The organism is [Phormidium] sp. LEGE 05292 (assembly GCF_015207735.1).
Taxonomy (GTDB): Bacteria; Cyanobacteriota; Cyanobacteriia; order Cyanobacteriales; family Aerosakkonemataceae; genus Floridanema.
Genome location: NZ_JADEWG010000003.1, coordinates 1 through 115,343, shown reverse-complemented (window position 1 = coordinate 115,343; position 115,343 = coordinate 1). Strand labels below are relative to the sequence as shown.

Annotated in this window: 101 protein-coding genes, 2 tRNA genes and 1 pseudogene (1 of these 104 running past the window's edge); 58 read left to right on the top strand and 46 right to left on the bottom strand. The window is 40.3% G+C overall.

Features of this window, described 5'->3' with window-relative positions; translation table 11 throughout:
* The 12 genes from IQ264_RS02195 to IQ264_RS02140 form a co-directional block, all read left to right on the top strand.
* On the top strand, window positions 1-655 hold the 3' portion of the coding sequence (locus IQ264_RS02195) for a glycosyltransferase family 2 protein (RefSeq protein ID WP_193978146.1). The gene continues 245 nt to the left of window position 1, outside the view; 655 of the gene's 900 nt are visible here — the last part of the coding sequence; the start codon falls outside the window, past its left edge; it ends in the stop codon at window positions 653-655.
* 97 nt (window positions 656-752) lie between these two features.
* A complete protein-coding gene (locus IQ264_RS02190; protein WP_193978145.1) occupies window positions 753-1,670 on the top strand; it encodes a glycosyltransferase family 2 protein in 918 nt (305 codons plus the stop codon).
* A 56-nt stretch (window positions 1,671-1,726) separates the two neighbouring features.
* Window positions 1,727-2,455 (top strand): FkbM family methyltransferase, encoded by a 729-nt coding sequence (locus tag IQ264_RS02185; RefSeq protein WP_193978143.1) that lies wholly within the window; start codon window positions 1,727-1,729, stop codon window positions 2,453-2,455.
* A gap of 84 nt (window positions 2,456-2,539) precedes the next feature.
* Window positions 2,540-3,727 carry a glycosyltransferase family 4 protein gene (locus IQ264_RS02180; RefSeq protein ID WP_193978141.1) on the top strand — a complete coding sequence of 396 codons (1,188 nt, stop codon included), beginning with the start codon at window positions 2,540-2,542 and terminating at the stop codon, window positions 3,725-3,727.
* A gap of 85 nt (window positions 3,728-3,812) precedes the next feature.
* On the top strand, window positions 3,813-4,958 hold the full coding sequence (locus tag IQ264_RS02175; protein WP_228061218.1) for a glycosyltransferase family 9 protein: 1,146 nt from the start codon (window positions 3,813-3,815) through the stop codon (window positions 4,956-4,958).
* Between the two features lie 95 nt (window positions 4,959-5,053).
* Window positions 5,054-6,175, top strand: a complete 1,122-nt coding sequence (locus IQ264_RS02170) for a glycosyltransferase family 4 protein (RefSeq protein WP_193978139.1) — start codon at window positions 5,054-5,056, stop codon at window positions 6,173-6,175.
* 164 nt (window positions 6,176-6,339) lie between these two features.
* Complete coding sequence (locus IQ264_RS02165; RefSeq protein ID WP_193978137.1) at window positions 6,340-7,434, top strand: glycosyltransferase; 1,095 nt, start codon at window positions 6,340-6,342, stop codon at window positions 7,432-7,434.
* 95 nt (window positions 7,435-7,529) lie between these two features.
* A complete protein-coding gene (locus IQ264_RS02160) occupies window positions 7,530-8,228 on the top strand; it encodes a TylF/MycF/NovP-related O-methyltransferase (RefSeq protein ID WP_193978135.1) in 699 nt (232 codons plus the stop codon).
* A 26-nt stretch (window positions 8,229-8,254) separates the two neighbouring features.
* Entirely contained in the window at window positions 8,255-9,190 is a 936-nt protein-coding gene (locus IQ264_RS02155) for an FkbM family methyltransferase (RefSeq protein ID WP_193978133.1), read from the top strand.
* Complete coding sequence (locus IQ264_RS02150) at window positions 9,187-10,197, top strand: glycosyltransferase family 4 protein (protein ID WP_193978131.1); 1,011 nt, start codon at window positions 9,187-9,189, stop codon at window positions 10,195-10,197. Before IQ264_RS02155 ends, IQ264_RS02150 begins: the two co-directional genes overlap by 4 nt.
* 140 nt (window positions 10,198-10,337) lie before the next feature.
* Window positions 10,338-11,621 carry a hypothetical protein gene (locus tag IQ264_RS02145; RefSeq protein WP_228061217.1) on the top strand — a complete coding sequence of 428 codons (1,284 nt, stop codon included), beginning with the start codon at window positions 10,338-10,340 and terminating at the stop codon, window positions 11,619-11,621.
* The gene (locus IQ264_RS02140; protein WP_228061216.1) at window positions 11,599-12,816 is read left to right on the top strand and encodes a glycosyltransferase family 4 protein; all 1,218 of its coding nucleotides are present in this window, start codon (window positions 11,599-11,601) and stop codon (window positions 12,814-12,816) included. Before IQ264_RS02145 ends, IQ264_RS02140 begins: the two co-directional genes overlap by 23 nt.
* On the opposite strand, the gene IQ264_RS02135 is transcribed toward IQ264_RS02140, so the two are convergent.
* The gene (locus IQ264_RS02135) at window positions 12,813-13,616 is read right to left on the bottom strand and encodes an FkbM family methyltransferase (protein ID WP_193978125.1); all 804 of its coding nucleotides are present in this window, start codon (window positions 13,614-13,616) and stop codon (window positions 12,813-12,815) included. The genes IQ264_RS02140 and IQ264_RS02135 overlap by 4 nt on opposite strands.
* 12 nt (window positions 13,617-13,628) lie before the next feature.
* On the opposite strand from IQ264_RS02135, the gene IQ264_RS02130 reads away from it, so the two are divergent.
* The 6 genes from IQ264_RS02130 to IQ264_RS02105 all read left to right on the top strand — a co-directional run bounded on the left by IQ264_RS02130 (window position 13,629) and on the right by IQ264_RS02105 (window position 20,128).
* On the top strand, window positions 13,629-14,816 hold the full coding sequence (locus IQ264_RS02130; RefSeq protein ID WP_228061215.1) for a glycosyltransferase family 4 protein: 1,188 nt from the start codon (window positions 13,629-13,631) through the stop codon (window positions 14,814-14,816).
* Window positions 14,813-16,000, top strand: coding sequence for a glycosyltransferase (locus IQ264_RS02125; protein ID WP_193978123.1), 1,188 nt, complete (start codon window positions 14,813-14,815; stop codon window positions 15,998-16,000). Before IQ264_RS02130 ends, IQ264_RS02125 begins: the two co-directional genes overlap by 4 nt.
* 7 nt (window positions 16,001-16,007) lie before the next feature.
* Window positions 16,008-16,727, top strand: coding sequence for a class I SAM-dependent methyltransferase (locus IQ264_RS02120; protein ID WP_193978121.1), 720 nt, complete (start codon window positions 16,008-16,010; stop codon window positions 16,725-16,727).
* Between the two features lie 23 nt (window positions 16,728-16,750).
* Window positions 16,751-17,341 (top strand): YdcF family protein, encoded by a 591-nt coding sequence (locus IQ264_RS02115; RefSeq protein WP_193978119.1) that lies wholly within the window; start codon window positions 16,751-16,753, stop codon window positions 17,339-17,341.
* Window positions 17,342-17,442: 101 nt separating this feature from the next.
* Window positions 17,443-18,423, top strand: coding sequence for an SGNH/GDSL hydrolase family protein (locus IQ264_RS02110; RefSeq protein WP_193978117.1), 981 nt, complete (start codon window positions 17,443-17,445; stop codon window positions 18,421-18,423).
* 355 nt (window positions 18,424-18,778) lie between these two features.
* Entirely contained in the window at window positions 18,779-20,128 is a 1,350-nt protein-coding gene (locus IQ264_RS02105) for a glycosyltransferase family 4 protein (protein WP_193978115.1), read from the top strand.
* Window positions 20,129-20,140: 12 nt separating this feature from the next.
* Here the strand turns inward: IQ264_RS02105 and IQ264_RS02100 are convergent, their stop codons facing one another.
* The 4 genes and pseudogenes from IQ264_RS02100 to IQ264_RS02085 all read right to left on the bottom strand — a co-directional run bounded on the left by IQ264_RS02100 (window position 20,141) and on the right by IQ264_RS02085 (window position 22,452).
* Window positions 20,141-20,614: a TspO/MBR family protein gene (locus IQ264_RS02100; RefSeq protein WP_193978113.1), complete on the bottom strand. Its 474-nt coding sequence runs from the start codon at window positions 20,612-20,614 to the stop codon at window positions 20,141-20,143.
* A 220-nt stretch (window positions 20,615-20,834) separates the two neighbouring features.
* Entirely contained in the window at window positions 20,835-21,251 is a 417-nt protein-coding gene (locus IQ264_RS02095) for an Imm1 family immunity protein (RefSeq protein WP_193978111.1), read from the bottom strand.
* Window positions 21,251-21,628: pseudogene (locus IQ264_RS02090) on the bottom strand (deaminase); the annotation flags it as partial. The gene IQ264_RS02095 and the pseudogene IQ264_RS02090, both read right to left, overlap by 1 nt.
* 254 nt (window positions 21,629-21,882) lie before the next feature.
* Window positions 21,883-22,452, bottom strand: a complete 570-nt coding sequence (locus tag IQ264_RS02085) for a hypothetical protein (RefSeq protein WP_193978107.1) — start codon at window positions 22,450-22,452, stop codon at window positions 21,883-21,885.
* Between the two features lie 84 nt (window positions 22,453-22,536).
* Here IQ264_RS02085 and IQ264_RS02080 point away from each other — a divergent pair, with 84 nt between their 5' ends.
* Window positions 22,537-23,346 carry a hypothetical protein gene (locus tag IQ264_RS02080; RefSeq protein WP_193978105.1) on the top strand — a complete coding sequence of 270 codons (810 nt, stop codon included), beginning with the start codon at window positions 22,537-22,539 and terminating at the stop codon, window positions 23,344-23,346.
* Window positions 23,347-23,481: 135 nt separating this feature from the next.
* Here the strand turns inward: IQ264_RS02080 and IQ264_RS02075 are convergent, their stop codons facing one another.
* The 5 genes from IQ264_RS02075 to sufB form a co-directional block, all read right to left on the bottom strand.
* Window positions 23,482-23,745 carry a hypothetical protein gene (locus IQ264_RS02075; RefSeq protein WP_193978103.1) on the bottom strand — a complete coding sequence of 88 codons (264 nt, stop codon included), beginning with the start codon at window positions 23,743-23,745 and terminating at the stop codon, window positions 23,482-23,484.
* Window positions 23,746-23,983: 238 nt separating this feature from the next.
* Window positions 23,984-25,246, bottom strand: a complete 1,263-nt coding sequence (locus IQ264_RS02070; RefSeq protein ID WP_193978101.1) for a SufS family cysteine desulfurase — start codon at window positions 25,244-25,246, stop codon at window positions 23,984-23,986.
* Between the two features lie 172 nt (window positions 25,247-25,418).
* Window positions 25,419-26,765, bottom strand: coding sequence for a Fe-S cluster assembly protein SufD (sufD, locus tag IQ264_RS02065; RefSeq protein WP_193978099.1), 1,347 nt, complete (start codon window positions 26,763-26,765; stop codon window positions 25,419-25,421).
* Window positions 26,762-27,550 carry a Fe-S cluster assembly ATPase SufC gene (gene sufC / locus IQ264_RS02060; RefSeq protein WP_193978097.1) on the bottom strand — a complete coding sequence of 263 codons (789 nt, stop codon included), beginning with the start codon at window positions 27,548-27,550 and terminating at the stop codon, window positions 26,762-26,764. The genes sufD and sufC overlap by 4 nt, the downstream gene beginning before the upstream one ends.
* 193 nt (window positions 27,551-27,743) lie before the next feature.
* The gene (sufB, locus tag IQ264_RS02055) at window positions 27,744-29,180 is read right to left on the bottom strand and encodes a Fe-S cluster assembly protein SufB (RefSeq protein ID WP_193978223.1); all 1,437 of its coding nucleotides are present in this window, start codon (window positions 29,178-29,180) and stop codon (window positions 27,744-27,746) included.
* 274 nt (window positions 29,181-29,454) lie between these two features.
* On the opposite strand from sufB, the gene sufR reads away from it, so the two are divergent.
* Both sufR and IQ264_RS02045 read left to right on the top strand, forming a co-directional pair.
* Complete coding sequence (gene sufR / locus IQ264_RS02050) at window positions 29,455-30,120, top strand: iron-sulfur cluster biosynthesis transcriptional regulator SufR (RefSeq protein WP_193978095.1); 666 nt, start codon at window positions 29,455-29,457, stop codon at window positions 30,118-30,120.
* A gap of 10 nt (window positions 30,121-30,130) precedes the next feature.
* Window positions 30,131-30,388, top strand: a complete 258-nt coding sequence (locus IQ264_RS02045; RefSeq protein ID WP_193978093.1) for a hypothetical protein — start codon at window positions 30,131-30,133, stop codon at window positions 30,386-30,388.
* A gap of 195 nt (window positions 30,389-30,583) precedes the next feature.
* Here the strand turns inward: IQ264_RS02045 and IQ264_RS02040 are convergent, their stop codons facing one another.
* Window positions 30,584-31,666, bottom strand: coding sequence for an ATP-dependent 6-phosphofructokinase (locus IQ264_RS02040; RefSeq protein ID WP_193978091.1), 1,083 nt, complete (start codon window positions 31,664-31,666; stop codon window positions 30,584-30,586).
* 187 nt (window positions 31,667-31,853) lie between these two features.
* Here IQ264_RS02040 and IQ264_RS02035 point away from each other — a divergent pair, with 187 nt between their 5' ends.
* The gene (locus IQ264_RS02035; protein WP_193978089.1) at window positions 31,854-32,993 is read left to right on the top strand and encodes a succinylglutamate desuccinylase/aspartoacylase domain-containing protein; all 1,140 of its coding nucleotides are present in this window, start codon (window positions 31,854-31,856) and stop codon (window positions 32,991-32,993) included.
* 47 nt (window positions 32,994-33,040) lie between these two features.
* On the opposite strand, the gene IQ264_RS02030 is transcribed toward IQ264_RS02035, so the two are convergent.
* A complete protein-coding gene (locus IQ264_RS02030) occupies window positions 33,041-34,243 on the bottom strand; it encodes a class I SAM-dependent methyltransferase (RefSeq protein WP_193978087.1) in 1,203 nt (400 codons plus the stop codon).
* Window positions 34,244-34,523: 280 nt separating this feature from the next.
* Entirely contained in the window at window positions 34,524-35,708 is a 1,185-nt protein-coding gene (locus IQ264_RS02025) for an NAD(P)H-quinone oxidoreductase subunit H (RefSeq protein WP_193978085.1), read from the bottom strand.
* A 150-nt stretch (window positions 35,709-35,858) separates the two neighbouring features.
* Between IQ264_RS02025 and IQ264_RS02020 the strand changes: the two genes are divergently transcribed.
* Window positions 35,859-37,769 carry a M48 family metallopeptidase gene (locus tag IQ264_RS02020; protein ID WP_193978083.1) on the top strand — a complete coding sequence of 637 codons (1,911 nt, stop codon included), beginning with the start codon at window positions 35,859-35,861 and terminating at the stop codon, window positions 37,767-37,769.
* Between the two features lie 60 nt (window positions 37,770-37,829).
* On the opposite strand, the gene IQ264_RS33335 is transcribed toward IQ264_RS02020, so the two are convergent.
* Both IQ264_RS33335 and IQ264_RS02015 read right to left on the bottom strand, forming a co-directional pair.
* The gene (locus IQ264_RS33335; protein ID WP_265583012.1) at window positions 37,830-37,952 is read right to left on the bottom strand and encodes a hypothetical protein; all 123 of its coding nucleotides are present in this window, start codon (window positions 37,950-37,952) and stop codon (window positions 37,830-37,832) included.
* Between the two features lie 84 nt (window positions 37,953-38,036).
* Window positions 38,037-38,336, bottom strand: a complete 300-nt coding sequence (locus tag IQ264_RS02015; protein ID WP_193978082.1) for a hypothetical protein — start codon at window positions 38,334-38,336, stop codon at window positions 38,037-38,039.
* 311 nt (window positions 38,337-38,647) lie between these two features.
* On the opposite strand from IQ264_RS02015, the gene rsmH reads away from it, so the two are divergent.
* The 5 genes from rsmH (at window position 38,648) to IQ264_RS01990 (ending at window position 43,911) form a co-directional block, all read left to right on the top strand.
* On the top strand, window positions 38,648-39,556 hold the full coding sequence (rsmH, locus tag IQ264_RS02010) for a 16S rRNA (cytosine(1402)-N(4))-methyltransferase RsmH (RefSeq protein WP_193978080.1): 909 nt from the start codon (window positions 38,648-38,650) through the stop codon (window positions 39,554-39,556).
* Window positions 39,557-40,211: 655 nt separating this feature from the next.
* Window positions 40,212-40,940, top strand: a complete 729-nt coding sequence (locus IQ264_RS02005) for a response regulator (protein ID WP_193978078.1) — start codon at window positions 40,212-40,214, stop codon at window positions 40,938-40,940.
* 101 nt (window positions 40,941-41,041) lie between these two features.
* Complete coding sequence (locus IQ264_RS02000) at window positions 41,042-42,721, top strand: SpoIIE family protein phosphatase (RefSeq protein ID WP_193978076.1); 1,680 nt, start codon at window positions 41,042-41,044, stop codon at window positions 42,719-42,721.
* Window positions 42,722-42,724: 3 nt separating this feature from the next.
* Window positions 42,725-43,147 carry an ATP-binding protein gene (locus tag IQ264_RS01995; RefSeq protein ID WP_193978074.1) on the top strand — a complete coding sequence of 141 codons (423 nt, stop codon included), beginning with the start codon at window positions 42,725-42,727 and terminating at the stop codon, window positions 43,145-43,147.
* Between the two features lie 323 nt (window positions 43,148-43,470).
* Complete coding sequence (locus tag IQ264_RS01990; protein ID WP_193978072.1) at window positions 43,471-43,911, top strand: hypothetical protein; 441 nt, start codon at window positions 43,471-43,473, stop codon at window positions 43,909-43,911.
* An 8-nt stretch (window positions 43,912-43,919) separates the two neighbouring features.
* On the opposite strand, the gene IQ264_RS01985 is transcribed toward IQ264_RS01990, so the two are convergent.
* Window positions 43,920-44,354, bottom strand: a complete 435-nt coding sequence (locus tag IQ264_RS01985; protein WP_228061214.1) for a ketosteroid isomerase family protein — start codon at window positions 44,352-44,354, stop codon at window positions 43,920-43,922.
* Between the two features lie 97 nt (window positions 44,355-44,451).
* The gene (locus tag IQ264_RS01980; protein ID WP_193978070.1) at window positions 44,452-44,973 is read right to left on the bottom strand and encodes an orange carotenoid protein N-terminal domain-containing protein; all 522 of its coding nucleotides are present in this window, start codon (window positions 44,971-44,973) and stop codon (window positions 44,452-44,454) included.
* Window positions 44,974-45,221: 248 nt separating this feature from the next.
* On the opposite strand from IQ264_RS01980, the gene queG reads away from it, so the two are divergent.
* The 7 genes from queG to secA all read left to right on the top strand — a co-directional run bounded on the left by queG (window position 45,222) and on the right by secA (window position 54,684).
* On the top strand, window positions 45,222-46,193 hold the full coding sequence (gene queG, locus IQ264_RS01975) for a tRNA epoxyqueuosine(34) reductase QueG (RefSeq protein WP_193978068.1): 972 nt from the start codon (window positions 45,222-45,224) through the stop codon (window positions 46,191-46,193).
* A gap of 29 nt (window positions 46,194-46,222) precedes the next feature.
* Window positions 46,223-46,873, top strand: coding sequence for an HAD-IA family hydrolase (locus IQ264_RS01970; RefSeq protein ID WP_193978066.1), 651 nt, complete (start codon window positions 46,223-46,225; stop codon window positions 46,871-46,873).
* Window positions 46,874-47,648: 775 nt separating this feature from the next.
* Window positions 47,649-48,551 (top strand): MBL fold metallo-hydrolase, encoded by a 903-nt coding sequence (locus IQ264_RS01965; protein ID WP_193978064.1) that lies wholly within the window; start codon window positions 47,649-47,651, stop codon window positions 48,549-48,551.
* 68 nt (window positions 48,552-48,619) lie between these two features.
* Entirely contained in the window at window positions 48,620-49,711 is a 1,092-nt protein-coding gene (locus IQ264_RS01960) for a bifunctional riboflavin kinase/FAD synthetase (RefSeq protein WP_193978062.1), read from the top strand.
* A gap of 94 nt (window positions 49,712-49,805) precedes the next feature.
* A complete protein-coding gene (locus IQ264_RS01955) occupies window positions 49,806-50,714 on the top strand; it encodes an AAA family ATPase (RefSeq protein WP_193978060.1) in 909 nt (302 codons plus the stop codon).
* A 70-nt stretch (window positions 50,715-50,784) separates the two neighbouring features.
* Entirely contained in the window at window positions 50,785-51,363 is a 579-nt protein-coding gene (locus tag IQ264_RS01950) for a cytochrome C (RefSeq protein ID WP_193978058.1), read from the top strand.
* Window positions 51,364-51,870: 507 nt separating this feature from the next.
* Window positions 51,871-54,684 carry a preprotein translocase subunit SecA gene (gene secA / locus IQ264_RS01945; protein WP_193978056.1) on the top strand — a complete coding sequence of 938 codons (2,814 nt, stop codon included), beginning with the start codon at window positions 51,871-51,873 and terminating at the stop codon, window positions 54,682-54,684.
* Between the two features lie 116 nt (window positions 54,685-54,800).
* Here the strand turns inward: secA and IQ264_RS01940 are convergent, their stop codons facing one another.
* Window positions 54,801-57,746 carry a GAF domain-containing protein gene (locus IQ264_RS01940; protein WP_193978054.1) on the bottom strand — a complete coding sequence of 982 codons (2,946 nt, stop codon included), beginning with the start codon at window positions 57,744-57,746 and terminating at the stop codon, window positions 54,801-54,803.
* Window positions 57,747-58,106: 360 nt separating this feature from the next.
* Here IQ264_RS01940 and IQ264_RS01935 point away from each other — a divergent pair, with 360 nt between their 5' ends.
* On the top strand, window positions 58,107-59,318 hold the full coding sequence (locus IQ264_RS01935) for a quinone-dependent dihydroorotate dehydrogenase (RefSeq protein ID WP_193978053.1): 1,212 nt from the start codon (window positions 58,107-58,109) through the stop codon (window positions 59,316-59,318).
* A gap of 55 nt (window positions 59,319-59,373) precedes the next feature.
* Here IQ264_RS01935 and IQ264_RS01930 read toward each other — a convergent pair whose 3' ends face one another.
* The 4 genes from IQ264_RS01930 to IQ264_RS32595 form a co-directional block, all read right to left on the bottom strand.
* Window positions 59,374-60,255, bottom strand: coding sequence for a hypothetical protein (locus IQ264_RS01930; protein WP_193978051.1), 882 nt, complete (start codon window positions 60,253-60,255; stop codon window positions 59,374-59,376).
* Window positions 60,256-60,269: 14 nt separating this feature from the next.
* The gene (locus IQ264_RS01925) at window positions 60,270-61,070 is read right to left on the bottom strand and encodes a hypothetical protein (RefSeq protein WP_193978049.1); all 801 of its coding nucleotides are present in this window, start codon (window positions 61,068-61,070) and stop codon (window positions 60,270-60,272) included.
* Window positions 61,063-62,418, bottom strand: a complete 1,356-nt coding sequence (locus tag IQ264_RS01920) for an AAA family ATPase (protein ID WP_193978047.1) — start codon at window positions 62,416-62,418, stop codon at window positions 61,063-61,065. Before IQ264_RS01920 ends, IQ264_RS01925 begins: the two co-directional genes overlap by 8 nt.
* A 156-nt stretch (window positions 62,419-62,574) precedes the next feature.
* Window positions 62,575-62,697, bottom strand: a complete 123-nt coding sequence (locus IQ264_RS32595; protein ID WP_228061213.1) for a DUF29 domain-containing protein — start codon at window positions 62,695-62,697, stop codon at window positions 62,575-62,577.
* A gap of 553 nt (window positions 62,698-63,250) precedes the next feature.
* On the opposite strand from IQ264_RS32595, the gene IQ264_RS01915 reads away from it, so the two are divergent.
* Complete coding sequence (locus tag IQ264_RS01915) at window positions 63,251-68,728, top strand: trifunctional serine/threonine-protein kinase/ATP-binding protein/sensor histidine kinase (RefSeq protein WP_193978045.1); 5,478 nt, start codon at window positions 63,251-63,253, stop codon at window positions 68,726-68,728.
* A 225-nt stretch (window positions 68,729-68,953) separates the two neighbouring features.
* Here the strand turns inward: IQ264_RS01915 and IQ264_RS01910 are convergent, their stop codons facing one another.
* The gene (locus IQ264_RS01910) at window positions 68,954-69,922 is read right to left on the bottom strand and encodes a DNA polymerase III subunit delta' (protein WP_193978043.1); all 969 of its coding nucleotides are present in this window, start codon (window positions 69,920-69,922) and stop codon (window positions 68,954-68,956) included.
* Between the two features lie 273 nt (window positions 69,923-70,195).
* Entirely contained in the window at window positions 70,196-70,906 is a 711-nt protein-coding gene (tmk, locus tag IQ264_RS01905; protein WP_193978220.1) for a dTMP kinase, read from the bottom strand.
* Window positions 70,907-71,063: 157 nt separating this feature from the next.
* Here tmk and IQ264_RS01900 point away from each other — a divergent pair, with 157 nt between their 5' ends.
* Entirely contained in the window at window positions 71,064-71,414 is a 351-nt protein-coding gene (locus IQ264_RS01900) for a hypothetical protein (RefSeq protein ID WP_322744583.1), read from the top strand.
* A gap of 54 nt (window positions 71,415-71,468) precedes the next feature.
* Here IQ264_RS01900 and IQ264_RS01895 read toward each other — a convergent pair whose 3' ends face one another.
* The 3 genes from IQ264_RS01895 to IQ264_RS01885 form a co-directional block, all read right to left on the bottom strand.
* A complete protein-coding gene (locus tag IQ264_RS01895) occupies window positions 71,469-71,885 on the bottom strand; it encodes an FHA domain-containing protein (RefSeq protein WP_193978041.1) in 417 nt (138 codons plus the stop codon).
* 161 nt (window positions 71,886-72,046) lie between these two features.
* Window positions 72,047-74,455, bottom strand: a complete 2,409-nt coding sequence (locus IQ264_RS01890) for a heavy metal translocating P-type ATPase (RefSeq protein WP_193978039.1) — start codon at window positions 74,453-74,455, stop codon at window positions 72,047-72,049.
* A 132-nt stretch (window positions 74,456-74,587) separates the two neighbouring features.
* Entirely contained in the window at window positions 74,588-76,114 is a 1,527-nt protein-coding gene (locus tag IQ264_RS01885) for a CPBP family intramembrane glutamic endopeptidase (RefSeq protein ID WP_193978037.1), read from the bottom strand.
* Window positions 76,115-76,425: 311 nt separating this feature from the next.
* Between IQ264_RS01885 and IQ264_RS01880 the strand changes: the two genes are divergently transcribed.
* The gene (locus IQ264_RS01880) at window positions 76,426-77,808 is read left to right on the top strand and encodes a histidine phosphatase family protein (protein ID WP_193978218.1); all 1,383 of its coding nucleotides are present in this window, start codon (window positions 76,426-76,428) and stop codon (window positions 77,806-77,808) included.
* Between the two features lie 203 nt (window positions 77,809-78,011).
* On the top strand, window positions 78,012-79,250 hold the full coding sequence (locus IQ264_RS01875) for a dihydroorotase (protein WP_193978035.1): 1,239 nt from the start codon (window positions 78,012-78,014) through the stop codon (window positions 79,248-79,250).
* 133 nt (window positions 79,251-79,383) lie between these two features.
* Here the strand turns inward: IQ264_RS01875 and lepB are convergent, their stop codons facing one another.
* On the bottom strand, window positions 79,384-80,013 hold the full coding sequence (lepB, locus tag IQ264_RS01870; RefSeq protein ID WP_228061212.1) for a signal peptidase I: 630 nt from the start codon (window positions 80,011-80,013) through the stop codon (window positions 79,384-79,386).
* 130 nt (window positions 80,014-80,143) lie between these two features.
* Between lepB and IQ264_RS01865 the strand changes: the two genes are divergently transcribed.
* Window positions 80,144-81,475 carry a dihydroorotase gene (locus tag IQ264_RS01865; protein ID WP_193978033.1) on the top strand — a complete coding sequence of 444 codons (1,332 nt, stop codon included), beginning with the start codon at window positions 80,144-80,146 and terminating at the stop codon, window positions 81,473-81,475.
* Here IQ264_RS01865 and tsaE read toward each other — a convergent pair whose 3' ends face one another.
* Both tsaE and IQ264_RS01855 read right to left on the bottom strand, forming a co-directional pair.
* Entirely contained in the window at window positions 81,476-81,937 is a 462-nt protein-coding gene (gene tsaE / locus IQ264_RS01860) for a tRNA (adenosine(37)-N6)-threonylcarbamoyltransferase complex ATPase subunit type 1 TsaE (protein WP_193978032.1), read from the bottom strand.
* Complete coding sequence (locus tag IQ264_RS01855; RefSeq protein WP_193978030.1) at window positions 81,934-83,337, bottom strand: gluconeogenesis factor YvcK family protein; 1,404 nt, start codon at window positions 83,335-83,337, stop codon at window positions 81,934-81,936. Before IQ264_RS01855 ends, tsaE begins: the two co-directional genes overlap by 4 nt.
* Before the next feature lie 300 nt (window positions 83,338-83,637).
* Between IQ264_RS01855 and ruvC the strand changes: the two genes are divergently transcribed.
* A complete protein-coding gene (gene ruvC / locus IQ264_RS01850; protein ID WP_193978028.1) occupies window positions 83,638-84,120 on the top strand; it encodes a crossover junction endodeoxyribonuclease RuvC in 483 nt (160 codons plus the stop codon).
* Window positions 84,121-84,228: 108 nt separating this feature from the next.
* On the opposite strand, the gene IQ264_RS01845 is transcribed toward ruvC, so the two are convergent.
* Window positions 84,229-84,302, bottom strand: a tRNA-Arg gene (locus tag IQ264_RS01845).
* A gap of 406 nt (window positions 84,303-84,708) precedes the next feature.
* Here IQ264_RS01845 and IQ264_RS01840 point away from each other — a divergent pair.
* The 7 genes from IQ264_RS01840 to IQ264_RS01810 all read left to right on the top strand — a co-directional run bounded on the left by IQ264_RS01840 (window position 84,709) and on the right by IQ264_RS01810 (window position 90,907).
* Complete coding sequence (locus tag IQ264_RS01840; RefSeq protein ID WP_193978026.1) at window positions 84,709-85,371, top strand: Npun_F0813 family protein; 663 nt, start codon at window positions 84,709-84,711, stop codon at window positions 85,369-85,371.
* A 141-nt stretch (window positions 85,372-85,512) separates the two neighbouring features.
* Complete coding sequence (locus IQ264_RS01835; protein WP_193978024.1) at window positions 85,513-86,607, top strand: SPOR domain-containing protein; 1,095 nt, start codon at window positions 85,513-85,515, stop codon at window positions 86,605-86,607.
* A gap of 14 nt (window positions 86,608-86,621) precedes the next feature.
* Complete coding sequence (locus IQ264_RS01830) at window positions 86,622-87,587, top strand: transposase (RefSeq protein ID WP_193978022.1); 966 nt, start codon at window positions 86,622-86,624, stop codon at window positions 87,585-87,587.
* Between the two features lie 541 nt (window positions 87,588-88,128).
* Window positions 88,129-89,034 carry a pentapeptide repeat-containing protein gene (locus IQ264_RS01825; protein ID WP_193978020.1) on the top strand — a complete coding sequence of 302 codons (906 nt, stop codon included), beginning with the start codon at window positions 88,129-88,131 and terminating at the stop codon, window positions 89,032-89,034.
* Window positions 89,027-89,356, top strand: a complete 330-nt coding sequence (gene cutA / locus IQ264_RS01820) for a divalent-cation tolerance protein CutA (RefSeq protein WP_193978018.1) — start codon at window positions 89,027-89,029, stop codon at window positions 89,354-89,356. Before IQ264_RS01825 ends, cutA begins: the two co-directional genes overlap by 8 nt.
* 45 nt (window positions 89,357-89,401) lie before the next feature.
* Window positions 89,402-89,971, top strand: a complete 570-nt coding sequence (locus tag IQ264_RS01815; RefSeq protein ID WP_193978016.1) for a Uma2 family endonuclease — start codon at window positions 89,402-89,404, stop codon at window positions 89,969-89,971.
* 63 nt (window positions 89,972-90,034) lie between these two features.
* Complete coding sequence (locus IQ264_RS01810; protein WP_193978014.1) at window positions 90,035-90,907, top strand: oxygenase MpaB family protein; 873 nt, start codon at window positions 90,035-90,037, stop codon at window positions 90,905-90,907.
* 40 nt (window positions 90,908-90,947) lie between these two features.
* Here IQ264_RS01810 and IQ264_RS01805 read toward each other — a convergent pair whose 3' ends face one another.
* The 10 genes from IQ264_RS01805 to IQ264_RS01760 form a co-directional block, all read right to left on the bottom strand.
* On the bottom strand, window positions 90,948-95,093 hold the full coding sequence (locus IQ264_RS01805) for a zinc-ribbon domain-containing protein (protein ID WP_193978012.1): 4,146 nt from the start codon (window positions 95,091-95,093) through the stop codon (window positions 90,948-90,950).
* A gap of 14 nt (window positions 95,094-95,107) precedes the next feature.
* Window positions 95,108-95,506 (bottom strand): hypothetical protein, encoded by a 399-nt coding sequence (locus tag IQ264_RS01800; RefSeq protein WP_193978010.1) that lies wholly within the window; start codon window positions 95,504-95,506, stop codon window positions 95,108-95,110.
* Window positions 95,507-95,630: 124 nt separating this feature from the next.
* Window positions 95,631-95,819 carry a hypothetical protein gene (locus tag IQ264_RS01795; RefSeq protein ID WP_193978008.1) on the bottom strand — a complete coding sequence of 63 codons (189 nt, stop codon included), beginning with the start codon at window positions 95,817-95,819 and terminating at the stop codon, window positions 95,631-95,633.
* Window positions 95,820-95,990: 171 nt separating this feature from the next.
* Window positions 95,991-96,308, bottom strand: coding sequence for a type II toxin-antitoxin system VapC family toxin (locus tag IQ264_RS01790; RefSeq protein ID WP_228061224.1), 318 nt, complete (start codon window positions 96,306-96,308; stop codon window positions 95,991-95,993).
* Between the two features lie 173 nt (window positions 96,309-96,481).
* Window positions 96,482-96,742, bottom strand: a complete 261-nt coding sequence (locus IQ264_RS01785) for a FitA-like ribbon-helix-helix domain-containing protein (RefSeq protein WP_193978006.1) — start codon at window positions 96,740-96,742, stop codon at window positions 96,482-96,484.
* A 110-nt stretch (window positions 96,743-96,852) separates the two neighbouring features.
* Window positions 96,853-96,924 (bottom strand) — tRNA-Thr (locus tag IQ264_RS01780).
* Window positions 96,925-96,958: 34 nt separating this feature from the next.
* On the bottom strand, window positions 96,959-99,988 hold the full coding sequence (gene sbcC, locus IQ264_RS01775; protein ID WP_193978004.1) for an exonuclease subunit SbcC: 3,030 nt from the start codon (window positions 99,986-99,988) through the stop codon (window positions 96,959-96,961).
* Window positions 99,989-100,222: 234 nt separating this feature from the next.
* Window positions 100,223-100,564 (bottom strand): type II toxin-antitoxin system PemK/MazF family toxin, encoded by a 342-nt coding sequence (locus tag IQ264_RS01770; RefSeq protein WP_193978002.1) that lies wholly within the window; start codon window positions 100,562-100,564, stop codon window positions 100,223-100,225.
* Window positions 100,551-100,823, bottom strand: coding sequence for a hypothetical protein (locus IQ264_RS01765; protein ID WP_193978000.1), 273 nt, complete (start codon window positions 100,821-100,823; stop codon window positions 100,551-100,553). The genes IQ264_RS01770 and IQ264_RS01765 overlap by 14 nt, the downstream gene beginning before the upstream one ends.
* Window positions 100,824-101,246: 423 nt before the next feature.
* On the bottom strand, window positions 101,247-101,396 hold the full coding sequence (locus IQ264_RS01760; protein WP_228061211.1) for a hypothetical protein: 150 nt from the start codon (window positions 101,394-101,396) through the stop codon (window positions 101,247-101,249).
* 193 nt (window positions 101,397-101,589) lie between these two features.
* On the opposite strand from IQ264_RS01760, the gene IQ264_RS01755 reads away from it, so the two are divergent.
* Window positions 101,590-103,812 (top strand): NACHT domain-containing protein, encoded by a 2,223-nt coding sequence (locus IQ264_RS01755; RefSeq protein WP_228061210.1) that lies wholly within the window; start codon window positions 101,590-101,592, stop codon window positions 103,810-103,812.
* A gap of 264 nt (window positions 103,813-104,076) precedes the next feature.
* On the opposite strand, the gene IQ264_RS01750 is transcribed toward IQ264_RS01755, so the two are convergent.
* Window positions 104,077-104,478 (bottom strand): response regulator, encoded by a 402-nt coding sequence (locus IQ264_RS01750; RefSeq protein ID WP_193977996.1) that lies wholly within the window; start codon window positions 104,476-104,478, stop codon window positions 104,077-104,079.
* A 123-nt stretch (window positions 104,479-104,601) separates the two neighbouring features.
* Here IQ264_RS01750 and IQ264_RS01745 point away from each other — a divergent pair, with 123 nt between their 5' ends.
* The 4 genes from IQ264_RS01745 (at window position 104,602) to IQ264_RS01730 (ending at window position 109,568) form a co-directional block, all read left to right on the top strand.
* Window positions 104,602-106,968, top strand: coding sequence for an NACHT domain-containing NTPase (locus IQ264_RS01745; protein ID WP_322744581.1), 2,367 nt, complete (start codon window positions 104,602-104,604; stop codon window positions 106,966-106,968).
* A gap of 282 nt (window positions 106,969-107,250) precedes the next feature.
* Window positions 107,251-108,000: a hypothetical protein gene (locus tag IQ264_RS01740; RefSeq protein ID WP_193977995.1), complete on the top strand. Its 750-nt coding sequence runs from the start codon at window positions 107,251-107,253 to the stop codon at window positions 107,998-108,000.
* A gap of 286 nt (window positions 108,001-108,286) precedes the next feature.
* A complete protein-coding gene (locus IQ264_RS01735; protein ID WP_193977993.1) occupies window positions 108,287-108,841 on the top strand; it encodes a cyclic nucleotide-binding domain-containing protein in 555 nt (184 codons plus the stop codon).
* Between the two features lie 34 nt (window positions 108,842-108,875).
* Window positions 108,876-109,568, top strand: coding sequence for a hypothetical protein (locus tag IQ264_RS01730; RefSeq protein WP_193977992.1), 693 nt, complete (start codon window positions 108,876-108,878; stop codon window positions 109,566-109,568).
* 131 nt (window positions 109,569-109,699) lie between these two features.
* Here the strand turns inward: IQ264_RS01730 and IQ264_RS01725 are convergent, their stop codons facing one another.
* Window positions 109,700-111,052: a GAF domain-containing sensor histidine kinase gene (locus IQ264_RS01725; protein WP_193977990.1), complete on the bottom strand. Its 1,353-nt coding sequence runs from the start codon at window positions 111,050-111,052 to the stop codon at window positions 109,700-109,702.
* 431 nt (window positions 111,053-111,483) lie between these two features.
* Here IQ264_RS01725 and IQ264_RS01720 point away from each other — a divergent pair, with 431 nt between their 5' ends.
* On the top strand, window positions 111,484-111,801 hold the full coding sequence (locus IQ264_RS01720) for a DUF3155 domain-containing protein (RefSeq protein ID WP_193977987.1): 318 nt from the start codon (window positions 111,484-111,486) through the stop codon (window positions 111,799-111,801).
* Window positions 111,802-112,317: 516 nt separating this feature from the next.
* Here the strand turns inward: IQ264_RS01720 and IQ264_RS01715 are convergent.
* The 3 genes from IQ264_RS01715 to IQ264_RS33330 form a co-directional block, all read right to left on the bottom strand.
* Window positions 112,318-112,854, bottom strand: a complete 537-nt coding sequence (locus tag IQ264_RS01715; RefSeq protein WP_193977985.1) for a cofactor assembly of complex C subunit B — start codon at window positions 112,852-112,854, stop codon at window positions 112,318-112,320.
* Between the two features lie 43 nt (window positions 112,855-112,897).
* A complete protein-coding gene (locus IQ264_RS01710) occupies window positions 112,898-113,302 on the bottom strand; it encodes a PadR family transcriptional regulator (protein ID WP_193977983.1) in 405 nt (134 codons plus the stop codon).
* Window positions 113,303-113,839: 537 nt separating this feature from the next.
* A complete protein-coding gene (locus tag IQ264_RS33330) occupies window positions 113,840-113,971 on the bottom strand; it encodes a hypothetical protein (protein ID WP_265583011.1) in 132 nt (43 codons plus the stop codon).
* A gap of 158 nt (window positions 113,972-114,129) precedes the next feature.
* Between IQ264_RS33330 and IQ264_RS01705 the strand changes: the two genes are divergently transcribed.
* From IQ264_RS01705 to IQ264_RS32590, 3 genes are all read left to right on the top strand, one after another.
* Window positions 114,130-114,711 (top strand): DUF3611 family protein, encoded by a 582-nt coding sequence (locus IQ264_RS01705; RefSeq protein WP_193977981.1) that lies wholly within the window; start codon window positions 114,130-114,132, stop codon window positions 114,709-114,711.
* Between the two features lie 216 nt (window positions 114,712-114,927).
* The gene (locus tag IQ264_RS01700) at window positions 114,928-115,185 is read left to right on the top strand and encodes a hypothetical protein (protein WP_193977979.1); all 258 of its coding nucleotides are present in this window, start codon (window positions 114,928-114,930) and stop codon (window positions 115,183-115,185) included.
* Window positions 115,157-115,343 (top strand): hypothetical protein (locus IQ264_RS32590; protein ID WP_228061209.1); only part of this gene is annotated, 187 nt, incomplete at its 3' end. The genes IQ264_RS01700 and IQ264_RS32590, both read left to right, overlap by 29 nt.

Below are 115,343 nucleotides of genomic sequence, written 5' to 3'. Positions count from 1 at the left end.
AACTTGTCGAGGTACTCATATTCTCTCAGGAGACGACGATCACACCCATCCGCAGGATTATATAGAAAAGATTTTAGAAGTTGTAGAAAGTGACCCTCAAAGAGTGTGGATTTTCCCAGAACGCAACTATGATGAACCTAATGCTCCTTTACTTTGTCCTCCAGAGTTGCATCGAAGTGGCTGTGGTTGCACTCCCAAAGATCCTTCAAACTGTGCGGCGATTGCTGATGGTTCTTCTGTTTATCCCAGGCAGATATTTGACCAAGGTTTGCGTTATGACGAAACTTACACTTTTGGCCCTTTGTGGTATCTTTGGGGTAAAGTTCTTCGTAAATATGGCTGGAGGATTTCCTTTTCAGATGCTACGTTTGTTTGGCATTATGCACTATCAGAAAATAGATACTATGACGTACAACAACTCAAAGATTTATTAGAATGTACAATGTATGTTTTGTTTGTTCATGCTTTGTGGCTGGAGCTTTCAATTAATAATTTAATCTGGTCAATCTTGTATTTATTACGGCGAACTATTTTTCAGGATACAATGCTAGGATATAAAATCAAAGCACGCTTAGAAATCATTTCTATACTCAGGTTGCTAGGACGGTCTTTGCGTGCAGCTAAACAATACTACTTATATCAAAAATTTAAGTAGGTTTCAAAGTTTTAATCATAAAGAGAAAGTTAAAAATTAAGTAAGATTGTTATAAATTTTTAATAAAATATAAATTTTTATTAGAGGAGTTAAGCAAGTGGAAACCCAGAGCAATATAAGTGTAATTATGCCAGTATATAACGGAGAAAAATTCCTTAAAGACTCACTAAATTCACTGGCAAAGCAAACTTTACAGCCTCAAGAAATAATTATTGGAGACAACGCTTCAATAGATAATACATTACAAATAGCAAAACAATTTGCCAAAGATAGACCAAATATAAAAATAATTCATCATGAATCAAATATTGGCTTTACCAAGAATTTAGTAGCTCTAACTAACATCGCCAGGGGTGATTTTATATGTATTCTTTGTCACGATGATTTAATAGATGAACGTTATTTTGAATTAATGTATCAAGTAGTGGTTGAAGAACAGGTAGATTTGGTATTTCCTGACTATTATGAAATAGACGAAAATGGAGAAATTTCCAATGTGGGTAATTGGTGGAGAGACTTTGCAATTAAAGATGAAAGAACCTTGCTTGAATCAGAAAAAATAGTTTCTGAAATAATCCAAAAGTACGCTTTTCCTTGTACAATAACTAGCTTAATTAGGAGAGATTTATTATTAAAAATAGGTGGATTTAATCCTCAATATGCCTTTGCGTGTGATGGAGATTTTTATTTGCGTTATCTTTTGGCTGGTTGTAAGGTATGTTATCTAAGGAAGAAGCTATTTATTTACAGGAGACACAGCACCATGCTAACAAATGAAGGCACGAGGACAGAAAGAATGCAAGATGAAGTAGTGTATATTTTTAGTGAACACTTGAATGAACTTTGTAGGTTTACAAATGAAAATAAATTAAGGTTTGCTATTAGGTTTTACAAAGCAGCTATTAAAAGGATATTAAAAGCTAGTATAACAGGTCAATATCCAACATTGGACTATTTCAAGTCTTTGGTGAAATCAATGAAAAGATTTATATTCAAAGCTATAGCTTTTACATAAATACAAATTATTATAGTTTTCAGAGTCTCAAGTATAGTGGAACCTTAAATCAAAATATGGACAAACAAAGTTATTCACAATTTGGCGAAGATCTAGAGATTTTAAAATTTTTTAACTTTAAAAAATTGGCGTATTATGTAGAAATTGGTGCAAACGACGGCATAACAAATAGCAATACGTTTTTACTGGAACAACAAGGCTGGAAAGGTTTATTGGTAGAAGCTAACCCAGATTTAATCCCTTGCTGTCTGCAATCTAGACCTAATAGCATTGTTATGAATTATGCTGTTGTAGCTTCAGAAAAAATAGGAACAATAGACTTTTATAGGGTAGTAGGTGGCCCTCGGGGTCTAGATGGTTTATCAACTACAGTAACCGATGGAAATTTTATTTCGATGATTAATCAGTATGGAGGAAAGGTTGAAAAGATATCTGTACCAGCTACTATATTAGATGATATTCTCAATCAAAATAATTCTCCTGTTGGATTTGAGCTTCTTTCTATTGATGTAGAGGGTGCAGAGTTAGAAGTGTTAAAAGGATTTTCTATTGAACATTTTAAACCGAGAATCATACTTGTAGAAGATAATTCTCAAGGAAAAGATGTTTGTGTTAGAAATTATCTTAAACTGCACGGTTATGTAAGAGTACACCGTACTGGTGTCAACGATTGGTATGTAAATTACCAAGACGCTGTTTTTTTCAGTTTCAAACGAATTATACTAGTATTAAGGCTTGTGAAGTGGTGGTTTATGCGAGAAATTTTACACAGGATAAAATATTGAAAATCAACCACATAATTAATCATGTATAATTGCTGAAATTAATGAAATTAAATGGCATAATCTCAAAAATAATTAGAATTAAATATGACTAAAGAAACTAAAATTAATGTAACTATTGACGGATACCGTCTGAGTTATCCAGCAACTGGGTTAGGGCTTGTAACTGCTGAACTTTTACGAGGATTTCAAGAGCTTGGATATGCTCAGTCAATAGCTGTTTTTGTGGAAAAGTCATTTCATCCAGGGATATTTGAACTTGAGAATTTGGATGTTCAGTGGATTTTCATTGAGTTTAAAAATCGATCGCCTGACTACTTGGGACGTTTAGCTTGGGGAAATGCAGTAGCGGCAAAGCTAAAGACTTTTGGCTCTAACTATAGACACTTTATTCCCTATCTTTACAACTATGGAAATCTTCGTCAGAATGTAGTACTTGTTCCAGACTTAGTTTATAAAATTATTCCTGAAAGTAGTGCTAGAGATCCTAACCAACCTTGGTGGAATTTACGGGGAAAACTACCGATTCGCCCAATGTTTCGTAATTGGGAAGAGTGGTTAGTATCTAGAGCTGATCGGTTAGTAGTTTACTCGGAATTTGTGAAAAATCATGTACATGAAGAATTAGGTGTGCCATTGGAAAAAATGTCATTAATACCATTAGCAACACCTAGTTGGGTTGAGGAACAGTACGACGAAAGCCATAACCAAAAAGTTCAGGCTGACTTTAATTTGCCTAGTGGTTTTATTTTATATGTGGGTGGATTTGCGTTGAGAAAAAATATTCCTATGCTTTTGCGAGTTTGCGGTAAAGTATACGAAGCCGATCCATCTTTTCGTTGTGCATTTGTTGGCTTGACAGAAAGCTTGATTCAAAACGATTATGCTATTAAAGCAGCTATGAATAATGCCGCAGTCAGAGCAGCAATTATTGCTTTGCCTAGCCTGAGCTATCAAGATTTAGCATCTCTGCATCGATTGGCTGAATTTTCTGTGTATCCAAGCAGGAGTGAAGGCTTTGGGCTACCGATATTAGAGGCGGCTGCGGCAAAAAGATTGTGTCTGTGTGGTGACAACTCAAGTATGCGCGAAATTCAAACATATTCTGATTTTCGGATTGACTCTGAAGATGAAGAAGCATGGGTTGAGCAGATTTTATATTTTTGGCAGAAGCCGGAAGAAGCAAAGAATTGCGGGGCGAAATGCCAAAATATTTGCCAAAGATATTCTTGGAAGAAGAGTGCAGAACATCTATGGAGTTTACTAAATTCCTAATAGTTGACCACTTAGCAGTTATCAAAGTTGTTAAAACTATCTTTGTTGGTTGCTCGTCTAGCAAACTCACGCTCAATTTTACCAAATGCCTTTCGCTTATGTTGATGCTTTTGTCTCACTCTTAGGGGTTTCTATGTCTTGGAAAAGAAGCGTGATCGACAGAGTATTTTTGTTAACAGCCAAGTCTATAAGTCGATCAAAAAAAATTCCTGAAATACCAAAATCGATTTTTGTATTAAGAAATAACGATATCGGTGATCTTTTAATTATCACGCCACTTTTCGAGTCACTGAGGCAGCGATTTCCTGATGCTCATATTGTTGTAGGGATGGGTAATTGGAATGTCGAAATTCTTAAACTAAATCCATATATTTCAGAGATACTGCCAGTTAACGCACCTTGGCACAATAATTTTATTGCCAATCAAAGTCTGTGGAATGCGCTCAATTACATTGCTTTTTCTCCCGAAAGTCAGGAATTAGCAAAAAGGCACTTTGATATAGGGATTGATGTTTTAGGAAGTTATTTTGGTTCGTTGTTGATGATACGGGCGGGTATTCCACATCGCTTGGGTGTGAAGGGATATGCAGGAGGACATACAGCAGTAGAAAAATATGTTGAGTATAACGCATACGAACAGGTAGGCCGATCGGCTCTTCGTTTTGCCGAACTTTTAGGGGCGACTGAACTGCCAGAATGCAGACCACAGATATTTCTGAGTGCGAGTGAACTAGAAGCAGGTCAGCGTCGGTGGTCGATAAAAATTCGGCTTACTGAGAAACGTATAGTTATTGGCCCTGGAGGGGGGTTTGCCGAAAAGTGCTGGCCGTTGGAAAATTACGCAGATTTGGTGAAAATGTTGAGGGAAATCAGCAACCTAGAAGTTATTATTATTGGAGGCAAACAAGATCGTGAGGCTGGCAAACAATTAGCGGCTCTTTCTCCATCAGTTAAAAGTCTGGCTGGAGATCTGACGCTAAGAGAAAGCTTTGCTTTAGTTGCTGCTGCCGATTTGGTAATCTCTAACTCTAGTATGTTGATGCACGCTGCTGCTGCTTTCTCGATTCCTACGGTTGTTTTGCTGGGAGACTGTTTTACCTCAACGAAACAGCACGCAGCACAGTGGGGTTATCCAGGAATATGCCAGATATTGGGGAAAGAAAGCGATCGCCAAGAAGTTTATACTCCACAAGAGGTGAGAAAATTTATTGGTAGGCTATTAGAAATTTAATATTGTCGAAATACCGGAGAAAGTCTCAATATTAAAATACTTTTTATCCCGAACTCACGTTAATTGATGAAGATATATAAACTAAGCATAAAATAATGCAAATTTTCTCTCTTACAAACTGCCCATTAGATCCCAAATCTGGTTCGGGAAAAACTGTGTTAATGTACTCCCAAGGATTACAAAACCTGGGACATTCAGTTGATGTAGCTGAACCCAAGGATTACGAAACTTGGCATGGTATAGGTAGAGCTAAAAAATTTCGTCAAGCTTGGGGTGCTTGGAATTTAGTTAGAGAAAAACTGCGAATGACTCAATATGATGTGATTGAGTTTTATGGAGATGAATTTTGGTTGGCGACTTGGCAATTATCGAAGTTGCCAAAACGACCTTTGCTGGTTGCTCACACTAATGGATTAGAGTTAATCGATCGCGATCGCTCCCAAGCTTACAACCCAATTCGCAATCCATTATACAATTGGTTCGCCCAACAAACTCATGCCCGATTTTCCCAAATGGCCTTCGCTTATGCTGATGCTTTTGTCTCACTTTGCGAATTAGATCGAAAGTGGGTTTTGAATTTAGGGCTTTACCCCGTCGAACGAACAGCTGTAGTTGAACCTGGATTAGATGAAGAATATTTGTCCATGCCTTTCATCACCCAAAAGCAAAATCGAGTGGCTTTTATGGGTAACTGGACTGCGCGTAAAGGTTTAAACCAGCTAAGTGCAGTTATGAACAAAGTCTTGACAAAAAACTCAAGTGTGTATTTTGATGTCTATGGCACAGGAGGAGCTAGGGATGCTGTATTAAGTTATTTTCCGACCTATTTACATCCCCAAATAGTGGTTCATCCTCGTCTTTCTAATCGGGAAATAGCCAACGGTTTAGCCAAAGCAAAGGTTTTTTTCTTTCCTTCACAATATGAGGGTTTTGGCATTGCGCTTGCTGAGGCGATGGCTTGTAGTTGTGCATCTGTGACTACGCCGACGGGTTTTGGTGCAGAATTGGACAATGAACAGCAAGCTATATTGTGCGATTTTGATGATATTGATGCTATGGAAAATGCCGTTTTACGTTTGTTGGAAGATGAAGAAATGCGAATAAAAATTGCGAAAAACGGCTGGGAGCGTGTGCGATCGCTAACATGGGATAAGAATATCAATAAATTGTCAAACCTCTATTACCAGTGGACTATTTCGGATTTAAAACGGAGTTAAGAAGATATTATGATAATTATTATTGTACCAATTATTTACCTTGAATTGAGCAAGAATTTTGTTGGCAAATAAACGGAAATAATCAGTATAACCAGGCTATTGACGAGATAACTATAGTAAAATTTTAATCCTAAAACCTGCTGAGTCGAGAAGTAGTGAGTACAATGCAAATAGTTTCTATTGTCTCTGGTCTTCCTCCTACTATTGATGGTGTAGGAGATTATGCACTTAATTTGGCTCAACAACTTCGTAAAGACTTCGCTATAGATACACATTTTATTGTTGGTAATCCAAAATGGGTTGGAGAAGATGAAATTGAAGGATTTTCTGTTAGCAAAGTGAGCGATCGCTCTGTCTCTACCTTACTATCCCTACTAAACAATAATTCTCGCCCATCAACTGTAATTTTGCTACACTATGTCAGCTACGCTTATGCCAAGCGGGGTTGTCCTTTTTGGTTAATTGACGGCTTGCAGCAGTGGCGGAATACTAGGAGCGATCGTACTCTCGTTACCATGTTCCATGAACTTTACGCCACCGGGCCAATATGGGCAAGTTCGTTTTGGTTATCCCCTGTGCAAAAAAACTTGGCATCCCGCCTTTCTCGACTGAGCGATCGCTGTCTGACAAGCAAACAAATATATGCCAACTTGCTATACAAATTAAGTTTAGGGCAAAAAAGCCAAGTTCCCATACTGCCAGTTTTTTCTAATATAGGCGAACCAGAGCAAGCGCCATCACTGGCAGAGCGTTGCCAAAGGTTAGTAGTGTTTGGTGGTAGCAGCACTAGACGTAGGGTTTATCAGAGGTCTCTAACTGCTTTAGGAAATATTTGCCAAGAATTAGCAATTGAGGAAATCATAGATATCGGGCCACCAATCGGACTGAAAATATCTGACATCAATGGAGTACCAATGGTAGCAATGGGAAAAACAGCAGCAGAAGAGGTAAGTAAGATCCTATCTAGTTCCATAGTAGGTTTTTTTGACTATCCCCTAGATTACCTCGCTAAATCAACCATCTTTGCTGCTTATTGCGCCCATAAGATGATTCCAATTGGGACTTTTTACGCTGAGGAATCAAGGGATGGATTGGAAGTAGGGAAACATTACTGGCTAGCAGATCGTCCACTAGGCAAACTAAGTTTGGAATTAGGTCAGACGATCGCAGACAACGCCTACACTTGGTATCAAACCCATAATTTGTCACAACAAGCAAAAACCTTTGCCTCATACCTGACGGAAAACAAAGAAAATTAGTTAAGACAACAATCATAAATTAAGTGTAAAATTACTGTCAAAAGACCAACCTACTAGCTAAATGCAAGTTCTTTCAATTATTAAAAGTACAGCTTATGATGTTTAAGAATTTATCTATAATTCGCCGTATCCTACCCCTGTCATTAGTCGAATTTTTAGAAGACATTCGGTATTTGGGCTTACCAGTACCAATCAAAACGGTGCGTCCCCATACACTACTTTCTAATCTCAACCTCTTTTTCTTAAAAGAATTAGCACAGCGCGTCGAAAGAATGGGAATTCCTGGCGACTTTGTTGAGTGCGGCGTTTATCGTGGTGGTAGTGCAGGAGTTTTAGCGTATGAAATGATAAATAGCAAATTAGCACGTCGCCTTTGGCTTTACGATGCCTTTGCTGGAATGCCAGCTGCTTCAGAACTTGACGATAAGTATTCAGTTGCAATTCAAGGCCAATTCATTGGAAGTGAAGCTCAAACTCGTAGAATTATGCAACGCTTAAATATACCTGAAGAAGACTTTGAAATTGTGGTTGGATGGTTTGAAGATACTTTGCCAAAAGCTGAAAAAGGCCCGATTGCTTTACTACATATTGACTGCGACTTTTACGATCCAGTAAAGCTTTCTCTTGAAACTTTTTATCAGTATGTTCAACCAGGTGGATATGTAGTCATAAATGACTATGGAGCTTTTCAGGGTTGTCGAATCGCTACTGACGAATTTCTGAATCATCTGGATGAAAAAGTACAATTGGTACAAATTGATCGGGAAGCTTATTTCTTTCAAAAGCCACAGTAGAATACAGCTCTGTCTAGATTATAGCCATGCAACTAATCAATCATCTAAATAGACCGGAATATATTTTCAACCCAATCAAAATATATCATCGGCTTTATCATCCACTCAATAAACCCAGTCATGAATTTGAAACAGTCAAGCTGCCTTGGGGTGTAGAAATTAAAATTCGTCCCAATGAAGTTATTGGTCGATCGATCTGGATAATGGGTATTTATGACTTAAGTATCAGCGAATTAATTTGGCGATTAGTTGAACCTGGGGAGACAACTATTGATGTGGGTGCCAATATTGGTTATATAACCAGTATTCTGGCTAATAAAGTAGGCAAAAAAGGCCAAGTTATAAGTTTTGAACCATTACCGGAAATATATGCAGAACTATTAGAAAATATCCAGACATGGCAAAAGGAGTTAGGATGGCATCAAATTATAACTAAACAAATCGCTCTTTCTAATAAATCTGGTCAAGGAATGCTGAAATTACCTAACAATTTTACAGAAAATAGAGGGACAGCTTCCCTTGCTTCAGAGACGGGTAGTTTGGACGAACAACTAGAAAAAAAAGACTTACAAAGTTATTTAGTTCCTTTGACAACATTGGATGAATTTATTGATAATAAAGCCCAGATAGGTTTAATTAAAATTGATGTTGAAGGGCATGAATTTGAAGTTTTACAAGGAGCCGATCGCTTAATTACTCAACAACAAATCCGCGATATTGTATTTGAAGAACATCACTCTTATCCCACTCCTGTTACCCAGTTCTTAGAAGATCGGGGATATACGATATTCAGAATCAAAAAAGGGTTTTGGAAGCCACTGCTGGAACCCTCAACCAAGCAAAGTACACCTCATCCTTGGGAACCACCTAATTACCTAGCAACAAAAGAGCCATCGCGGGCAATACAACGTATGAAAAATAAAGGTTGGAGTATCCTTTTTAATCGCAAATCTTCTCAATGAAAATTCTGATTTATTCACCTTTATTCTATCCCAGTGTTGGCGGAACAGAGACAGTTGTTTCTATCTTGGCTGACGAGTTTGTTGCTCAAGGAAATGAAGTAAAAATAGTCACTCAAACTGTGGCAACTGACTCAAAAAATTTTCCTTTTGAAGTGTTCCGCAAGCCAAATCCTCAAAAATTACTAAAATTAGTTGATTGGTGTGAAGTTTATTTTCAACCTACTATCAGTTTAAAAGGACTTTGGCCTTTATTGATTCGTCCTAAACCTTGGATTGTATCTCATAATAACTGGTATACTCGCCCAAATGGTAGTATTGGTTGGCAAGATTATTTGAAACAATTGTGTATTCGGTTTGCTAGTAATATTTCTGTTAGTCAAGCAATTGCGGCTGGTTTGTCAACTCCATCAACTGTGATTTCTAATCCTTATCAGGAAGAGATATTCTCCGAAATCCCAGAAATATCCCGCAACAAAGAACTGGTATTTTTGGGACGTTTGGTAACAGATAAAGGTGCTGATTTATTACTAGAAGCTATGGGTAATATCAAACATTTGGGATTAACTCCAAAACTGACTATAATCGGTAGTGGTACAGAAGAAGATAACCTACGTGAACAAGCTAAATATTTAGGAATTGACGCTCAGGTAGACTTTGTTGGTGTGAAGCTGGAAAAGGAGTTAGCTAGAATATTAAATGGTCATAAAATTTTAGTTGTACCATCACGCTGGCAAGAGCCTTTTGGTATTGTCGCATTGGAAGGTATTGCTTGTGGCTGTGTAGTTGTTGGCTCAGAGGGAGGAGGTTTAAAAGATGCGATCGGCCCTTGCGGAGTAACTTTTCCCAACGGTAATGTTCAGGCTTTAACCCAAGCTTTGTTCGATTTATTGACTAATTCAGAGAAGTTAAATAAATACAGAAAACCAGCAAAATTACATTTATTAAATCATAAAAAAACAGTGGTTGCTAAAGAATATTTAAAAGTTTTTGAGAGAGCAATGCAGTGATAAAATTTCTAGCTTTAATAATAGTTATAGCTATCTTTTTTGTTTCGTTTTTTAACTGGCGTACTGCTGTTAAATCTGTATTTTTTATTTTGGTAATTGAGGGTGCACTGAGAAAATGGCTCTTACCTCAAGCTAGCGAGATGATTTATTTTTTAAAAGACTTAGTTTTATTAGGAGCTTACATCAAGTATTTTTTGTTTTTACGAAATGAAAAAAAAATTCCCATTACTAATAATTTTATAAATATTATAATATTTATAGTTGCTGGTTGGTGCTTAGTTCAAGCATTAAATCCTAGTTTAGGTTCGCCATTAGTAGGATTATTGGGATTAAAAGCTTATCTATTTTATGTCCCTTTAATATGGATTTTGCCGACAATTTTTGAAACAGAAGAAGATTTTTATAAATTTTTGAGAACGCAGTTTTTATTAATATTTCTCACGGGAATCATTGGAATATTACAATTTTACAGTCCGGTTTCCAGCCCGATAAATGCCTATGCAGGTGATACAAATGTGCAAGTAGCTACATTTGGTTTTGGTGCAAGTTCAGCAGTAAGAGTATCTGGAACTTTTTCTTACATTAACAGTTATTCAGGATATCTTTTTGTCTGCTTCGGTTTACTAGTACCGATGCTGACTCTCAGACAGACTAAATTATGGCTGTGGCTTTCTATTGGGGAATTTTTTCTAATAATTATTAACTCTGTGATGAACGGCTCTCGGACTGTTACTTTGGCTTCTGTATTGTTTTTATTGGGTTATATAGGGATTAGAGGTATCAGTCAGCCTTCCAATACTTTACGTTGGTTGTTCAAATTTTCATTGCCTGTTATTGTGGTGGCAATTGTAATTGGTATATGCTTTGCTCCAGCGATCGATCAATTCTCACGAAGAACAACTAAAAACCAAGATATAAGCGAACGGATTTCTGGCAGTTTGTCAGAGCCATTAAAGTTTATTAAATATAAGGATTTAGACGGTTATGGCGCTGGAGCAACACACCCAGGAACTCCCACACTTCGCAGAGGATTAGGTTTACCAGCTGGTGAAATAATTCCTGTAGGTTTTGAGGGAGAAATGGGGCGAATAGTTTTGGAACTAGGACCGATCGGATTTATTTTATGGTACGGAATGAGAATAAGTATTGCTATTGCTCTTTTGCTGGTATTTTGGAAACTTAAAAGGCCATTTTTGCGGCAATTAGCACTTGCAGCTTCCCTAATTCAGCTAATTTGGCTCAATGGACAGCTGGTTTTTCATCATACTTTTTCAGTCTATTTTTGGTTTCTGACTAGCTTCATTTTCCTATTGCCTAGACTAGAACAAATGGCAAATTGGCAACAACAATTATACTGGTGGCAACTCCATGTCCAGTCCGCGCATCTCCCTGATTCACCCGATGGGGAATCCGAACTCCCGTGAAGCTGCATTAGCTTTGTCGGAAGCAGGTTTATTATCGGAAATAATTACTACAATTGCCTACGATCCAAAAGGCTCATTTTCCCGCTATTTAAATTTACTGCCAAGTGCTATTAAAAAACGAGTTGCTGATGAATTAGGAAGACGTACTTGGGTTGCTCCTGAAGGTGTTTCTCTGCGATCGCATCCGCAAAAAGAAGCACTCCGAATTGCTTTAGTCAGAACGGGATTGCATAACCGTTTAGGGATTAGTTTACAACAAACTGTAGATTGGATTTATGCTTCGATCGATCGCCACGTTTCCCAACATCACCTCCAAGGATTAAATGCCGTTTATGCTTACGAAGATGGCGCTGCTGCCACATTTCAAGCTGCTAAACAACAGGGAATTTTTTGTTTTTACGATTTGCCAATTCTCTTCTATCGTGCCAGTCGTGATATTCAAACCGAAGAAGCAAACAACTTTCCAGAGCTAGTATCAGCATTACAAGCAGCGCGAGAACCTGCTTGGAAAATTGAGCGAAAAGAGCAGGAAATCCAATTAGCAGATCACATTTTTGTCGCCTCTTCTTTTGTGAAAAATTCTGTAGTAGAAGCAGGGGTAAAACCAGAAAAAATTAGTGTGATTCCCTTTGGCGCACCTATTGATTATTTCCAACCTAAACCGAAAACAGATACTCTATTTAGAGCTTTATTCGTCGGTAGAGTTAGCCCCCGAAAAGGCGTTCACTATTTGTTCCAAGCATGGCAGAAATTGCAATTACCAGAAGCGGAATTACTTCTAGTAGGATTGAATGAATTTCCCGAAAATTACTTGCAGCCATACTTGGAAAAAGTTCGCTTTGTTCCTTCTGTTCCCCATGCTTCTTTAAATAATTACTACAGCAGTGCCAATGTTTTGGTTTTGCCAACTTTGGTGGAAGGAATGCCTTTAGTAGTTTTAGAAGCAATGGCTTGCGGTATTCCAATTATTACTACCCCCAACTCTGGTATTGGTGATATCATCACTAATGGGATTGAAGGTTTTATTATCCCTGTTCGCGATGTAGAAGCACTTCAAGAAAAATTGGAATGGTGTTATTGCCATCCTTTAGAATTAGCACAAATGGGAAAAGCTGCTCGTCAAAGAGCCGAACATTTAACCTGGAGTTTATATCGGCAAAAATTGGCAAATCGGGTGAAAGAACTTTTGCATTAAGGTACAAACAATCCATTCGTGTAGATAGGTAATTCATCGGGACTATAAAGTTTGCCGTTTGGTTTAAACAAGTAGCACTTATAGCCAAAATTAGCTAAATACTCTCTAATTCGCTGACCGTTTTCTTTCATGAGTTCCGCATAAATAACACGAATTCGCTTTTCTTTAATTAATTCTTTCGCTCCTTCTAAAGCGGGAATTTCGTAACCTTCTACATCCAATTTCCACAAATCGACTTTTTCGATCGCTCTTTTCTCTAACTCATCTGCCAATCTAACAATTTGAATTGGTTCGCCTTCGGTTTCTGATACTTGACACCAGTAACCATGAATATATTCTGGCCCATGAGTGCGAAGTTTTAATTGTGTGGTGGCTGCACCCAAACCGCAACGAATCAATTCTACTGGTAAGGTGGGATTAACAGCTAAACATTCTGCTAACCAGTCTCCTTGCTCTTTTCCCGGTTCAAATGCTAATACTTTGCCTTGTGGTACATACTGAGCCAGGTATAGTAGTATTTGACCAATGTTTGCACCCGAATCTACAATGATTCCATCTGAAGGTAAAAACTCTCTAGCCCAGTTAATAAACTCTGGCCCTTCGTATTTACCATAAACGATCCAGCGATGAACGGGGTTTGCCAAATCCAATTTCCAGGGGATACCAGCGGCGGTTTGTGCCCAGCAAATTCTTTGTTTGGCGATCGCTTTTCCGAAAATTCGATCACATATTCCCAATTTGTAAGGAAAGTCGAAGGGTTGCAACCAAGGTAAACCAAAGGGCAGAGAAATAGTATCCATAAATTTACTTTAATGCCGACTTATAAAATAATATCAACTTCTCATCAAACCATGCTTTCTGATAAATCGCTGCTCCATCTTTGGATTCCTAATATGTTTCAATTTACCGGAGGAATTCAAACTTATTCAGCTTTTTTTCTGGAAGCGTTACAAAGTTTACACCAAAATATAGATTATCATGTTTTCCTCAAACATGATACTTCTACATCACCCAATTTTTCCTTTTTACCTGATACCAAATTTCACTTTGCGGGAACTGCGCCTTCTGCTTTGAAAACGCTATCTTTTGCTACTAAAATATTTGGATATGGACTCTGGCAACGACCAAATTTAATCATATCTACTCATTTAAATTTTACTATTGCTGCCTATTGGTTAAAACGGATGGCAAATATTCCCTATTGGGCAGTTGCTCATGGTGTTGATGCTTGGAATATCGATCGCCCTGCCTTACAAACTGCGCTGCAAAATGCGGATAAAATTATTTCAGTTAGCGGTTACACTCGCGATCGACTTCTTGCAGAACAAAACCTAGATCCAACTAAAGTTATCTTGTTGCCCAACACTTTTGATGCGAGTCGTTTTCAAATTACTCCTAAACCTGAATATCTGTTAAAACGTTATGGACTAACAACTAATAATTCTATTATCCTGACAGTTGCTAGACTCGATCGTAGCGAACAATATAAAGGATACGATCAAATTATTCAAGTATTGCCAGAAATTCGTCGTCATATTCCGAATGTCCATTATATTTTAGGGGGAAAGGGAAGCGATCGATCTCGGATTATGCAATTAATTTCTCAGCTAGATTTGCAAAATTGCGTCACCTTAGCAGGGTTTATTCCTGACAATGAACTTAGCGATCATTACAATCTTTGTGATGTCTTCGCTATGCCTAGCAAAGGCGAAGGATTTGGCATTGTTTATCTAGAAGCTTTAGCTTGTGGTAAACCAACTTTAGGAGGTTTTAAAGATGGCGCTGTTGATGCTCTTTGTCATGGCGAATTAGGAGCTTTAGTAGACCCTGATAATTCAGCAGAAATTGCCCAAACTTTGATTAAAATATTGCAAGGTACTTATCCCCATCCAATTATGTATCAGCCAGAAACATTAAGCCTAAAAGTTAGAGAAATTTATGGTTTTGATCGCTTTAAACAAAGCTTAAAAGAAATTATGCAAACGGAGTTGATAAAGTGAAAGTTTTGCACGTTATTCCTTCAATTAGTCCAACTCTTGGTGGCCCAACACAAGTAGTTTTAAATTTAGTGAAAGCTTTGCGAGAATGTAAAGTTGAGGCCGAAATAGTTACGACAAATGATAATGTAGATGCGCCCTTATATCAACTTACTGAATATGAACAAGTTCCAGTGTGGTTTTTGCCAAAATCTTCTGTATCTTTAAAAGAGTATTTTTTCTCACCAGCTATTACTAAATGGTTGTGGCAAAATATCCAAAATTATGACATTTTAGATAATCATTATCTTTTTTCTTATGCTTCAACTTGTGCTGGTGCGATCGCTCGTTGGCAAAACATTCCCTACACAGTTCGCACAATGGGACAACTTGCACCTTGGGCACTTGCTCAAAGTCGCCGCAAAAAACAAATATATAGCCTACTTATTGAACGTCATAATTTGCATCGTGCAGCGGCTATTCATTGCACTTCAGAAGGAGAAGTTGAAGATGTCCGCAATTTTGGCATAAAAACCCCTACAGTTACCCTACCTTTAGGAGTCAATCAACCAGAAACTTTGCCAGATGCTAAACAAAAAATTAGAGAATTATATCAGATTAATCAAACAACTCCCATAGTATTATTTCTCTCTCGATTACATTACAAAAAACGTCCAGACTTGTTAATTCGTTCCCTCAGCAAATTAGCATTAAACCAAACTAAATTTCACTTAATTTTGGCAGGTACAGGTGAGCCTGAATACCTTGAATATTTACAAAAATTAGTATCAGATAGTGGTTTAACTGCTCAAACTACCTTTTCTGGTTTTGTCACCGGAAAAGATAAAGACTTGCTCTTGCAAGGATCGGATATATTTGTATTGCCATCTTTTTCGGAAAATTTTGGCATCGCCGTAGCAGAAGCGTTAGCAGAGGGATTACCTGTGATTATTACCCCAGATATTCAAATTGCGCCGGAAATTTCTAGAGCTAATGCTGGGTTAATTGTACCAGGAGAAGAGGAGACAATCGCAAGTGCGATCGTGCAATTACTCGCAACTCCAGAACAGCGTTACCAATTAGGTGAAAATGGTAAAAAATTAGTCAAAGAGCGTTACTCTTGGAATGCGATCGCTTGCCAACTAACCGAAGCTTATCGCACCATTATTGAAAAACAAACACTTCCCAACAATATCAATTTCTCTTAAGCACAAAATGACCTACTCTCAACGTTTATTACAACAAGGAAATCCCTTAACCCGACTAGCACATCGCTCTAGATTTAGTGCTGTTTTAAATCTCTTAGGTAATACCAAATATCAGCAAGCACTCGACTATGGTTGTGGCGATGGTTGGTTACTTAAAATCGCTTACGAACAAGGCATAATTTCATCAGGAATTGGCATTGATGTAGCAGATTATATGCTAGAAGCCTGTCAAGAAATGTTTTCAGAAATCCCAAAATTTCAATTTTGTAAACCAGAAGAATTATCTAAAGTAATATCCCCGCAAAGTTGCGATCTAATATTCTGCACTGAAACCTTAGAACATATTGGCAATGCGGAAAGTGCTTTGACAAAAATTTTAACCTATTGCCAACCGGGAGCGACGATGATTATCTCTGTTCCCATTGAAATTGGGCCATCACTTTTCTTCAAACAAATCGGACGTTACTTTGCCAATCTCAAAGGCAATTATGGTTACGAAAAATATACTGCTAACGAGATGATATCTGCTGCTATTATGTGGGATGTAGAAAGTTTTCCCTCATCCCATTCCCAGAAAAATGATTACACAGGTCATAAAGGTTTTGATTACCGTAAAATAGAGAAATTGCTGAGTGAGAAAGTAAAAATTCAGCAGCGAAAATTTTCTCCCTTTCCTTGGGGTGGCAATTTACTTAATAGCACAGTAATTTGGGTATGTAGAGTTTAAAAACTTAACAGCAGGCTAGTATTGTGTGGCAGCGAAAAAGCAAAGGACATCGATTACTTAAATTAGCAATCATTAGCTTTTTAGTGGTGCTAATTAGTTGGATTCCGGTGCGAATAGCGATCGCCAAAATCCAAGCACCTCAGCCACAAGCTATACTAACTCTCGGCAGCTGGCTCGATCGAGAATACTTTACCGCCCAATTCGCCACCAAACATCCTAATATAGACATTTGGGTTTCTTCTGGTACACCTCCCGAATTTGCCAGCCAAATTTTTCGCGCCTTTAGCATCCCAGAAAGCAGAGTGCATCTAGACTACCGCGCAGTAGATACCATCACCAACTTTACGACTTTAATAGACGACTTTAAAAGTCGAAAAATTCAACATCTTTACCTGATTACCTCTGAGTATCACATAACCAGGGCAAAAGCAATTGCTACCCTAATCCTGGGTAGTCAAGGTATTATATTTACTCCCATATCTGTTCCTTCAGATGAACCATCCGAATCTTGGTTTCGTATCTTGCGTGACATTGGTCGTTCCTTACTCTGGATTTTTACAGGACGTACAGGAGCTAGCCTTAACTCTCACTTTGAAGCAAAATTTTCAATCTAACTAATGGGTTAAAAAGCAAGATTAAATAATTATTTAACGTCATTTCTTAACTTTTGACTTTTGAATTATCACAGATGTCAATTAAAACTTGAGGGTACAACATGAAAATACCTGCAAAGTACTGGATACCTATTTCTTTACTTGCTGTTTTTGTTGGGTTGGAGGTGATACTAAGAGTCGCATTCGGATTAGGAAACCCAGTATTAGTACAAGCAGATTCTTTTACTGGTTATCGGTTTAAACCAAATCAAAATTTATTACGACTTGGTAAAAAAGTTCAGTACAATCAGTACTCGCAACGCTCCGAACCCATTACACTAACAAAATCACCGCAAGAACTGAGAATATTAATGACTGGTGACTCAGTTTTGAATGGTGGCAATCCTACTGACCAAAGCCAAACTATTACCGAACTATTTGAGACAGAACTGTTTGCATCTGGATATCCAGCAGAAGTATTAAATGCTTCAGCTGGTTCGTGGGGTATTGGCAACGCATTGGGTTATCTACGGGAATTTGGTACTTTTAACGCCGACGCAGTAATTCTACAAATAGGCACTCATGACCTCACACAGCCTACCAGTACCAGTGTCGTTGTTGGGCATCATCCAGCTTTTTCCACCCATCCACCATTGCTGGCAACCCAGGATGCCTGGAATCGTTATGTTTCGCCCTTAGTACTTGGTAAATTAGGCTACAACTTACCAAATGGCGATTTTGCATCATCTCCCATATCTCTCACCCCAGATCAGCAATTTAAACAAAATATGGAGTACCTCAAAGAGATAATTACTCTAATTCGTGGGAAAAAAATAGCTGTTTTCGTACTATTTACGCCAAATCGTGACGACTTAATACCAAAAACTAATGTGCCAAAGTATAAATCAGAGTTTTTTCGGTTGCTTAAATCTTTACAAGTTCCGATCGTTGACACCCATACCGCTTGGTCAACCTTGCCACCTGCAACAGTAGCAACCTACTTTCGTGATGATGTGCATCTTACTATACAAGGTCATCAAGCTATAGCTGAAAACCTCTTTAGGCAACTTTGCTTACAGCGCCAGTTAAAAGCCTGCTCCTAGCCACAACCTCCACTTGGTTCTCCAGCTACACCAAATAAAAAATGACATAGTTGAAGAAACCTTGAATAAGAGTGGCTAGATCGCTAAATTCAGTGGTAAATGTATTAGAGCGCCCTCCTTCACACAAAAAAATTTATACTCTTTTGTCGCCTAGATTATGGAATAAGGAGAAAGGTTTTGTAGAGTTAATAGGTGTAATGTGTGACCTGGACTCTTCAGTAGACAAGAACAGGTTACTTAAGTAGAGGCTGCCTTTCCACGAATTTACTATGTAAAAATTAAACACTTTCAGGAAAGATGTGGCAGCAAGTTAGTCTTGAATTTTGTGTTCACAAACACCTTTAGGGCATCATCAATGGAAATTAGCCAAGGGAAATGGAAATTGCAGAGATTCTTAACCCCACAGCCAAGTGGCATTAAGGAAGAAGATACAGCTAAACAACAACGAGCAGTCAAACTATCTATTATTACTCAGTTTTATCCCCCTGATTATGCTCCCACCGGGCAACTGATTGAGGAACTATCTACACAGTTAAGGCATCAAGGTCTGCATATCCACGTTTTTACAGGTCAACCTGGGTATGCTTTCAAAAAAGAATCAGCACCCGCTATTGAACGTAGAGATAAACTTTTAATTAGACGATCGCGCACCGCTAGACTTTGGCCCCAAAGGATTCGCGGCAAAGCCGTCAACGGTTTATTATTTTGTTTAAGATCTGCCTTCCATTTACTAAAAACCTGTTGGCGCGGCGATATCCTCCTCCTCACCACTGCGCCTCCCTTTTTACCGATTTTGGGTTACTTAGCCCATCTTTGGTTTGGTTTACCTTACGTATGCTTACTTTACGACTTGTATCCCGACGTAGCAGTAGAGTTAAAAGTTGTTCCCGGACACCATTGGCTAGTTAAATTCTGGAATCTAGTTAACAGAGAAATTTGGAAAAATGCTAAAGCGATCGTTGTTCTTAGTTCCACAATGAAAGAACGCATTGTCGCCAAATGTCCAGAAGTAGCTGACAAAATTTCCGTAATTCACAGTTGGGCTAATCCTGATTTAATAGTTCCCATACCCAAAAAAGATAACTGGTTTGCTCATAAATATAACTTGGTAGAAAAATTCACCGTTCTCTATTCTGGTAATATGGGTCGCTGTCATGATATGGAAACTATTATGGAAGCCGCCCAACAATTACAAGATCAACCAATTCAGTTTGTCTTTATTGGTGGTGGCGCTAAACGAAAACTTTGTGAAGAACAAGTAGTGTCACTGGGATTAAAGAATTGTTTATTTTTACCTTACCAAGATAAACAGTATCTTCCCTATTCTTTGACTGCTTGTGACTTATCCTTGGTGAGCGTGAGTGAAGGCATGGAAGGATTAGTTGCACCCAGCAAACTTTACGGTATTTTAGCAGCTGGTCGTCCTGTAGCGGTAATTTGTGAAGATCATTCCTACCTTCGAGACCTAGTAAAAGAAGCTAAATGTGGTAAAACTTTCCGTAACGGTGATGCTACAAAATTAGCTGAATTTATTAGCCATTTAGCTGCTAACAAACAGTTAGTTAATCAAATGGGTAAAGCTGGTCGTCGTTACTTTCAGTCTAACTTTACACTGGACATTATTGCTAAGGAGTATGCACAAGTTTTGTGTAAAGCCTTAGTAGCAGATCAGAAGATCGATCTATTGATGAAACAAGTACATTAATTTAATTAATTGTTACCGATCTTCAGGATTGAGTTGCATCATTTCATAAGTTGTATAAGTTCCAATAGGACTCCAAATTACATAAGGAACTAGCAACAAAGTTGCCCAAGGGGAAACAGACCAAACTGTTATGGCTAAAATAACGCCTAAAATGGAACCAATAGCGCCAACAATGGTGCCAGCTTTCAAACTATGGAGCCTTAACATGACTGGGTTATAAGCTACGATCGCTATTTCCACTAACAGGTAAAAACCCATTAACCACCATGTTTTTTGGCTCCCTGGATCTGTTTCCCAAACAATATAAGCTGACCAAGCTCCACAAATAAAAACAATAGTCCAAATAATGGGAATAGCAGCTTCAAAAGTTAGCCATTTGGGACGCTGCAACCGTTTAAACCACTTCACATCTTTAGGCAAAATTATATTACTACCTAGCGCAACTAATAATGTTACCGCTCCGATCGCCATCCAAGATTTAATCATTACTTTACTTTGGCTTTTACAAATAGTTTCTTTAGTGATTGTGTCAGGTTTTTAGAATCACTTTAATCAATCTTTGGTAGTAAGCTTCTCTGCATCTATCTTGGGGTGGAGGTTGGGCGATCGATCTTTTTTAAACCGCAAAGAACGCAAAGGGCGCGAAGGGAAGAGAGGGGCGATGTGCCTACGGCAGGCTACGCCAACGCATTTCTGAAACAGTTTTTTACAGCGTTACAAATGTCTTTTCTTCTTCCCAAGTCACCGATTTTTCAAGTTTTCCCGATTCGACAAATGTTTTAGCTGCGAGTAAAACTGTCTGTAAATCAACACACATTTTTGCAGGGTAATCTCCTGCTTGTCCACCAACAATTAGTGTTTCTATTTGTTCGGATTTGGAGAAACTAACCAAGTTATAAAAACTTATATTATCGAAAGTTACATTGACGATATATTTTCCCTCTTCACCACCGCCAATACTCATATAAGTTTCTTCATCCGCACCTAATGTTACTAAAGTTTTGCTCTTTCCATTTAATTCCAGAATCGCTGTTTCTATTTCTTGCCAACTAGGATTTTCAATGAAATCACCTTCATCTTTGTTGTCAACCCAGTTCTCTATGGTGATATTTGAAACAAACATTATTGCCTCCTTCTATTTGGGGGTTTAACAGCTATTGTTTTACTACCGCTTGGAGTAATAATTTCCAATTCTTCTATACCTAACTGCCAAGCCATAGAATTTACACCTCCTCTTATACCGCAAGCAGCGCATAGATCGCGATCGACTATTAAACGAGCTTTTCCTCCTCTAATTCCTACATCTGCTGCTTGTTGGAAAGCATCTGCCTCAGCGTGAGTTTTGGTAATCGGATTTACATTAAAAGTGATTTGCCGAGGATTTGGATTACTTCCAGAGTTAATACCAAAGAAATTTTGACCGCCTATTTCTAGTTTGGCTATAGTTGATTTGTCGGTTTCACTACCAGCAGGAGGCAAATCAAGCCTCTGTCTATATTCGGCTAATTCATCAAAAACATTTTGCGTTTTCGCCTACCTTTTGGGTTAATTACCCTGGTTTTATCTGAATTATCGCATTTTCCATTGTGTTTTTTTTTGGTTGGGCGATCGCACTTTACTACTTTTGCTGATCATCTTCTTGTTTAACATCGGGCCAGCGATCGAACCCCAGTAACTTCCCAACTTCAGAATTTTTCCAAAAAGCTTGCCGTTCAGCATGAGTCATGATCGCCTTTGTCCCAACTCGAACTTGTTCAGAAGTTAAAAATTCGGGGGACTCCCCATTGTCTTTCTTGTCTTTGGCTGAAGGTAAAGGCATTTTCTCTTGAGAATTTGAACACATATCCATCCTCTCCTGGGGCAATGTTGGTCGCCCCTACATACTCCATCTCTATTATGTCCCTGTAGTAGTCAAAGGCTGAATCGACGGACACTAAGACGATTAGCGTGTCTCTTACGCCTCCAGAACAATAGCGCAATCCCAGTTGTGTTGCATACCAAATTAGCCATTTCCCTATAGGTATAATTAGGCGATCAGCTTGCAGACCCCTACTAATAGGATTAGTTTCTAATTGTTCGATTTCTAAAGTTTCCGGTAGCCCTGGATAGGGAAAAACAGTATATCTAATTAGTCCCCAGATTTGCTGGTTATAAACAAGTTTAACTATATTTTGTAAGTCAAAGTCGGTACGCCGCCATAATTCTTGCCAGTTAAAAGTCCAATTAGTCGGCATATCATCTACTGTGGCAGGCGTAATTACAGCTTCTTGTTCGCCAGCAGCTTGTGTCATGACTCGCACCCGATACGAGCCGATGTCTACCATCTTACAGATCCTTGGGAGAGACAACACATCAACTATATACTATAGGGGTATGCTATAGTGGTAGGGTACATAAGAGAGAAAAACATGAGCAAAATTGCGGTTAAACCCATAGAAAAGGATGGGTTGGAATTCTATATATCTCCTGACGGGGAAGAAGCTGGTATGAGTGTCTCTACACTAGCCAAGCTATGTGGGGTAAGTTCTACAGCTTTATCCGATCCAGGCCGAGACAAGGGACTTCTCGACAAACTTTCTAAACCCCAAGCAATCAACTGGAAGGCTCCAGATTGTCTAGAACGCTTTCAGGGCAGAGTTTTCTCGCAATTACTAATTGGTGATAACGGAGGAAACCCAGCCAAAATCATTGTTGATGAAGTCTGTGCAGTTATTATCGAATATTATGCCTTTGAGTCAAAAGCGGCGAATCAAGTAGCACTTTATAGCTTCAGAAAATTTGCTACTAAGGGCATTCGGAAGTGGATAAAACAAGTGACTGGTTACGCTGAAGAAGGCGATAACGGTAAGGTGTTGGGTTTATTACAACAGCTAATAGCTAAAGTAGACAACTTGGAAACGACTGTTGAAGAATACCACAATATCAGGAAGACAACAGTTAATGTGTTTCCTGGTCTGGATGAGATGCTAAATAACCTTACAGAAAATAAAGCCCTACCTAGTGGCTTTGTGACTCTGAATGAGTGGCTAGAGAGCAAAGGCATTAATTTGTCCAAATCAGCCAAACATAGGCTAGCAAACATAGTGGCAGACACATATAAGTCAACTACTGGGCGTAAACCACCAAAAATGCTTATTGGAACTAATAGGGTATGTGTTTATAAAACTGAGGAAATACCCCTTCTTGAAATGTCCCTCAAGCACCTTATCAGTCAGTGAGAACTGACTGATAAGGTATATCAAATAAAAAAGCTGAGAAGCATTTAATAGTAGGTAGGGCGAGTATTCTCACCCTACAAAAATGCCTCGTTGCTCAAAGTTCAAGCTTAGATAGTATGGCAAATGCTTATTGCACTAAAGTATTTGCATAACTCCCTGCACTTGTAGCCTTTTTCCATCTGGGGTTGTCAGATAGACCGTTATGTTACTATGTTGGTGATTATTAATAATTTTAATTTGATCTTCAGGTAGTATAGTGACTTGAGCGAAGGATATGTCTGCACCTTCTATCAAATCCAAGGTTTCTCTCCACAAATTTGCTTTGTCAGCTGACTCAAATACTAAACTTATTAGATTTGCCCTAATTGTTCCGAATTGTTCATCTGAAATAATTCGCATAATTTTTCCTCACTTAAATTGTATTGAAGTAATTCAATATGCTCTAATACTGGGAGATAGATTCCCAATAAATGAACAAATTATTCACCATTCTAGCAATAGAATAGTACATTTGTCCTGATTGTAATTTTCTTATAGGTACTTACGCAACTTTTATTATAAAAAAGTTATAAGCAAAGCTTTCTGCCCAGATCCCCGACTTCTCGAAGAAGTCGGGGATCTAAATCTGACTACGATTTTACCCAAAAATTCCGCCAAAAAATTCGATCGCTTCCCTCAAAGCAGCAATAAAAACATCAATCTCTTCCTTCGTATTGTAGAAATACAAACTCGCTCTCGCAGTAGATTGAGCTTTAATATAACGGTGTAAAGGTTGGGTACAATGATGTCCAGCCCTAATCGCTACCCCAGCTTGATCTAAAATCGTAGATAAGTCATGAGGATGCACATTTCCCGCAGTAAAAGAAGCGAGTGCCGCTCTATTTCCTCCTGTAGAATCAGCTTGAGGGCCATAAACTCGAATTTCAGGAATTTGGCGCAATTGTTCAAACAAATAAGCTGTTAATTCCGCTTCGTAAGCATGAATTTTGTCCATGCCAATATTAGATAAATAATCAACAGCAGCACCAAGTCCAATTGCTTCAGCTATTGCCGGAGTTCCCGCTTCAAATTTATGGGGAATATCCGCATAAGTTGAATTTTCTAAGAACACATCGGCAATCATTTCTCCACCACCCATAAAGGGAGGCATCGCCCGCAGGAGTTTTTCTTTACCATACAGGAAGCCGATACCTGTTGGCCCACACATTTTATGTCCAGATGCAACTAGCCAATCACAATTAATTTTCTGGACATCAATAGGCAGATGTGGTGTACTTTGACAAGCATCAATTAATACTTTTGCGCCATATTTATGAGCAATTTCGGTGATTTCTTCAACCGGATTGATACAGCCCAAGGTGTTAGAAACATGAACTACGGAGACGAGTTTAGTTTTATTGGAAACTAGGGTTTTGTATTGTTCTAAATCGAACTCTTCGCTGGGTGTTAATTCGACAAATTTTAATACCGCGCCTGTAGTTTTAGCTACTAATTGCCAGGGGACTAAGTTGCTATGATGTTCCATAACGGAGAGAATGATTTCATCTCCGGGTTGTAAGTGAGTTAAACCCCAAGCATAAGCTACTAAGTTAATTGCTTCGGAAGCGTTGCGAGAATAGATGATTTCTTCGGGTAAGTTAGCGTTAACAAATTTGGCGATTTTTACCCGCGCACCTTCGTAAGCGTCGGTAGCTTTTCCGCTTAAGGTGTGAACTCCGCGATGGACGTTTGAGTTATATTGTTCGTAGTAATTTCGCAGCGCATCGAGTACCGCTAAGGGTTTTTGGGAGGTAGCGGCGTTGTCGAGATAAACTAAGGGTTTGCCGTTGACTTCTTGGTGTAAGATTGGGAAGTCTTTACGGACTATTTCAGCGAGGGTTCTTTCTTTTGTGATTGTCATTTTTGGTGAGGTTTTAATAATTGTTTTTTAACCACAGATGTCCACAGATGAACACAGATGGTTTTTGTAGGTTACTGGTGAGGAGGCGAGAAGTTAATTTGTGTTATTTCCTAGTCCTCAGTCACCAGTTCCGTAGGGCAGGCATCCTGCCTGTCATCCTCAATTCCCTCGTCTATCTTTCCATCTGTTTCACTACTGAATAAAGGGTTTCTCGCAGTGAGGGAATAGGTAATTTGTTGATGATTTCGGCGGCGAAGGCGTTAATTAAAAGGTTGCGGGAATCGTTTTCGTTTAAACCGCGACTTTGCAGGTAGAAAACTTCTTCTGCATCCAGTTGACTAACTGTTGCGCCGTGAGAACATTTGACATTATCGGCGGTGATTTCTAGTTGAGGTTTGGTGTCAACTCTTGATTTGGGGGAGAGTAACAAATTGCGATTTAATTGTGCTGCATTGGTGAGTTGTGCTGCTTGGGGAACGAAGACTTTTCCGTTAAATACGGCGTGTGCTTTGTCGGCGACAATACATTTATGTAATTGGTTAGTTGTACCGTGAGGTTTACTAAGATTGACGGCGCTGTGGGTGTCGGAAAGTTGTTCGCCAGCAATCATTGTTAAACCGTTGAGAACAGTTTCGGTTTGTTCGCCAGTTTGGAAAACTTCGAGGTTATGACGGGAGATTTTCCCACCTACATTAATCGCATTACAAGTATAGCGACTGTCGCGAGATTGCGCGATCGCACTCTTCCCCACATGAATCGCTTCCCTACCCTCTCTCTGCAAACGAATATGATTTACAGCTGCGTTTTCTCCTAACCAAATTTGTGTCACTGCATTGGTGAAAGTGGCAACATTACCGATAACTGCAAAATCCTCAACAACGGTGACACTACTACCAGATTCAGCAACTATTAAACAGTGGGGTTGTGCCAAAATTGGCGTTTCACCCGGCATAGTAATAAATAACAGATGAATCGGAGTTTCAATCTGTTGATTTTTTGGCACATACACCACTGCTGCATCCGCCAACCCTGCAATATTTAGGGCAGTGAACACATCATTATATTGTTGTTTTTGATTGAGTAATTCGCGGATACGGGCGTGATAATTTCCCGGCGCATTCGATAAATTCCCAGCAAAAAACTCCATCGCCAAAGTTGGCAACAGCGATGCTTCCATCGTTGACAACTGCGGTGCATAATAACCATTGACAAACACCACCCGCAACGGCAAAGAATCTTTAGAACTTACTGGTAAAGTTAGCGAAGACAAACCCAAATTTGGTTCATGAGTTAACTCAGGAACTTGCAAAGGAATTTCTAAAAGAGGCGAGATATCAGTAAACCGCCATTCCTCATCTTTAGTAGTAGGAAACTTAGAACCAAGCACATATTCCGCAGCAGCATCGCGCAAATCTTTCAACCCATAAGCGCAACCTTCCCGCTTACCTTTACCCTGCTTGCGGCACTGATTTACTAACTCCGGCAGAAAAGTTTCTCTATTAGCAACTTGTGTAATCATCGTACCACCTCAGTTGCTTTTTCTTCCGTTACCCAATCATAACCGCGTGCTTCCAATTCCAAAGCTAATTCCTTAGTTCCGGTAGTGACAATTCTGCCACCTTCCATCACATGAACATAATCAGGAATGATGTAATCCAACAATCTTTGATAGTGGGTAATTACCAACATCGTGTTCTCGGCATTTGCCAGTTGATTAACCCCATTCGCCACAATCTTCAAAGCGTCGATATCTAAACCCGAATCAGTCTCATCTAAAATTGCCAACTTCGGTTCCAACAACGCCATTTGCAGAATCTCATTCCGCTTCTTTTCTCCCCCAGAAAAACCCTCATTCACACTGCGGGTTAAAAAGCTAGGATTCATCTTCACTACTTCCAACTTTTGTTCCACTAAATCTTGGAAATCAAAAGCGTCCAACTCTTCCAAACCCTTGCTCTTCTGGTGAGAATTATAAGCCACCCGCAAGAAATCCAAATTACTCACACCGGGAATTTCCAAAGGATATTGAAAAGCCAAAAACACCCCATTTCTAGACCTTTCCTCCGGTTCCATCTCCAAAAGATTTTGTCCTTGAAAAATCACCTCACCGCCAGTCACCTCATAAGCAGGATGCCCAGCCAAAACCTTAGAAAAAGTACTCTTACCCGAACCATTTGGCCCCATGATAGCGTGAATTTCTCCCGCCCTCATCTCCAAATTCAAACCCTTCAAAATCTCATTTCCATCAACCTTCGCCCGCAAATCGCGAACCGACAAAATCACCGGACTATTCTCAACAATCATCTTCTTACCTTCTTCTTTCTCTTCTTATTTCTTCGCGCTCTTTGCGTCCTTTGCGGTTCAATAAAAAAATCTTTGCTACCACAAACAAACCCAAAGAAACTCTTCTTCTTTCCTCTGCGTCCTCTGCGTCTCTGCGGTTCAATAAAAAAGATTTTTTAACCGCAGAGACACAGAGGACACAGAGGACACAGAATTAACCAACAGAACCTTCCAACTTCAGACTTAATAAACGATTAGCTTCCACAGCGAATTCCATCGGCAACTGATTAAAAACATCCTTACAGAAGCCATTAATCATCATCGAAATTGCGTCTTCTTCCGAAATTCCCCGTTGCGCGAAATAGAACAACTGTTCCTCGCCAATCTTAGAAGTCGAAGCCTCATGCTCTAATTTCCCCGTGTTATTCTGCACTTGAATATAAGGGAAAGTATTCGCTTGAGCATTATCCCCAATCAACATTGAATCACATTGAGAATAATTTCTTGCGCCTTCAGCTTTCGGCCCAATTTTCACCAAACCGCGATAACTATTCTTAGAATTCCCGGCAGAAATTCCCTTAGAAATAATTGTGCTGCGGGTGTTTTTCCCGATATGCACCATCTTGGTTCCAGTGTCAGCTTGCTGCTTATGATTTGTCAGTGCCACCGAGTAAAATTCGCCAACAGAATTATCGCCAACTAACACGCAGCTAGGATACTTCCAAGTAATAGCTGAACCTGTTTCTACTTGAGTCCAAGAAATCTTAGAATTCACACCTTGGCAAAGTCCGCGCTTGGTGACAAAGTTGTAAATTCCGCCTTTGCCGTTTTCGTCTCCCGCGTACCAGTTTTGCACGGTGGAATATTTGATTTCAGCATTGTCTAAAGCTACTAATTCGACAACTGCGGCGTGCAATTGATTAGTATCAAACATCGGCGCAGTGCAGCCTTCTAAATAGCTGACTTGACTGCCTTCTTCGGCAATAATTAATGTCCGTTCAAATTGTCCCGACTCTCCGGTATTGATGCGGAAATAGGTGGACAATTCCATTGGACATATAGTGTTTTTGGGAATATAAACGAAGGAACCATCGCTGAAAACTGCTGAGTTAAGTGCAGCGTAGAAATTATCAGCTACCGGAACAACGCTTCCTAAATATTTCTGCACTAGTTCGGGATATTCTTGCAAAGCTTCGGAAATTGAGCAGAAAATTACGCCTTCTTTCGCCAATTTCTCTCTAAAGGTAGTGGCGACGGAAACGCTGTCGAAGATAGCATCAACCGCAACGTTGGAAAGCCGCTTTTGTTCGGAAAGGGGAATTCCCAATTTCTCGAAGGTTTCTAATAGGGTGGGGTCTACTTCTTCGATGCTGTTGAGCTTTTTCTTTTGCTTGGGTGCGGAGTAGTAGATGATGTCTTGATAATCTATAGGTGGGTATTCAACGTGCGGCCATTTTGGTTCTGTCATCTTTAGCCATTGCCGATAGGCTCGCAGGCGAAATTCCAGCATGAATTGTGGCTCGTTCTTTTTGGCAGAGATGAGGCGAACTACATCCTCGCTTAGTCCTTTGGGGATGATGTCTGCCTCGATGTCGGTGACAAAGCCGTATTTATATGGCTGATTGACTAAAGTTTTGACAGTGGCACTCATTATCGGTTCTCTCGTGTTCTCTGGTGTTCTCTGGTGTTTTTCTCTTTGATGGAAGACTGGTGGTTGTTGAGAGGCAGTCACAGGCAGGATGCCTGTCCTACGTCCTACGTCCCGGAACTTCCAGTCCCTCTGGTAATCTAGGGCCAGACAGGTTAGGATCTAGTATGACTAAAACAACTAGTTTGTTTTCTAAGTCTATTTTAAGCTACATTAACAACTAGTAAGTTGTCAAAGTGACAAAGTAACTTTTTCTGCATGGAGTCCTGGGAAGAAGATGACGACCACAGAGCAAACTTCGACTAAGCAAGATATCCTGGAATATCTATTGCAGCGAGGCCAAGCAACGGCGCTGGGATTGGCTGAGGCTTTGGATATTAGTCCTCAAGCTGTTCGCCGTCATCTCAAAGATTTGGAAGCGGAAGAACTTATCGAGTATGAGTTGGTGCAGGCGGGGATGGGGCGGCCTCAACACGCTTACCGTCTGAGTCGTAAGGGGCGCGATCGCTTTCCCAACAATCATGGTAAATTCGCTGTATCGCTGTTGGATACGATGGCGCAAACTCTGGGAAAAGACCAGGTTAATCATATCTTACAGAAACAGTGGCAACAAAAGGCGTTGGAATATCGCGATCGCATCGGTAGCGGTAAACTGGGAGAGCGAGTTGCTAAGTTAGTAGACCTGCGTCGTGCTGAAGGTTACATGGCAGAATGGTATCCCATTGAATCGGAAACTGCCCAAAATGGCAATTGTTCTCAATTCATGTTTACTGAGCATAACTGTGCTATTTCCGATGTAGCGGAAACTTTCCCCAGCGTTTGTTCTCATGAATTAGAAATGTTTGCTACGATTTTACCAGACTGTACTGTAGAGCGCACTCACTGGTTAATTAATGGGCAACATCGCTGCGGTTATATGATTACGAAAAAATCTCGAATTTAAGCTATTAATTATGAATCCACAGGGGCAACCAGGAGCGCAATTTTTAACTTTGGAAGAGTCAGCAATGGTTGATGCAGCTTTGTTGGCTAATCATGAAAAGTTTTTAACTAGATTAACTATTTCCTCTTTAAAATTATTGCAACATATCGCCCAAGAATATGGGGTGGCAATTGAAGATTTAACAACTCAACAAATTATTGCTTGGTTTGAAAAAGATGGAAAAATTCGCCGGGAAGAAGGGATTGAGGCGGCTTTTTTGAAGTGGTAAATATTTTAGTAAATAATTAGTTATTAAGGATAATCCGAAAATCACCACTTTATAAATAACAAATGCTCATCCCACAACCTGAACGGATGAGCATTTGTGTTAAAACCAATTAATTTTTCAAGAGCAATTGCTAAGGCGAAACATATTCCTATAGCACACTATTTATTACCCCTTTTACCGAACACTAATCTGTGGTTAATCTCCCAAACAAATGCCTAAACCTCTAGCAGTTTTAACTAGCATTCCATCAGGATCTACTGCACTATATTTACCGATCGCTTCAGGAATTGGCACGCTCACTACTTGGCGATTTTGCCAACTTACCATGCAATCATAATTACCTTCAGCAATTAAATCAACTGCTGCTACTCCAAACACAGAACCAGTTAATCTATCCAATGGTGAAGGTGTTCCGCCACGTTGAATATGTCCTAATACAGTTACTCTGGTTTCTGCACCACTACAGGCGCAAATTTTATCAGCCAAATATTGACCAATCCCACCATATCTGGTTTGTCCTAAGCGATTTATATTCTTGATTGTTTCGCCATCTTCTGTCTTCACAGCTTCCGAAACAATTACCAAAGAATAGTTTTGTCCTGTCTCTTGACGTTCCCGGATTTTTTCGCAAATACTCTCCAGAGTGTAAGGGATTTCTGGGATGAGAATTATATGAGCACCACCAGCAATTCCCGCACTAATTGCAATATGTCCAGCGTCACGTCCCATGACTTCTAAAATCATGACTCGGTTGTGACTAGCGGCTGTAAAATGCAAGCGGTCTAAGGATTCTGTGGCGATATTAACAGCTGTATCAAACCCAATGGAACGTTCTGTGCTTCCAACATCGTTGTCAATTGTTTTGGGAATAGCAACTAAATTCATTCCGCCTTTTTGAGCGATTTTTCGCACAATGTCCATGCTACCATCGCCACCGATTACTATTAAGCAATCTAACCCTAATTGATGATAGCCAGCGATAATTTCGGATGAGCGATCGCGTGTAGTACCATCAGGCATAGGAAAAGCAAAGGGATCTCCTTTGTTTGTGGTGCCTAAAAACGTCCCACCAATAGTTAACAACTGATCGACTGTATCGATTTCCAATGGAATAAAGTCAGGCGGAGAATTCATTAACCCCATTGTGGCTTGACGTATGCCTAAAACCTTCCAGTCATAAGTACCCACAGCACGGCATACCACTGCTCTAATTGCCGCATTTAAGCCAGCACAGTCGCCACCACTAGTTAAAATTCCAATGCGCTTTTGTTTTTGCATATTCCCTATCTTCAAAAGTAACTGGCATTAGTTAAGTAGTGAATTATCCGCAAGTAGCGATCGCTTAATACATTTGGACAATATCTCAGCTAGAGTGCTCATCCACTACCTAAAATTTGCTCTGACGGTGCTAATCTCAGAGGAAGTCATCCTACCGCCATTAGGTTTAATTTCTTAGGAGTTAGATATGATTCCGACAATTTCTCATCTTCCTCTGATACAACTCGCCTCTGGCGATCGCTTTTTCCTCCAAATCTACAAATTCATTGGTTCCACCCCTGGTAAAAAAGCTTATATTCAAGCCAATTTACATGGTGCTGAAATTGTTGGTAATGCCGTCATTCATCAGTTAATTGAGTTTTTGAACAATATCAATCAAACAAACATTACTGGTGAAATTTGGCTTGTTCCCCTCTGTAATCCTTTTAGCACAAACCAACGTACTCACTACTTTTCTACTGGAAGATTTAACATTTATGATGGTAAAGATTGGAATCGGATATTTTGGGACTATGAAAAAGAATGTAAAGATTTAGAAATATTTGTTAAAACACTATTAAATGTTCACCATGATACTATTAGACAAAATTATCTTCAACAAATCAAACAAAGCTTTGAAAAACTAGCAGAAAAGATTAATTCTCCAAGTGGAGTTCCTTTAACTGATTTATATCGATATCAACTACAATCTCTATGTTTAGATGCCGATTATGTTATTGATATCCATAGTTCTAGCAATCAAGGGATAGATTACATTTATGGTTTTAAAGGTAGGGAAGAAAGCGCCAAAGCGTTTCTTTTAGACTATGAGATTTTACTCAACGAATATGACGGAGATGCTTTTGACGAAGCCTTCTTAAAGCCTTGGCTAGCCTTGGAAGATGCCCTAGCGCAGCAAGGAAAACCGATTCAATTTGATTTAGAATCGTGGACATTAGAATTAGGTTCGGGTATGCAAATGAATCCTGAATCAGTTGTCAAAGGAGTGCGAGGAATTAAGAACTACTTAGCCCAAAAAGGTATATTGTCAATCCCTGGATTTCCCCTTCCAGAAACAGCAACACATCAGATAAAATACGCCCGGAAAACTCAAATAAAAAAATACTATGCCCCCATCGGCGGGGTAATTCAAACTCGCCTCAATTTAGCAACTTTAGTAACAGCAGGAGAGCGACTTTACCAAATTATTTCCTTTAATAAAGAAGGCAAATTACCTGCTATAATAGACGTTATTGCCGAAAAAAATGGCATAATTTTCGACCTATCTACAAACCATTCAGTCAACCAAGCAGAATACGTCCTCACCATTTTAGAAACAGATATCTAAACTAACTCTCAAAAAAACTCTCTGCGTCCTCTGCGGTTACTAAAAAACTACCTTCTCGGAACAGTAAAACCTTTCAAAGATTGAGTTATTTCCTCCTCCCTTAAACCCCGACATTGCAGCAAAACACCAAAACCACCCAAACCCATTGGATTAATCATTTGGTGTAGCGCATCGCGACGTTGTAGAACCTTTTGAATATCCTGAAAATGGGTGGCGTTACTATCAGAAATAGCGGAAATGCGATCGCCTAACCCCAACGCCATCAAAAACAACCCTTGTTGCGTAAAACCCAACCACCGCAAACCGCACAACTCCCCCCATTTTTCCAAAGCCGTAAAATCCACATGAGCAGTAATATCTTGCTGCCCTATATTGATATAAGGATCGTTATGATGACTGTGGCGATAATAACATTGCAAAGTTCCCTGACTGCGCCCTAAACTATAATAACGATGGGCAGGATAGCCATAATCAATTGTTAACAAATAACCTCGTTGAATTTTATCAGCAATCATGCTTAACCAATCCAAAGCCAGCAAATTTACCTCAGTGCGATAGCCCTCTTGATAAGCATTTTTAGCAAAATCAATTCCCACTAAATCAAAATACTCAACTAACCGATTTGTAGAAGCTTCTCCTACCACTTCCACAAACTCCCCTTCATTTCCCAAACTTACATAAACTTCCTTTAACTCCCCTTTTTCCCAAATTACCTGATGCACCGGAAAAGCATCTATCAGTTCATTAGAAAAGCAACATCCAACTAGGGAATTAGCGGGTATTTCCTCCCACTCACACCAACGCAGCGGAAAATTGGACAACAGTTGTTGTTGTTCCAGCCTTAAGGCGGATGACTTTTCGACAATAATGTAATCTAACGCTGAGAAAAACTCGAAATGATGCTTGTGTAAATAACGCAGTATATCTCCCGCTAAAATTCCCTGCCCTGCACCCATTTCCACTAAATTAAAAGGTATTGGACAACCCATAACTTCCCACATTTGGCAAAATTGCCTAGCTAACAACTCGCCAAAATCTGCGCCTAAATGGGGAGAAGTAAAAAAATCACCTTGCGAGCCAATGTTAACTTGATTTGTAGCGTAGTAACCGTACTCTGGGTGATAAAGTGCCAAATTCATGAATTCGGCAAAAGTAATGCGTTTTTGGGGATGGGAAGAGATTTGATTTGCGATCGCGTAGCGTGCCGTTAGGCGTATCGCTCCCCTCAAACCTAAGTTAGAATCATCCATAAAAATAATTAGTGTTAATTTGTAGGGGCGGGTTTAGCAGACAATTCTCTCATCCTAGCCGAAGAATTCCAACAAAACCCGCCCTGACAACCATTATCTAGGGCGGGTTTTATTGTCATCTTTTCTGTCAATTTACAGAAACTTATTTACTAAACCCGCCCCTACAAATCAAATCTTTCTAGTGCAGCATGGCAGAAATTAAGTATACAGAAAAACAAATGGAAAAGTCTTGTTTAAGCCTTCTTTCCTTCTGCCTTCTGCCTTCTGCCTTCTGCCTTCTCTAGCGGTCTACCGAACCCATGATAATGTCGATACTGCCCAAAATTGCCACAATATCAGCAACCTTCACACCCTTCAACAGGTGAGGCAGAATTTGCAGATTCACAAAATCCGCAGCGCGAATCTTCCACCGCCAAGGGAACACATTATCATCGCCAATCAGGTAAATTCCTAATTCCCCTTTACCACTTTCCACACGGGCGTAGTACTCACCTTTAGGAATTTTGAAAGTTGGGGCAACTTTTTTGCCAATGTACTGGTAATCGAAACCATTCCACTCAGATTTTGGCCCTGCTGCCAACCGCTTCGCTTCCAAATTCTCGTAAGGCCCACCGGGAAGTCCCTTTAAAGCTTGGCGAATAATCTTCACCGACTCCCGCATTTCCCGAATTCGCACATTATAACGGGCGAGACAATCACCAGAATTTTCATAATGCACTTCCCAATCGAAGTCATCGTAACATTCGTAATGATCGACCTTCCGCAAATCCCACTTCACGCCAGAACCGCGTAACGTTGGGCCAGAAAGACCCCAGTTAATCGCTTCTTCGCGGGTGATAGTACCCACACCTTCAGTTCGGCGACGGAAAATCGGGTTATCAGTAATTAAGCGTTCGTATTCGTCAACCACAGGCATAAAGTAGTCGCAGAAATCGTAACACTTATCCACCCAACCGTAAGGCAAATCTACCGCCACTCCCCCAATGCGGAAGTAGTTGTTATTCACCATCCGATAACCTGTTGCCGCTTCCCACAAATCGTAAATATATTCCCGTTCCCGGAAAATGTAGAAAAACGGAGTTTGTGCGCCCACGTCAGCCAAAAATGGGCCAAGCCACAATAAATGGTTAGCAATGCGGTTCAACTCCAGCATAATCACGCGAATATAGCTGGCGCGTTTAGGAACTTCAATCCCTGCCAACTTTTCCGGCGCATTCACGGTGACAGCTTCATTGAACATCCCTTCCGCATAGTCCCAACGACTCACGTAAGGAACATACATAATATTGGTGCGGTTCTCGGCAATTTTCTCCATGCCGCGATGTAGGTAGCCAATTACAGGTTCACAATCAACTACATCTTCCCCATCTAAGGTAACAATTAACCGCAATACCCCGTGCATTGAGGGATGGTGCGGCCCCATGTTCAGAACCATTGGTTCTGTTCTCGTTTCGATTCTTGCCATAGAACAGCAACTTTTAAATTTTGTTTCGTAGCTTCAATTATATTGGCTTGAGGGTTGACAGTTCGGTTAAAACTGACTGAGCTAATATAGCGAAATTTTTGGGTAAGGATTAGCTAACTCCTAAGTAAGTAGGTGAGTAGGTGCAGTGCCATGATGATGACTGACGAAAAGTTCGATGCACTGGTAAAACGCTTGGAAATTTTTGCCCACAGCAAGCCTGCAAGTTATAAACTTCGAGTGGGTCTTTTGGCTGTCCTTGGCTATGCGTACATTGTTTTTGTCCTAGTGGGACTTTTGCTAGCGTTGGGTTTAGTGGTGTTGCTCGTATTGTGGAGTCACAGAATTAATGGTGCTGTGATTAAGTTTGCCTTTTTGTTGCTCATTGTAATTTTTATTATTTTGCGATCGCTCTGGGTAACTTTTCCCCCTCCCCAGGGATTACCACTTAACCGCAGAGAATTTCCCCGTCTGTTTGCTTTCGTTGACGAGCTCAGTACCAAGCTACAAGCCCCCCGCTTTCACCACATTCTACTCACCAATGAATTGAATGCTGCGGTTATCCAAAGACCTCGTTTAGGTTTGTTCGGATGGCAGCAAAACTACCTAATTTTGGGGCTACCGTTGATGCAAGCCCTTTCCCCTAGACAATTTCAGGCTGTACTCGCCCATGAATTAGGACATTTGTCTGGCAATCACAGCCGTTTTGCTGGCTGGATTTATCGCGTCCGCCTCTCACACACTCAAATTTGGCAAAGGTTGTACGAAAGCGGGCAACATGGTTCTTCTTTCCTATTTGAAGCGTTTTTTAAATGGTATTTCCCCTTTTTTGGGGCTTATTCGTTTGTTTTAGCCCGGATGAATGAATACGAAGCCGATCGCTGTGCCGCAGAATTAGCAGGTGCGAAAAATACTGCCGAAGCACTGATGAATGTGGAAGTCAAAGCGAGATTTTTGGAAAATACTTTTTGGCCTAATCTTTATAAACAAGTTCAGCATCAAGTTGAGCCACCAACAAAAACTTTTACGAAAATGTCCTCTGCCTTGGCTAGCAGTTTGCCTGATGAAGATACTAGAAAATTCATAAACCAAGCTTTAGCTCAAAAAACTAATAATGCAGATACTCATCCTTGCTTGAGCGATCGATTAAAAGCTTTAGGTTTTTTTGCTGAAAAATCAGAAAATTTGCCATCACTTTCAATTGTTAAAGTCAACGCAGCACAACAGTTACTTGAAGATAAATTAAATGAGATCGCAGCTTATTTTGATACGACTTGGAAAGAGCAAATTTCAACTACTTGGCGACAGCAATATGCTCAGGTTCAACAATCGCTAAAACAATTAAAAACTCTGGAAGAGAAAGCTGCAAAACAAAAGCTAACAGATGAAGAAGCGTGGGAACGAGTTCGCCTAACCGCCCAAGTTTCGGAAAATGAAGCTATAATTCCTCTGTTGCAAGAGATACTGATGAATCAGCCTAATCATGCAGCAGCTAACTACAGCCTCGGTCAAATATTGCTGCAAAAAAATGACTTTTCCGGTATTGAGTACCTAGAAAATGCCATGAAAAAAGACCCAGACTGTGTTATGGAAGCCTGCGAAATTATTTACTATTTCTTACTCCAACAAAACAAAGAAGAAGAAGCAATAATTTATCAAAAGCGTGCCAAAACCCATTACGAATTACTCCTAAAAGCACAGCAAGAACGTTCTTTTGTAGACAAGCGAGATAAGTTTATCCCTCACAATTTACCAGATAAAGAAATTACTCTAATCTATCAGCAATTATCGCGTTACCCGGAAATTAAGCAAGCATATCTGGTTCGCAAAAAAGTTACTTACTTTCCCGAAAAGCCATTTTACGTACTAGGTATTACCCAACAGAAAGCCTGGTATAAATGGCATATTTCTGACCAAGACCAGAAACTTTTGAATAAGATCATCTCTGAAGTAGAGTTTCCTGGTCAAGCTTACATCATTCTTTTGAACGATTACAGTGGCTACAATAAGGAATGGGGAAAAATTATAGGCAATATAGAAGGTGCTTGTATTTATAGTTGCTAAAGTTTCTTTAACCCAAAACTTGTAGAGACATTATATATAACGTTTCTACAGAATGTCTAATCAATCGGACATGATAAATAGTCGGACAAAAGTAAACGATACTGTGTGAACTTTTGTAAAAGTTTTGGAATTTTTGACAGCACGCCGATCGATCGTCTTCATAAAACTTAAGACAGTTAACATTATTTATGTCTGATTATCAAAGGAAAACCAGGGTTGATTTGCCAATAAAAACCCGGTTTTTCCTCAAATTTAACTACCAATAAATTACCTTCTTACTGGTTGGCAGGAAGTCCGCACATCATAATAGCGTCCATTCCAAAATCTCTCACGACAGCAATAGAAGGTACGTCTACCACGACGTTCATAATAGCAGACACGACGGCTACTGCGATCGCGCCACCGATCGTCCCTGTCTCTATCCCAATCTCGACCGCGCTGTGCAAATTGCTGTGTTTGTGTTTGACTAGATACCTTTTCCCCCGCAAATGAAGGAACTGTTGGAGTAGCTGTTAGTACAGCTAATCCAGCGATCGCTACTCCAGCGATAAATTTATTTAAACTCATGAATTCCTCCTTAATAAATTGAGTGAAAAATCTACTTAAAAACAAGCAATCCTTGCTTTACTCCTGATTAAGAATCACCTCTTTTAAATAGCTATTAACCAATTTTTATTAAAAGAAAATTGGCTAATTATTTACCATGATATTCTCAGTAATTATGTGATGTCCAGGATATTTTTTGAGAGTAAAATACATTTTTTAATTTAGAGTATGTAGATATTAAATTTGATTTAATAAATTATACAATTTACTATTGACTTTTACATAGATAAAGCGGTTAAAATTTATTTATTATCAACTTACGATCATTAGCTATGAATGCGATCGATCCCAGTGACACAAATCAACAAACAGAATCTACCTTTGTCCATGTATCAGTTTTAGCAGATGAATTAATTTCAGGTTTAGCAATTCATCCTGGAGGAATATATCTTGATGCAACAGTGGGTGGTGGCGGACATACTCAGTTAATTTTGCAAGCTGCATCAGACATAAAAGTAGTAGCGATCGATCGGGATGCAGAAGCTATTAATGCTGCTAAGAATAAATTAGCTGAATTTACGGAACGTATTACCTTTTGGCATGGTAATTTTGCTACATATCAACCACAAAATTTAAAATTTGATGGCATAATTGCTGACTTAGGCGTTAGTTCCTTTCATTTAGATACAGGTTCAAGAGGTTTTAGTTTTCGCCAAGAAGCAGAATTAGATATGCGAATGGATCAAAGAGAAAACTTAACCGCCGCCGAAATTATTAATGAATGGTCAGAATCAGAATTAGCAGATATTTTTTATAAATATGGCGAAGAAAGGTTATCGCGTCGAATTGCTAAACAAATAGTCGAAAAGCGCCCATTTAAAACTACAACCGAACTAGCAAATGAAATATTTCATAGCGTTCCCCGTTCCTACCGCTATGGCAGAATTCACCCAGCAACTCGTGTATTTCAAGCATTGCGAATAGTTGTCAATCAAGAATTAGGATCTTTAGAAACTTTCCTCAAAACCGCACCAAATTGGTTAAAATCAGGTGGGAGAATTGGTATTATTACCTTTCACAGTTTAGAAGATAGGTTAGTGAAACATTCTTTCAAAGAATCAGCTATTTTACAGGTGATTACCAAAAAACCAATTATACCCCAGGAACAAGAAATACAAAGAAATACCCGATCGCGTTCAGCCAAACTCAGAATAGCCGAAAAGCTAAACATCGATATTTAACTTATATACGTTGGCAGCGCGGCAGCTTGGCTAGCTTCCACAGACGATCGCGAAAACAGGTAAGATATTAGCCACTCTCAATGCGATCGATGTCAGTCTGATTACCAACCAATACTTGATTTTTACAGCTTAAAGCGCAAAAGCAACCTTGGTTAACTACTCAGCTATATATACCATTGAGTATAAATTTGGCACATAACACCAACAATCCACAACCGTTCACCGAAAAGTGCTAATATTTGGGAAAAATCGCAACTTATTGGGATTAATTAACTGCCTACAGGGAAATCCAGATTGACCCAATCTGGAGTTATGACAATTTTATATGGTCAATAAAAAAGTTTTTTTGAGAATCACCCTCTTTAGACAATCTCACTCCTATTTATTCTCCTCCTGCTTACTAGGTATACTTAATAAGCGGTAACAAGTAATTAAGATTGACTGTTGGAGATGAGAATTGAGAATATAGAAGGTAATTCTGCCATTAAACTCTAATATCCCTGTGAGCAATTGCTTACTACTCTAATACATTGAATCTATCGAGGCTTAGGAAAATATCTCTCCTGCCAAGGTGTGTACTTTAACTAAACCCCTAGAAACACTTGTAAACTAGTGTGGCACCAGTGAAATACATAAATAATTGGGAACGTTGACAATGAACAAAATTCGCGTTGCCCTCATTGAAGATCATGACCTCACCCGTGTGGGGATTAGAACAGCATTGCAACAACGTGAGGAAATCGCGGTTGTGGGCGAAGCTGCTAATGGTACTGAGGGACTCAAGTTATTACAGACGACTCAACCAGATATTGCCATAGTTGATATTGGATTGCCAGATATAGACGGCATTGAGTTGACAAAACAGTTAAAAGAAACGGAAACCGAAAACAACCCAGTGCCAAAAGTCTTAATTTTGACCTTACAAGATAATGAAGAAGCTGTAATGGCAGCTTTTGCCGCTGGTGCAGACTCTTACTGCATGAAAGATATTAGCTTCGATCGATTACTAGAAGCATTGCAGGTGACACAAGAAGGCAACTCTTGGATCGATCCAGCGATCGCTAAAATTGTACTCAGTCAAACCAGACAAACCCCAGAACCAACCTCCAACACCACTCAAGTTCCCGCTAGTTCCAAAACCGTAGCCATCCAAGCCACAGAGCCAGAATATACCAATATGCTGGAAGCATACCCACTAACCGAAAGGGAATTGGAAGTGCTACAACTGATTGTGGAAGGTTTCAGCAACGCGCAGATCGCAGAAAAACTGTATATCACCGTCGGAACAGTGAAAACTCACGTCCGTAACATTTTAAACAAACTCTGTGCTGATGACCGTACTCAAGCGGCTGTGCGTGCCCTACGCTCTGGATTAGTAGGATAAAACAGAAACCATGAATTTTGAATTTTAAATTATGAAATTTTAAATTTTAGAATTTAGAATTCAAAATTCCCAATTATTATGACTTGGAAGTGGAGTAATAGATGAGTCGGGGAGATGGCAGCAAACTCAAACTCATGGTAGTGGATGACGAGCCTGATAACCTCGATTTGCTGTACAGAACTTTTCGGCGCGAATTTCAAGTATACAAAGCCGAAAGTGGGCCAAGTGCCCTAGAAGTACTCGACAAAGAAGGCGAAATGGCGGTAATTATCTCCGACCAAAGAATGCCCCAAATGAACGGGACAGAATTCTTAGGTCGGACAGTGGAACGCTTTCCAGACACAATACGCATCCTGCTTACAGGTTACACGGATGTAGAAGACCTAGTAGAAGCAATTAACTCAGGTCAAGTCTTTAAATACATCACCAAACCTTGGAATCCTACCGAATTAAAAGCCGTAGTTCAACAAGCTTCCGAAACTTATGGAGTTCTGAAGCGCCGTACCGACGAACTACGCCGCGCCTTACAGCGAGAAACCATCTTTAACGCTGTGACTAGCGCCATTCGGGAATCTTTGGATTATCGCAGTATGCTGCAAAAAATTGTGGAAACCATCGGTCAAACCTTTGGCACAGCCTCTTGTTTACTGCGACCAGTGGAAGGCTTACGCTTACTATCAGAGTCCTTTTCCTATCATGCCGCTGGAACAGATATTGAATTCACGATCGACCCAGCAGGCTTACAAACAGTCCTAGAAACCCAACAAACAAAAACCATTCAAAGCAATGACAACGACGGCAAACCATCAACACAGCTAATCATTCCCTTAATCTGTCAGCAGGAAATACTTGCCATCCTGTGCCTGTATCACCAAAGCGACCGGGAAACTTGGACATCCGAAGACGTAAAATTAATCGAAAGCGTCTCCGAACAAGCAGCACTTGCGCTCTCCCAAGCCAAACTTTACCAACGCACCCAAGAACAAGCACAGCAAATGCGAGCCGAACTCGAAGTAGCTCGGCAAATTCAAAATAACCTGCTCCGCCAAAGTTGGCCCGAATTAGATGGAATTAGAGTTCAAGCTTGTTGCTTCCCCGCCAGAGAAGTCGGAGGCGATTTCTTTGAAGTTTTTGTTCATCCAAAAGGAGACATTTGGCTAGCAGTTGGAGATGTTTCCGGGAAAGGTGTCCCCGCAGCTTTGTTTATGGCTAGCGCCATCTCAGTCATGCGAAGAGAACTCTCCCAAGAAAATCCTCCCACTCCTCACGTCCTGATGCAGAATCTCAACAGCAGCCTTTCCGAAGATCTGATCGGCAACAACTGCTTCATTACAATGGTTCTGGCACGTTACACCGCCTCGACTGGTGAATTGGTTTATGCTAACGCTGGTCATATTTATCCCTTGGTCTGGTCATACAAAGATGTAGCCAAAAAAATAGATGGAGTTGAACCTAACTTCCTTAAGGCTAGAGGCGTTCCTTTGGGCATACTACCAGTATGGAGAGGAACTGCTGGCGACTTACAACTCAAACCAGGGGAAGCACTTCTGTTAGCAAGCGATGGCATCACCGAAGCTACCGTCACCCAAGAAGACCTCACCCCAGGAACTAGCAATGGTAGCGATCCCGGTCAGCGTTTTATGCTTAAACAAGAAGGTTTATGGACTCTACTCACCCAAGAGGCTAGTCCTTTAAATTTGACTCGCTTACTCGATCGCATTCGCGGACAAAACCAAGTACAAGAAGATGACCAAACCATACTTTCGTTGGAGGTTCTGTAGTCAATGAGAACGGAGTTACATATTCCCAGTGACCTAAAATTTTTAAGTATAGTTGAAAGCTGGTTATTAGGGTGTTTAGAAGTAGAACTAGGAGACTCAGTTGATTGGCCACGCCAATCAAACCGTTTACGTTTAGCACTGGTAGAAGCATATTCTAACGTAGTCCGCCATGCTCACAAAGACCAACCTAATTTACCCATCCTGATTCGCTTAGAACTCCAAGAGCGGGATTTAGCTCTCGAAATCTGGGATCATGGCAAAGGATACGATATATCTACTTATCTACCGCCTAGCCCTGAAGATAAACAAGAAAGCGGTTATGGTTGGTTAATAATGAATCGATTAATGGATCGAGTAGAGTACCGTTTACAAGTAAATGGTCGCAATTGTCTTAAATTAGAAGCTAGTCTGCCTGGTAAAACATAAAGGTAACTCAAAGTAAACCACAACCTCCAATCAGCCAGTTCACTTGGAGTGCTTCCATTCCCCATATCCAGCCGCTCTAGATTCAGGGTGCTAAATACTCGCAACTCCCGTAATTTTACAAAACTTCATTAAGAAGTGAGTATATTTAATAGGTTATATAACTTTTGCTAATTTTTGTTGCAAACATCTTCACCTTTAGGTAAACCAACCTTAAGATTCGTACAAGATTCGCAAAAGCCTCAAACATCCTTACCCTGAAGGAGTTAATTAACACCCTAAAGGTTTTTGCACAAACTGAAGTTTTGTAAAATTAACCTACCGTCATGACTCAGCTGTTTCTCCTTTGCCCTCGTTACCGTCTAGATGATGAATCTTTGTGGCTGTTAGGTATCGATCCTGCCCGTCATTACTGGATGAGTATTAATGGTGAAACTGCTTTTACAGCATCAATTCCTGGATTGACCGTATCTTCTATAGTTGAGTGGAAGCAAATTATGCGCCAATTCCGGGGACTACAACCTGGAGAACAAATGGAATTAGCGGGCGTTTCCCAAAGCGTGAGCATTATCTGCATTAGTGAAAATTGCTTTGCGATCGCCACAGAATACAACAGCGCCCCCGTGTGGCACCTCTTCGATCAAGAAACACTCGAAAGCCTATTAAGAACAGCTCATCCAGACTGGCAATGCTCCGAAAAAGACGTTGATTTAGGTCGTCGGATGCTGATGCGTTCCCTACAACAACCAGCTGCTTCAGTCACTTAAAAGCCAGCTTAACGACGCAAACTTAATAACTCTTGGGGAGAAGCTAGCAGCTTAATCGTAGCAGCAGCAATTTCCTGTTGAGCATTCAACACAAATATCCAACCCACATTAACACTAAATAAAGGTGTCTTAACTTTTCCTTTCACCTGAATTTGAGTGTAATCATTTTCTATTTCTTCAACAGTACCCTGTTTGGGTACTAGCTGCATTCCGGTTGCTTCTTGCTCTAGATAAGTTACGATCGCATCTCGACCAACAACTGGTGATTCAAAAGGAGGATTTAGCACTCCATCAACAGCAAACAAAGCCGCTGTTGCCGAAAAATCACCAGCATTTAACGTCTGAAAATACCTTAATATCGTACTCTCAGTTATTCCCTCAATAATTAAATCAAATTGTTCATCTAAAACAAAAGATGTAGCATCAGCAGTTTGCATCGTCATTCCTCGTCCTTGGGCAAGTATAAAACCAAATTAAACAGAGAAGCAGGCTGAAATACCTGCTCCTCCAGAGGGAAATTTAGCGATTAGCAGTATTAGATTAATCTGCTAATGGATCGACACCCATATCGATCGCAGTGTTACGCAAAACAGTGATTTGTTGACCAAAATCCAGCTGCTTAATCGCTTCTAAAACCTTTTCGCCATCGCGAGAAAGCTGATAGCCTGCTGGCATGGGAACAACAAAACCTTGTACCATCCATTCTGCTAATTGATACCAGAATGCTAATTTAGTGTTGGGGCTAAGAATACCGTAAGAACGGCTAATTTGAGTGTCACGCTTCGCAGCCAAATCGCGCATTACTTCTAGCTGCTCCGCATGAGACATTTGCTTAATTTGATTCAACAATCCTTCAGCTAACTGTAAGCGTGCTGCTCCAGGTGCCGCAGGAGTAATGGAACGACCACATTCTGTATAGACATACCACAATACAGCCAGTTGATCGTCGATGTTTAGACGCTTGAATAACGCTGTAGTTGCAGGGACAGCATTAGTCAGTTGGTTGTCGGAAGCGAAAAAGTTAGAGAAGTTGGTTGAAGCAATGTCCGCTGTAAAAGTCATATCTGCTAAAGAGATTCTTGATGATTTACTGGTACAGCCGATCGGCTTCTTGAATCTCGTACTCCTTGATTTCTATATTGCAACAAAATTTTACAAATTGCAAATAAATATTACAAATACTTGAATTAGGTAACACCTTATATATTTAAGGTTGTTATCGTATATAAATTTTCTATATGTGTATTCGGTTATTGACGAAACAAGCTGGTAGTTGTTAACCTTATTAGCCACGTAAAATCAGAGAACTTGTGGTAAATGCAATAATTAATAGCGCTCAGGTAAAGCAAAAAGCCACTGAGTTAGGGTTTCATCAAGTTGGGGTAGCATCTGTTGACGCAGAAGATGAAGCCGAAACTCAAAGATTGCAGCAATGGCTGGCTTTAGGTTATCAAGCGGATATGCAGTGGATGGCAAATCCAAAGCGGGAAAATATTCGCTTATTGATGCCAGAAGTTCAGTCAGTGATTTGTGTGGCGCTAAACTATTACACGCCCGATCGACATCCAGAAGGTAAAGAGTACGCCAAAATCTCCCGTTATGGCTGGGGACGGGATTATCACAAAATCATGCACAAAAAATTAAAAGTGCTGAGTAGTTGGTTAGAGCAACAAGGAGAAGGAATCTTAGCGCGTTATTATGCTGATACTGGCCCAATTCAGGATAAGGTTTGGGCACAACGGGCAGGAATTGGCTGGATTGCTAAAAATACGAATGTAATTACCAGGAAATATGGATCTTGGGTATTTTTAGGCGAAGTGTTGACTAACTTAAAATTGGCTCCAGATACTCCTCATACTCATCACTGTGGTACTTGTACTCGCTGCATTACAGCTTGTCCGACAAATGCGATTCGTCCTTTGGCGGATGCCGATCGCGATTCGCAAACTTTTGTCGTAGATGCTAATCGTTGTATTGCTTACCATACGATCGAAAATCGGAGTGAAAAGTTACCTGCTGCGATCGCACCCCATCTAAACAATTGGGTAGCTGGTTGTGACATTTGTCAAGATGTTTGCCCTTGGAACCAAAGATTCGCCCAAGAAACAAACGTTTTAGAATTTCAACCTTACCCTGGAAATGTTGACCATACCTTGGCAGAATTAGCCGAAATTTCTGACCAAGAGTGGGAAAAACAATTTCCCGCCTCCGCACTAAGAAGAATTAAACCAGAAATGTGGCGACGGAATGCTCAGACTAACTTAGAATATTTGCATCCTTAGCAGAGCTTTCCATATAGATTTATCTAGCTATGACTATAAAAGTAATTATTTTTGATTTTGATGGCACAGTTGCTGATACTTTTGATGCCTTAGTGACAATTAGCAACAATTTAGCCCCGGAATTCGGTTATTTACCCGCTACTCCTGAAGAGATCTCTACAATCAAGGATTTGACAACTAGAGAAATTATTCAACAATCTGGTGTGGCAATTTATAAACTACCTTTTATAATCCGAAAAATTATAGCTGAATTAAACAATAAAATTCATACATTATCCCCTGTTGAGGGAATAAAAACCGCCTTAGTTGAATTAAAAAACCAAGGTAATCAACTTGGAATCATTACTTCCAACGACAAAGAAAATGTTCAAGTTTTTTTGCAAAATAATGAGTTATTAGATTTATTTGATTTTATTTATAGTGGAACTAGAATATTTGGTAAAAGTCGAGTCATTAACAATTTTTTGCGCCAAGCTAATCTTCGACCAGCAGAAATTGTTTATGTAGGAGATGAAACGAGGGATATAGAAGCAGCAAAAAAAAGTAATATCAAGGTAATCGCAGTTAGTTGGGGATTTAATTCCCGAAACATACTGAAGCAGCAAAAACCTGATTTTTTAATAGAACATCCTCAACAATTAGTAGAAGTGATTAAACTTTTGCAAAATCCCCGCTCTTAATCAGCAATTTCATCAAAGATAGAGGATAAGCTAAAAATACTATCAGAACAAATCATTTAGAAATCCCGATAGGAAAGGGGTATCCGCAGATTACAGATCCATTAAGAAAATCTGCACAAATCACCTTTGGAAAGATAACAATATTTCAGTGTTTCAGATCACTGATCCATTTATTATCATCCTGATAGTATATGAAATCGATCCTTTGGGTCTAATTTTTTAGGCAACCTGCCCAAAAATTTCTGCGGTAAAATCTTAGGAAGGAAGTTTCTAAAGTATGGCAACCAGTGCTACATATCACACTCACAGGTAATCATCTTTAGGTAAACTGGGGATAGGCTCAGAGATCGGTGGAAGTGAGTATAAAAAATCACTTTAACCACAATAGGCAGCTACATTGTTAATTATGAGGTTATACTTGAATGCCTCTGTACTAACCAAATTGGCAGCACAGATGAAAGACTTAATTTCAAATTAAGCTAAAAAGTCGTAATCTCACTCGCAGTTGAGTAACCAAACCCAAAATGTCTGGAAATCAATTGCTTCAATAATGCTGCCTTTGCTGCTAAGCTGACCCATTTTATTTTGCTGCATCCTGTGAAAACAAACCCCAGCATTTAAGCTGGTTTTCCTGGTGAAGGTTAACATAAAGTGAAATTGATGGAGTAGTGCAAATTACCTTTTGAGATTACTGGGGTATGATTGTACAAAGCCATCCGAAAAGATGTAAAACCATAATCAGGGACTGCTTGAGGAAGAAAAGCGAGCAACACCCATGTCTGTGATGCAAAACCAATTTTTAATTAACTTCTGGGGCGTTAGAGGTAGCATACCCTGTCCAGGCCCACATACTGTACGTTACGGTGGCAATACGCCTTGTATCCAAATGCAAGTAGGTGGCAAACACCTGATTTTTGATGGTGGTACTGGGTTGCGTGTTTTGGGACAAACTCTCCTGTCTCAAATGCCTTTAGAGGCTTACCTATTTTTCACCCACTCCCATTGGGATCATATTCAAGGATTTCCCTTTTTCACACCTGCGTTTATCAAAGGAAATCGCTTCAATATATATGGAGCAATTGCTCCCAATGGTGCCACTATAGAGCAACGTCTGCACGATCAGATGCTTCATCCTAACTTCCCCGTGCCATTACAAATTATGGGAGCTCAGTTGAAATTTTTTGACTTTAAGCCGGGAGATATCATCGAGCTAGAAGAGCATAATATTACATTGGAGACGGCGCTGTTAAATCATCCAGGAGAAGCAGTAGGTTACAGAGTTAACTGGCGCGGTTGTTCCGCAGCTTATGTGACTGATACAGAGCATTATCCCGATCGCTTGGATGAAAACGTGCTGTATTTGGCACGTAATGCCAACGTATTAATTTACGATGCTACCTATAGCGATGAAGAATACAATTCTCCCAGGTCTAGCAAAGTTGGCTGGGGCCACTCGACTTGGCAAGAAGCTATTAAAATTGCTCAAGCAGCTAATGTGGAAAAATTAGTTATTTTTCATCACGACCCTTTACATGATGATAACTTCCTAGATTTGGTTGGAGAACAAGCAGCGCAAGTATTTCCGAACACACTCATGGCGAGGGAAGGAATGTCCATCCAACTTCCGACACCAGCACCCCAACCAGAAGACTTAAAAGATATAAAAATGTCAGTATAAATTACGAATACCAAGTATGATTTGCTCGGAAAGATAAAACTTGTTCAATTTGTGTAAAAATGTAAAGCGTGTGGGTTACCTCATCGCTAACTACAGCTTTAACTCCTACTGCTGTTGCCCTGGGAAATTTCGACGGCGTTCACCAAGGGCATCAACAGGTAGTTAAACCTGTATTGCCTCAGTTACATAGTTCGGAAACTGCACGTAGTCCAGCAGTATCAACTCAAGGGGGTCGTCGATTAGACAACGGATTATTAATAAATCTAGATAATGATTGCTGGGAAAGTGATTATCGTATTAGTGCCAGCGATCGCCCTTTACCCACCGTTGTCACTTTTAATCCTCATCCGCGAGAGTTTTTTACTGGGCAACCTCGTGCTTTACTAACGCCGTTAGATGAAAAAGTAGAATTATTGACTGCTTTGGGAGTAGAACAATTAGTTTTACTACCTTTCGATCGAGAAATGGCAGATTTAAGCCCTAAAGAGTTTGTCGAACAGATATTAGTGCGACAGCTGAAAGCTAAATGGATTAGTGTAGGGCAAGATTTTTGTTTTGGACATGGACGTTCAGGAACTTCAGCAGACTTACAAGCAATTGCTGCCAAATATGGCGTGGAGGTAGCGATCGTGCCGATTCAAAACAATGAAGGGGAAAGAATTAGCAGTTCTGCTATCCGTCAATTTCTCCTTGATGGGGAAATTGAAAGGGCTAATCAATTATTGGGAAGACCTTATACTTTAATCGGTTACGCGATCCAAGGTCAGCAGTTAGGTAGAACCATAGGGTTTCCTACCGCTAACTTACAATTACCCGTCAATAAGTTTTTACCACGTTTCGGTGTGTATGCGGTACGAGTTTCGATCGATCGATCTCAAGAAACGGAAACTGTTTTAGCACCAAACACAACAACAGAGGAGAATTCATCTATTCTTACTCCTTTAAAAGGAGTGATGAATATTGGTCGTCGTCCTACTGTAGACGGGATTAATCAAACAGTGGAAGTTCATTTGTTAGACTGGACAGGAGACCTATACGGTAAAACTTTAACAGTTAGTTTAGAAAAATTCCTGCGCCCAGAACAAAAATTTTCCTCCCTAGAAGAACTCAAACAACAGATTACAGCTGATTGTTGGCAAGCAAGATCGGTATTGGGTTAATTAAAGGTGATAATTATGAAGATTAGGAACTGGGAAATGGGAAAACTAAAATAGAGATTTCTGTACTCTTTACCATTTACCTTTTACCTTAAATATGAGAACAGGTATTGAGCGGCTAACTGAAAACTTGGGTCTGACCCTGGTTGGCAAAACTGAAGCCATTCGTTTAGTATTGGTAGCATTGTTAGCTGGTGGTCACGCCTTGCTAGAAGACGTACCAGGAGTAGGAAAAACTTTACTCGCCAAATCTCTAGCTCGATCGATCGATGGCAAGTTCCAAAGAATTCAGTGTACTCCAGATCTATTGCCTAGCGATATTACAGGCACTAATATTTGGAATCAAAGTAAAGCCGAATTTGAATTTTTACCAGGGCCGATATTTGCTAACGTTGTCTTAGCAGACGAGATTAACCGCGCCACACCCCGCACTCAGTCGGCGTTGTTAGAAGTTATGGAAGAACGACAGGTAACGGTAGATGGGGTATCTCGACAAGTACCGCATCCCTTTTTTGTGATTGCTACACAAAACCCGATCGAATATCAAGGTACATTTCCTTTGCCAGAAGCGCAAATGGATCGGTTTACCATATCCCTTTCTCTGGGTTATCCTTCCGAAGCAGAAGAACTGCAAATGCTACAAAGGATTAAAGGAGGGATTACCGTTGAAGAGTTACAACCTTGCATTTCTTTAGAAGAAGTTTTAGAGTTACGCCGTTTGTGTAGCAACATTAAATTAGAAACTTCTCTGCAACAGTATATTATTACCTTGGTTCGTGCCACTAGAGAACATGAAGAAATTACCCTTGGTGTCAGTCCGCGTGGTGCAGTTGCTTTACAAAAAGCTACTCAAGTTTTAGCCTTTCTCTTGGGTAGAGATTATGCTATTCCCGATGATGTGAAGTTTTTAGCGCCTTACGTGCTTTCCCATCGCCTGATTCCTTCAGGAGGACGAAGAGCTAATACTATAGTAGAGCGATTGTTAAAGGAAGTTGCTATTCCTTAGTATTGGGTTCATAGTTTATTGTTATTGAGCAATTAACTATGTACTTAATGCTTCAGCAAGATTGTATAACATGACAAACCTTGCCCGGTCAAAAACTCAGAAACGAAAACAAAGACCACGATCGATCGCTTTATTCTTATTGCTCCTCTTATGGAGTAGTATTCTTGCTTGGGGTTTAACTTTATTCACTCAACCTCAACCTGTACAAAGTCAAACAGCAACTAGTACTCCATCAGTGGGAACTGTAGATGTGATTCCCCAACGTTACCGACTTGGACAAGAACTGTATTTAGAAAATTGTGCAACTTGTCATATAGGAGTACCCCCAGCAGTTTTACCTACAGAAACTTGGGCAGATTTGATTCAAGATGCTCAACATTATGGGACACAAATCAAACCGTTAGTCGATCCACAACGCTTGATTGTTTGGGAATATTTGCGGACTTTTTCCCGTGTGCGATCGCAATATGAAGAACGTACCCCCTACCGCATCGCCCAATCTCGCTATTTTAAAGCATTACATCCCCAAGTCAAACTACCCCAATCTATCCCAATGGCTAGTTGTATCACCTGTCATCCTGGAGCTGATAAGTATAATTTTCGCAGCCTCTCCGCTGAGTGGCAAGAAGGGGACAAGGGGACAAGGTGACAAGGGGACAAGGGGAAGTGAATTAACTCAAAACTCAAAACGTGCTAAGCACCGCTACGCTGACAAAACTTAAAACTTTTCCCAGTCCCCATTCCCCAGTCCCCAGTACCTATGCCTTACCTTCTGCCATAAAATGATAATATTATTAAGATAGATTAAATTTTTGCCAGTCAGAAGCGGCTGAGGAGAAAGCGATATGTGCTGACGCACAGGCTAAGCCAACGCGATCGCCACTCAGCTTTTGCTAGCCATTGAACGCTATACTGGCACTGTCCCAAAGTCTGTCCAGCCAACATTTAAAAGGTCAAAGGCAAAAAGAATGGATTCTTGCGTTTACTCTTGGTTCATTAATGCCCAAATATTTTTCTCATTACCCCTAAAATTTAATGAATATTTAAGCCACTTCAGAGATGAACACTTACCATATAAAAATAATTAGTAAAAGCTAACAAATTTTTAGATCCGAATCATTTGCACTAAACAACTAACAACATTTAATTTACTGCCATGTTAAAAACCCTTCTAGGCGATCCAAACGCTCGTAAGCTAAAAAAATACCAACCTTACATTACCGAAATAAACTTACTGGAAGAAGAAATCAAAGCACTTTCAGATCAAGAGTTAAGAGGCAAAACAGCAGAATTTAAACAAAAACTCAAAGCTGCCAAAAACCTGGCACATGAGAAAGAATTACTTGATGAAATTCTCCCAGAAGCTTTTGCCGTCGTCCGAGAAGCAGGTCGGCGCGTCTTGGGAATGCGACATTTTGATGTTCAATTACTTGGCGGAATTATCCTGCACACCGGACAAATTGCCGAAATGAAAACAGGTGAAGGAAAAACCTTAGTTGCCACACTACCTTCTTACCTGAATGCGATTTCCGGCAAAGGCGTTCACGTCGTAACTGTTAACGATTACCTTGCGCGTCGGGACGCAGAATGGATGGGACAAATTCATCGTTTCTTAGGCTTAACAGTTGGATTAATCCAACAAGGAATGTCTCCTCCCGAACGGCAAAAAAACTACGCCTGCGACATTACTTACGGTACTAACAGCGAACTTGGTTTTGACTACCTGCGCGATAATATGGCAGTTGCCATGTCAGAAGTCGTGCAACGTCCCTTTAATTACTGCATTATTGACGAAGTTGACTCGATTTTAATTGACGAAGCCCGGACTCCGTTAATTATTTCCGGTCAAGTAGAACGTCCTAGTCAAAAATATATCCGTGCTTCCGAAGTAGCAGCTGGATTGAATAAGGACGAGCATTATGAAGTAGATGAAAAAGCTCGTAACGTTATCCTATCCGATGAAGGTTTTGCGGAAGCAGAAAAATTATTAGGAGTTAAAGACCTTTACGACCCCAATGATCCTTGGGCACACTACGTTTTTAATGCAATTAAAGGCAAAGAACTGTTTATTAAAGACGTAAACTATATAGTTCGCAATGACGAAGTAGTGATTGTTGATGAATTTACCGGAAGGGTACTTCCCGGACGGCGCTGGAGTGATGGTTTACACCAAGCGATCGAAGCAAAAGAACGGGTAGAAATTCAACCAGAAACCCAAACTTTAGCTACTATCACTTATCAAAACCTGTTCCTGCTTTATCCTAAATTGGCGGGAATGACTGGGACTGCGAAGACCGAAGAAGCAGAATTTGAAAAGATTTACAAACTGGAAGTTAGCATTATCCCTACTAACCGTCCCACAGGTCGGGCCGATCTCTCTGATGTAGTTTATAAGAAAGAAAATGGGAAATGGGTAGCTATTGCTGAAGAATGCGCGGAAATGCACGAACTTGGTCGTCCGGTACTAGTGGGTACGACCAGTGTAGAAAAATCTGAAGTACTCAGTAGGTTACTCCGCCAGAAAGAAGTTCCCCATAATTTGCTAAATGCGAAACCAGAAAACGTAGAACGGGAATCGGAAATTATCGCCCAAGCAGGACGTAGAGGTGCAGTGACGATCGCCACTAACATGGCAGGAAGAGGCACAGATATTATTTTGGGTGGTAACGCCGATTATATGGCGAGACTGAAATTGCGGGAATATTTATTACCCAGAATTGTTAGCCCGGAAGAAGACGATGATTTTTCACCTTTACAAGTACCAGGTGCAGAACATAACCGCAGTGGTGGAGTAGGTTTTGTTCCGGGGAAAAAGGTAAAAACTTGGAAAGCTTCGCCGCAAATTTTCCCCACTGAACTGAGCAAAGAAACCGAAAAATTACTGAAAGAAGCAGTAGATTTTGCCGCCCAGGAATATGGGGAACGCAGTCTGCCAGAATTGGAAGCAGAAGATAAAGTGGCGGTAGCTTCGGAAAAAGCGCCTACGGACGATCGAGTAATTCAAAAGTTGCGGTATGTTTATAATCGCATTCGAGAAGAATACGAACTGTTTACCAAACGGGAACACGAAGAAGTAGTACAATTAGGCGGTTTGCACGTAATTGGTACAGAACGTCACGAATCTCGAAGGATTGACAACCAGTTGCGGGGACGGGCGGGAAGACAAGGCGATCCTGGTTCTACTAAGTTCTTCCTTAGTTTAGAGGATAACTTATTGCGGATTTTCGGAGGCGATCGCGTCTCTGGATTAATGACCGCCTTGCGGGTAGAAGAAGATATGCCCATTGAGTCGGGAATGTTAACCCGTTCCTTAGAAGGTGCCCAAAGAAAAGTCGAAACTTACTACTACGACATTCGGAAACAAGTATTCGAGTACGACGAAGTAATGAATAACCAACGTCGGGCAATTTATGCGGAACGACGGAGGGTATTAGAAGGGCAAGATTTGAAGGAACAGGTAGTTAAATACGCCGAAAAAACGATGGAAGACATCGTAGATGCTTACGTTAACCCAGAGTTACCTTCGGAAGAATGGGATCTCAAGAGTGTGGTTGGCAAAGTTAAGGAATTTGTCTACCTGCTTTCTGATTTACAACCAGAACAGTTAGAAGATTTGTCGGTTGGCGAAATCAAATCTTTCTTAGCAGAACAGGTGCGAATTGCCTACGATATCAAAGAAGCGCAAATCGATCAATTTAAACCGGGACTAATGCGGGAAGCGGAACGTTTCTTCATTTTGCAACGCATTGATACTCTGTGGCGGGAACACTTACAAGCAATGGACGCATTGCGGGAAAGTGTGGGACTGCGCGGTTACGGTCAAAAAGACCCGTTAATTGAGTATAAGAGTGAAGGTTACGAAATGTTCTTGGAAATGATGACCGCCATTCGTCGTGATGTGGTTTACTCCTTGTTCCAATTCCAACCTCAAGGACAACCGCAGGTGGAAACTGCGTCGGAAATGGTTTAGGGGAAGGCGGAAGAGAAGGCAGAAGGCAGAAGGCAGAGGGCAGAAGGAAGGAAGAAGAACAAAGGTTACTCCAATTTCCCTTGAAACTTTCTTATCTTCTGCCTTCTGCCTTTCTTCTAAGTTGAGATATCGATCGGCACTAACACCTGAGTCAAAATTCTGCCATCATCAAGAATATACAGGTTGAGAAAACCTCCGATCGCACTTATAAGTAACTGACAAATTCTTATATGTAGTCCGGGGGGTTGCTGCAAAGTATGAGGTGCTAAATCGTCTTTTGGTTGCTTTTGTAAATCAGCAATTAATTGCGGATCGATGTTGCCTGTATCAGTAATCGACAACTCCAAAAAATAATCAGAATGGAAACATTGGGGATAAGGTATTCCTGTATCTTGGGCGCTTAGTTGACGATACCAAATATCGATTCTGCCGCCTTCTTCGCCACGTTGACAAGCAGCTAACAATAGTTCGTAAACTACTAACTGTACTAAGGTAGAACCATGTTTTAGTAACAAAGCCGCAGAAGTGACAGCAGTTTTTCCTTGTCCCTCAGAACGCCAATCACCCGCATCATGAACTTTTGCCCACAAACGACGACTTTTAATCAAATCATCTACCCGTTCCAAACTCCGACGCAATAAACTGGTGACTCGAATCGGATCTTCTGATTGGGATTGTAAAACCGATTCCGTATTCCACAATTCCCTCGCTAGCATTCGGGAAAGCGCCGCCACAGAACCGCCTAACTGAGAACAAAGCTGTTGATAGCGGACTTCTTGGGCAGCTTCTTTAGGGGCAAGAGAAACAAATATCTTTAAAGTAGATGCTACAGTACGGCAAAAATCTTCGATCGCGCGATGTTTGTACCAATTTAAGCATTGCAGTTCTTGACGTTGTTGTTGCAAACTGCTGACGGTAAAAGATTCTCGGCGGAACCAAGCAAATTGTGTTACTAGTAAACCGAACGCTGGTAACGCACTTTCGAGCCAATGAACACCTAAACTATTACAAAGTACTACTACACCTGTGGGGAAATGTTCCGGTGTAGTTCGCAAAGCCATAACGACAATTTCTTCAACTCCTGAACCTGTCAGCCATTGTCTAGTATTAGGCGTTAACTGTTGTATGTTTTTATAAAGTAAACCATCGGTGTTTAAAGCTTCTTGAATTAATTCATCGGCGTAAATTGCAACAGTTTTTTCCGTATTAATGGCAAACTCTGCACTAGGAGGTGTTGTTGCCGTAACTTTGGCAATTTCATCTCCTGGTTGCCAAGAAACTAAGACGGCTACAGGCGCTTCTAGCAGACTAGCACAAGCTCTTAGGGCACTTTCTTCCAACTGTTGCAGGTTTTGGTAGTTTTGCTGCATCATGGTCAAACCCCACTGCAATGTTTGGTAGGTTTTTTGTTCCCTTGCAGATTGTTTTTGGATTTGCCATTGTTGTAAGATTAAGCCGATTTGTTGGCTAACTATCCGAAAAACTTCTTTTTCTGCCGCAGAAAAGGTACGGGGACTTTCACAGGTAATCATCAGTAAACCTTTGAGTGATTTGCCGATGTTGGTGTTGCAAATTAAAACACTTCGTACTCCTGCTTCTAAAAATCCTTCTCTCCAAGAAAGTAACTTTAAGTCTGTTGTTAGGTCTTCTATTACTACTGATTCTGAGCTACGTTCTAGTAATTTCCAATCTACATCGCTTAAATGAGGCAATATATAAGGGTTGTCTGGGGAAGATGTGGGATTGCTAACTCTGCTTTCTTTGCCGTTACGTTTTGCTGGTTTGCTAGCAGAACCTAAAGGTCGGCGATTAACCGGATGATTTTGATAGGAGATTTCAAATTGTTTGTGGTCGTTATCAAAAAGTAATACCAAAAATCGCTCTAATTGAAAGCGTTCTTTTAGCCGATCGCTCGCTTCTTTCAAGGAATTATACCAATCTTCATCGCTATAAATACCTTTGGCTATTTCTGCTAATAATAATTGGTCTTGTTTGGTTTGCTTGATCGTAGTTTCCATTTGTTCGATCGGGGAAACTAAGGCAATTATTCTCGCTGCACCGCGCAAGTAATTCTTTTCTTCCTCTTTCCAAATTCGCGGATCGTTACCTTCTACTGATAGAAATCCTAATAGTTCATCTTGTAAAAGAATTGGTGCAGCTAATAAGGATCTAGCTCCCATTCTCTGCAATAATCTACTAGTAACATCAGCCTTTAGAGAACTCAAACTTTCTCCAATGGCAACTATTTGATCGCCCAACATTGCACTATAAAAACTGCCTGATTCTTGCACAGTTATCCCGGAAGCTGGTTGTTGACTATCGCCAGCAATCCCTGCTAAACGATTACTCATGTAACGCCAAAAATACCGTTTATCTGGTTCAAACCAGTAAATATTTGTGCGAGTTGGGTTGACAAATTGATGGGTTTCGGCAACGATCGCTTCTAGTCGCTGCAACATTGTCGGCAAAGAAGGCAATTTTTGCATTATTGCCAGCAAAGGTTCATCAGGACGCTTCATCCGATGGTGATTCCAGTTAATTTCAATCTGATTTAATGAAGCTGCTAGCGTGCCTAAAAGTACAGATAATTGCGCCTTTTCTTCTGCTTGCGGCGAAATTCCCCAGCCTAATAATCCCAACAATACTACACCAAAACAGCGATCGCGATGGCGAATCGGAAAAATTAACGTTCCCCGAATCTTAAAATTAAGTGCTGCTTTGCGCCATTCTCCCGCCCGATTTGCGTCTCCTAGATCGGGAACACCGATCGGTCTTTGTTGAATTACTACCTGTTCTAATAGATCTCCTGGTTGGAGGAAAAACTTTTGCTTCAAAAAGCTAATGTCTGCATTTGGGGTAATTCCACCTTTACCCAAAATGCGATGTTCTATGTGATCGTACAAACCTAACCAAATTAAATCGTATTGCAATTCTGACTTGAGGTAATTTAGGGTGGTTTCAATTAATACATCAACGTTTTCTTCTTCCCGAAGGATTTGAAGAACACGACCCAAATTAACAATTTTTTTATCTTCAGAATATCGGTTTTGTTGTTGGGTCATTTACTGTCACTCCCGTTGGGTAATGGGTAGTTGATAATGGGTTGGTAATTAGGTAATTAGTTAAAGTAGTGGATAGCGCTCGCGTAGTGTGGCGTATAGCCCTGTCGGGCATTCAAGAAAAGCCGTATCGTAGGAGACTCTATATAGCACTAGTTTATTAACTAAAATGTGCTATCAGATAAAAAGTTAAAGGAGCGGAATAAAAAAGAAAAATTTTCACCTTTCTCTTTAAACCTTTTTCCTTTCCCTAATTAACCAATGTTTTCCCACTTGGTACAACAACCGAGTACTACCCAGTTTCTAAGGTAACAGGTAAAATCAACTTACCATCTACCACTTAGTATCTACTACTTAATAGCTTTGGACATATATCAAGACGTTTTACGCCCCATTGTATTTTCTGGATTAAAAACCGATCCAGAATTTTTGCATAAGCAATTTATGCAAATTTCGACTTGGTTGGATTGTCATATCGATCGCCCCCTGAATAGCTGGATACTCAACCAACTACAACAAAACTTTTCGATCGCAGATGCACGCCTAGAACAAACACTTTGGGATTACCAAAATCACACAGGGGCAGGATCGGAAAATTCCTCTCCAACTTTTGGGTCTTCAGTTATTATTCCCCAATCTGTGGTGTTTAAGAACCCTATGGGATTAGCAGCTGGATTTGACAAGAACGGAACGGCATCCGGTGTATGGTCAAGCTTTGGTTTTGGCTATGCTGAACTGGGTACTGTCACCCTACACCCGCAACCGGGAAACCCGACTCCGCGCTTGTTCCGGCTGTTGGCAGACCAAGCCGCACTCAACCGTATGGGGTTTAATAACGATGGTGCAGCAGCAATGGCAACCGCACTCACCGCAGCTTTACAAAGGCGACCTAGACCTATCCCCATAGGAGTTAATCTCGGTAAGTCCAAGGTAACACCATTGGAGGAAGCAGCCGCAGATTACCTGGGTAGTTTTCGCCTGTTAAAGGATTTGGGCGATTACTTTGTAGTTAATGTCTCCTCACCTAATACTCCAGGTTTAAGAACTCTCCAAGATGCGCCAATGCTAAGTGCTATCTTGTCTGCTTTACAACAAGAAAACCAGAATGCTAATAAGCCAATTCTAGTCAAAATTGCACCCGATTTGGAATGGGATGCAATTTTGGATGTTTTAGATGTTACTTTATCTCATAATTTAGCGGGAATTATTGCTACTAATACTACTATTAAACGTGAGGGTTTAAAAACTCAAATTTTGCGGGAAACGGGAAATTTAGTTAAAGATGAAGCTGGCGGAATTAGTGGTGCGCCTTTGAAAGGGCGATCGACTGAAGTGATCCGTTTTATTAGAAAGGAAACAAAGGGAAAATTGCCAATTATGGGTGTCGGCGGAATTTTTACTGCTGATGATGCTTGGGAAAAAATTACTGCTGGTGCTTGTTTGTTACAAACTTATACTGGTTGGATTTATCAAGGGCCTTTTATGGTAAAACGCATTTTACAAGGGTTGTTGGTGAAGTTGGAAGAAAGGGGTTTGTCGAATATTTCTCAGGCGGTGGGATTGGAGGAGAATTGAACCGCAAAGGACGCAAAGAGCGCGAAGGGAAGAGGAAGAGAGAAAAAGAAGGTTTTTAATAAGCACAATAGTACAAACTTGCACCTTCATATTCCCTCATTTTTTTACCATTGGATGCGAGAATTGTAAAACCGTTTCCTTCGTAACCTGGAACCCAAAAAACAATTGTTGGAGTAACATTTGCTTTTAACTGAAATACACCTATTGGTTCGGAGATTCCTGGTTCACCTTTAGCAGTAGCAAGGTTGAGAGGTGGTCGAGGTTCGCCATTATTAAAGAAGTATTTTTCTTGGATTTGACTGAAGATAACTTGCGAATTGTTAGCGACAGTCATCTTCACTTTATGAGCACTTTGTTTACGCTGCAAAATAATAATTGAACCTGCTTTCCAAGCACGAACTTCGCTGTTTTTAGGCAAAGGTCTAGGTAACAAATTCGCAGGAACTTGGGCTAAAGGCAACTTTTGCACCGGGATAGCGGTAGCTGTTTGAGCTTCTCGTTCTGGTAACAGCCAGATAGGGCCTTCGGGAGGTCGTCTGGGTGCAGAAAAAGCTGCCATTGAGGTGGGAATGCCATCGCAGCCGTAGCGTTCCTCGGAAGAACGCAGGAATGTTACTTTTTGTTTAAAATTTGGTGCAACGGCTACCAGAGGAGTTCCTGCCTTTACTTTCGCCCAAGCTTCGGTATCAGAAACAATGACTGCTTGCCCGTTTGGGTGCGAAGGCGACCAGGGGTATTGTTGCCTTCCCCCGCCTGCAACTGTGGCTAACCCTAACCAGCCTGGTATGGGCAAAAATGGTTGTTTGGGTAAATTAGCTGTGGTGGGGGAAGTTTGGGCAGTGGCGAGTTCATGCTGTACTCTTTCTGTTATCAGGAATGGGGTGGTGATTAGTGCGATCGAAAAACTAACTAATAACCAATATTTTTTAGCAATCATTGATACCTTATCTTTTAGAGGCTAAACACAGTTTTTAGTGTCTTGATTTTAGCAGTATCAATTCCGCATTCCAGTTTAGAAATAGGATTTAAGCTTTTCCACTTACTTTTACTTGCCGTAAAGATTACATCTGCTGCTTGGTCAGGATCGATCGCTTCAAACCCACCAATTTTATATTTAGATAAATAGCTCAAATGGCTAAAAATCTCATCTCTCGATGCACGTTTTATACTGATAATTTCTGGTGCTGGTGGAGGTGGTTCAGACGGTTTTGGCTGTGAAAGAAAGAAGACTTTAGAAAGTGCATCTAACTTTTTGCCCTTAGTAATTCCACACCTTAAGGTCGTAATAGGGTTAAAGTTTGACCACGTTTCCCTTTTAGCTTCTGATATTTTATTTGCTGCAATAACAGGATCTACTCCTTTCAAAGCACTACCAGGTTCGGAAATTAAATATCTCAATGCAGCTAATATAGTTTCTCTTGTAGCTACAGATAAGTTGACTTTAGGAATAGTTTCCCTTGCCAGAATTTTAGCCTGTTCGATGCTTTTTTCATCTGATTCAATTACAATACACCAAACTCTCTCTAACTCCGCTTTTTGAGCAACTGCGTAAATAAAATAATTACTAACTACCAAGTAGTTGTTGTCACTTATTTCTTTAACAATTATAGGAATCCAATTACGTCCGCCCGCTTGTAAAACCGCTTCTGCTGCTGCGGAAATAATAAAATCTGACTCATAGGATTGTCCATCAGTTTTAATTTCCTCTAGAGGCAAGTACATTAACTTACCTATATCATCAAACTTACCCATACAAAAAATACTCCTTAGCAAAACCAAGATAATGCTGCTCAACAGTAGAGTTTAGGAGAACTGCTGGAACATGAGAGAAAGCTGCATTAGCAACAGTTGCATAACTGGGAATACTAAAAATAGTTTTATCCACATTTCCCGGTGTAGCTTTAGGCCAGTAGTAGGGCAAAAGGTTTATGCCATATTCTTTAATAATTTTTTCAATTTCTGCATTAGTTACTTTGAGTTGAGGATCGGTTATCTTCTCCCCATTAAAGAATATGGACAGTGCCATTGGCCCTCCATCATTTCTAGCTTTCTTAACTTCAGGAATAAAGTCTTTAATTACTCTGGCTGCATTATATAACGATGTTGAACCATTATGTTTAGTAGGAATAAGAACTACATCAGAAGCATAAATACTACTTTGACTAAAAAATATCCATTGTGTAGGACAATCGATGATTATATAATCATAATCATAAACAAAATTCTTGAGCAGATCTCGTAATCTCGCTGAACCTTTTTGAATTGTTGCAGTAACATTATTATCTGTTAATTGTTCCATTCTAATATCAGATGGAATTACATCAAAAAGATGTACTGGCTTACCTTTTTTTCCAATAGGGCTGAAAGGAACAATGCTTCTACGTACATCTAAATTTTTATCTGTAAGACAATCGAATAAACTAACACTTCCAACTTCTAATTTGAGGCTTTTAGTTAAATCTCTCTGAGAGTCGAAATCGACTAGAAGAACTTTTTTTTGTTGCTTCTTTAGTATAGCCGCTAAATTGATAGTAGTAGTTGTCTTTCCAACTCCACCTTTATTATTATATACAGAAATAGTTAAGGCTTTTGGCGGATTCTCAATCAAATTTTTAATTTGTGTAACAATATCTGTAATATTATCTTTTTTAATTATTTCATTATTAGTTGCAGGGATTACAATCCTACCATGTCTCCGAAATAGTTGAATATGAACTCCATTAGTAATAATCCCCCATTGGGCTGTTTGACATTTAGGTGCAAGTAGGTACTTTTTAATTTGCTGTCTAGCGGCTAAATATTGAGGTGTACCTTCTGCTAAGTTTATTTTATTACCAGCACCAGTCGCTCTTGCTTTTACTTCAACAAGTAAATAAGGATTAATCTGAGACTTAGAAAAAATATCGCTATCCTTGTTGTAGCGAACTGCAAAATCTACTTTGTCTGCACCATTACCTGTCTTGAACTGCGGACGGCGCTCTTGTGCATTAAAGCCTAGAGCTTCCAGAAGAGGTTCTACAAATTGATTACAAATGACTTGCTCTACGCATTCATCAGGAAGAATTTTGTCTAAAATATCACTCCAATTTGTTAGCGGCATTACCTATTACCTCAGAACTTAAATAAGTTAGTATACTCATCCAATTACTAGAATCAGTCTTTTCAGTTAAGAAAATCAACCGTATTTCTTGGTATATAGGTTTTTCACAAAATACCAATCAAACAGACTTTATTACTTAAATTTAACGCCTGAGAGTTAAAATATACCATTTTCTTTGTCAAATGCCTCACTAGGAAAAAAGTTTAAACCTAATACCTGTTCCAAACAGTCAGGACATTGATCAGGAAAAGCTTTGTAGTTAATAGAACTTTCTCTCATCGCTAAATTTACCTCACCTCGATCGCCTTTTTATAGAAATTCGAGAAATAGGTTTTAAACTAGGACTTTCATCAAGCAAATGTCGAATTATAGGAAGCTGTTCTCACTGACTAGAAAACCTATCTTTTAAAACGCAAAAAGAAACCAAACTTTATCATACTATATATATACCAGCAAAAATTATTAAAATAATTAACTTCTGTATAGAGATCTATAAAAACTTAATTATTATGAGTTTATTAACAAGTTATACTTCGCCTTCAACTGCCTACTATCATGAATTTATCTCTTAATTAGCGATTTTCAAATAATAATTTTTCCCTCTGAAAAGAAAGGCTTTTTAGCAGTGAATTTACGTAATTACACGGTTGCCAAAATCTGAAATAACCTATTTTGTTTTTAACTTTGAATATCTTTACTAACGCCAATATAAGGTTTTTCGGAATAATAAATCAGTAGCCGTTTTCCACACAATTTTTATGCTGAGTCTGTTGTTTCCGTTATCCCAAATTTAATTATCTATTCACTCCTCACAACCCAAAAGTAAAAGACTATGACAGTAAAATTACCTGGCTACCAACTCCTCGAAACCGTTCATTCTGGAGGGAAAACAGTAATTTATCGAGGTCAGCGAGAAACAGACAAAACCTCAGTTATCGTCAAAACTCTCAGGTCTGAATATCCCACTTTAGAAGAAATTACTCGCCTGCGACACGAATATAAAATTATGCAGCCCCTCCATCTTGCAGGAGTAATTCAACCTTATGAATTAAAGGACTATCAGCACAGTTTAGCTCTGGTGCTAGAAGATTTTCCCGGCATAACGCTCAAAGATTTTATCTCTAGCCAAACAAATACTTTAATCGATTTTCTGAAAATTGCGATCGATCTCGCCCAAACGCTGGGAGAACTGCACGAAAACCACATTATCCACAAAGATATTAAACCGCATAATATCCTGATCGATCCTGAATCTTGTGAAATCAAACTGATCGATTTTAGTATCTCTTCACTGTTGGATAAAGAAAACCCGACGATTAGCAATCTCAACTTATTAGAAGGCACTCTCGCCTATATGTCGCCAGAACAAACTGGCAGAATGAATAGATCGATCGACTATCGCACGGATTTTTATTCCCTCGGCGTTACTTTCTATGAAATGCTGACAGGAACTCTCCCCTTTAATTCGACCGATCCGATGGAATTGGTACACTGTCATATCGCTAAAATTCCCGCACCACCATGTCAAGGATCGGTTTGTTGCTTGTCGGAAGTACCAGAAGCAGTGGCAGCGATCGTCATGAAATTATTAGCTAAAAATGCCGAAGATAGATATCAAAGTGCCTGGGGATTGAAATCAGATTTAGAAGAATGTTTAAATCAATTCCAAAGTACAGGTAAAATTGAAAACTTTGTCCCTGGTAGATTAGATAAATCCGGGCAATTTCTAATTCCGCAAAAACTTTACGGACGCGAAAATGAAGTGGCAACTCTCATGGATGCCTTCGCCAGAGTTGCTGCGAGTGCCAGCGAAATAATGCTCGTTTCCGGTTATTCGGGAATTGGGAAAACTTCAGTTGTTAATGAAGTTCACAAACCAATTGTTGGCGCGAGGGGATATTTTATCGCTGGCAAATTCGACCAATTCAAACGGAATATTCCTTATGCTGCGATCGCCCAAGCATTCGGAGAATTACTGCGGCAAATGTTCGCCGAAAATGCTCAAGAAATTATCATTTGGAAAGAAAAACTAGAAACAGCATTAGGTGAAAACGGACGAGTAATTATTGACGTAATTCCTGAAGTAGAATTCATTATTGGCAAACAACCAGAAGTACCACAACTAGGGCCAACCGAATCGCAAAATCGCTTCAATCGGGTGTTTAAACAATTCTTAAGTACGTTCGCCACTCAAGAACATCCGCTGGTGGTATTTTTAGATGATTTGCAGTGGGCAGATGCAGCTTCTTTGAAACTTATTCAATTGCTGACCACCGATCCTGACAGTCAATATTTGTTAGTAATTGGGGCATATCGCGATAACGAAGTTAGTCCGACGCATCCTTTAATATTGACGTTGGAGGAAGTGGAAAAAGCCGGAGCAAAAGTTAGTAATATCGTCCTTTGTCCGTTGAATTTTGCCAATGTCACCTTACTAATAGCCGATACGTTAAAAGAAATTCCCGATTTAGACAATTCAATAACTCCGAAAAATCGAGTATTTGGATTGGCAGAGTTACTGTTTAATAAAACTGGGGGAAATCCTTTCTTTTTAACGCAACTGTTTAAAACCCTGTACGCAGAAAAACTGATAACTTTTGATTTTCATGAAGGGCGCTGGCTATGGGATATTGAGAAAATTCAAGCCATTGGAATAACCGATTATAATGTGGTTGAATTGGTAGCCAGAAATATTCAAAAACTGTCTGTTCCAACGCAAAAAGCACTCAAATTAGCAGCTTGTATCGGCAATACATTTAGTTTAGAAAATTTGGCGATCGTTAATGAGCAATCTTTATTAACTACTGCTGATGATTTGTGGGAGGCGCTTCAGTCGGGATTAGTTTTGCCCTTGAGTCAGGCTTATAAAATCCCCCTATTTGTGGACAAAGAACAGCCGATAAATTGGCTAAATTTGGAAGATGTGAAAATTGGATACAAGTTTTTGCACGATCGCGTCCAGCAAGCTTCCTACTCCCTAATTCCAGAAGCAGACAAACAAACAACGCACCTGAAAATCGGTCAGTTGCTTTTGGAGAAAACTAATAAAGCCTTACTAGAAGAAAACATTTTTGATATCGTCAATCAGTTAAATATTGGCGTTGATTTAATTACCTGTGAATCGGAGAAACAGGAATTAGCAAATCTCAACTTAATTGCCGGAAAAAAAGCCAAAGTTGCTACTGCTTACGAAGCGGCAGTTAAATATTTGAATCGAGGTTTACAACTGCTAAAACAAGATAGCTGGGAAAATCAATATCGCTTAACGCTATCTCTGTCTGTGGAAACTGTAGAAGCTGAATTTTTGAACGCCAATTTCGATCGCGCTGCTAATCTAGCTGAAATTGCCTTAGAAAAAGCTGAAACATTACTCGATCGCATCAAAATTCACGAGCTAAAAATGCAGTTTGAAATAGCTCAAAATCAGATGTTAAAAGCGATCGATACAGGTGTTGAAGCTCTCAGTTTGTTAGGAATTTCTCTCTCCACTTCTCCCAACACTCAACCAACTTTTCCCAAATTACCTCAACTGGAAGAGATAGAAAATTTGCCAGTAATGACCGCACCAGAAGACTTAGCAGCAATGCGAATTTTGATCGCAATTATGCCAGCGGCTTATCAAGCCAAGCCAGAAATCATGCTGTTAGTTATTCTGACAATGATTCAACTTTGTCTCGATCGCGGACATTCCACATTAGCACCTTACCCTTATGCACTTTACGGCATGATTTTGTGTGCGGCGATGGGAGATATCGAGGGAGGATATCATGCAGGTCAACTGGGACTTAAGTTATTAGAACAATTCAATGCTAAAGAGTTTCAAGCCAAAGTTTTTACAACCTTTAATCCCTTTATTAGACCTTGGAAAGAACACGCTAGAGAAACCCTCGCACCGTTTATTAAAGGTTTACAAAGCGGTTTAGAAATAGGAGATTTGGAGTATGGCAGCTATTGCGCGATGAACTATTGCACCTATTTATTTTTGGTAGGCGAACACTTAGAAAGTGTGGAACAAAAGCAAAGCAAATACATCGATTTCCTGCTGCAATTGAAACGAGAAGTTGCCATTGCTTATGCCAGAATTTGGGGACAACTAGTGCAGAATTTGCTGGGTAATTCTTTAGAAAAATACCGTTTAATTGGCAAATACTTTGATGAATCAGTTAGGTTGCCAGAACTGAAAACAGCGAATAATGGAATGTTGTTGTTTGCTGTTTATTTATCTAAACTGATTCTGCTTTACACCTTAAAAAATCGGGCAGAAGCTTTAGAAAATGCCTTCTTAGCTGCCGAACAGCTAAGTTGCGTGATGGGTTATATGACTGTTGCCACGCACAATTTTTACTACTCGCTGTCTTTGCTAGCAATGTATGCAGAAGTGGATGCTAGCGAACAAGAAAAATATTTAGCTTTGGTGGAATCCAATCAGGAAAAAATGAAACATTGGGCGGATCATTGCCCAGCTAATTATCAGCATAAATACGATTTAATTGAGGCAGAAAAAGCCAGAGTATTGGGGCAAATTTTAGAAGCGATGGAATTGTACGATCGCGCTATTGCTGGAGCCAAAGAACAAGGATACATCCAAGAAGAAGCGTTAGCGAACGAACTAGCAGCAGAATTTTATCTTGTTTTGGGCAAAACTCAAGTAGCCAAAACCTACATGACAGAAGCTTATTACAAATATATTCGTTGGGGCGCTATTGCAAAAGTAAAAGATTTGGATGTGAGATATCCTCAGTTAATTTTGCGATCGCTACAGCCAGAAACCACCAATATTCTTGAACTAACTCAAACAAATTCAACAACTTCAAAAAGTGCTCAAATTCTCGACTTAACTACTGTGCTGAAAGCTTCTCTTCTCCTGTCTGGAGAAATCGTCCTCAGCAACCTGTTGGAGAAGTTGATAAAAGTAGCGATCGAAAATGCTGGGGCTCGTCAAGGTTGCTTTATCACTAAACACCAGGAAGAGTGGATAATTGAAGCTTCGGGAAATATTGAAAGCAATGAATTCAGCGGTTCATCTACTAAAGTAAACTTGCATAATTCATTGCTCATCGCTGATTCTTCAGTTTTACCTATTTCTATCCTTAATTATGTAGAAAGAACCGGAGAAAGCCTGATTTTAGATAACGCCGCCCTTACCTCAAAATTTACCGCCGATCCTTACATCGCCGCCAACCAATCTAAATCGATTTTATGCTTGCCTCTGCTTCATTCAGCAAAGCTTTCTGGGATTCTTTACCTAGAAAATAACCTACTCGTTGGTACTTTTACTGCCGAACGATCGCGTGTATTAAATTTGTTGAGCGCCCAAATTTCGATCGCGATCGAAAACGCCCGCCTCTACTCCAGCTTACAAACCTATTCCCAAGAACTAGAAACCAAGAACGCAACTTTATTAGAATTATCTGCCAGAGAGCGAGAAAAAGCCGAACAATTAGCACAATCTTTGCACCAACTCCAACAAACTCAAGCTCAATTAATTCAAACCGAAAAAATCTCCAGTTTGGGGCAATTAGTAGCAGGTGTTGCCCACGAAGTTAACAACCCAGTTAGCTTCATTAACGGCAACCTCCATCACGCCAACGAATACGTTTCTGACTTGGCAGCACTACTCGAACTTTATCAAGAACACTATCCCAATCCTGTTGCTGAAATTGCAGATAAAGTCGAAGAAATTGATTTGGAATATCTGTTGGAAGACTTGCCGAAAATGCTGTCTTCGATGAAATTGGGAACCGATCGCATTAGAGATATTATGCAATCTTTACGCAACTTCTCACGGGTAGACGAAGTAGGTGCTAAACCTGCTAATCTCCACGAAGGTATAGATAGCACGCTAACTATTCTCAACCATCGCTTGAAAGGGAAAGGAGAACTCAAAGCAATTAATATTGTGAAAAAATACGGAGATTTGCCCTTAGTCGAGTGCTACGCCGGACAAATGAATCAGGTATTTATGAATTTGTTAGCAAATGCGATCGACTCAATGGAAGAAAGCAGAAAAGTCAGCGAAAAACAGATTTGGATTTCCACAGAATTAGTCAAACAAGAAGACTGTTCCCTTAATCCCTCATCCTTCGCCGTGATTCGGATTAAAGATAACGGAGCGGGTATGACACCCAATATCCAACAACGTTTATTTAAACCCTTCTTTACCACTAAACCAGCAGGTAAAGGTACTGGTTTGGGATTGTCCATCAGTTACCAAATAGTCACCGAAAAACATAAAGGTCGTTTGCGTTGTCTTTCTGCACCAGACGAAGGAACCGAATTTATCGTCGAGATTCCAATAACCGGAAATTAAAGGTATCAGGACTATACGTAGGGTGCGTTAATGCCAGTGTGACGCACCATCCCACTTACTTATAAAATTCACATGGAATGGTGCGTTAGTAATACCAATTCTCTATGAAGATACGCTGCATCAAACCCCACCCCAAACCCCTCCCCGTAGACGGGGAGGGGCTAATGATTAAGCGCAATTTTACAGAGAATTGCTATAACGCACCCTACGGATAGCATATAAATTTTAAGCCACCAAAAATTCTTTCATTTCCATAAAAGTTACTTCCCAAACTAACCTGGGTTGAGCATATTTTTGCAATAACTTTTTCGCTCTTTCTAACTTTTCAATCATCCCTCGTTGAAAAAATCTCTGCCAATAATATTGTTGTAAATAATCTGCTAACCAAAGTTGTGCTTCTGTATCTAAGTTTTTATCAATTTCTCTGGCTAAATCTAATGCTTGGCGCAAAGTTTGCGGTACTTGTCTGATTTTATTTAACAACTCTTCGGGAATCGCTTGTAGTTGTTGCCAAGCAAAAATTGCTTCTCCCGGACTTCCTGCTGCTAAAGCTAAAACTTCTGGATGTTGTAAAATTTCCTGGTTTCCGGTTGCAGTTAATACCTGTTCCATCGCTGCTAAATTTAAGCGAGAAAAAGGGATTCTTTGACACCGGGAAATTAAAGTGGGTAACAAAGACTCAACTGCTGGAGCAATTAAAATTATTGTGGCTTTTCCCGGTTCTTCTAAAGTTTTTAATAACCCATTTGCGGCGGCTTCAGCCATACTTTCGGCTTGTTCTATGACGACAAAACTGCGGGATGCTTCTAAAGGTGGACGACCTAAAAATTGGGAAACTTCGCGGATTTGTTCTAAGCGAATTTGGGGTGGTGCTTTGCGTTTCACCCCTTTTTCAGCTGCTTCTGCTGCGGAAATTCTGACACCATTATGTAAATAAGTGGGTTCTACCCAAAGTAAATCGGGGTGATTTTTTAATTGAATCCGTTTTTTGATTGCCTTACTCTTTTCGTCTCTTTTGTCTGGAGGTAGGGAATTGGAAAATATTAATTCAATAAAACAACTAGCTGTTAAACTGCGTCCAATGCCATCAGAACCAGCAAATAAATAAGCGGGAGCAATGCGGTTTTTGGCTACTGCTTGTTTGAGGAATTCTACTGCTTTTTCTTGACCAATAACTTGTTGAAAAAATTCCATTCAAATAAATCACTCGTAAAAAACCAGGTTCGTTGTGAGGACTTTAGTCCTGTTATTGCGGTAAGGAACGACTGAAGTCGCTACTACGAGCTTAATGTAATAAATTTGGTTCGTTGTGAGGACTTTAGTCCTGTTATTCAGGCGAGGAACGACTGAAGTCGCTACTACGAACTTAATGTAATAAATTTGGTTCGTTGTGAGGACTTTAGTCCTGTTATTCAGGCGAGGAACGACTGAAGTCGCTACTACGAACTTAATTATAAAATGTAATATTTAAGGGTTGTACCATTGAGTTAATCTTTCATTTACAATCTTTTGGATTTGTTCAGCTATTAATTCTTGATTTTGGTTGGCATCTATCTTGACGATTCGCTGGGGATGAGCTTTTGCTAATTCGGTGAAACCTTGTTGTACTCGGTGGTGAAAAGCTAAATCAGCTTCTTCCATTAAGGTGATTTCCCCTTGTTTGCGCTTGCGTGCTAAACCAATTTCGACATCAAGATCTAGCCAAACAGTTAAGTCGCTTTCTAAACCATTTGTAGCTATATTGTTAAGCTGAGAAATTAAGGATTGATTAAGTCCGCGACCATAACCTTGATAGGCGATCGTAGAATCGGTAAAGCGATCGCATAAAATCACCACACCCTTAAGCAAATTCGGCTTTAACAACTCCTCAACGTGCTGAGTTCTATCCGCAGCATACAACAACAATTCCGCTCTCTCCTGAATCGTCGTTTCTTTACCTCGTTCTAGCAACAATCGCCGCAACTCCAAACCCAAATTTGTCCCACCCGGTTCCCGCGTTACCATTACTGGTTCAGCCTGAATCTGCTCTCTAAGAAATTGCACCCAACCACTTTCGGTTAACCAATCACGTAAACGCAGCAACTGAGTAGTTTTACCACAACCCTCTACTCCTTCAAAGACAATCAATTTGCCAGACTGCCCAGAATTACCCCGTGAAAACTGGGAAACTTTTGCCATCTCCTGCTGATTTCCTTGACCCAAATTGCTGAATGTGAACATAATTTAAAGACAGTCCTAGCAAAATAACAATCTTGGCAAAAGAGAGTCAAAACATATCTTTGATCTCCGCAAAGGTTAGGTATTATAAGAGGGTCTTAGAACAAAAGCCGGAGGAATGATGGCTCGTTACACTAGCTCCTATACAGTTGGCCTTCCCTTCCCACGCATTGGTGAATTGGTGGTAGAAGTTTTAAAATCCTGTCCATTAGAAATCACCTACAACACAGGGGAATATATTATGGCCAGGGAAACGCCTGGTAAAGTTTCGTTTTCCAAGCTTGCCAGCGTTGAAATCCTGATTGACCGCACTACTTCAACTGAGAAAGAAACTAAAATGACTTTGGTGGTCAAAAACGAAGAATTACCGTTGCAAGTTGATAACCACTGCTATCAAATGTTTCAGTTGGTAAGTCAGGCACTTGTTGGCTATCGCAGTTGGCAAATAACTGAACCTGTAGCTGGATAGCTACCTAAGCTTTTGGACACTTTATATAAGTTTATCCAATGGAATCGATCGGCATCATTCATCAAAACTAGCAGGATTAATCAACGTAATGTCATAAGGGTCTTCAAGCGGTCCTGTGGGTACAGTAGTGTCTGGCTTCAACTGATAATAAGTCGCTTTTACACCTGGACCGAAGACCACCTCATCTTCATCTTTGAGATCGTGAGCAGCTGTTCTCCGACCATTAATAATCAAACCATTGGCACTAGCTTTACCTGTGGCATCTCCATCCATAATCCTGTAGTAATAACTGCCATCTTTGTTGGGTAACTGAACTAAAGTGGCATGACGACGAGAAACGAACTGGGAGTATAACCGAATATTACACTCTGGATCTCGACCGATCGAATAAGCAGGCTTAGTGAGGATAAACTCTTTACGCCCCTTATCATCTTCCACCATTAAAAGGTATTTACCGTTTGATTTTGCCATTGAAAAACCTTTCCTGCAACGAGTTTATAAAACAATCATCCACTTTAATGTCCTAATCAATTAACTAAATCAGTTTCAGTCAAAGACAAAAGTAAAAAGCGCAAAAACTGTAAATTTTCTGGGAGTTTGACCCTTTTTACTTTGATGGTTTCTGCTATTAGTTAATCGTTAGGCTTTTGTTGACTTCGAGGTAAGCGACGTAACAGCAATGAGTTAGTGACTACGCTAACAGAACTAAAAGCCATCATGGCACCAGCAGCAGCCGGATTGAGGACTACCCCAAAGTTGGGTAACAAAATACCCGCCGCTAAGGGAATTCCCAAAATGTTGTAAGCAAGTGCCCAAAATAAATTTTGGCGGATTTTGTTGAAAGTGGCACGGGAAAGTTGAATCGATGCCACAATATCCATGACGGCATCGCGCATTAAAATAATTTGAGCACTTTCGATCGCAACATCTGTTCCGGCGTGCATGGCAATACCCACATCTGCTTGAGCTAAAGCTGGTGCATCATTAATCCCATCACCAATCATAGCTACTCGATGACCTTGACTTTGGAGAGCAGCCACAGTCTGCGCTTTGCCATCTGGTTGCACTTGCGCTAAAATATCTACCGCGTCAATTCCCAATTTTTCGGCAACTACTAAAGCTGCTTTTTGCCGATCTCCTGTCAGCATCATAACTCGCAATCCTAGCTGTCTCAAAGCCTCCACTGCTTTAGCCGCATCAGGTCTCACCGAGTCGGTAAAAGCAATTAACCCGAACAAACAATTACCAGCTGCCACATAAACGATAGTTTTTCCCGCATTTCCTAGAATGCTGGCTTTTTCAGTCAGACTCGGATCGATCGTTACACCATGCTGTTGCAGCCAGGTTTCTGTTCCGACTAACACTAACTGCTGTTCTACTCTTGCTGATACACCTTGTCCAGGTTCAGTATAAAAGTCTTCCGCAGCGGGAATGAATAAACCAGCTTGAGTAGCAGCTTGGTTAATGGCGGAACCTAAAGGATGGCGGCTACCACTTTCGGCGGCTGCGGCGAGTTGGAGGAGGGAAAATTTAGCTAAAGGCGAGTTTGATTCTAAATCTTGGCTGGGAATACAGTCGGTAAGGGTAGGATAACCACTGGTGAGGGTGCCTGTTTTGTCGAAAACTACCGTATCTAATGCAGATACTCGTTCTAAAACATCTCCTCCTTTAATCAGTAATCCCTGTTCTGCACCGATGCCAGTACCGACTAAAATGGCGGTTGGGGTGGCTAGTCCCAAGGAACAGGGACAAGCGACGACTAAAACTGCGATCGCTAATTTTAAACTCAACAGTAATGGTGATAACTGATGTGTTAAATGATGTGTACCATGACTCATGGCTCCATTAACTAAAACATCAGGCCAAATCCGAGTTCCGGCAAAGTACCAAAATAAAAAGGTCAGTGTAGCTATGGTGATTACGCCGTAGGTGAAGTACCCGGCTACGGTATCGGCTAATCTTTGTACTGGTGCTTTGCGAATTTGGGCAGTTTCAACTAAGCTAACTATTTGCGCTAAGGTGGTATCCTTACCTGTACGGGTGGCTCGAATGGCGATCGCTCCACTTTGATTCAAAGTCCCCGCAGCGACAGCATCTCCTTTTTTCTTACTCACAGGTATGGCTTCTCCGGTAAGCATTGACTCGTTTACCGTTGTTTTTCCTTCTACCACTTCGCCATCGACAGGAATCTTTTCTCCTGGCAATACCTGTAAAAATTCTCCCACACGCACCTGATCGGCGGGAATTTCCACGCTATTTTGCCCGAATGCTGCCACACTAGGATCGGCAATTAAACGTGCCATCCGAGGTTGTAGGGAAACTAAGGCTTCAAAGGCAGAGGCAGCTTTGACTCTAGCTTGTTGTTCTAGGGTTCTTCCCAACAAGATAAAGCCTAACAGCATTACTGGTTCATCAAAAAAGCATTCCCAACCTAGTTGGGGAAACAGTAGCGCGATCGTACTCGCAGTATAAGCGGTAAAAGCCCCCAAACCCACTAAAGTATTCATGTTGGGGGAATTATGCCGCAGTCCGCGCCACCCATCTACTAAAATAGAACGACCCGGCCCTAATAAGGTAGCGGTAGCTAGTCCCCAGTGAAACCAAAATGAAGTGAGAATTGTCGAATGTTCGCCTGGAATTAGGGAATGTCGGGTAAAATGACCAATCCCTGAGAGAAATATCAAAATTGCTGCTATTATCAGTTGCCGAATTGAAGATTTTATTGCCTGACGGTGGCGTTCGGCTGGAGTAACATAATTACTACTGGTTAGCTGATTTTCCGAAGTTCTCGGTTGACTGGGGAAACCTGCATCTGTCAACTTAGCGGCTAAAGTGTATGGTTCAACTTTACCGGATTTTACCTCGCAAACTGCCACCTCGGTAATCAGGTTGACACAGGCAGAAATTACGTCTGGATGTTGTGTCAGCTGATTTTCTACAGCTTTGACGCATCCAGCACATTTCATCCCTGTCACATCCAGGGTAATTGTTTCTGATTTCGAGTCAGAGTTGGCGATCGCTAATTCGCTCTTCACTTGCATAGACTTTATAATTTACTGTGACACCTACGCGCTTCAATAGTTTACCTATTTTGAGGTTAGGCGAAAGGCAGACTAATTGGTTGTAAATCAACAACTTTTTTAATCTACCAAGATGTTGATATGTTTGCTTTTTTACATACCCCCACCTAAAATAAACAAACTAATCAGAGTACCGCTATTCCAAAGACTGTGGAGAAAAATTGGTGCCAAGAGATTGCGCGATCGACTATACACTACACCTAATACAATGCCTAAAATTGTTAATGGCAGAACTTCGGAAAGGCTCAGATGCGCGATCGCAAACAGTAAACTACTAGCAATAATTGCGCCCCAAACTGGTAAATAACGAGTTAAAGAAGGCAACAAAAATCCTCGAAATAGGATCTCTTCAAATATCGGGGCTGCGATCGCCGCAGTGACAAAAAATATTGCCAAAGCTACCAAATCTTTTGCTTCCAATGCTAAAGATAACAGGGGATTACTGCCTCCTTGTCCCTGCCAAATTCTTTGGTTAATTAAGGAAATTAAAATCACCAAAGGCAAAGCTGCCAAATAGCCACCAAATCCCCAAAGTAACCACTTATCTAACAGTTTAAACCGAAACCATCCTTCAGGTAAAGGTAAGAAAGGTTTGATGGATACATACAAAACCAACAAAGCAGCAGCAGCTACTAGGAGATAATTAACAAAAACTAAAAGAGCCTTAGACCGTAAATCAAAATTTGCGGTGTCAAAATTTAACAGTTTTACGGTTATTGGTAACACCAGAATAGACACCAAAATTTGCATCAGAAAAAAGCCAGCGACAAACACCTGTAAAATAATTTCCCCATCCCAAGGTGTTGACCAAGTTAAATCTCCATTTTGCGCCAATAGAGAATCTTTACCTTTAATTGCTCTTTGAATTAGCAAGAAAAGTAACAATCCTACGCCTATTAACAACCCTAGTGTCGGTACAGCGCCCACAATTGCCAATTTTAAAACAGCTTGTTCAGCCATTTCTTGTTCAGCCGCTACTAATTCAGCTAAAGCCTCTTCTCTTTGTTGTAAATAGTACAACTTGGATAAAGCTCGATCGCGAAACCAGCCATCTAAAGATTTTTTGATTGTCGCTTCAGAATTAGGTAAAATCTGCGGTGGATTACTCCACAAACCCAGCAAAACCTCAGTAATTTTCAAAGATTGAGAATTAGAATTTTTCGCTTCTAATCTTTGAATTACTGATTGCCAAGTCTCAACAGCAGTTTTCCTTTCTCCTTGTTTAGCTTGTAAAATTCCCAACCGTAAATCTGCTTGATTGATGAAATCTTCTAATTGGGTAATCGTTGTTTCTAGTTGTTCTGTTTTAGCTGGTAAAACTTCCGCTTGTGCCTTAGCTTTTGCTAAATTAGTCTCTGCTTGTTCTCGCGCTTCTTGATATTGCTTTTGAGCATTTTTCAAAGGTTCTGTACCAATTAAAGCATCTTGCAAAGATTTACTATTTGCTTCCTCTCCTGGTTCTCCTTGCCATTCGGTTGCGTGCAACAGTAAATTAGTTTGGTAGAGTTCCAAACGGCTTTGAATTTGTGGCTGTTGCCAACTCCCTAACAAAGATGGGCCAATGAAAAACACAACTAAAAAAACCGTTAGCAACCCTAAAATTAACCTTTTGAGCGTCATTTAATTCTCCGCAATTTACCTTTACCATTAAAGCTTATTTGTTGTACATTATCTGCAATTATATCGATTACCCATTTTCTCAACTACGATAATTTGCCCAGTACATTTTAGCAATTAAAATATGTTGTTATTGGGTACTTTTATCGCCTTAATCACTAATTTTGGAAATTTGGAAGGGCGATACGCGCTACGCGCAAACTTCGGGAACGCACAAACAACAGCATCGAAATGTCCAACCATAAGGTAAAATCATCTTGGCACAATTATGCTCTGCCGCTCCCTCACCGAAAACCTTTGTGGAGGATAAAACTCTGTCAACTCGCGTTATCCTTGTCCGTCACGGGCAAAGCAGCTACAACAAAGAACAAAGAATCCAAGGTCGCTTAGATGCGTCTATTCTAACGGAAGAAGGCCGTGCTACTGCCGTTCAAGTTGCTAGCGCCCTCAAAGGACTAAAATTTGCTGCAATTTATAGTAGTCCTTTACAACGTGCAAAAGAAACAGCATTAACTATTTTTTCCTGTTTAGAAACCTTAGATCTAACTTCAGTAGAAGTCAAAGAGAATCTGATGGAAATTCACCTACCTCTTTGGCAAGGAATGTTAAAGGAAGAGGTAAAGGAAAAGTTTCCCGAAGATTATAAATGTTGGAAGCATCGCCCTCATGAATTGCGAATGCTAGTACCAACAGAAACAGGTGAAACAGAAGAATATTTCCCGGTACTAGCCTTATTTGACCAAGCCAAGTTATTTTGGCAAGAAATATTACCGCGCCATCAAGGACAAACAATTATGATTGTGGCGCACAATGGGATTAATCGCTCTTTAATTTGTACAGCAACAGGTATTCCCCCAGCTTCCTATCATTCAATTCAACAGTCGAATTGTGGTGTTAGCGTTTTGAATTTCCCTGATAATTTCTCCTTTGATGCAACAGAAGGAAATAGCAAAGGAGTTCAACAGGTACAAATAGAATCCATGAATGTGATTAGTCATTTAGGAGAAAGTTTACCTAAACCGCGACCTAATCACAAAGGCCCTCGGTTATTATTAGTCAGACATGGGGAAACTGATTGGAATCGTCAGAAAAAATTCCAAGGTCAAATTGATGTTCCTTTGAACGATAATGGTAGAGAACAATCAAAAGCAGCCGCAGAATTTCTGAAAAATATAGAAATTAATTTGGCTATTACTAGCCCAATGTTGCGTCCAAAAGAAACAGCCGAAATTATCTTGAAATATCACCCAAAAGTAGAGTTAGAATTACTTCCTGATTTACAAGAAATTAGTCACGGACTTTGGGAAGGTAAGTACGAAAGCGAGATTGAAGAAGGTTATCCTGGTTTGTTGAAACAATGGCAGAATGCGCCGGAAACTGTGCAAATGCCAGAAGGAGAGAATTTACAACAAGTGTGGGATAGAGCGATCGTAGCTTGGCAATCTATAGTAGTAAAATACAGCCAACAACCAAAAACAATTTTAGTTGTTGCTCATGATGCGATTAATAAAGCCATTCTCGCCCATTTATTCAACTTAGGCCCAGAAAATTTCTGGAACTTTAAACAAGGCAATGGTGCTGTCACCGTCATCGATTATCCTGATGGTATAAACGCTTTACCAGTCCTGCAATCAATGAATATCACCTCTCACTTAGGTGGTGGTGTTTTAGATAAAACCGCAGCTGGCGCATTGTAGAGAAGGCAGAAGGCAGAAGTAACGAAAGGGAAAAAGGCTAAAGGATATTAGTCATTTATCATTAGACTTCTTGCAAAAATAGACAATCTCTGTATTTATCTGTGTTCATCTGTGTTTATCTGTGGATATCTGTGGTTAAAAAAACCTAGATTTCTGAACTTTTGCAAGAAGTCTAATAATAAATGACAAATAACTAATGACAAATGAATGAATTACTCCAACAAGTAAGAATACTAGACCCAGTTTCCGGGACAGATAAAACAGCTGATGTTTTAATTATCGATGGTTACATTAAAGCTGTCGAAAATCAGATTTATGAGTTTCCGTCTGATATCCAAATGCGGAATTGTCATGATTTAATTTTAGGCCCAGGTTTAGTAGACCTTTACAGTCATTCCGGCGAACCTGGATTTGAAGAACGGGAAACTTTAGAATCATTACAAAAAGCTGCTATTTCTGGAGGTTTTACTCGCCTCGCCATTCTCCCTAATACCTCGCCCCCAATAGATAACCCCGCCGCTGTCGCAAAACTGCAAAAAAATTCTCCCCGACTTATTCCTTGGGGCGCAATAACTCAAGGTGTTCAAGGTCAACAAATGACGGAAATGGCAGAATTAGCAGATGCGGGAGTGGTAGGTTTTGCGGATGGCAAACCTATTGTCAATTTGGCTTTGCTGCGAAGAGTTTTGGAATATCTTCAGCCTTTAGGTAAACCGATCGCACTATGGGCATCTTACCCCGAATTAGTAGGCAATGGCGTAATGCGAGAAGGTGCTGATTCCATTCGTTTTGGACTATCGGGAAACCCTGCGATCGGAGAAACTTCCGCCCTCGCTGCTTTGCTGGAAGTTGTCGCCGCTGTGGGTACCCCTGTCCACATTATGCGGGTTTCTACTGCTCGTAGTGTACAACTGATTGAGGATGCTCGATCGCGCGGTTTGCCCATTACCGCCAGTACAACTTGGATGCACTTATTATTAGATACAGAAGCGATCGCAAGTTACCACCCATCATTAAGATTAGAACCGCCTTTAGGTACGCCAAATGACCGTTTAGCCTTGCGACGGGGAATCAAGCAGGGGATAATTGATGCGATCGCGATCGATCACACTCCCTACACTTATGAAGAAAAAACCGTCGCTTTTTCAGAAGCGCCTCCCGGTGCAATTGGTTTAGAATTAGCTTTACCCTTACTCTGGCAAAACTTAGTAGCAACTGGCGAATTTTCCCCTTTAGAACTGTGGCGACTTTTGAGCACTCGCCCAGCAGAATGTTTACAGCAAACTCCCCCTACAATTAACCCAGGTTCCCCCGCTGAATTAACTCTTTTTTCACCCCAAGAAACCTGGCAAGTAAACATTAATAATCTTTGTTCCCTCTCTGCAAATACCCCTTGGTTAGGCAAAGAATTAACCGGAAGAATTGTACAAACTTGGTGTTAATTTTGAAGGCAGAAGGCAGGGGAAAGTTTTGAGTTTTGAGTTTTGAGTTTTGAATTAGGGAGACAATGTTAAGTTAATAAACTTCTCCTTGTCCCCTTGTCCCCTTGTCTCCTTGTCCCCTTGTTCCTCTGCCTTACTTCGTCGTTGGGTAGAGAGGTTCTTGATCGATCGCCCCGACATGATTTAAAGGCCAAAAACGCACTGAAGCTTTACCAATAATCCGATCTCTTGGCACTAAACCCCAGCAACGACCATCATAACTATTCCTCCGGTTATCACCCAAAACCAAATAAGAATTAGGAGGTACAACTACTGGTTTTGCCAAAAAAGGTGGTTCTCCCATAGGACAAACATCTGTACTTGTTGGTTGTCCATTGGTGTATTTTTCTTGTAAAACCTTACCATTAATGTATACTTTGCCATTTTTTAGTTCTACCTTTTCACCAGGTAAACCGATTACTCGTTTAATAAACGCATCATGAAAATTTTGCTTTTCTAGGGCTTGAGTCGGGTTGAAAACAACAATATCACCACGCTGAGGATTGCTAAAATTATAACTTAGCTTATCAACAATTAAGCGATCGTTAATTTGTAGAGTTTCTAACATTGAGCCCGAAGGAATATAACGGGCTTCAGCAACAACAGTACGAATCCCAATAGCTAAAATACCACTTAGTAAAATGGTCTTTAATACCTCTAACCAGGCATTGTCATATTTTTGTTGCAGATTTTTTTCAGGATTTTGATTCTGAATTTCAGGCATAGATATTTAATCAATTAAACGAACAGGGAGAAATAGTTTTAGCTCAATTGAGCTTTAGTCAGATATACTCTCAGAGTATACTGCTCTGCAAAGTTTTACCTTCTACATCTACTTTAATTTAATTCTTGCCATGTCTTCTGCTACTAACCTATTAATTCGACAAGCCAGAATACTTTTACCTACTGGCGAGTTTCTGGTGGGAGATGTAACAATCTCAGATGGACAAATTGCCCAGGTTGCATCGGATCTTAGCACCAATATAGATGAAACTACCGTTAAGATCATCGACGCGGCTGGTTTGACTTTGTTGCCAGGGGTGATCGACCCGCAAGTACACTTCCGCGAACCAGGACTAGAATACAAAGAAGATTTATTTACGGCTAGCTGTGCTTGTGCTAAAGGTGGGGTAACTTCGTTTCTGGAAATGCCCAACACTCGCCCTTTAACCACGACTCAGGCAACGTTAGATGATAAACTGCAACGCGCCGCCAAGAAATGCTTAGTCAATTATGGCTTTTTCATTGGGGCGACAGCCGAGAATTTACCAGATTTGTTAACCGCTAACCCGACTCCAGGGATTAAAATTTTTATGGGGTCAATGCACGGTCAGTTATTAGTAGACGCAGAAACCGCTTTAGAAGCTATTTTTGCTCACGGCAAACGATTAATTGCGGTTCATGCGGAAGACCAGGCTAGAATCAACCAAAGAAAACAAGAGTTTGCTGGTATAACTGATCCTGCTATCCATTCTCAAATTCAAGATAACCAAGCGGCGCTGTTAGCGACTCAGTTGGCTTTAAAACTTTCTAAAAAGTACCAAAGACGGTTACATATTCTGCATCTTTCCACTGGGGATGAAGCCCAATTGTTGCGTGAAGATAAACCGAGTTGGGTAACAGCGGAAGTTACCCCACAACATTTAGTCCTTAATACAGAAGCTTATCAGAAAATTGGCACTTTGGCGCAGATGAATCCACCTTTACGATCGCCAAAAGACAACGAAATTCTCTGGCAAGCTTTACTCGATGGTGTGATTGATTTTATCGCTACAGATCATGCGCCTCACACTTTAGAAGAAAAGGCCAAAGGCTACCCAAATACGCCATCAGGGATGCCTGGGGTAGAAACTTCCTTGCCAGTAATGTTAACTCAAGCGATGCAGGGAAAATGTACAATCGCCCAAGTTGCTAACTGGATGTCTACGGCGGTTGCTAAAGCTTATAAGATTCCTAATAAAGGTGCGATCGCTCCTGGTTACGATGCCGATTTAGTGTTGGTAGACTTAGATAATTACCGCCCTGTTTTGCGCGAAGAATTACAAACAAAATGCGGTTGGAGTCCCTTTGAAGGTTGGCAATTAACTGGATGGCCTGTTATAACTATTGTCGGAGGAAATGTAGTTTATGAAAGAGGAAAGCTATTTACAGAAATCAGGGGTAAAGTCTTAAGATTTGATGCTTAGTTAGCTCAAATCTAACCTTAACTCTCCCATAGACATCAGTTTAGCCAAACGTTGCTCGTTAGAAGTATAAAGCAATTGAATTTGCAGGTAATTGTCCGGCATATAAGTCAGTTTTTCCGCCCATTCAATTGCCACAATTCCTAAAGTAAACTCGACTCCTTCCCAATAGTTTTCCAAATTTAATGCTTCTACTTCTTTGGGTGACAAACGATATAAATCAAAATGGTACAGAGGCAAACGTCCTTCGTGATACTCATTAATTAAAGTAAAAGTAGGACTAACTATGGGATCGGAAATTCCTAAACCTGCACCGATGCCTTGCACTAAAGTAGTTTTGCCAGCACCTAAATCACCTGACAATAGAATTACCGTACCAGCAGGTAGATTGCGCCCTAATTTAATTCCTAGCCGATCAGTTTCTTGGGCATTTGCTAGCAAAACTTCCTGTAATTTAAAGGTCATAACTTATGCAATCCCATGATTGATTCTGATTGAGCACGGCTGTACCAACGGAGTAAAACCCTAGCTAGTCGTGCTGAATCATGGCGAATTAAACCAGTTTTTTCATCTTCATACATAATGTTAGATAAAACAATCCGCCGACCTAATAAATTGACAGCTTCTCTATCTAAGTAAACTGGGTGAGAATCCTCTTGGGCATAGCGAATTAAAGCTTTTGCTGAAGGAACTTTGCGCTGGACTAATACAGCATTAAATAGTCGTTTACCACAAGCTTTATCGATCGCTTTAATATGATCGGCAACAGTGTAACCTTGAGTTTCTCCTGGCTGAGTCATCATATTACAAACATAGATGCGGGGAACTTTTCGTTGCGCGATCGCGTCCGCAATTTCTGGTACTAATAAATTAGGAATAATGCTGGTATAAAGACTGCCAGGGCCAATAATAATATAATCAGCTTCTTTGATTGCCTGGACAGCTTTAGGTAAAGCTGGAGGATTTGCAGGAATACAGCCAATTTTGACTATTTTACCCATTGCTTCGGTAATATGAGACTCGCCCTCCACACGCCGTCCATCTTCTAACTCTGCCCACAAACAAACATCAGAAAGTGTAGCAGGTAAAACTCTACCTCGTACTGCTAATACTTTAGAACTCGCTGCGATCGCACGCTCCAAATCTCCCGTAACTTCACTCATCGCCGTGAGGAACAAATTACCAAAACTATGCCCCACCAAACCATCCCCAGCACTGAAACGATAGCGAAACAGTTCCGTTAACAACTTCTCCTCATCTGCCAAAGCAGTTAAGCAGTTGCGAATATCGCCAGGGGGTAAAACCCCGATTTCGCGCCGTAAACGTCCCGAAGAACCGCCATCATCAGCTACCGTGACAATGGCAGTAATATTTGCGCTGTAAGCCTTTAAACCTCGTAACAAAGTTGAAAGTCCCGTACCACCACCAATCGCCACAATTTTTGGCCCACGATTGAGCTTCCGGTGGGTAAGCAACACATCAATTAGTTCTTCATCTCCACTCGGCTTCAGGACTTCCGTAATCGAATTTAAACTGCGAGTATGTCCCCAAAAAATCAACAACAAACCGCCAGCAATCACCAATGGCCCACTAATATAATTAGGAACGATCGTGGTAATCTTCTCTAAAACATCGTTAACTAGCTGAATCAAACGGTTAATAGGAGTCAGCTTTACCCAAATCGCCAAACCCAAAGTTGTTAGTAAAACACCGCCAACACTAATTAATAACCAGCGTTTCACCAACAAACCCGGAGCCAACCATTTAAACCACCTGTTAAATTGCCTGTTAAACCGCTCAGGTGTACGACTGCGGGATTCATTCGACAGGAAAAGCAGTGCTTGTTTGAATAAACCGATTGACATGACTGATTCAGAAATAAGGAATTAGGAAAGGTATGTCAGAGGAGTGTATAGTAAAAATCTTTCACTCTGAAATAGAAATATTTCGGGTCTCCAATATATTTGTCTAGGTACTTGTACCAGAAAAGTCACCTATTAAGCAACTGTCAACCCCTATACAATTTCGGCAGGTTGCCACCCTATTCAACAATTTCCTTAGTTATATCTCGGAAGATACAGGATTTAGCATATAGTATTTCATGATTTTACTAATTATCATATAAAATTTTTGTTGATTTATTTAAAACTAGGATAAAATTTTGTATGCAGCAGAGAATTTTAGGATTAGATCCGGGATTAGCCGTAGTAGGATTTGGGGTAATTGTTTGTGAAAAAATGCTGCAAATACCTGTAAAATTAGTAGATTTTGGGGTAATTAAAACTTCGGCTAAGGCTCCGATTGGCGAAAGACTCTGCACAATTTATGAAGATTTGAATACAATTATTGAACAGTTAGAACCAGATTTAGTAGCGATCGAAAAATTATTTTTTTATCGCATGGCAAATACGATCGCAGTTGCCCAAGCCAGAGGTGTACTAACTTTAGTATTAGCGCAACATAAATTACCCATAGTTGAATTCACTCCCGCACAAGTTAAACAAGCATTAACCGGAATGGGAAATGCAGATAAATTTGATGTCCAACAAGCAGTAGCTAGGGAATTGAATTTAGATTATATTCCTAAACCCGATGATGCTGCCGATGGACTAGCTTTAGCCATTACTGCTTGGTTTAACGGAGATTAACAGGGAAAGGTAGAAAGCAGAAGACAAAAGTTAAAAATTCTCAACAGTCCCCTTGTCCCAAAAGTCCCCTTGTTAGTCTTAAGCAAAGACTTTGCACCTGATAGACAACGGGCGCGACAGGACTCGAACCTGTGACTCGCAGCTTAGAAGGCTGCTACTCTATCCAGCTGAGTTACGCGCCCAAGTATACGCTTGCTTATATTATCAAAAATTCTTGGTATTTGTCTGGTCGAACCGAAAATTTAACTAAAATTCGGAGCAGCTTAGCAGGGTAAACAGAGTTATTGGGCATAATAAGCAACAGATAGTCAAAATCATCTAGACTGTCATCACAAAGCAAGTAAGAATTAAAGATCCGAGAACTAGAGGCAAGGATACTTGCACTTCTTCTGGTTTTGAGGGGGAAAGGCGCAAGAATCTATCTATCTATGGCACCAAAAAGTGTTAGATAGGATAGTGTGTAAGTTGCGATCGCCAGCAGTAGCCGCACCTGTAACACCAGCATTCTGCATTTAAAGCTAGTCTCTGGGAGGTTAAGGTTCTCACTTGCTGCACCCCCGGTTCTGACAGGAGTCAATTGCCAGTGTCATGTTTATTTTGAAACGGCAGGATGTTGAAATAACTAGCATTCAGCACCCCAAACGGGATCAGCCAATTCCGATTCTGAATTACCAAGGGCAAACCTTTCGCCTCATTAGCGTCTTTAGAGCCAATCAAGAGGAAGAAGCTAAAGCCTTTTGGCGAGATCTAACAGATAACCGAGGCAAAGCCTGTGTGTTATTGGAAGAAACGGAAAGATTCAGTGTTTGGGGCAAAATTCGCCTAGATCAACTAGGCACAGATGGTGCTGGTGATGCTAAAACGACGACCCTTACTCAAGCTTGTCTTTTGCTGCTCCAAGCGGTAAGTATAGACATTGAGGATATTTTAGGTAACAAGCAAGCAGGATTATTTGAAAAGAATCTCATTGAGGTTTTTCAGCAGTGGCGCTTTCCCCAGACTGATTCAGCAGCAGCAGTAAATCACTTGCTGTCAATCGATCCGTTGAGTACTAACCAACTCCCCGCTTGGGAAGAACATCATTTAATTACCCTCTTGCGAGAATTGCATCGTCTTGGTAAAGAATGTTTTGGGAATACTAGTTTTGTTAGCCGTGCTATCGATGCCCTAGAGGACTTGCAACCTCCTGAGCGCAGTCTGTTTGTCAGTTGGCTGAATCAAACTCCGGTTGTCGGTAATTTGTGGCAATAGCTGATGAAATGCGCCATCAAAGTTACTATGGCTTATGTGGGCATTAATCAATGTGCTGTTTAGTAGTAATCTGTTGAGTGCAATACTCTCAAAGTTGATTCAGGTTGTGCTTTCCATCTCCCAGCTATTTTGTGAACCGCTATGAGCAACATTTCGGATAAATCGTCTAGTCCTAAACCCCTGTTTTCAGTGAAAACGATCGTCATCGCTGGCATTGTTTGGGCTGTTCTGGCGCTGTTGTTCTTTTTACTGTTTAGTATTACACCACCAGGGGAGGAGCGTCCGAAATGGTATTTAATCGGCACTTATATTTTTGAACAGGTGGCTTACTTATTTGCAGCCATACTCTGCTTTAGAAACTGGCGCAGTCCTCAAATTGTCAGCGGTCGTCAAGTCTGGCTGGGAATTGGTTTGGGGATGCTGTTCTATTTTTTGGGCAACTTTTTATTTGGTTTTTGGGAATTAGTTTGGAAACTTGAGCCTGATGTTTCTTTAGGAGATTTGTTTTTCATCGGTACTTATATTGCTCTGGCTTGGGGCATGATTCAGGCAGTAATATCTCGCAGGTTGAACTTGGAGAAATGGCAATGGGCAATTGTAGTGGGGATCGCAGCTATTGGTATAGCCTTAGCTTATTGGGTGACTACCTTGGGAGGCTCAGCTGCTCAAGCTGCTATCTTACCTTCTAGCAATAACGTCGCTTTGGTTGCTCAAGCTTCTCCTTCGCCCGCAGTTGCACCACCCGCTGCCAAACCCCCAGCTGCCAAAACCCCAGAGGTTAAACCAACTGCCACACCTGCCACAGTCACGCCAGCTGCATCACCAAAACCAGTTGCTAAGCCTACTGTGACACCAGCAGCTACAGAAGCAACTACATCAGTACCACCTTGGATTGTCGCGATCGATGAACAACTTAAACCTTTCGCTACGCCAGTAGGTCTATTTTATGTAGTGGCAGATGTTCTCTTATTAATCATCGCCACAATGCTACTATTAGCTTTCTGGGGAGGACGTTTTTCTCAGTCTTGGCGGATGATTGCGGCAGCAGCTTTATGTCTGTACATTGCAGATATGTGGTTTAAATGGGCAGAAAAACAGCCAGATTATCAAAGTGGTTCTCTGCCAGAGGTTTTTTGGGTGTTCAGTGGAGTGTTGTTTGCAATTGGCGCTGCCTTAGAGTATGACACATCGACATCAAGCCGTTCTCGGCGTTCTGGGGCGCGTAAAAGGGGTTAGGGAAGTAAAGTATAATGGCTAAAAAATTAACTGAAAAAGATAAGTCGGAAATTCTTAAACTGTATTACAACCCGGAGGAGACAACTTCTACTCTGGCTGTGCGGTATGGTGTTAGTCACTCTACAATTAGTCGGTTGCTGAAAAGCACTTTGTTGCCTGATGAATATGAAGTTTTGATTCAGCAAAAGCGATCGTCTCGCGGACAAAATGTTGCTGATGTCGCTGAACCGGAAATAATAGAAGAACCAGAACCAGAAAAACCCAAACCATTGGTATCTCAACCAAAAAAGGTTGTTAAAGAAAAAGAACCAGAAGTCTTCCCAGAATTAGAGGTAAGTTCTGCCAGACGCTCTAGAAAGCGTTCTTCTGCTGTTGCGTCACCTGTGAATGAAGTAGAAGAATTGACAAAAGAACCTGCTCCTCCACAAGCAAAATTCGAGGAAGATACGCTAGCAGCAGAGACAAATGATGAACTGCTTGATGAAGCATACGATGCTGATGTCAGCACTATTGGGGAAATGTTGGGCGAAGATTTGCTCGATGGCGAAGAAGATTTGGAAGATGAAGATGATGAAGATTTAGACGATGAAGATTTAGATGATGACGATGATGACAATGATGAAGCATTTCTCACTCCAAGAAGAAGAGTGCAGATAGGCACTTTGATTCAGGTTTTACCTCTCTCGGAAGCTTCTTTCCCTAGACCATGTTACTTGGTGGTAGACCGGGCAGCAGAATTAATTACACGACCTTTAAGGGATTTTGGTGATTTGGGTCAAATTCCTAAAGACGAAATTCAACAAAGAACTCTGCCTGTGTTTGATAATCATCGCATCGCTAGACGTTTTTCTAACCGGAATCAACGGGTGATTAAGGTTCCCGATGGTAGAATGCTGCAAAAAGCTAGCCATTATTTGAAAGCGAAGGGAATTACCCGCTTACTAATAGATGGTCAAGTTTATTCTTTGTCGTCAAATTAAACTCAAAACAGAGTTTGTCTGAAATTTAGCTGCTTTGGGTAATTTTGGTTCGCGCTCAAGGCAGCTTTGATTTTAGCATAAGTGTAGAGGACAAAAGGCAAGAAAATAAAAGCATTCTTTTTAGCAATTAATAATATTCGTTACATTTTGGTGATTACTATAAATGAAATTTTGAAAATATTTGTAACACTATTTATTTTTAGGTATAACAAAGCAAAAATTAAAGAGTAAAATTTGTAATTAATAGCAAGTTAAAAATTATATTAGTTTTGTCTTTTTATTTTTGGATAAAGCTAAGTTGTATCTGTGTCAGGCATCTTTAATACTAAAAAAGTAATGCAGTGCGGCAGACATAACCAATCAATTTTAAAAGGCATCTGACTGTACAAGCTTTATTTCATTCACTTGTTCTGCCTTCTTGCTGTAATTTACGGTTTCCCTGTTAAATGCTCTATTAATTGGTGTAATTAGTTATAACTTTTTTTGGTAATCCTGAATTTTAAATCATTTCAATAGCTAAAGAGAAAGGGGCAAAATCATTATGGAAGTTACTACTTTATTAGAGCTTTATGAACAAGGAAAAAGAAATTTTGCTGGAGTGGATTTGAGCGGAACTGATTTGACGAAAGCTAATTTAATAGGGATAAATTTATCGAGGGCAAATTTAAGGGGAGCGAATCTGGCTCATGCTTTGCTGCATAAATCAGATTTGAGTGGTGCTTTGTTAAATTGGGCAAATTTGAAGTTTGCTAAATTGGGTGAAGCGAAGTTAGTTGATGCTGATTTAACTAAAGCTGTATTGAGTGGTGCTTTTTTGGTAAAGTCTAAGCTACCAGGGGCAAAGTTGAGTGGTGCTAATTTGAAGGGTGCTAATTTTCGATCGGTAAATATGTGGGGTGCAAATCTTTGTGGTGCTAATTTGCAAGGAATTAATTTACGAGGCTCGAATCTCAGTGGCGCTAATTTAAATTGGGCGAATTTGGAAGCTGCAAGATTAATTGGGGCGATGCTTTATGGTTCTTCTTTAAGTGGGATTAATTTAAGTAAGGCATTTTTGAATGGTGTAGATTTAAGTGGAGTAGATTTGTCAAGTATTAATTTAAGTGGTGCTAAATTAATCGGGGCAAATTTAGAAGGGGCAAATTTAATTGGTACAGATTTAAGTACAGCAATTTTGCGGAACGCAAATTTAGGGGGAGCAGATTTAACGGGAGCAAATTTAGCTGGAGCTTGTTTAGAAAAAGCGAATTTAAACTGGGCGAGGTTGAATCAAGCTGATTTAAGGGATGCTGATTTATCGGAAGCAACACTGATAGGTGCTGATATTAAAGATACTAGGCCCAAAAATGCGATCGCACCGCAAAAAAAAACTAACTTCTATTTCACTGTACCCAAAACTGCGCTACATTTTGGAGTGGAAGCAGTAACAGTTGTAGGTAATGAATAAGAGTTCCGAAATTCAATATTGTGTAGTTTTAGTGACTGCACCTTCTCAAGCTGAAGCAGAAGAGATAGCCCAAAGTTTAGTAGAGTCTAAACTCGCTGCTTGTGTTAGTTTAGTGCCAATTAAATCAATTTACACTTGGCAAAGTGAGTTGTATAAAGAGGAAGAATGGCAACTTTTAATTAAGACTGAGTTGGCGAAGTTTGAGAGTTTAGCGGCGAAGGTTAAAGATTTACATTCCTACGAAGTTCCCGAAATTATTGCTTTACCTTTGGTTGCGGGATATGCTCCTTATTTGGCTTGGATTTCGGAAAATATCTCTTAGTTTTTTATTAAACTTATATTAGTACCACTGAAAAGGAGTTCTGCCATGAGTTATGCGAAAACTCCGGGAGTGCGTTGGACTACCGCAGATATAGAGCTTTTACCGGAAAATGAGGGTACGCGCTACGAAGTTGTAGATGGAGATTTGTTTATGACGAGAGCGCCTCACTGGAAACATCAACGTACTTGTGGTAAATTTTTTCGAGAACTTGATAGTTGGTCGGAATCAAGTGGTTTAGGAGAAGCAAGTATCACTGCTGGGGTGCTTTTTGGTGAGTCAGATGATGTGATTCCTGATGTAGTTTGGGCGAGTAATGAAAGGTTAGATTTACTATTAGATGAAGCGGGACATTTGACGGGTGCGCCTGAGTTAGTAGTTGAGGTTTTATCTGCGGGTAATGAGAATGTAAGACGAGATAGAGAAGCGAAATTGAAACTTTATTCTACGCGGGGTGTTGAAGAGTATTGGATTGCTGATTGGCGGCTGAAAAAAGTTGAGGTTTATCGCAGAGAAAATGCGCGGTTGGTGTTAGTGGCGACTTTGATGAATGATGATGAATTAACTTCGCCTTTGTTGCCTGTTTTTAGTTGTGTTGTGTCGAAGTTTTTTGTTTAGTACAGGGTAAATATCTTGGTTGAAAGCTTTTATTAAAAAAGTATTTAACACGAGGAATAGAAAATGGGGCGTTATGATAATCTCAATAAAATAGAGCAATTAGATCCAGTTAAGGATCATTCAGAAATTGTCAAAATTATGGTAAGTTATGAGTTCCCTTGGGACTTTCAGCGAAGTTACATTGAATTGGCATTTGTTAGGGCTTTTGCTAGTCCGAGAATGGCTGGTTTAGTAGCAAAGCGGGGTTATGCTCAGGCACACACTCAGAGGCGTTATGATGATACTGCAATTTTGCTATTTGAGATGATTAAGCATGGCTATGATAGTGAACAAGGTCGTGCCTGCATTGAACGAATGAACTATATTCATGGTCATTTTCGGATCAATAATCAAGATTTTATTTATATTACTGCTGCTTTAATTTTAGAACCTATTTATTGGAACGATCGCTTTGGCTGGCGAAGAATGTCAGAAAAAGAACGCTTTGCATGGCTGAACTTTTGGCTAGAGATTGCTAAACGAATGAATATTAAAGATTTGCCTGATTCTTTAGCAGAAATGGCACGTTTTAAGCAGGAATATGAGGATAAATTTGTTTATAATTCTCCTGCCACTAAAGAACTGTATCATTTGTTTGTTGGCTTAATTTCTAGTTGGTTTCCCCTGGTTCCTAGAGGGTTGGTTGAGTTAGTATTTCGTTGTATTTTAGACGATCGATCGCTAAAAGCTTTTGAATTAGAAGCGCCTCCAGTTGCGGTGAAAAAGTTTATCGAATTTTGTTTGCACGCACGCGCTTGGGTGCTGAGTTATTTACCTGCACGCACTAGGTCTGGTTTATTTGTCGATCGACCTTCTCGTTCTTATCCTGCTAATAATTATGATGTGACAAAATTAGGGCCAAGTGATGAGGATTTGAAGAAGAAGATTTCTGTTTGAATTTTAGGGGTGATGGGGGATGGGTGCGATCGGATTTTTCCTAAAACTTCAATTCCACTCCAGCTTGTGGTTTTCGGTAAGTTTTCCTAGCCGTGATATGGGTAAATTTCCACATATCTTCAAGGCTAATAATGGCAAATCCTAAAGCTTCTAAATCAGTGCAGAATTGATTAATATCACCAAATCTGGAAGTTGCTTCGATAATATGCAATTGACCATCGAGTTTAAGTGTACGACGTGCTTCTCTTAGGTAGTCGGTGAAGTTGCAACCCATTAGGGAAAGGGAGAAAATCGCTACATCAAGTTCTTCATCGTTGAGGGGAACGTGAGACATATCGCAGGCAATTACATTATTATTAATAGCGATATGATCGAAGCTGTAAACTGTATGTCTGTCGGAAATTGCTTCGGCAAGTTTGGCTTCACCGCAACCAAAATCACCGATAACATAACCGCTACGTTGTTGACACCAACGAATCATTTCTTCGTAGGGAATAATCGCCCAATCTTTTCGAGATTCTTGATATAATGTGTGATATTGCGCCCATTCTTCGGGATTTTCTTGCAGGCGTTGGTGAGTTTTGGCGCTGTGAGTTTGATTCCAGAGACGGTTCATTTGGGAGAAGTCGCCGTAACGTTGCAATCTTCGCTGCACATCTGTGGGATCGATCTCTGGAATTGGGATAATGATTTTGGGGCGGGTGATGATTTGGAGTTCGCCAGATTCGAGGCGTTCTAGCCAACTTATCACATCTTGGTAGGCTTGGGCGGGGGTGCGTAAATGTCCTTCAGGAACTACGCCGTCAACGGCTGCATCTGCGATCGATTTTTTGAAGCGAAGACGCTGCATTTTAGATTCGCACCATGACCAATGTTGACCGTTAACTGTGGCAAAGGTCAGGGGAATGACCATTTTTACTTTATTGTTGACTTGTCCTTGGCGGTAGATGCGTCCTTTGAGTTGTTCAAATTCGGCATGAGTCCAGGGTAGGACGTTGATAATTAGCTGGTTGCAGACGTGCTGTAAACCATCTACTCCTGTACCAATGGCGCTGGAACCAATGAGTACGTCAATTTCGCCTTTGAGGAATCCTGGTAAACCGGATTTGTCTTCGCCTGTGTAGAATCCGACTCGCCAACCATCTGCTTCTAGGGCATTTTTCAGTAAACTGTCGATTCCTTGGATGTAATGGGTGTAAATCAGGGTTTTTGGTTGGATTTGTTGGCGAATTACGGGTAAACGGGCGTGGGTGAGGATTTTTTCTAGTTCTAGTGGGGTGCCGTTTTTACCAAGGGCGCGAATTTGGTCGATGTAGTCGCCGCAGTCAACAGGGATTTCGATTTGTTCGTATTCCAGGTTATATTCTGGCATCCAGCGAATGCCCAGAGTGACGAGTCGCTGATGCAGTTTCATGCAGTTGGGTATTGTGGGGCGGATGTCGAGTTCGTTGTGGGCGACTCCTGTCACCATTTCGACTAAACTTTTGCCTTCTTGTAGGTTGTTGATGACTGGGGTGGCGGACATTCCGATAATGTGCAAGTTGGGGTTTTGTTCGTTGGCGCTGGCGATGAGGGCACCGATCAGTTCTTTGCGTCGGGACATATCCTCAACTTGACGCTGTTTGGTGTAGTGTATTTCGTCGATTACGATGAAGTCGATTTGTTCGCTTTCGATTAGGGTACGCACCCAGTCGGGGGATTCGGGTTGTTGGAATTTTTCGTAGTTGAGGATGAGGTAGCGGGGAAGATCCCCCCCAACCCCCCTTAGTAAGGGGGGAGTGGTTGGAGTTTTTTCTTGGTTGGGTTGAGTTGTATTAGGGGAAAGATCCCCCCCAGCCCCCCTTACTAAGGGGGGAGTTGTTAGAGTTTTTTCTTGGTTGGGTTGAGTTGTATTAGGGGAAAGATCCCCCCCAGCCCCCCTTACTAAGGGGGGAGTTGTTAGAGTTTTTTCTTGGTTGGGTTGAGTTGTATTAGGGGGAGTGGTTGGAGTTCCCCCCTTGTTAAGGGGGGCTAGGGGGGATCTGTTTTGCCAGTTGGGTGTGAAGGTTTTGGTGGCGATTTGGCTTTCTGGGAATATGTCGAGGATGGCGTTTTTCCAACCTTCGACGACGCTATTGGGACAGCAGATTAGGGTGAGTTGGGCGTTGATGACGCGACTGGCGAGGACTGCGGAGAGGGTTTTGCCTGCACCTGTTCCTGACCAATTTCCGACTCGTTTGTTGTCGCGGACTCGAACGGCTATGAGTCGTTGCATCAGGTTTGGTTCTGCTGGTTTGCCGTTGATTTGGAAGGCGTATCCTGTGGGGATTTGGAGGTTTTTGGCGCGGTGATATTCGTCTAGGAATTCGCTTTTGACTCGTTGGGCGTAGCTGTCGCCTGTGTATGTTTCGGCTTGGGTGATGGCTGTGGTTTCTTCTTGAAAGGTGTGTTTCCAAATTTTGGCTTTTGCAGAGGCGATGAGAAATTCGACGGCTTCTGCATCGGCTGAGGATACGATGTGATGATCTAAGGATTTGAGGACTTGTTTTGTTTGGACGATGGGAAGGTTTAGGTCGTCTTGTTCGTCGGATGGGTCGATTGTTTGGTCAATTTGGTCTTCTGTGGTTGGTTTTTGGGTTTCTGGGTTGTGGTTATTGTTGTTGGTTTCGAGTGCTTCGAGTGTTAGGTTTTTATCTTGGTGGAATTCGTCTGCTAGCGATGGTTCACCTTTGACAAACTTTTCAAGTTCTTCTATTGGAAAGCGTCCAGTAACGAGAGCTTTTACAAAGCCTTTTCCTTTGCCTTGAGTTTGTAGGAGTCCGCTTTGTTGAAAGAGGAGATAAAGTTCAGCAGGTGTAAAAGTGTTGAGATAGTTAATTAATGAAGCTACAAATCCACGTATGGCTCCCACTGTCCACCCATTGTTACACGCAGGACATCCTGCACCGCCGTTAGCTCTGCTGTAAATGCTAGCTTGCCATTCGTGAGTAGGATTGATGGGACATTTCCACCAAGCTTTCTTTTCTGAACCTGGCATAACTAGATCTGGAGTCAATGATCCATTTTTTATAGGATGCCATTGTGCAGCTATTTCAGGATAAAGACTTGCTAAAGAGTTAGTTACTGAAGGCTTTTGTCCAGCACAAAAAGGACACCCCCTACCCTTAACTTTGTTTCCAATCGATGCTTCCCACTCATGATCAGAACTTTTGGGACATATCCACCAAACTTTTTGATGTGAACCTGCTACAACTTGGTGTGGTGTAAGTTCCCCGTTTCGCGTTGGATGCCATTGTGCAGCTATTTCAGGGTAAAGACTTGCTAAGGAGTTAGTAGTTGAAGGTTTTCGACCGCTACAAAAAGGGCATCCTCTACCACTGACTCTATGCCCAATACTAGCTTCCCACTCATGATTCAAGTATTTTGTACACACCCACCACACTTTTTTAGTTGAGCCTGTTGTAACCTGAGATGGTGTGAGTGTCCCGTTTTTTTCTGGATGCCACTGTTTAGCCAATTCTGGGCAAAGAGTGGCTAGTGAGTTGGTGACAGAGACTTTTTGACCAGCGCAAAACGGACAACCTTTTCCTTGTACTCTATTAGCAATAGAAGTTTCCCACTCGTGGTCAATACCAATAGCACATTTCCACCACACTTTATTGTGTGAACCACTCGATACCTGATTGGGTGTGAGAGTTCCATTCTTTGTAGAGTGCCATTGTTTAGCTATTTCAGGATAAAGACTAGTTAGAGAGTTTGAGATTGAGACTTTTCGACTACTACAGAAGGGACATCCCGTTGTTCTTTTGGATGTTCTGCTTGCTGGTGACACCTCCCATTCATGATCGGAACAATTAGGGCATTTCCACCAGACTTTTTGATTGGAATATGCTGTTACCTGATCTGGTGTAAGTGTTCCGTTTCTTGTGGGATGCCATTGCTTAACTATTTCGGGATAAAGACTGGCAAGTGAGTTTACAATCGAAGCTTTATGCCCACTACAAAATGGACATCCATTCCCTCTAACTCTACTATTAATAACAGCTTCCCACTCGTGGCTAGAATTATTAGGACATATCCACCAAGCTTTTTTCTCTGATCCTGCTAGCACCTGACTTGGAGTAAGAGTTCCGTTTTTTTCTTGATGCCATTGAGTAGCTAATTGGGGATGAGTAATTGACAGTGGATCTTTTCTAGAGTTTTGCATTACATAGATTCGTGCTATTTAATATTTTCAATCGCAAATCCTAATTTTATTTGCTTCTTGTTTTCCCCTTTAATCTTTAGCCGAATTAGATCTAGCTCAACCAAGTTCATATTCATTATAAGCCGATGACTATTTCCTTCGGTATCTTCTCCACGCAGTATAATCATTTGAGGATTATAGTAATTTATTTGATTTAAATAAATGGGGTTTCCTGCCCGATTGTAGTAAACTACCTGTAGCTGTTCATCAGCTTCTAGTTGACTTTTTTCCTTTTCAATCCACAACTGCAATCTTTCAAAAACTCCACTAGCTGATTTGTCGTATTCTTCTTGAGCTTTATGCTTTGCAAGCTCATTAGATATATGATCTCCTCGTTTAATGTTTGCTTCTAGCTCTTTTGAATAACCAAACATTTTGACCTCAATAATTTAATAGTATTTGCAAGTGAGGTAAGACACTTTCCTTTTAATATAACACTTCTAAAAATGTAATGCCCATTTCCACTTCCAGGAAAAAAGCGATCGCTCTCTTTTAACTTCAACTTATTATAGAAGTGCGATCGCTCCTTCTCAACTTTAGATAATTTTGGGAGTGCGATCGCTGATTTTCACTCAAAGGTAAAAAGCGATCGCTCTCTGTTAACTTCAACTTATTATCGAAGTGCGATCGCTCTCTCAACTTTAGATAATTTTGGGAGTGCGATCGCTCATTTTCACTCAAAGGCAAAAAGCGATCGCTCTCTAAACTTTAGCTAATTTTCGGAGTGCGATCGCTCCTTCTCAACTTTAGTTAATTTTTGGAGTGCGTTCACGAAGTGTGCGCGTAGCGCGTATCGCTCATTTTCATTCAAAGGTAAAACGCGATCGGTTAATAATCAGGATTTGTTTGTGCATTATTTTAAGGCAAAGGTGGAACAGAAAAGTTGGTAAATAACTGCACGTTATAAGGTGCATTGGTGAGAGTATTTACTAATCTTTGATCTAATGTGAGTAAAGGGGCACTGACTCGGTGAGAAAGCGCAACATAAGACGCATCATAAGCAGAAATTCCGTAAACTATAGCGATATTAACGGCTTCTTCCATTAACTCAGCCATAGAAACAAGTTGTAGAGGGAAAGTTTTTAGGGTAGCTAAGTCTGCTGGAACATCCGCAGCAGCGTAAAGTCCGGCGCGAACATATTTCCAAAAGATATTTGCGATTTCAATATAAAACAGATCTGGGATGAAGAATTATGTTTGCCCAATAGCGAGGTGGGCGAACAGTTGATAAACTTTTGGGGTTAAAGGATCGGGTACAAATCGCTTAATTCCCACACTCGCATCAATAACGCATCGTAAGGGCGTTGTCATCTATCTCGATCCTCTCTGAGTAAAGCAGTGCTATCAAGCTATTCAACATTAGAAGCACGGCGTTGTTCTAGTCTTTGGTCGATTTCTGCTTGCAGTTTAGGGACAGCTTTGCGGCGTTCTTCCCAGGTGGGATCTGTTTCGGGAGAGATGAGAAATTTTAGGGGAGGTTGGGGTTTTTGTACTGCTTGTTTTAATAGGTTGATGATTTGCTCATTGATTGTTTGATTGTTTTGGCTGGCAAGTTGTTGCAATTGTGCTATTAAGTCATCGGGTAGGTTTTCGATGGTGAATGTTGCCATAATTTACCTCTTTAAAGCAACTGTCTTAGCTAGTGGATATTTTAGGTGAATCTTAGGTAATAATGGGTAACAGGTAAAAAGGTGAATGGCTGAAACCCTTGATTTTACTAAGCCGATAGTGGGATTTGAACCCACGACCAACTGATTACGAATCAGCTACTCTACCACTGAGCTATATCGGCACAATTAATCATTGTATCACAACTTTTCGGAAATCTACATAGATAACCTTAATTGGGAACCGTTGGGTGTTTTGTTGACTTCAATTCGCGCTTGGAAGGCTTCTTTGAAGTATGGCATGTGGGTGACGGTGAGGATGCAGGCGAAGTCGTTGGCGATCGCATTTATCGCCGCAATTAGGCGATCGCAACCTTCCTGATCTTGTGTTCCAAAACCTTCGTCTACAATCAGCATTTGTAAAGCTGTTCCTGCGCGTTGTGCTAGTAGTCTTGCTAATGCTAAACGAATCGAAAAGTTAATCCGAAATGCTTCGCCACCGGAATAAGTTTCGTAAGCACGAGTACCCCGCGCATCTGCAATCAAAATATCCAGGGTATCAATCATTTTCACATCTTTTTTACTTGATGTTCTACCGCTTTTTCCGGCTCTTTGAGTGACGAATTGAACGTGCAATTGATTCCCTGTAAGTCTTGCTAATAAAGAGTTTGTTTCGGCTTCTAATTGTGGTAAAATGTTCTCAATCATGTAAGCTTGAATACCTTTTTTACCAAAAGCTTCTGTTAAAGAGTTATAGACTTTATATTGACGTTTTGCTTTGGTTAATTGGGAAGTTTGAATTTGATATTCTTGATTTAGTCTTTCCAAATGCTGTAATTGTTGTTGCAAACTTCCCATTTGACGCAACTGTTCTTCTAATTGCAGTTTTCGCCATTGCATCTGCTGTTCTATGGTTTGAATTTCATTAAATGTGTTGGGAATTTGCTCTAATTGTTTGATGATATTAGTAATTTGTAGGTTAGCAGTTTCTACGTCTTGCGATCGCACTTCCAACACTCCCGCTAACTCTTGACAGCGTTGGCGAATTTGCGGATATTGTTGTTGCGCCGCAATCAATTGTTGATAGCGCATTTCCCAATTACGTGCTTGACGCACCGCAGTTCTTACAGAGTTGTACTCGCTTTCTTTGTAATCTATTTCGGCGATTTTCTGGTTAATAGCGGCAATTTGACGCGATAATTCGGAATCTGTTTGTTGTTGCTCAATTTGGCTTTGAATTTCGGCGATTTGGGCTTGTAGTTCAGGTCTTCTGCTGCTAATTTGGGTTTGACGACGTTGCGCTTCTTTGATTCGATCCTGCTTAATTTCCGCCCAACGCCATCTTTCGACTTCATTTCGGGCTAAAGCGTGGTTTTTCTCATCGTAGCTCAAGTTTTGTAACTCTTGCTCTAGTTGGCGCAGTTCTTGCTGGACTTCTGTGGCATAATTTCCAGTGGCTAGCGATCGCTCTAAATGCTCAACTTCCGCTCTCATTTGTTGCAAACGTTGTTGTACATCGCCTGTCGCCTGAAGTTGGGCTTGCAATTCTCCCCTTTGTTCTCGTAAATTATCATAAGGTGCTAATTCTTGGGATAATTGGCGATATTCACCCCGAAGTACCTGGATTTCTCGCTCGCAGACTGCTAATTGCTCTCGAATTACCCAAAACTCCTGTTGAATTTCCTGGTGTTCGTTTTGGGTTTTTTGAACGACTCTATCCCAGTGGTGTTCGTCAAGGGGGCGATCGCACAAAGGGCAAATTGCATCGGGATTTTGCAACATATCGATTTTTTGCTGCAATTCTCCGATTTTTTGCTCACATACCCTCTGATTTTCTTGCAGACGCTCCATAAAGCTGCGTCTTTCTAAACCTTTCTCCTGCACGCGCTGTTGGTAAACTCGCTTTTTCTCCAACTGATCGATTTGCGTCGCCACTTCCATGACTGCTTGTTGCAATTTTGGTTGACGTTGCTGCTGTGCTTGCAATTGGTAAGCGGAAGCGGAGATTTCCTCTAACCTGGCGCTGAGTTTAGCATGAGTGCGATCGATCTGGTTTTGCAACTGTTGACGACGCTGCAACAAAGGACTAACTTGCAATTGCAATTCATCCAATTGATTTAAGCGAATTCGCGCCTGTTGTAACTTCGCTAAAGCTGCTTCAACTTCGCCTGTTTGATTTAAAATTTGTTGGTTTTGTTGTTCCTGTTTATCTAACTCTTGTAACTGAGTTTGTATCTGACGCAATTGCAGATTTAACTCGTTAATTACCCCAGTTTGTTGTTCTTGTAACTTGCGCTTTTGTTCAACTGCTTTTTGATGGGATTGAAATTTTCCGGCTAATGCTTCTTCTTGAGATTGCAAGTTTTGAAAATGAGCATAACCAGCAGTAATTTCTGCTTCCTGACTCAGGAGATTTTCTAACTCTTGTTGTTGCTGTTGACTACTCGCCAAATCTTGCTGGAGTCGTTCAATATCTCCCCGAAGATTCTGATATTGTTGTTGTTGCCAAGTTAGTTGTTGTTCCCAAGTTTGGCGCTGATGTTGTAGAGCTTGTAACCTTTGCAATTCTTGATTATCAGCAGCTTGGGCTTGTTGGAGAGTGTTGATCTGGGCTTCTACGATCGCTTGTTCTTGAGCAATGACATCTCGCTGTTGTAACTGAATTTTAATTCTGTCTAAATCCTGCTGAATTTGATCCGCTTGTCCTTTAAATTGACGGGATAAATCTTTGGCTTTTTCGGCTAATTCTTCATATTGACTTAGCTTCAACAAATCTGCTAAAATTTGTTTGCGTTCAGTGGGTTTTCTGAGCATGAATTCATCGGCTCGACCTTGACGCAAATAAGCGGAATTAATAAAAGTATCGTAATCTAATTTCAGGTGTTCGGAAATTAATTGCTGAGTTGAACGCATTCCCCGTTCGGTTAAAGCGCGATAACCTGTAGGGGTTTCTACCTGAAATTCTAAAGTTGCGCCTCCGCCTCGGCGACGCGATCGTAAAACGCGATAAACTGCTTGTTGATGTTCAAAAACGAAAATCACATGAACCTCATCCGCGCCAGAGTGGATGACATCATCTTCAGTCGCCGCCCGACTTTCGCCCCAAATCGCCCAAGTGATAGCTTCTAAAAGGGAAGATTTTCCCGCCCCATTTGCGCCACAAATGCAAGCAGTATGCAATCCCCGAAAATCCAGGGTTGCTTTACGATAGCTGAGGAAGTTTGTTAATGAGAGTTGTAGAGGAATCATGCAGGCTGTTTCGCCGTACCTTTCTTTCTTTATTAATACCAGTACATTTGCACTTTTGCATAGTTAAATTGTAAAACTATTAACGTAAGTTGCTAGTTATTAGCCCAGACGTTTTAGATCCCCCATTATCCCCCTTACCAAGGGGGACTTTGAATTTTGAATCCGGTTCCCCCCTTGATAAGGGGGGTTAGGGGGGATCTAACCAACAATCTATGTAACTAGTAATTTGAGTTATTACTTGATATTTAGAACAGTAGCTAAGGCGGCGTTAATTTCTTCCATAGTTGTTTCGGGAATGGTTCCTATCTGACGAACAAATCTTTGTTGGGAGATGGAACGGACTTGAAAAGCATCTGCTGCTGAGGTTTTTGTGAGATTATTTTCTGCGTTAGGTTCAAGTCGCACCATCCAGACTCTAGTTGCAAAATCATCTTTCCAATCTGTGATAGGAACAATTACTTTAAGTCGCAAAATTCCCACTGTATCTTTACTAACGATAACAGCAGGACGAGTTTTGCTGATTTCTGCTCCTACGGTAGGCGCTAGATTAACTAGCCAAACTTCACTTCTTTGCATGGGAATCTAGATTGGCTAAATCTTCATCTGTATAATCATAAAAGTCTTCTCCATCCAGAGCAGTGAAAGCAGTTAGTTCTTCATCTTTTAAATAATCTAATACTGCTAGTTGGGCTGAGATAGCAAGTTGTTGCTCTTTTTCTGCTGGAGTGAGAGTTTTCCAATCTTCCCGCGCCATCTGCAAAGCAACTGTAGCAATGGTAAGGCGTTCTGAGTTGCTTAGTTGTTTGAGTGCTTGTAAGATTTCGGTTTGTCTCATGGGTGTTAGTTGGTAGTTTGGGGAGAATATGAGGCACTTTACTATATTAAATTGGGTGGGGTGAGTGCGATCGACTCCACAAACTTTTGGCAAATGTAAAATAGCGTATCGGACAGAAATTTTGTAGGGGCGTTAGCGAAGCCATGCGCGATAGCGCTATAGCATTCGGGCGACAATTTAAGCAACTCAACCAAAATATGAATATCCGAATGCTTCGCCCTGTCTTAGCGAAAGATTGTAAATACAGATCATCTGCGGGGGAGGGCGAAGCATTTGGGTACAAGAATTTTTTGTGAGTTGCAAAATTTATCGCCCAAATGCTTCGCCCCTACTTTAAACAATTAGACAAAGCCTACCAGTCCAAAATTTAAAAAACAAACAAAAAACCCGCGCAGGCGGGTTTCGTCTGTCTAGCTACGAATTCTATTCGTCACGTTCCTTAGATGGTTTCAAGTTTTTAGCTTTGCGACCTTTGCGCCACTTATTACTTATAAGTTTGCAGCAAGCATCCGCAGAACGTTCTATTACCCAAGTAATGAAAGCAGTGAGTATAACTATTGAGATAGTGTCCATACAAGCTTTACCAATCACGACTCTTATAGGTTCACCAAAATCGTGAATGAGATGGGCTTGTTGAATGTATGACTTTGTATAAGTTTGAATGAGTTAGAGAACAGTTATTAGCGGGAGTCAGTAAAATAGGTAAAAGTATTTTCACTTGAATATGACAGGACGTTCACTTCAGCTATCTCCAAAAGCTATTTTATTGGCAAAACAAGCTTTAACTACAAAAGGACTGAACCAGACAAAGTTAATAGCAAGACTTAAATGTAGCCGTCAGCCAGTTTCAAAGTTTTTTAATGGGAAAGCTGTTGATTCTGAAATATTTTGTGGTATTTGTGAAATTCTAGGTTTGAATGCTCAAGATGTTGCTTACCAAGATAATGAAGTAGAAGTAACAGATATAGATTCCCTAGTCCAAGAAGTACGTCAAAAAATAAAACCCCTCATCCAAGAACGCTGCGGAACAATGCGCGTATTGGATATGAATCAACCCATTGGATTAAATGACATTTACACCAACGTCAATATTTTAGAAAAAATTACCGGGCGCACACGCAAAGAAATTACTGAATTATTCCAAGAATGTAACTTTGAAGAATTTGATCGCTTCGGACTTGGCAGAATCTCAGAAAAGCGAGTCCCAGGACTAGAAGCAGTCGAAAAGTATCCTAAATTAATGATTTTGGGAAAACCTGGTGCAGGTAAAACAACCTTTTTAAAATACTTAGCAATACAGTCTGTAGAGGGTAAATTTAAGACTGAACTAGTACCGATTTTTATCACTCTCAAAGATTTTGCTGAAGCTAAGGATAAACCAAATTTACTAGAATACATCAGCCAGCAATTATCTACTTGCCAGGTTACAGGCAATCACGTTGTTGAAATATTTCAACATAACAAGGGATTAGTCTTACTCGATGGATTAGATGAAGTTAGGGAAGAGGACAACCAACGAGTTTTAAAAGAGATTCGAGATTTTTCTGACCAGTTTCGTGACAATCGCTTTGTCATGACTTGTCGTATTGCAGCAAAGGAATATAGCTTTGAGAAATTTTCTGAAGTAGAAGTAGCTGATTTTGATGAGCAACAAATTGCTACCTTTGCAAATAACTGGTTTAAAAATCAAGCTGTAAAGCCAGAGAATTTCCTGTACCGCCTTCAAGAAAATCAGCGAATTTATGAATTGGCAACAAATCCTTTACTTCTGACATTACTTTGTTTAGTCTTTGAGGAATCAGGAGATTTTCCCGCAAATCGTTCAGAACTTTACAAAGAAGGAATTGATGCTTTACTGAAGAAATGGGATGCTAAACGAGGAATATACCGCGATCAAGTCTACAAAAAGCTATCAGTTCAACGTAAGGAAGATTTATTCAGTAAAGTTGCTTTAAATACATTTGAAAGTTCTGATTATTTCTTTAAACAGAGAGTGGCTGAACAACATATTATAAAATATATACGCAATTTACCCGATGCCAGCACAGATCCTGAAGTGTTGCAACTGGACAGTGAAAGAGTTTTGAAGTCAATTGAAGCCCAACATGGATTATTAGTAGAAAGAGCTAAAGGAATTTATTCGTTTTCTCATTTGACATTTCATGAGTATTTCACTGCTAGAGAGTTTATTACTGTTCAGCAGTCATCAGAAATAGCATTAAAAAATTTGGTTAGCCAGATGATGGAAAAACGTTGGCAAGAAGTTTTTTTGTTAGCAGTCGGGATGTCGCCAAGTGCTGACAGTTTATTGCTATTAATGAAAGAGCAGTCTGATAAAACTATAAATAATGAAAAGGAAATACAACAATTATTAAAATGGGCTTGTGAGAAGTCTATTTCAGTTAATCTTCCTTATAAATTAGCATCTATTAGAGCTTTTTACCTATTCCGAATTGATCGCAGATTAAGTAGTCTAAACCGTTCTCAGTATGAAATAATTATTAATGCTCTTGAAGCTAATCTTTCATTTGATGTTTCTCGTGTTTATGGTCTAGAAAGAGCTTTTCGCAGTGCTAGTGAGCTTGCTCTTGACCTAGAGCTTGCTACAGTTGGAGAACATACTCCTTCTGGGCAGTTTCAACTTACTCGTGCTTATAACCTTGTTAATAGGAATGACGAAGATTTGAAGCAAGCACTATCAGAACTAATAGCCGAATTGCCTAAGCCCCTTAAGCCCTACAATTATGAAAAAATCTCGTTTATTAATAAATTAAAACCAATAATGATAAAACACCGAAATATCGGTCATGATTGGCAGCTAAGCGGAAATCAGGAAATATTACTAAATCAATATTCCTATGCTAATAAATTATTAATAGATTGTCTAAACAGCGATTGCTACGTCAGCCGAGAAGTCCGACAATACATCGAAGATACGTTACTATTACCCATCTGCGAAATAGAAAAATATTCCAAACCAAATTTTTAACAAATTTAGCGAATAAGTTACTAAAAATTTCGCTTAATTCACCATTTCTCCAGTCATTTGTGGGTGAAATTCGTTATTCACAAAATCGTGAATTACATTGAATAAATTATTAGAATCAAATTCGACCGATCGATCGCACTTCTTCCAACTCCTTTGCTGTCAGCTTTAAAGCCTCTGTAAACTCAGAAAATTGGGAAATGGAGAGAGTGCGATCGCAGTTGTTGTATCATCGGTTAGCATGATATTGCCGCTCAAATCAATAATTTATCCTCTGTTTAGTATCATCGCTCGAATCTGATCCAAAAAGTCTTGATAATCCACAACTGGTTTAGCAATGTAGCCATCTGCACCGCTTATTTTCAGAAAGTTTTCATGTTCGCCCGCATAGCAGCTAGCTGTCACCAAAATTACGGGTACTTTAGCCGCTTTCGAGTCAGCTTTCAGCATTTGAGTTATTTTCAAACCATTAATAATTTGTCCTTCATACCAGCTGTTCTTCAAAGAAACATCCATTATAATCAAATCGGCTTCCCCAGACTGGGCAATTTGGATTACCTCTTCCACATTTTCAGTGTGGCGTACCATGAAGCCCCCTGCCTTAGTGAGAATCTTAGAGAACACTTTAACGATCATCGACTCATCTTCTACAATCAGAACGGTTGCCATAACAAATTCCTCGATAGAATTGTTCCAAATCCAAACAACACCAGTATTACAAACAGGTGTTTGTGTAATGTTTGCGTAATGTTTGGCTTAGATGAATTCGCAAGCAAAATTTACAAAAGTTTAGTGAAATATATACTGAAAATGAGTAAGCGATCGCTCCAAGCATCCGAACAAGGAATTCAAGAAGCAAAAAAGGCTTTCAACCGCACCGGATTGACCCAACAACAACTAGCTAATGAGGTAAATTGTAAATCTCGGCAGCCAATTTGGAAATTTTTCCGAGGTCAGCCTGTAGAAAGTCAAATATTCCTGAATATATGCGATTTTCTAGAGTTAGATTTACAGGATATTGTTGCATGGCAGCCGGAGCAAAAACCTAATTACACCAGCATCAATATAGATAGCCTTGTTCAAAATATTCGAGCCAAAATACAACCAATTATTCAACAGCGTTGCGGCACAATCAGAGTTTTAGATATGACGCAACCGATCGGCTTAACAGATATCTACACCAACGTTAATATTTTGGAACAAATCACTGGCAGTAGGCGGTTAACAATAGCCAATTTACTAGAAGGTTTTGACCCGGAATCAGAAAATTTCGATCGCTTTGGACTAAGTAGAATTATTAAAGAAAGAGTCCCTGGTCTAAAAGCAGTTGAACGTTATCCAAAACTGATGATTTTAGGAAAACCGGGCTCTGGTAAAACCACATTTTTAAAATATCTTGCCATCCAATGCAGCTATGGCAAAATTTTTACAAATTTATTACCTGTTTTTATCACTTTAAGAGACTTTGCTGAAGCCAGAAATGAAACAAATCACCTAGAATTTATTGCCCATCTGTTATCTAATTGTAACGTGAAGATCGACGAAATTATCGAAATATTAAAAGAGGGCAGAGGCTTGATTTTGCTCGATGGCTTAGATGAAATCAGAGAAGAAGATGCTAATCGAGTAATCAAAGAAATACAAGATTTTTCGTCTGAATACTATCAAAACAAATTTGTCATCACTTGTCGGATTGCCGGACAGGAATATACTTTTGAAAAATTCACCGAAGTAGAAATCACCGACTTTAATCAGAGCCAGATTAAGTCATTTGTAACCAAGTGGTTTCAAGTAAAAGAAAACTCGGAATTTTGTACTAGTGAACTAGAAATAGCAGGAAGTACCGCCGAAAGATGTTTACAACAGTTACAATCAAATCCATCTATTAGAGAATTAGCAACCAATCCTTTATTGTTGACGCTATTATTATTAGAATTTGAAGATGCAGGTGATTTCCCTTCCAATCGCGCCGAATTATACAAGCAAGGCATCGCTACTTTATTAAGAAAATGGGATGCTAAAAGGGGAATTATTCGTCGAGACGAAGTTTACAAAAAACTATCGGTTCAGCGCAAGAAAGATTTACTCAGCCAAATAGCTTTAACTACATTCGAGCACAAGGATTACTTTTTTAAACAACAGACAATCGAATCTTACATTACCGATTTTATTTGCAATTTACCCGATGCAGAAACCGATCCAAAACTTTTACAATTAGATAGCGAAGCCGTGTTGAAATCGATCGAAGCACAACATGGTTTACTGGTAGAAAGAGCCAGAGGAATTTACTCTTTTTCTCATCTGACATTTCAGGAATATTTTACAGCCCGAAAAATTGTCAATAGTTCTGGGCCTAAAGCATTAGAAATTGCTTCACAAAATCTAGTTAATCACATTACGGAACACCGTTGGCGAGAAGTATTTATGCTAGCTGTAGGAATGTTACAGCCAGCAGATTATCTATTGCAATTAATGAAACAACAGGTAAATGAATTAGTCGCAAATGATGAAAAATTGCAACAATTTTTGCTCTGGGTAAAAGAGAAATCTGCTTCTGTAGAAGTTCCCTATAAATCTGCTGCTGTACGCGCTTTTTATTTTCAGTTGGGATGCGATCGCTATTCGCAGCGAAATGCACTTGATTATTGCGATCGGGAACTAATTAGCCTTCTCGATCGTCGTCTTTTCATTCTACTAGCTCTTGGCAATATCCACACCCTCGATCTAGGTCTTGACGATCTGCTTACTCTCGCGTGCGATCGAACTTTGAAAATCGATTTCCCTACTAATTCTCCATATCCTTTTAAAGGCGCATTTTTCCTAGTCTGCGAACGCGCCAATATACTAGATCCTAAACTAGGAAAAGCTTTGCAAGAACTGAAAAACCAATTTCCCGACATTGATGCTGACGGTTGGAAATTCAGGCAATGGTGGGAGAATAACAGCCAAACCTGGATCGAAAAATTAAAATTATTAATGGTCGAGTATCGCAATATCGGTCACAGTTGGCTATTTAACAAACAGCAGCAAAAATTGCTTCAGCAATATTATGATGCCAATAAATTGTTGGTAGATTGTTTGCATAGCGATTGTTATGTAAATCGGCAAGTAAGACAGGAAATAGAGGAGAGTTTGTTATTGCCGAAATTCCATCTTTAGTAATTCTCATGCTCATCAATTAAAAACCATTACCCAAAATTACCAGGAACAAAATGTTCAATTCCACGTCTTAAATATTTTCCCGAACACCTCCCAGCACAAACAAAAAATATCTATAAATAGTCTTACCCCAAACGGTTGATGAACCTCATTATTAACGTTGTTAGCCTAGAAAAAGGTAATTACAAAATATCTGACAATAAATATAAACAATATGGGAAACAAACCTTTTAAACCAGCGTCATAAAATTCAACAGAAAAACCCCAGGAGGGTGCTAAGTAATGTTTAAAATTCGCAACTGGAAATCAACAACAGCGCTAATTGTTGCTTTGGGAATGAGTGCTTCTGCGATCGCACCAATTTTAATTGCTTCTCCCGCTTCAGCACAATATCGAGATTCAATTAGTCAAAGAGGTAATTACAGAATCCCTTCGGGAACTGCGATTCAAGTTAGATATGATTCAGCAGAAAAAATTGTGGTTTCTCCTAACGAAACTACTAATTTAACTCTGACTGTCGATCGCGATGTGGTTTCTCGTGACGGCGAAATCCTAATTCCCGCTAGAAGTCAAGTTTCGGGACAATTACGACCCGCAAGTGGTGGTTCTCAATTTGTAGCTAGAGATTTAATTTTACCTGGTGGAGAACGCCGATCGATCAACGCCTCCTCCGACGTAATCACCAGAACAGAAGAAGTTCGCAAAGGTACAAACCTTACCAGTCTCTTAGCAGGTGCAGCTGTTGGTTCTGCTGCTGGCGCTTTAATCGCTGGAGTTACAGGCGATCGTCGTATTGACGCATTAGAAGTTCTCGCAGGTACAGGCGTAGGTACCGTAGGCGGGTTACTCTTGGGAGGACGCAACAGATCCAATAGAGTTGTAGTCATCGATCCCGACAGCGACCTCGACCTTAGATTAAACTCCGATTTAACCGTTAATTCCTTTGGACGTGCCCCTGGTTACAGTTCGGGTTATAGCGACCCCGGTTACAGTAACCCAAATTCTAATCCAGGGTACAACAGAGGCATCTAAATGCTCAGGTTTCTCCAAAAAAAGGCGATCGCTCTACAATTTGTAATAGCGATCGTTTTTTTATTGACACTTTACCTATAAAACTGGAAAACTTGTACAATACAGCATCGCCTGTGGATGATCTGTATCGCAATAGATCGCTAATAATATAGCGATCGCGCTGATAAATTGCATTAAGCTAATTGCCAAAAGGGTTGCTATCTTCCAATTTCTTGATTTTGAATTGCTTAATTAAGCTTCATAAATTATTTAACTATCCTTTTAGCAGTGTACCAGGAATTTATTTATGCAAAAAGTCTTTTTAATATTGGGAGAACTCAGCGATGACGACGTTGACTGGATAATTCAAACCAGTAAATGGCAAAACATTACACCTAATACAGTACTCATTGAAGAAGGGAAACCCGTTGATGCCATCTATATTCTTTTAGAAGGAACCTTAACAGTTTCTATTTCCGCCCTTGGTGGTAAAGAAATTGCTACACTTACAAGCGGTGAAGTTGTGGGAGAAATGTCTTTTATCGATTTTCGTCCCCCATCAGCCACAGTTACTTCTTTAAACAATTCTTTAGTTTTGTCCATTCCTCGTAGAGAATTAGCTAAAAAATTGCAATTTGATATTAGTTTTGCTTCCCGTTTTTACCGTTCATTAGCAATTTTACTTTCTCTGAGAATGCGCGATTTAGTTAGTCAATTAGGTTACGGTAAGGCAGAAGCAGAAGAAGTAAAATTAGAACAATTGCCACCCTATCTTTTAGACAACATTAGCCTCGCTAGAACTAGATTTGATTGGATAATTAGAAGACTTAGAACCAACGAATCTCAACTTAAAAATCCCTGAAAATCATGAGCAACAATTCTATCGTGAGTAGTTTATGTATAAGCCCAATTTTACTAAAACAAAAAAATCTTTATTAATTGCCTTAACAATTAATTTAGCTGCGTCTATATTTTTAGTTTGTCCATCTCCTAACTTCGCCCAAACTAATACTAACCAAGAGCAAGAAGAAACTCCCCGCAGACAAATCGCAGTAAGAATCCCGGCGGGAACAACACTCTCTGTCAGATACGCTGTAGCGAAGAAAATTTTAGTTTCCCCTAATGAACCAGCGCCAATTCCTTTGACATTAACTTTACCGAGAAATGTCTCTTCTTTTAATGCCAATTCCTTAATTCCTGCGGGTAGTCAAATCGTTGGCGAACTAATAACAATGCAAGACCAGCAAACTGCTCAATTTGTTGCCAAAGCGTTAGTTTTATCGGATGGTCAAAGAATTGAAATTAGTGCTAGTTCGAGAATTATTAATAGAATTTCCGAAATTTCTAAAAATCAAAGACTTGACAAAATTGTGCAAAATTCTGCTTTAGGTACAGCAGCAGCTGCGGCTTTTACAGCTATGTCAGGAAACCCACTTGTCACTTCCCAACAAGTATTATTAAATTCTGGCTTCGGTTCTTCAGAGGCATTAATTGGCTCATTTCGCAATCAAGAAAAAGCCACAATTATTACAATATTTCCTAATACAGATTTTACCCTAACTCTAAACTCTGATTTAGTCCTAAAATAACACATTAAACTTGTCTGTTGTGAACACTTCAGTGTTCTCAGAGATAAGAACACTGAAGTGTTCACAACGAACCATCATCTATTCGTTAAATTCTGAATAAAAGCACTGAAGCGATCGCAACGAACCATTTGTTATTCGCTAAACTCTGGCAACCAGACAATAAAAGTAGTTCCTAATTTCTTGATTTCTGGATGTTTAGCTGGACTAAAAACTTCAATTTCTCCCTGCATTTGTTGGACTAATTCTTTTGCGATCGCCAAACCCAAACCCGTCCCCGGAATCTCCGTCTTTTCCTTCACACCCCGAAAACCCCTTTCAAACAAATGCTCTAAATCTTGCTTAGGAATACCTAGCCCATTATCACTTACCGCCACACCCAAAAACTTACCATCACCCGTATTTTTCCGTTTAATTTCTACAAAAACCTTGCCGCCTGAAGGCGTATATTTCAAAGCATTATCTATAATATTACTCAAAACTTCTGTTAAAGCCTTACTATCACATTTTATAACTGGTAAACTATTAGGAATTTCCGCTTTAAAAGTTAAATTTCGCTCCTGTGCGATCGCAAAAGCCGCCGCCAAAACCGAATCTAAAACCTTCACCAAAGAACAAGCTGACAAACTCGGAATTTCCATCAACCCCGACTCCGGTAACAACAGCAAAGGTTGCTTAACATTTTTCGCCTTTTCTGTTTCCACCTTCGATTCAACCGGAGAAATCGTCAACAAATTATCTAAAAACCCATCCGCTGGGGCTTCATTGACATCATCAGTTAAATCAATCACCCGATCGAACTGTTGCAACAAATCTTCAATGCGATCGCTCTCCCGTAAAATATTATTCGCAAACTCCCGATTTTTCTCATCCAAACCCAACCTTTTCACCAGCAGTTTCCCAAAAGTCCTTAACGCCGTCAAAGGATTTCGTAACTGATGTAAAAGATTATGTAACAAATCATTTTGTTGAGCTTGCAAACGTTGTTGTTCGCTAAATCTTTGCTCCAACCATTGCGAACGTTGGTCTAAAATACAAGCGATCGCGATCGTTTGAGCAATCTCCTCAATTTGACTCCTCTCCGACTCATTCCACGCCCTATCTCCCCTACTAGTCACCAACAAACCCATCACCACCTCCTCATGTATGAGAGGGAAAACAATCTGTCTTTGTTGCGACAGAAAATTACCCTTTCCCTCATCCCTCGCCCACTGATCCAACATCAACCCATCCTTACCCACAGCCGCAGGTAAACGGCGTTTAGGATTCATTCCTTGCAGTTCAGTTGGTAACAAACTTAGCGATCGTTTTTCCTCCCTCATTACCCCAGCCTCCGGGTAAGCAACGATCGGAATTAACTTAGTCTCCTTCTCCCCCACCTCTTCCGTCACATACACCACACTCAACGCTGCACCCAAAGATTGCGTCAACAAATCAACCTGCGCTTGACAAAGAGTTACGAATTCTGAACTGGCAGGCATCAACATAGCAGATCAGCCTATAAAATCAATAATAGTTTGCCTAACTAAACTGCCCTAACTAAACCATAACCAGTTTGTTTCGGGCATCAGGTGTGAAGAGATTGAGTATATCCAGTTTAGGCAATCATCATGCCACAAACGCAACTTTTTTTCACTTCACATAAAATTAATTATGACTTTTCAACCATCATCTCTAGCATTTCCAGCCGCAAACTTCCCTCCACAGACTGTTTATCCCCCAGCCCCGTACCACAAATCGTCTGATTATTCTACCCTTTCAGTTCCTCTTCATCAAAATTTTCCATTATCCACTAGATTCGCTGAAAGTTTTGTATCAAAGAGTTAATAAAACTTGATTTTTTTTACTCAAGCCGATATACTTTCGACGGTTTTGTAAATATCATTACAATTATTCCCTTAAAGAGGAGGTAGACAGCTTGGCAAGGAGACGGAAGCGCAAAAGTCGTCGTCGCCAAGAAGGCCGGAGGATTCTTGAGCACGTGCCTCAATATAGCATTGAAAGTGGGCAAGAAAAACCTGTAACGGCGGCACGAAAATTTATTCAAGCCGAAGGAATTTCACCACCCGCATTGCTGCTAGTGAAGCGTAACGAGCATACTACAGATCGGTACTTCTGGGCAGAAAAAGGTTTATTTGGGGCGCAGTACGTGGAAGAAAACCATTTTCTGTTCCCTAGCTTGCGGGAATTAGAACACCCAAACGAAAAACCCCAACTCGTCACAGTGTCAGTCTGAACAGATAAATAGAAAAATGGTGGGAAAGAACCAAAATTTTCCTCTCAATTCTGCTATTTACACCTTGCTAAACCAGGATTAACTCAATGGTAATCAGGTGTCAGGGTATGGAGTTCATCAGCAGGGTTAACAACGGTTTTCACAAACCCATAGAACAGCCCGGTACCCCATACCCCAAGGCAGAGATTGAGATTTCAAGGGGCGATGGAAAAACAAAACTCAGAAAGATTTTCGTGGCGAATTCAAGCACATTAGAATGGTCACGAATCAGCTAGATAAGAATATTAAATCAACCCCATTCAAACCTCAGCTTGAATGGGGTTAAACATATAGGAGGAGTAGAGGAGTAGAGGAGCAGAGGAGTAGAGGAGCAGAGGGGAAAGGTAAAATTTAATTTTCCTTGTCACCTTGTCACCTTGTCCCCTTGTCCCCTTGTCCCCTTGTCCCCTTGTCACCTTGTCACCTTGTCACCTTGTCTCCCCATCTCTCTACCCTCTGCCTTTGTGTACTCGGCATTTATGAAACTTGTTGCCAGCCTAAAGTCTCTCGCAAAACCGACAATTCATCTCGATGCCCAGTTACAGTAATCAAATTCTGTGTTTCTTGGGTACTTTCTGCCGCTGCATTCTCAAACTTCAGCGAAACCTGCTCTTGACGACCAGCTTTTTGCCAGTAAAAGATGCCTGCGGCAGGTGAAAACAGTTCCAGAGCTAAAAACAGCAACCCTATCTGGGGAAACAGAAACGACAACACCAAAACCAAGCAAAGAATTCCTATCGCCGCCAAAAAGGTCAAAAAAACTGCTAAAAACCAACTTGGACGCACGAATCCGGCAAAAGTTACTTGGTTTTGAGTGGCATCTAAAGCGACGACCTTATAGGATCTCTGCGTGAAATGCTGCTGCAATTGGGCTAAAAGCGAATCAGTTGGCTCTGTTGACATCAATTGAATTACTTGTGTCCTATTCTTCACAGAAGCCCTGATAAAGAAGAATAGCCCGATCGCTAACAGTACCGTAAGCAGCAAAGTTGAAGAAAGAATCGTCGTACTCATGCTGGAAATTGAATCAGAGAAGTATCTTTAACTTTACATAAATTTACGTTCTCTCTGAAACCTCCTTAACAGCTTCCCGATTGTTAATCAAAGATTCACCAGGTTGGAAATTTTTAGTCGCATAATCATGCCAAAGACCAGCTAAATTCTGCGCCTGTTCTCGCCAATCCGGTTTAATGCGGTACATCCTCCGGGGACGACCCCGCCCTTCTACCTTCTTCCAGTAACCACTAATCGCCTGTTCCTCTTCCAGAAACTTTAAAGCACTGTAGAGCACTGTATCGGAAAGACGATAAGCCGGGTATTCCGTTTCAATTAACTGAATTAGTTCTGTTCCGTAGGATTCTCCCCGTGCTAAGACAGAAAGTACATAACAAACCGCTAACTCCTTGGTCAGATATATCGGGGGAGGATTATCGAAAAACTGGTAAATGTCGTCAAATTTCATTTGCATAACCTGCTTAACACTCCATTGTTTCTTGCTTGATTCGCATAACGCTGAACACGAACCCGATCTCTCGATCATCAGAACAGCTAGCTAGTCTTGATTCAATCAGGACTAATATGACTCATCAGTATCAGCATCAATGACGATGAGATTGTATTTTTTCTGATGGGAGACTGGTTAATATTACAATCAATTCTAGACAGTCAAATCTTCGTCTGATCACCAGATTCAGAAAATATTTTTGCTTTGTTTGTGCTTGAGAGTTTCATGGCCCATCAAAAAAGCCCGGAACAGATTCCTTTTAACCAAGAAAAACAAAGTAACATGAACTATTAGCGGTCAATTACAAGCTAGGTGTAACAGAAGCACTGAAAACTCTTAATTTTTATTGTTCCTAAAAAATTTTAGCCAACAAAGGCGCATCTTTTCTCCTTTTTCTTCTCTATCAATACCATCAGTTTTGCTAAAGAAAATTTTATTTTCATAGGGCAGATTTTTGCTGGCAATGAGATGATGAGTACGATCGACTCGCCAGTGTCAATACTCTAAGACTACCCTATCAGTCAAGACACTTTGGTGGTAAAGTGCCAAACTACCTACTAAGGTAAGAGCCAAACTACCGCGAGCCAATAACTGCCGACCTAAGCTGGTTGGGTACTTAAATGGCATAAACTGCGATCAAAATAGTTGTTTCCAGGACACTTTATTTGGTTGACTTACTCTAGCTGAATCGGAGAATACTAAAATGATCTGACGATCGTATAGAAAGCAAAGTTCACATACCAGCAATTTTTCTCTATCTTAAATTAGCTAACAGGTTGATCCGTATGGCAAATAAATCAGATTCCTCATCAGTTCCAGCGGCTATTCGCCAAATAGCCGGGAGTTTCCGCATTGCAGGCTGGACTAGTTTCTGGCTTCAGTTAGTACTAGGTGTAATTTCTATAGTCGTGTTGCTGTTGTTTATTGTTTTCAGTCGTTCACCTAACACCAATAATGCCAACAGTGGCAATCCAGGAACTAGTTTTGGGGTGTTTTTGGCAATCTGCGGAATCGTCAGTTTGGGTATCGGTGTTTACATGGGTTTCCGTTATGTTCGCATTGGCAGACAATTGCAATCATCTAATCCCAGTATGCGACCTCGGAAAGCAGAAACTATCCCGATCCTTCGTATGGGGTTAATAATTAATTTAGTGGGAATGTTACTAACTATTTTGGGTGCTTGGGCGATCGTTGGTTCTTTGGCAGCCAAGTCAATTTCCCAAGTCCAAACAGCTATCTACGCCGATCCTTCTCGCCTAATTAGTTCTTTAGATATTTTGGCAGTACAAGCAAATATTAATACGATTGCTGGACATTTTGCCGGAATTATTGTGGCGCTTTGGTTGATCGATCGCATCAGCCGCTAAAATCCATATACATTAATCATTGAGGCAGCAGAGACATAGGGAAAACCCTTGAAATTTAAGAGTTTCACAAGTAGTAACTAAAGTTATTAACAGAAAGTTCAGTATCAATCTTGGAGCATATAAGTACCCTTAAAGGTACTTATATTTTTTTAGAAGCATAGACTTTAATAGTGATTAATAGACGAAAACACTAATGTTGTTTCTTGGTATACTACTATGAAAAACTTTGAATCTTGGAGATTTGGTGTACAAGTATTTTTTAGTACGATCGTGATTGGTTTATGTATATTCAAACTATGCACTGCTGATGCAAAAGATAACCCAAATACAGCTATATACTGGGGAGGTTTAACAGGTGTATTAGGATACTGGCTACCCTCACCCAATAGTGATGATAAAGAAAAGCAAAAAAAGCAATTTGATTCAGTTGTAGCTAACCTAAACAATGAGTCTCCAAATCAACCAACTGGATAAATTGCGATCGCCCACAGCAGCGAAACAACTCAGCAGTAAGGGCAGAGGGTGGGGAGATGGCAGGGCTAATTCATTTTCAACGGAGAAATTGATTTGTGAAGGAGAGATAATGCAAACAACGGAAAAATCATCTTTCCCCTTGTCCCCTTGTCTCCTTG

Excerpts from the sequence above, each read along its gene's own strand:
- IQ264_RS02185 (WP_193978143.1), top strand. The coding sequence starts at position 1,727 with ATGGACAAACAAAGTTATTCACAATTTGGCGAAGATCTAGAGATTTTA.
- IQ264_RS02180 (WP_193978141.1), top strand. The coding sequence starts at position 2,540 with ATGACTAAAGAAACTAAAATTAATGTAACTATTGACGGATACCGTCTG.
- IQ264_RS02175 (WP_228061218.1), top strand. The coding sequence starts at position 3,813 with ATGCCTTTCGCTTATGTTGATGCTTTTGTCTCACTCTTAGGGGTTTCT.
- IQ264_RS02170 (WP_193978139.1), top strand. The coding sequence starts at position 5,054 with ATGCAAATTTTCTCTCTTACAAACTGCCCATTAGATCCCAAATCTGGT.
- IQ264_RS02165 (WP_193978137.1), top strand. The coding sequence starts at position 6,340 with ATGCAAATAGTTTCTATTGTCTCTGGTCTTCCTCCTACTATTGATGGT.
- IQ264_RS02160 (WP_193978135.1), top strand. The coding sequence starts at position 7,530 with ATGATGTTTAAGAATTTATCTATAATTCGCCGTATCCTACCCCTGTCA.
- IQ264_RS02155 (WP_193978133.1), top strand. The coding sequence starts at position 8,255 with ATGCAACTAATCAATCATCTAAATAGACCGGAATATATTTTCAACCCA.
- IQ264_RS02150 (WP_193978131.1), top strand. The coding sequence starts at position 9,187 with ATGAAAATTCTGATTTATTCACCTTTATTCTATCCCAGTGTTGGCGGA.
- IQ264_RS02145 (WP_228061217.1), top strand. The coding sequence starts at position 10,338 with ATGATTTATTTTTTAAAAGACTTAGTTTTATTAGGAGCTTACATCAAG.
- IQ264_RS02140 (WP_228061216.1), top strand. The coding sequence starts at position 11,599 with ATGGGGAATCCGAACTCCCGTGAAGCTGCATTAGCTTTGTCGGAAGCA.
- IQ264_RS02135 (WP_193978125.1), bottom strand. The coding sequence starts at position 13,616 with ATGGATACTATTTCTCTGCCCTTTGGTTTACCTTGGTTGCAACCCTTC.
- IQ264_RS02130 (WP_228061215.1), top strand. The coding sequence starts at position 13,629 with ATGCCGACTTATAAAATAATATCAACTTCTCATCAAACCATGCTTTCT.
- IQ264_RS02120 (WP_193978121.1), top strand. The coding sequence starts at position 16,008 with ATGACCTACTCTCAACGTTTATTACAACAAGGAAATCCCTTAACCCGA.
- IQ264_RS02110 (WP_193978117.1), top strand. The coding sequence starts at position 17,443 with ATGAAAATACCTGCAAAGTACTGGATACCTATTTCTTTACTTGCTGTT.
- IQ264_RS02105 (WP_193978115.1), top strand. The coding sequence starts at position 18,779 with ATGGAAATTAGCCAAGGGAAATGGAAATTGCAGAGATTCTTAACCCCA.
- IQ264_RS02100 (WP_193978113.1), bottom strand. The coding sequence starts at position 20,614 with ATGATTAAATCTTGGATGGCGATCGGAGCGGTAACATTATTAGTTGCG.
- IQ264_RS02095 (WP_193978111.1), bottom strand. The coding sequence starts at position 21,251 with ATGTTTGTTTCAAATATCACCATAGAGAACTGGGTTGACAACAAAGAT.
- IQ264_RS02085 (WP_193978107.1), bottom strand. The coding sequence starts at position 22,452 with ATGGTAGACATCGGCTCGTATCGGGTGCGAGTCATGACACAAGCTGCT.
- IQ264_RS02080 (WP_193978105.1), top strand. The coding sequence starts at position 22,537 with ATGAGCAAAATTGCGGTTAAACCCATAGAAAAGGATGGGTTGGAATTC.
- IQ264_RS02075 (WP_193978103.1), bottom strand. The coding sequence starts at position 23,745 with ATGCGAATTATTTCAGATGAACAATTCGGAACAATTAGGGCAAATCTA.
- IQ264_RS02070 (WP_193978101.1), bottom strand. The coding sequence starts at position 25,246 with ATGACAATCACAAAAGAAAGAACCCTCGCTGAAATAGTCCGTAAAGAC.
- sufD (WP_193978099.1), bottom strand. The coding sequence starts at position 26,765 with ATGATTACACAAGTTGCTAATAGAGAAACTTTTCTGCCGGAGTTAGTA.
- sufC (WP_193978097.1), bottom strand. The coding sequence starts at position 27,550 with ATGATTGTTGAGAATAGTCCGGTGATTTTGTCGGTTCGCGATTTGCGG.
- sufB (WP_193978223.1), bottom strand. The coding sequence starts at position 29,180 with ATGAGTGCCACTGTCAAAACTTTAGTCAATCAGCCATATAAATACGGC.
- sufR (WP_193978095.1), top strand. The coding sequence starts at position 29,455 with ATGACGACCACAGAGCAAACTTCGACTAAGCAAGATATCCTGGAATAT.
- IQ264_RS02045 (WP_193978093.1), top strand. The coding sequence starts at position 30,131 with ATGAATCCACAGGGGCAACCAGGAGCGCAATTTTTAACTTTGGAAGAG.
- IQ264_RS02040 (WP_193978091.1), bottom strand. The coding sequence starts at position 31,666 with ATGCAAAAACAAAAGCGCATTGGAATTTTAACTAGTGGTGGCGACTGT.
- IQ264_RS02035 (WP_193978089.1), top strand. The coding sequence starts at position 31,854 with ATGATTCCGACAATTTCTCATCTTCCTCTGATACAACTCGCCTCTGGC.
- IQ264_RS02030 (WP_193978087.1), bottom strand. The coding sequence starts at position 34,243 with ATGGATGATTCTAACTTAGGTTTGAGGGGAGCGATACGCCTAACGGCA.
- IQ264_RS02025 (WP_193978085.1), bottom strand. The coding sequence starts at position 35,708 with ATGGCAAGAATCGAAACGAGAACAGAACCAATGGTTCTGAACATGGGG.
- IQ264_RS02020 (WP_193978083.1), top strand. The coding sequence starts at position 35,859 with ATGATGATGACTGACGAAAAGTTCGATGCACTGGTAAAACGCTTGGAA.
- IQ264_RS33335 (WP_265583012.1), bottom strand. The coding sequence starts at position 37,952 with ATGTTAACTGTCTTAAGTTTTATGAAGACGATCGATCGGCGTGCTGTC.
- IQ264_RS02015 (WP_193978082.1), bottom strand. The coding sequence starts at position 38,336 with ATGAGTTTAAATAAATTTATCGCTGGAGTAGCGATCGCTGGATTAGCT.
- rsmH (WP_193978080.1), top strand. The coding sequence starts at position 38,648 with ATGAATGCGATCGATCCCAGTGACACAAATCAACAAACAGAATCTACC.
- IQ264_RS02005 (WP_193978078.1), top strand. The coding sequence starts at position 40,212 with ATGAACAAAATTCGCGTTGCCCTCATTGAAGATCATGACCTCACCCGT.
- IQ264_RS02000 (WP_193978076.1), top strand. The coding sequence starts at position 41,042 with ATGAGTCGGGGAGATGGCAGCAAACTCAAACTCATGGTAGTGGATGAC.
- IQ264_RS01995 (WP_193978074.1), top strand. The coding sequence starts at position 42,725 with ATGAGAACGGAGTTACATATTCCCAGTGACCTAAAATTTTTAAGTATA.
- IQ264_RS01990 (WP_193978072.1), top strand. The coding sequence starts at position 43,471 with ATGACTCAGCTGTTTCTCCTTTGCCCTCGTTACCGTCTAGATGATGAA.
- IQ264_RS01985 (WP_228061214.1), bottom strand. The coding sequence starts at position 44,354 with ATGACGATGCAAACTGCTGATGCTACATCTTTTGTTTTAGATGAACAA.
- IQ264_RS01980 (WP_193978070.1), bottom strand. The coding sequence starts at position 44,973 with ATGACTTTTACAGCGGACATTGCTTCAACCAACTTCTCTAACTTTTTC.
- IQ264_RS01970 (WP_193978066.1), top strand. The coding sequence starts at position 46,223 with ATGACTATAAAAGTAATTATTTTTGATTTTGATGGCACAGTTGCTGAT.
- IQ264_RS01965 (WP_193978064.1), top strand. The coding sequence starts at position 47,649 with ATGTCTGTGATGCAAAACCAATTTTTAATTAACTTCTGGGGCGTTAGA.
- IQ264_RS01955 (WP_193978060.1), top strand. The coding sequence starts at position 49,806 with ATGAGAACAGGTATTGAGCGGCTAACTGAAAACTTGGGTCTGACCCTG.
- IQ264_RS01950 (WP_193978058.1), top strand. The coding sequence starts at position 50,785 with ATGACAAACCTTGCCCGGTCAAAAACTCAGAAACGAAAACAAAGACCA.
- secA (WP_193978056.1), top strand. The coding sequence starts at position 51,871 with ATGTTAAAAACCCTTCTAGGCGATCCAAACGCTCGTAAGCTAAAAAAA.
- IQ264_RS01940 (WP_193978054.1), bottom strand. The coding sequence starts at position 57,746 with ATGACCCAACAACAAAACCGATATTCTGAAGATAAAAAAATTGTTAAT.
- IQ264_RS01930 (WP_193978051.1), bottom strand. The coding sequence starts at position 60,255 with ATGATTGCTAAAAAATATTGGTTATTAGTTAGTTTTTCGATCGCACTA.
- IQ264_RS01925 (WP_193978049.1), bottom strand. The coding sequence starts at position 61,070 with ATGGGTAAGTTTGATGATATAGGTAAGTTAATGTACTTGCCTCTAGAG.
- IQ264_RS01920 (WP_193978047.1), bottom strand. The coding sequence starts at position 62,418 with ATGCCGCTAACAAATTGGAGTGATATTTTAGACAAAATTCTTCCTGAT.
- IQ264_RS32595 (WP_228061213.1), bottom strand. The coding sequence starts at position 62,697 with ATGAGAGAAAGTTCTATTAACTACAAAGCTTTTCCTGATCAATGTCCT.
- IQ264_RS01915 (WP_193978045.1), top strand. The coding sequence starts at position 63,251 with ATGACAGTAAAATTACCTGGCTACCAACTCCTCGAAACCGTTCATTCT.
- IQ264_RS01910 (WP_193978043.1), bottom strand. The coding sequence starts at position 69,922 with ATGGAATTTTTTCAACAAGTTATTGGTCAAGAAAAAGCAGTAGAATTC.
- tmk (WP_193978220.1), bottom strand. The coding sequence starts at position 70,906 with ATGGCAAAAGTTTCCCAGTTTTCACGGGGTAATTCTGGGCAGTCTGGC.
- IQ264_RS01900 (WP_322744583.1), top strand. The coding sequence starts at position 71,064 with ATGATGGCTCGTTACACTAGCTCCTATACAGTTGGCCTTCCCTTCCCA.
- IQ264_RS01895 (WP_193978041.1), bottom strand. The coding sequence starts at position 71,885 with ATGGCAAAATCAAACGGTAAATACCTTTTAATGGTGGAAGATGATAAG.
- IQ264_RS01890 (WP_193978039.1), bottom strand. The coding sequence starts at position 74,455 with ATGCAAGTGAAGAGCGAATTAGCGATCGCCAACTCTGACTCGAAATCA.
- IQ264_RS01885 (WP_193978037.1), bottom strand. The coding sequence starts at position 76,114 with ATGACGCTCAAAAGGTTAATTTTAGGGTTGCTAACGGTTTTTTTAGTT.
- IQ264_RS01875 (WP_193978035.1), top strand. The coding sequence starts at position 78,012 with ATGAATGAATTACTCCAACAAGTAAGAATACTAGACCCAGTTTCCGGG.
- lepB (WP_228061212.1), bottom strand. The coding sequence starts at position 80,013 with ATGCCTGAAATTCAGAATCAAAATCCTGAAAAAAATCTGCAACAAAAA.
- IQ264_RS01865 (WP_193978033.1), top strand. The coding sequence starts at position 80,144 with ATGTCTTCTGCTACTAACCTATTAATTCGACAAGCCAGAATACTTTTA.
- tsaE (WP_193978032.1), bottom strand. The coding sequence starts at position 81,937 with ATGACCTTTAAATTACAGGAAGTTTTGCTAGCAAATGCCCAAGAAACT.
- IQ264_RS01855 (WP_193978030.1), bottom strand. The coding sequence starts at position 83,337 with ATGTCAATCGGTTTATTCAAACAAGCACTGCTTTTCCTGTCGAATGAA.
- ruvC (WP_193978028.1), top strand. The coding sequence starts at position 83,638 with ATGCAGCAGAGAATTTTAGGATTAGATCCGGGATTAGCCGTAGTAGGA.
- IQ264_RS01840 (WP_193978026.1), top strand. The coding sequence starts at position 84,709 with ATGTTTATTTTGAAACGGCAGGATGTTGAAATAACTAGCATTCAGCAC.
- IQ264_RS01835 (WP_193978024.1), top strand. The coding sequence starts at position 85,513 with ATGAGCAACATTTCGGATAAATCGTCTAGTCCTAAACCCCTGTTTTCA.
- IQ264_RS01830 (WP_193978022.1), top strand. The coding sequence starts at position 86,622 with ATGGCTAAAAAATTAACTGAAAAAGATAAGTCGGAAATTCTTAAACTG.
- IQ264_RS01825 (WP_193978020.1), top strand. The coding sequence starts at position 88,129 with ATGGAAGTTACTACTTTATTAGAGCTTTATGAACAAGGAAAAAGAAAT.
- cutA (WP_193978018.1), top strand. The coding sequence starts at position 89,027 with ATGAATAAGAGTTCCGAAATTCAATATTGTGTAGTTTTAGTGACTGCA.
- IQ264_RS01815 (WP_193978016.1), top strand. The coding sequence starts at position 89,402 with ATGAGTTATGCGAAAACTCCGGGAGTGCGTTGGACTACCGCAGATATA.
- IQ264_RS01810 (WP_193978014.1), top strand. The coding sequence starts at position 90,035 with ATGGGGCGTTATGATAATCTCAATAAAATAGAGCAATTAGATCCAGTT.
- IQ264_RS01805 (WP_193978012.1), bottom strand. The coding sequence starts at position 95,093 with ATGCAAAACTCTAGAAAAGATCCACTGTCAATTACTCATCCCCAATTA.
- IQ264_RS01800 (WP_193978010.1), bottom strand. The coding sequence starts at position 95,506 with ATGTTTGGTTATTCAAAAGAGCTAGAAGCAAACATTAAACGAGGAGAT.
- IQ264_RS01785 (WP_193978006.1), bottom strand. The coding sequence starts at position 96,742 with ATGGCAACATTCACCATCGAAAACCTACCCGATGACTTAATAGCACAA.
- sbcC (WP_193978004.1), bottom strand. The coding sequence starts at position 99,988 with ATGATTCCTCTACAACTCTCATTAACAAACTTCCTCAGCTATCGTAAA.
- IQ264_RS01770 (WP_193978002.1), bottom strand. The coding sequence starts at position 100,564 with ATGCAAAGAAGTGAAGTTTGGCTAGTTAATCTAGCGCCTACCGTAGGA.
- IQ264_RS01765 (WP_193978000.1), bottom strand. The coding sequence starts at position 100,823 with ATGAGACAAACCGAAATCTTACAAGCACTCAAACAACTAAGCAACTCA.
- IQ264_RS01760 (WP_228061211.1), bottom strand. The coding sequence starts at position 101,396 with ATGGACACTATCTCAATAGTTATACTCACTGCTTTCATTACTTGGGTA.
- IQ264_RS01750 (WP_193977996.1), bottom strand. The coding sequence starts at position 104,478 with ATGGCAACCGTTCTGATTGTAGAAGATGAGTCGATGATCGTTAAAGTG.
- IQ264_RS01740 (WP_193977995.1), top strand. The coding sequence starts at position 107,251 with ATGTTTAAAATTCGCAACTGGAAATCAACAACAGCGCTAATTGTTGCT.
- IQ264_RS01735 (WP_193977993.1), top strand. The coding sequence starts at position 108,287 with ATGCAAAAAGTCTTTTTAATATTGGGAGAACTCAGCGATGACGACGTT.
- IQ264_RS01730 (WP_193977992.1), top strand. The coding sequence starts at position 108,876 with ATGTATAAGCCCAATTTTACTAAAACAAAAAAATCTTTATTAATTGCC.
- IQ264_RS01725 (WP_193977990.1), bottom strand. The coding sequence starts at position 111,052 with ATGTTGATGCCTGCCAGTTCAGAATTCGTAACTCTTTGTCAAGCGCAG.
- IQ264_RS01715 (WP_193977985.1), bottom strand. The coding sequence starts at position 112,854 with ATGAGTACGACGATTCTTTCTTCAACTTTGCTGCTTACGGTACTGTTA.
- IQ264_RS01710 (WP_193977983.1), bottom strand. The coding sequence starts at position 113,302 with ATGAAATTTGACGACATTTACCAGTTTTTCGATAATCCTCCCCCGATA.
- IQ264_RS33330 (WP_265583011.1), bottom strand. The coding sequence starts at position 113,971 with ATGCCATTTAAGTACCCAACCAGCTTAGGTCGGCAGTTATTGGCTCGC.
- IQ264_RS01705 (WP_193977981.1), top strand. The coding sequence starts at position 114,130 with ATGGCAAATAAATCAGATTCCTCATCAGTTCCAGCGGCTATTCGCCAA.
- IQ264_RS01700 (WP_193977979.1), top strand. The coding sequence starts at position 114,928 with ATGAAAAACTTTGAATCTTGGAGATTTGGTGTACAAGTATTTTTTAGT.